Source organism: Agrobacterium pusense, from assembly GCF_900102105.1.
GTDB classification, from domain to species: domain Bacteria; phylum Pseudomonadota; class Alphaproteobacteria; order Rhizobiales; family Rhizobiaceae; genus Agrobacterium; species Agrobacterium pusense.
In genome coordinates this window covers 456,615-571,957 of record NZ_FNBB01000003.1, presented here as the reverse complement: position 1 = coordinate 571,957, position 115,343 = coordinate 456,615, and the positions used below count along the sequence as shown (strand labels likewise).

The following is a 115,343-nucleotide window of genomic DNA, read 5'->3' as shown; positions in this document are numbered from 1 at the left end:
CGAGCGGTGCTTTCCAGGGCAACTGCGAGGGCACTTCAGCTTCTTTCAGCTTCTCGGTCCAATAGGCCGCGTCCCCGGCACGGGCGGCTGCGATATCCTCTCCTGGCGTTTCAGCCGCAGCGGCGATTGCGACCGGCAGGACACCGTCGAAAAGTTCCGTTGCCAGGCTGGCTATCGCCCGCCCGTCAAGGATGAGAGCGTCAAAACGCAGGAACACCACGACATGATCAGCCTTTGCTTCGGACGCCGGCAGGCGGAAGACCGTGACCTGCCAGGGAGAGGCGGCGAGATCAAAATGGGCGTGGGAAAAATCCCGTCTGACGGCATCGATCCTCGCTTCCGCTGCCGCCGGGGAAATATCCGAGAGATCGATCATATCAAGGTTGATCTCCGCTTCCCCGGACACGATCTGCACGAGGCGCCGCTCATCGATGCGGGTGCGCAGGCTTTCATGTCTCTCGACCATGGCAGAAAGGCGGGTCCGCAGCAGGGCGGGGTCGATGCTGCCGCGATATTCGCGAAACTCCTGCATCGCCACGCCGCTGAGCGGCAGATGTGTGCCGCGACCGAGAAGATATGCCTTCTGCAGCGGTGAGAGCGGACGTTCCATGGCGTTTCCTTTTTTATCGGCCAGCTGTTCGGGCATCGCAGCACCAAATCGTTCCACGCTTTCCTCAACGAGGTCCGGGTGATCAGCGAGCCGGCGAAGGAGACCCACGTAGGTTTTAAACAGGGCGCGAAGCCATGGTTCAGGCAGCGCATCGAGCCGCACATCCCAGTTTATCAGCAGGCCGCCATCAAGCCTCGCGACCTGCGCGTCCAGCGCAACCCCCGGCCCTTGCGATACGGTGTGGACCAGGGAGCCAAACAGCTGCCCAACCCTTTGTGAAAACAGATCGCCGCCCGGCAGGTCGACACCGGCGGTAAAAACCACGGGCGAGGTCTGCAAACCGCCGCGCAGGCGAGAGAGGTCGCGCATGATGCTGACGCCCGGATAGGCCTGATGGGCAAGCAGGCCGTTCATGTCATCGAAAACCCGCCCGAGCAGGGCTTCGACGCTTTCAGCGGGTCTGATATCGACGCCGAGCACCAGCACGTTGGAAAACTCACCGACGATGGAATCAACCCCTTCAACCAGGGGTGCACGCCAGAAAGCCGGGACGGAGAGCCGGAAATTTTCGGAATCGATCGCCCGCGACAGCACCACGGCAAAAACACCGAGCAACAGGGTCGACATCGTTACCGAGCAACGCCGCGCAGCCCGTTCAAGACCGTCACGTTCAACGACCGTAAGCATCGTGGCAAAACGGTCCGTATGAACGGCGCGTGACGCATCCTCCGGTAAAAATGGAAGCGGCGGCGCGTCCGGAATATCCGCAATATGCTGCCGCCACCACGACCGGTCGTATTCCCTCACGCTCTTGAGGTCAGGATCGGCCGCAAGGCGTTTCGTCCAGTCGAAGAAGGATGGCTGCGCCGGGGGACGCGCGGTCTCATCCTTGTCCGCCTCGTCGTAAAGGCGGGCGAGGTCCTCCATCAATATCCGCACGCTGGCCGGATCGATGGCCAGCATGTCCGTGTCCACATGCAGCCGGCTACGGCCATGCGGCAACAGGCTGAGCGCAATCGCCGCGGGCGGCGCAGTGCGAAGATCCGTCGCGCGATGGCTCCACGCGTGGCGCTTGATCTCGAGTCGGCGCGCAAGCGTCTCCGCATCAAGCGCCGTCATGTCCTCCACATCGAGATGCAGCGGGCGACCATCAGGATCGACGGATTGACGCCCTTCCGCATCGATCCTGAGGCTCAGCATCGGGTGGCACCGGCAAAGCCCGCCGACTGCAACGGCCAGTTTTTCCAGCTCCAGAGCTCGCCCCTCGAACTCGAGATAAAGATGGGGCGTAACTTTTCCGAGTATCCCATCCGTCTCCCGACCGACCCAGTAGGCCACCTGCATCGGAGTTAAATTTAGCATGTGAATTTGCACCGATTGACAAAACATGATTATCATAATCAAGTATAAGCCATCGTCAACCACTCGAACAGGAGGCATCCCATGAAAACGGGAGCACTCAGGACGAATGACGTCGAATCCGACGAAATTGCTGATTTTAATAGAGATTTTCTCTTCACTTCCGGTACCGGGCAGTTGCGGGCCAAAGGAATCCGCGAAAGGATAACGCTTCCGGCCCGCGGCGGAGAAGATACGGGCAGCCCTTTGCAGCAAGCGATTAAAGCCGCTTTCGAACGGGCCCGCCGGGCTGGTCAGAACAATCCGATCGCCATTGGGGCAATCCCCTTCGATGTCAGCGAACCCTCATGCCTTTATATACCGAACAACCATGAGTGGAGCCCACGAGAAACCGCGCCGGTCGTCGCCGATTCGGCCATGCCCGCGCTTGTCGGCCAGAACAGCCTGCCGGACGAGACCGGCTTTAAACGCGCCGTAGAGCACGCCATCGTCAATTTCCGCCATTCCGATGTCCGTAAGGCGGTACTTTCCGTGATGCGCGAACTCACCTTCGCTTCCGAGGTCAATGTCGAGAGATTGCTGGCGAGTCTCGCAAAACAGAATCGCGAAGGTTACCAGTTCCGTATTCCGCTGCCCGATGGCGGCGACCTCATCGGCGTCAGCCCGGAGCTCCTGATTCGCAAGCAGGGTGAGAACATCATCTCGAACCCGCTGGCGGGATCGGCAAAGCGGATGGTCGACCCCGCCGCGGACAAGGCCAACGCCGAGCGGCTATCGGCTTCGGAAAAGGACCACTACGAGCACAGCCTCGTTATCGAGGACATCCGCTCCCTGCTTTCGCCGGTCTGCGCGGAACTCGATGTCCCTGAAAAACCCTCCCTCATCAACACGGCGGCCCTCTGGCATCTTTCGACCCGCATCGAAGGCCGCCTCGCCGACCCTGAGACCAATGCCCTGCAGCTTGCGTGCCTGTTGCACCCGACGCCGGCCGTCTGCGGTTTCCCCACCGAGCGCGCCCATCGCCTTATCCGCTTCGTCGAGCCTTTCGAGCGTGGCCTCTTCACCGGCATGGTCGGCTGGACGGATTCTGAGGGCAATGGCGAGTGGGTGGTGACGATCCGGTGCGGCACCGTGCAGCGAAAAACGGTGCGGCTCTTTGCCGGCGCCGGCATCGTTGAGGCATCGGAGCCCGAATCCGAATGGGCCGAGGTGCAGACCAAACTCAAGACAATGCTGAACGCCTGCGGTCTTTCTGCCTGATTTCCCGGGGACAAACCATGACAATCGAATTTCAACGCTGGCCCGACGATCTGACGCGCCGCTACCGCGAGCACGGTTACTGGATCGACAGGCCGCTGAGCGGCATCCTCACCGAACAGATCGAGCGCCGGCCGGACGCGACGGCCCTGATCTGCGGCGACCGCCGCTTCACCTACGCGGATATCGACCGGCAATCCTCCAATCTGGCCGGACATCTCTCCGCCGCTGGCATCGGCAAGGGCGACACCGCGCTGGTACAGTTGCCTAACATTGCCGAGTTCTATCTCGTCTTTTTCGCGCTGATGAAGATCGGCGCGGCCCCCGTCAACGCACTTTTCAGCCATCGCCGGCTGGAAATGACCTCCTATGCGGAGCAGATCGCGCCGAAGCTGGTGATCGGCTCGCGCAGCCACGAGCTTTTCGCCAATGACACATTTTTGGAGGCGCTGAAGGCGGCTTCTCCCGGGCTTACCCTGACCCTTCTGCTTGGCGAAACAGATCCGCGGTTGAGCCTGGAACGGCAACTGGCCGCCCCTGCCGAAAACCCACCCGTTTACGCCCCTTCCGCCGCCGATGAAGTGGCGCTGTTCCAGCTTTCCGGTGGCAGCACCGGTACGCCAAAACTGATCCCCCGGACGCATAACGACTATGATTACAGCGTTCGGGCCAGTGCGGAAATCTGCGGCCTTTCGCCTGAGACCCGCTTCCTCTGCGCCATTCCGGTGGCGCATAATTACCCGATGAGTTCGCCCGGCGCGCTCGGTGTGTTCCACGCCGGCGGTGCGGTGGTCATGGCCGCCAATCCGGAACCACTTGCCTGCTTCGATCTCATCGAAAAACACGGCGTTAACATTGTGCCGCTGGTGCCGCCGGCCGTCGCGCTGTGGCTGCAGGCGGCTCCCGCCCATCGCGAAAGGCTGAAGTCGCTCAAGCTCCTGCAGGTCGGCGGTGCAAGCTTCGCCGAGGCTTTGGCCCGCCAGGTGCCGGAAGTGCTGGGCTGCGATCTGCAACAGGTCTTCGGCATGGCGGAAGGTCTGGTGAACTACACCCGCTTCGGTGACCCCGACCATATCGTCTTTACCACGCAAGGACGACCGATCAGCCCGGATGACGAAATCCGCATCGTTGACGAGGACGGCAACGACGTGCCCGAGGGCGAAGCCGGCATGCTGGCAACGCGTGGCCCCTATACGTTCCGGGGCTATTACCGCGCGCCCGAACACAGCGCCCGGGTCTTCGACAAGGATGGCTTCTATTACTCGGGCGACGTCGTGCAGCGCACGCCCGAAGGTTATCTGCGGGTCGTTGGCCGGGTGAAGGACCAGATCAATCGCGGCGGCGAAAAGGTCGCTTCGGAAGAGGTGGAAAACCTGATCCTGCGGCATCCGGATGTCACCCATGCGGCTCTGGTGGCGATGCAAGACGAACTTCTCGGCGAAAAAAGCTGCGTCTTCGTCGTGTCGCGCAATCCCGCTCTCAAGGCGCCGGCTATTCGCCAGCACCTCGCAGGCCTCGGCGTCGCGGATTACAAGCTGCCGGATCGTGTGCGCTTCATCGACGCCATGCCCCTCACCGCCGTCGGAAAAATCGACAAAAAACGCCTGCGCGATCTGCTGACGACCCCCGTCGCCGTCAGCGCCTGACATTCCGCACCCATCGAAAGGGACGCCAAAATGGCGTCCCCATGTTCCTAAATGCGCCAGCCCAGCCGGTGCCGCACAAACCGAGGTCATCATGACGATCCCCACCATTTCCGACTATCCCATGCCGATCGCCGCGAGTTTTCCGGCCAACAAGACAAAATGGCAGCCCGATGCGAAACGCGCCGTCCTCCTCATCCACGACATGCAGCGTTACTTCCTGCGGTTCTACGAGGCCGACGGCAAGCTGATGACGACCCTCATCGACAATCTCGCCAAGGTGAAGACATGGGCCGTTCAAAACGGCGTCCCTGTCATTTACACCGCCCAGCCGCATAATCAGCCGCCCGGCGACCGCGCTCTTCTGAACGACATGTGGGGACCGGGTCTGACCGTCGTTGATCCCGAACTGCAGAAGGTGGTGGACAAGCTCGCCCCCACGCCTGACGACGTGGTGCTGACCAAATGGCGCTACAGCGCTTTCCAGCGCTCCGACCTTGCCGAACGTATGAAGGGCTGGAACCGTGATCAGATCATCGTCGGCGGCGTTTATGCCCATATAGGCTGCATGATGACGGCAGTGGAAGCCTTTATGAAGGACATCCAGCCGTTCATGATCGGTGATGGCGTTGCCGATTTTTCCGAGGCGGAGCATCGCATGGCGCTGCAATATGTGGCCACACGCTGCGGCGTGGTGATCGATGCCGCAAGCCTTGTCGGCGCGGGAAAGGGCGACGATATCAGCGAATGGCTGAAAGCCCGCGTCCTGCAGATGGTGGAGGATGAGAGCGATATCGACCCCGACGAAAACCTGATCTTCTACGGGCTGGATTCCCTGCAGGTGATGAAGCTTGCCGGAGAGTTGAAGGAACGCGGCGTCACCGTCGGCTTCGATGAGCTTGCGCGTGTGCCCACTCTCTCCGCCTGGTGGACGCTGATCGACCAAAAGCGGCTCGCGGCCTGAGCGGACAAAAAAGATGACGCAACAGAGATTTACCGGGCGGCGCGTGCTGGTAACGGGTACGGCTCAGGGCATCGGCCGCCGCATCGCCGAACGTTTCATCGAGGAAGGGGCCGATCTCATCGGCCTCGACCTCCAGGCCAGAACGGCGGAAGCGCCCTTCCGCCAGATCGCACTCGACATCACCGATGCGGCGGCGGTGGAGACGGCCTGCAAGGCGATCGAGACCGAATGGGGCGGGCTCGACATTCTCGTCAATGCCGCCGGCATATTGCGGCTCGGCGACAGTGAAAGCCTGACGCCCGCGGACTGGAAGGCGTGCATGGATGTCAACGCTGCCGGGCCGTTCCATATGCTGAGACAGTGGAGCGCCACCTTCAAACGGCAGCGGCGCGGCGCAATCGTCAATATCGGCTCCAATGCCGCCGTCGTGCCGCGCATCGGCATGATGGCCTATTGCGCCTCCAAGGCAGCGCTGGTCAGCCTCAGCCATTGCGCCGCCCTCGAGCTTGCGCCCTATGGCGTGCGCTGCAACGTCGTTTCACCCGGCTCCACCGATACGCCGATGCTTGCCGGCATGTTGAGCGATCCTGCCGGCAAGGACCGGCTGGTCGCCGGCCTGCCCGAGCAGTTCAAGCTCGGCATTCCGCTCGGCAAGATCGCAAGGCCGGACGATATTGCCGATACCGTGCTGTTCCTCGCCTCCGATCAGGCCGGGCACGTGACGATGCAGCAGATCGTGGTTGATGGCGGTGCCACGCTTGCGGCTTGAATTCGAGCCGTTGGATTGAGAGTAAGGGACATGGACGTCGTAATGGCGTTTGATCACGACGCCATCTCCGGCGATCCACCCGAGGCCATCTGGCCTTGGCCGGACGACATATGCGGCTGCCATTGCCTTACCCTTCGTTTCAGCGCCGATGAGGGCTGCGGCGGCGAGGTCCCTCCCTTGCCGCCGCAGCTTTCAAGCGCCACGCAAAGACGCAAGGCGGAATTCATCGCGGGGCGCAGATGCGCTGCGGAAGCCATCCGCCGCCTGACCGGCCGTTCCATCTTTCCCGGTATGGGCGAGGACCGTGCGCCTATCTGGCCCGAAGGGGTGATAGGCGCAATTTCCCACAGCGAGGGTACGGCGATTGCGCTTGTCGGCTGCTGTCGACGGTTTCGCGGTATCGGCGTCGATATCGAAAAAATGCTGACAGAAGAGGAGGCCCGCGATATCGCCCCACAACTCCTGACCGCAAATGAGCGCTACAACCTCGGCAACATTATCGATCCCTTCATCACCGGCTTGATTTTCTCGGCCAAGGAAAGCCTGTTCAAGGCGCTGTACCCCGTGGTGGAAAAGCTGTTCTTTTTCGAGGCGGCCGAATTATCCCGCCTGGACGCAAATGGCTCGGGATCCTTGTGCCTGACGGCCGAACTCAGCGAGGAATGGCGGAGCGGAACGGAGGTTCCTTTCCGTTTCTGCCGCTTCGAGGGCCAGCTTCTCACCCGCGTGCTCATCCCGCATTGAGGGAAAAACAGCAGATTCATAACCGCGACAATCATATTTTAAACCTGTCTTCCCGTCATCCGAGTGAAACACTCGGAAGGTACGCAGCCTGTGGAATGATTCCAAACATTGAACGGTGGAGACACGATATGACCGACATCGATACGAGCAAATTGTCCTGGGACGAGTGGGACGAACTGCAGAACCCGCCGCCGACCGAAACCGATTTCGACCGCGTCGTCGAAATCGCGATTTCCCGCCGCGGCTTTCTGGGCGGCGTGCTCGCCTTCGGTTCGGCCGCAGCCGCCATGGGCACGCTCGGCAACCTGATGAGCAGCACCTCGGCCGAAGCGCAGGAAGCCGCCGTCAGCCGTTTCCCCTTCAAGCCGGTTGCCGCCGCCACCGACCACACCATCCATGTGCCGGAAGGCTATAACTGGAAGCCGCTGGCGAAATGGGGCCAGCCGCTGTTCTCCAACGTTCCTGATCTCGACCCCGCAAAGGGCGTCAGCGTTGAAAATTCCGACAAGATCTTCGGCGAAAATACCGACGGCATGGAACTCTTCGTGGTGGGCAACCACCAGCTGATCGCCGTCAATCATGAATATGTGAACCCGGAAACCAACCTGCCGCACGCCGAAAAAGGCGACCCGAAGACGGCCGACGACGTGAAGATCCTGCAGAACATGCAGGGCGTCACCGTCATGGAAGTCGCGGAAGACAAGGACGGCTGGAAAATCGTTCTCGACAGCCCTTTCAACCGCCGTATCCACCACAACACGCCGATGAAGCTTTCCGGCCCGGCCGCAGGCTCCGATCTCGTCAAGACCGCCGCCGACCCCAAGGGTGTCGACTGTCTCGGCACCTTCAACAATTGCGGCGCAGGCCGCACGCCCTGGGGCACCTACCTCACCTGCGAAGAGAACTTCAACGGCTATTTCGGCACCACCGACGCCGCCTTCAAGCTGCCTGACGATTACAAGCGTTACGGCATCGTCGCCGAGACCCGCTACGCCTATGAGAAGTTCGACGCCCGTTTCGACGTTGCCAAGAACCCCAATGAACCACGCCGCGCCGGTTACGTGGTCGAGATCGATCCCTCGGACGCCAAGTCCACACCGATCAAGCGCACCGCGCTTGGCCGCATCAAGCATGAAAACGCCGCCGTGGTGATCGGCCGTGACGGCCGTGTCGTCGTTTACATGGGTGACGACGAGCGCGGCGAGTTCCTCTACAAATTCGTCTCCAGCGGCATCTACGTCCCGGGCGGCGACACCTCCAAGCTGCTGGACGAAGGCACGCTTTACGTCGCGAAGTTCTCCGATGACGGTGCCGGCGAGTGGCTTGCCCTGACGCCGGAAACCACGGGCATGAAGATCGACGAAATCTGCGTCTTCACCCGCCAGGCTGCTTCCAAGGTGGGCGCGACGACCATGGACCGCCCGGAATGGGTCGCCATCAACCCCGTCGCCATCGAAGCCTATTGCGCGCTGACCAACAACAGCCGCCGCGGCGAAATGAAGGACGGCAAGCTGCGCGCCAATGCCGGCGGCGACGCCATGGCGATCAATGCCGCCAACCCGCGCGAGAAGAACGAATACGGCCAGATCGTGCGCTGGTATCCGGAAAATGACGACCATGCGGACGGCAAGTTCAAGTGGGACCTGTTCTGCATGGCCGGTAACCCCGCCGTCCACAAGGACGCCTATGCCGGCTCCCCGAACATCAACGAAGGCAACATGTTCAATTCGCCTGACGGCATGATGTTCGACTCGACCGGCCTGCTCTGGATCCAGACCGATGGCGAGGACACCAATGAAGGCAACTTCGCCGGCCAGGGCAACAACCAGATGCTGGCGGGCGACCCGGCCACTGGCCGCATTGAGCGCTTCCTGACTGCGCCGAAGGGTTCCGAAGTCACCGGCCAGACCTGGTCCGCCGACAAGCGCACCCACTTCGTCGGCATCCAGCACCCCGACGCCCCCTTCCCGGACGGCGAAGGCAAGCTGCCCCGCTCGACCGTCATCGCCATCAAGCGCGACGACAATGTGAAGATCGGCTGACGCACAGGCATGAACGCAACCGGATCGCGAGGGAATTGCCATCCGGTTTCACGATAAATCGCCGCGTGCCCGAAAGGACACGCGGCGTTTTGCCTGTGTTCGTGAATGAACGTTCGGATATCGTCGTATGGCGCAGATTTATCCACCTTTCGCAAGAACCTGCATGGCAGGGCTCGCCGGGCATGTGTAGATGTAGATTATCTCCACCTGCTTGTTGGGCCTCTCTTGGATCAGATACTCGCCATTCGAACATTTGTCCGCGTCGCCGAAGCCGGGTCCTTCGCCAAGGCGGCGGATATGCTGAACCTTCCTCGGTCCTCAGTCAGCAAGCTGGTGCAGGATCTCGAGGCACATCTCAAAACAAAGCTCGTGGAGCGCACCACGCGGTCGGTCACGATGACCACGGAGGGCGTCGCTTATCACGAACGCGCGCTGAAGCTCCTCGCCGATCTCGATGACATGGACGGCACTATTGCCGGCTCCCGCAGCACACCCAAAGGAAAGCTGCGCGTCGACATCGGATCTGTGCTGGCAAACCAGATCCTCATCCCGGCACTTTCGGATTTTCAGCGCCATTATCCAGAAATCGATCTCATGCTCGGTGTCAGCGATCGCCCCGCCGATCTCGTCAGTGAGGGTATCGATTGCGTCATTCGCGGCGGGGCGCTGGGTGACTCATCAATGAAGGCGCGGAAGCTGTGCGAGCTGGACTACGTCATTTGCGCATCGCCCACCTATCTGGCTGGTCTGCAGTTGCCGGAGCGACCTGACGATATCGAGAAGCATCGGATCGTCTCCTACTTCTCCGCGTCATCTGGAAAGAGATTTCCATTGCGTTTTCAGCGCGGCGAAGAGCGAAGCGAGTATCTCCCGGCCTCTGGCGGCGTTTCCGTCAACGAGAGTACCGCGCATCTAAACGCGCTGCTGTCGGGACTGGGAATTGGCCAAAGCTTCGGATTTCTCGCGCGGCCCCATTTCAAGAGCGGGGCGCTGGTTGAACTTCTGCCCGACTGGAAGCCGGACAATCATCCCCTTCATCTCGTCTATCCCGCTGATCGTTTCCCAAATCCGCGGCTACGCGCCTTCACGGAATGGACAGCGAAGGTGTTCGAAGCGGTCGACGCACGGCGCGATGTGACGAAGACGACTATCCATCCAGATGGATAATGTCTCCATCCTGAGCGGCTTCTCTCCACCGGGCTGACGAACTAACTTCTCCTCATCGGACGGTGACGAGGCCAATGGCCAGCGCCACATCCCGAGCAAATTCAGAACTTCAACAGGCCGTGCATTCGGGCTGAACCATTTCGCGCGCCCAAGCATCAGGAGAGTTAACATGGCCAACAGGCTTCAAAACAAGATCGCCGTCATCACCGGAGCAACCAGCGGCATCGGTCTTTCGACGGCCAAGTTGTTCGCTGCCGAAGGCGCACGCGTCTATATCACAGGCCGCCGCAAGGCCGCTCTGGACAAGGCGGTGGCAGAAATAGGACAGGGCGCGGTCGGCGTACAGGCGGACTCCTCGAGCAACGCGGACCTCGACAAGCTGTTCGCCCAGGTGAAGGCGGAACAGGGCCGCCTTGACGCCCTCATCGTCAATGCCGGTGGCGGCACCATGCTGCCGCTCGGCCAGATCACGGAGGAGCAGATTGACGACACCTTTGGCCGCAACGTGAAAGCTGTGATCCTGACCGTGCAGGCGGCACTTCCGCTGATGGGCAAGGGCTCGTCCATCGTGCTGACGGGTTCGACTGCCGGCACCGAAGGCACGGCTGCCTTTTCCGTCTATTCCGCTTCCAAGGCCGCGGTGCGCAACCTGGCGCGTTCCTGGGCTCTCGACCTCAAGGGCACGGGCATCCGCGTCAACGTCATCTCGCCCGGCGCCACGCGCACACCAGGCCTCGTCGAACTTGCAGGCGACGACAAGGAACAGCAGCAGGGCCTGCTCGACTATCTCGCCTCTCGCATCCCTCTCGGTCGCGTCGGCGAAGCCGAGGAAATCGCCAAGGCGACGCTTTTCCTCGCCTCCGATGATGCGAGCTTCGTCAACGGCGCCGAGCTCTTCGCGGACGGCGGCCAGGCACAGGTTTAACGCTGAATCGCAGTGGCGGGTGGCCTCCGTTTCGAAGTAGGAAATCAAGATGCGTGCTGCCGTCAATCGCCTGCACAGAGAGCCTCAGGACGTTCTTCAGGCCGTCGAGCTGGCTTCTCGAATGACCAAATGCCGCGCTAAAATGCGCGGCGTTGCTCATGTTTGACGGCGTCCATGAAGCTCAAACCGCCGGGACACGCCGATCCCCTCCAGAAATGCCTCGTCGTGGCTGACGACCAGAATTGCGCCGTCATACGCTTTCAGGCCGGCCTCCACGATCGCGACGGAATCAAGATCGAGGTGATTGGTCGGTTCATCGAGTATGAGAAGCTGCGGCGGCTTCTGGTTGCCAAGGACGCAGGCAAGGCCGGCGCGCAGCATCTGGCCGCCAGACAGATGCCGCACATCCTGCAAACCGGCGTCGCCGCGAAACAGGAAGCGGGCAAGAGCGGCCCGGCAGGCGTTATCACTGGACCGCGGGTTGAGACGCATGAAATTGTCCCGGACGGATAGCCCGGGTCGCAGCAAGCTGACCTTCTGGTCCAGCAACGCGCAACCAACCTCAACTCGGACCGATCCAGAAAATGGCGCGAGAGACCCGGTGATGACGGAAAGCAGCGTCGTCTTTCCCGAACCGTTCGGCCCCGCCACCGCAATCCGTTCCGGACCTGTAATCGCAAGCGACAGATCGGACAGGACAGGCGCATTGCGTTCGTAACCCGCAGTTACGTCTTCCAGCCGCAGAACCGTCTTTGACGCCACCAGTCCGGTGGACGGTATGGACAGCATGAATGGTTCAAGCACCTCAATGCGCCCTCGCGCCTCTGCGACGTCTGCCTTGGCCTCCCCCGTCATTCGGCGCGCCGTGGCGGCGTTGTCACCGCTTGTCTGCTCCGCCCGCATGGCGCGCCCTCCGGCCGAAATTCTCGGTATTCCTCCTTCCGCCGCCTTCCTTTTGCCTGCACCATCGCGACGAGCCTGCCGCTCGGCCGTCTCCTGCGCCTTGCGCTCGACGGCGCTGAGCCGCTTCTCGGCCTCGGCCAGTTCATGCCTGGCATTGTCAAGCTCCAGTGCCTTGCGATCGCTGTAGTGGTTCCAGTTTCCGCCATAACGGCTGATACCGAGCGATGTCAGTTCAGCAATGCTGTCGACCGTTTCGAGCAATTCACGATCATGGCTGACAATGATTGCGCCGTGACGCCAGCCGCTCACAAGTTCGATCACTGCAGTCCGACCGTCACGGTCGAGGTTGTTCGTGGGTTCGTCGAGGATCAGGAACTCCGGTGCATGATAGATTTGAGCGGCAAGCGCTGCACGGGTGCGCTGCCCGCCAGAGAGTCGGGCGAGCAGTGTCGTCGCGGGCATGGACAGGCCGAAGCGCGCGAGTGCCGCCTCGATATTCGTCTCAAGCATCCAATCGATATCGGCCAGTTCCTCCAACGTCGCGCCACCCGCCTGCGCCCGTTCAAGCACAGCGAGCGCATCACGCGCGCCAAAGAGATCGGCAATCGTCTCATCTTCGGCCACCTGGACGCTTTGACGCAGGATGTGGATACCCGACGGTGCAGAGACAGAACCCGAAGATGGTGTCAATTCGCCGGCGATCAGCTTCAAGAGCGTCGTCTTGCCGGCGCCGTTACGACCGACAAGCCCGATACGCTCCGGGCCGAATACAATATTCAGATTGGTGAAAAGCGAACGACCGTCAGGGGTGAACCAGGACAGATTGGAGAGTGTGATAAAGTGGGTCATGGACAAGGTTTTCCCGCATGGCAAGGCAAAGTGGCGTTGCTATCGGGTTGAAATCCATTGTCGACCATCCTGTTGTTGCTGCGGACCGATGGAATGTAGCGTTTGAAAATGGGACATTCAAGGCCGCTTCAATAACGGCCTGCGCTCTTTTCAAGCATCAGCGGCTGACGGTCTTGTGTTCGCTCCACATCCGGCGTCAGAGGGCAATGATTTCGCCGACATGGTCATTCACGGGCACAGTTCAAACTTCTCCGGGGCCGCGAACCATGCGAGCAGACTTTTCAGTCAGGGGCATCAAAAAGCGAAAGATAGCGCTCGCCACTATCCGGAAACACGACCGCAATCGTCTTGCCGTTGTTTTCCCCGCGGCGGGAAAGCTCGATCGCGGCAAAGATGGCTGCACCGGATGAGGTTCCCACAAGGAAGCCCTCCTCTCTGGCCACCGCAAGCGCTGCCCGCCGCGCCTCTTCGGTGGTAACGGCAATGACTTCATCCACGACGCTCTTGTCGTAGGTCTCCGGCAAGGTCCCTTCCTCCACCTCGGTCACCTTGTGGACGCCTTCGATCGTGGAAGCGTCGGGGTTTTCGGGGGATGGAACGGACTGCGGTGTCGGCTCGGCAACAACGATCCTTATCTCCGGTTTTTGCGCCTTCAGGAAGCGCCCGGCACCGGACACGGTGCCGCCCGTACCAACGGTGGCGACCAGGATATCGACGTCACCTTCGGTATCGCGCCAGATTTCCGGCCCGGTCGTCTCGAAATGAACCTGCGGGTTGGCATCATTTGAACGCTGGCCGGTATAAAATGCATCCGGATTTTCAGCCTTGATCCTGTCGATGATGCGATGGATGGCATCCGGCTGGAACAGCTCCTCATTTTCGATCAGTTCGATCTCGGAGCCGAACTGTCTGAGGATGTTGATCTTGTCTTCGCTGATGGTATTGCGAAGATAAAATTTCGTGCGGTAGCCGCGTGCGGAGGCAACCGCCGCAATTCCGATGCCTGTATTGCCACTGGTCAAATCAAAAAGAAGATCGCCCGGCTTCAATCGGCCGCTCTTCTCAGCCTCACGTATGATGCCCCAGGCGGTGCGGTCTTTGACACTGCCTGCGGGATTGAGGTACTCGATCTTGGCGAGAATGCGCGATTGGAGATTGTATTTCGTCCGAATTCTGGCGAGTTCCACCAGCGGCGTATTGCCGACGAGTTCTGTAAAATCCCGATAAATCCTGCCCAATTTCACTATCCTGTTTGCACTGCGTGGATACCGAACAACAGGCTCCAATGCGTATCGCCCGTCGGACCGCATGTTTTGATCATGCTTCGGATTTTTCCTTCTGCGTTTGCGGTGCTATCCCCACGCCTCCATTTGGCGCTGGTGAGGCGCCGTTCACGGCGAAATCTCCAACGATACGGTCGTGATAGATACGGGGATTGTGTGAGGTTATCGTGCGGGCGTTTCGCCAGTGACGATCAAGACCATGGCTGCGTTTTGCGGCTGAGGCGCCAAGCGCATCGAAGAGGACAGTGGACGCATCCAGGATAAGGTTGCTGACCACCGTAACCGACTGGCTGACCTCCAGCTCCGCGTCACGGTTCGCAGATGCAATGCGCTCCTCGTCTCCAGACAGATTGGCATCATAGGCAGCCTGCAGGGCTTCCGCGGCCTTTAACACGATGGCGCCGGCACTGTAGGCCGCGCCTCTGATCCGCCCCACGACCTGAAGCACCTGTGGGTCTTCAGAAAAACGCGCGGCGTTACTGCGTTGATAGACGCGTTTGCGCTCCGCAACATGGCGGGCGATCTCCAATGCGGCCGCGCGGCCGATCCCGGCAAGCGAGGCCAGATGGACGAGCTGGAAAAAGCCGCCTGAATAGCTGAAACGAAGCGCGCTCGGCTTGATGAGGTCCTCGGAAATCGCCACGTCGGTAAATCGCGCCGTGCCGCTGGCCGTCAGCGCCTGTCCGAAACCATCCCAGTCGTTGACGATTTCGACGCCTTCAGCCTTTGTGGGAACAAGCGCGCCAACCGGTACACCATCGCCATCCACGGCTCCAAGCGTGATCCAGTCGGCATAGAGCGAGCCGGTCGTATAATATTTCTCACCATTCAGCCGCCAGCCGCCGCCATCCCGGGTGAGCTGGGTGGAATAGGTTCCAAGTTTGGCATCCCCGATTTCCGAAAAGCCGCTGCCAATGGTTTCGCCACGTCCGATCCGCTCCAGCCACGCATCCCGCCATGGCGAAGGTGGTGCATTCAGCAGATCCTCCGTAAAGCCGAGGTGGCTGCGGTAGGCATTGGTGAGGTTGGGATCCGCCTGCGCGAGTTCAATGATCAAGCCAAAAAGCTCGGGAAGCGTCAGGCCCAGACCACCAAATTTCTCCGGCAGGCGCAATCTGGAAAAGCCGGCCTTTTTCAAAGCTTCATAGTCATCGAAACGAAGCTCGCGTTCCAGATCGTGTCGTATTGAATCTTCGCCAATTTCGGCAAAAATTCCCCGAAACCTCTCGGCGATCACTTCAAAGCTTTTGCTGGGCGCAGAACCCCAGGCATGGCTGGCATTGGTCATTGCAAATTCCTGTCTGTGGAGCCGTCTGGCGAACACCCAAGGGTCTAGGCGGCTGCCGCTTCGGCACCCTGTTCGAAGTCGTGTAAATGGAGCGCGATTTCGAACCCTCTGCGTTTCAGCCAGTGGGCCACGACCCTGGCGCGGGCGCCGAGCAGGTCATCCACCAGAATGACCCGGGCACCGCGCACCGCGATCGTTCTGTAGGCGACACCGAGAAGCTGCCCGCCTTCCGACGAAATTGAGCCCTGCAGATGGGACGTCTCGAACTCTTCCGGTGTGCGCACATCCAGGAAATAGGTCGTTCGTGATGGATCTTTCAACCATGTCTCGGTGGTCGGGCGGTCGATGAAGCGCAGATCGTCATCCCCGGAAAAGGCCTCCAATCGCGCTTCTGCAATCTCTTTCGCATTGGCGCTGACATGCGAATATGTCCGGGAGCGGCCTGATTCCAGCTCAAATCCGTCGTCCGTCCAGCCACGTGTCCCATCATGCAGGTAACTGACATCGTTTTCGACACCGGCGTCGATCAATGTCTGCGCGCCGAGAATTGCGCGGGGCAGGCCCGCGCAGGATACGACGACCCTTGTTTTGGGCGAGGGAACGAGATCGGAAAAGCGCAGCAGGAGTTCTGCCCCCGGCACAGCGATCGCACCGGGCACATGTGCCTTTTCATATTCCGGCAATGTGCGAGTATCGAGGATGACAACATCCTCACCGGCGTCCCGCCACGCCTTGAGCTCACGCGCAAAAACCACAGGCGTGTTTTTCTCGCTTCTCACCTTCTCAACGAAAGGAACGCCGGGAATATCGAATGTCGGCAACGCCTCGACGCCACCTTCGATCCATGCCGGGATTCCGCCACGCAGAAAATGAATGTCGGTCCAACCCTTGGCGGCAAGCCGTTCGGCCGCCTGCTCCGCGCTGCCTTTTCCATCATCCACCAGCACGGTGCGCACGACGGGGCGAGGAATGAAGCGATCAATTTCCGCCTCAAGCCTGTCAACCGGAAGGTTCGTGGCAAATAGCGGTGAAGCATACCCCACTTCCTCGGCGGTACGGATATCCAGAACCGCAAGTTCCCTGCCATCCCGCAGCCATTCGATGAGACGATCTTTTGTTACAGCAAATACGGACATTGCGTTTTCTCCTGACAAATCCGGAATTTTCATGCGGGGTTTCAAGCGGTCGGATCGAGCCACAGATCGCCGAAACTCCAGTTCAGCCCCTGCGCGCCGGTGACATAGTTCCTGACCCGCTTGTGCGCCACGATCTGGCTTCCCGCCGCCACGAGATCGACGGAGGCGACGTCGTCATGGATAAGATGCTGGAACTTGCTCCAGGTTACCCAGCGTTTCTTCGGATCCGGTTCGATGGCGGCCGCCTCAAGAAGCGCATCCGCCTCTGGATTGGCGTAGTTTGCCGCATTGGAAAAGGGCAGCCCGATCTTGAAATTCTTGCTCCAGTAGGCGCGCTGGATGCCGAGCGACGGGTCGAAGGTATTGGAGAGGGATTCCACCACCAGATCAAAGGCGCGGTCGGTGTAGACAGTTTTCAGATAGGTCGGCAGGTCGTATTTGCGGATTTCAACGGCAATGCCGATCTTTTCAAGCTGGCTGCGAAGAACATCGGCATAGCCGGGCGTTAGATAGGAATTATACGTCAATCGTACTGGAAAACGCTTGCCGTCTTCCTTGCGCGGATATCCCGCCGCGTCGAGTAACTTTTCCGCTTCTTTCGGGTCGTAGGCATATGGCTTGACCGAAGCATCATACCAGTTGGGAAGGGCCGTGCTGACGGGGCTGGGTGATATCTGCGCATAACCGAAGAGCGCCACATTGACGATCTCGTCGAGGTTGATTGCCTTCGCAATGGCCAGGCGAACATCTTTCTTGCGGAAGATTTCGTTATCGTAATTGAAGAACAACTGCTGCTGCGGACCCGCATAGGCATAGGTGTTCGTATCCAGAACGAGATCGGGGTTCTGCTTCAGCCGTTCGAGATCCGCCAGCGGCACGGGATTGTCGCCAAGATCGACTTCGCCCGTCTCCAGCGCCACTGCCCGCGCAGCCGGGTCGGTGATGATGCGCAGGATGATGCGATCAAGATAGGGTTTGCCGGCATCCCAATAATCGGGATTTCGATCGAAGATCAGATGGCTCCCCGGCGTCCATTCGGTCAGTTTGAAGGGGCCGGTGCCAATAGCAGTCTGCAGCGTCTGGCCATCGGCGGGCTTCAGCTTTTCGAAAATATGCTTCGGCACGATCGGCGATTCCGAACTCGATTGCGCAGCAATGAGAAACGGTGCGGGTTTGGACAGAACGATAATGGCAGTGAGGGGATCCGGCGTCTCCACCGCCTGAACGTTCTGGTAGGTTATGCGGCCGCGCGGGTGTGCTTCTTTCAGGCGGAAAATCGAAAAGGCAACGTCTTCCGATGTAAAATCTTTGCCGTCATGCCATTTCACATTTGGCCTGAGTTTGAACGTATAACGCAGGTGGTCATCGGAAACGGACCATTCCGTTGCCAGCAAGGGCTGCGGCTTGAGGTCGAAATCGAATGTGAGGAGGCCTTCAACAATCTTTGGGCCGATCGCCTGCCCCGTGCCTGACGATGTGTTGATGGCGAAAAGCGCGTTGCCGGGATCGACACGATAAAGCAGCCTGAGCGTGCCGCCGGAGACGGGCCGGCTCGCATCGCCACCCGCTGCGAACACCGAACCAGGCAGGGCCGTTCCTGCCGTTGCCAAAAGAAGCATTTTATTGAACTGCCGGCGTCCGATCGTCATGAAAATCCCCGTTTGAAAACGTCGTTTCGATGACGAAAGCATCGGGGCAATGCAGCGCATTCCTAAGGATAAAATTCTTCCTCCTAGTCGAAGAAATCATTCCTTGCGGAATTTTATTTCAATACTTACGCAAGCAGGCACCAAAACTCGCGCTGAATTGCCCCATCCATCGGGATCTTCGTTGCGCATCCGGAGCAGATGGTGGAATGCGAAGAAATCTCGCCGGCGTTTGTTTCAGCATTCCCGTGGAAATGTTGTTTCATCTCAAAATCGCGATTGAGAAGGACATTGCTCGGCAGATGCCTCGGCCGGCCATATCAAATCACAGGAATTTGCCACCTTTCTGATCCGCACATTCGAGCCCGACCCTTCCACCCCCAATTATGGAGTTTCATCCGATGACCCCGCCCAGTCCGATTACCAAACTGGAAATCCCACAGCAGCGCGTCGAGGCCCGTTATGGAACGCAGGCCGATTTTTCTCCGCCTTTCTGGAATGACACCATCGACGCCTTGCTGAACCATCGCACCGCCCGCGCCTATCTGCCCAAGGCTCTGCCGGAGGGCAGCCTGGAGCTTCTGGTCGCCGCCGCGCAATCAGCGCCCACATCATCCAATCTTCAGGCGTGGAGTGTGGTTGCGGTGCAGGACAAGGAGCGCAAGGCACGACTGGCGGGTTTCACCGGCGGCAACGCCCATATAAAGGATGCACCCCTTTTCCTCATCTGGCTTATCGACCTGAAGCGGTTGCGCACGGTCGCTTCAAGCCAGGGGAATGAGGGTGAAGGACTGGATTACCTGGAAAGCTTCCTGATCGGCGCCATCGACGCTGCATTGGCAGCGCAGAACGCTGTAGCCGCAATTGATTCAGTCGGCCTGGGCTCTTGCTACGTCGGCGGCATCCGCAACAGGCCGGAGGACGTGGCCCGCGAACTCAACCTACCTGCCGAGACGGTTGCCGTCTTCGGCCTGACGGTCGGCTATCCTGACCCGGCGGTAAAAACAGATGTCAAACCGCGCTTGTCACAATCATCCATTCTGTTTCATGAAACCTATTCGGAACCCGCCCACGATGACCTCAATTCTTATGATGAGGTATTAAAGGTGTTTCAGGAAAAACAGGGCCTGCCCCAAAATGGCTGGACTGGGCCCATTGCCCAGCGTGTGGAGAACGCCGCCGCGCTGAAGGGCCGTGCGGAACTGAGCCGGACGCTGCGCCGCCTCGGTTTCGCTATCAAATAAATTCCATTGCGGCTGACGGTATAACGAAGGCGCGCCCTTGCCCCGGCGATACAAGGGGCGGGCCGGGGCGGCGCAATCTCTCCCGAAATCACCGGTTTCGGGAACTTATTTTCTATAAAATTAGTAGATATAGAATGACCGGTCTTCCTTTGCCCCGCTCGAAGGCCTTACGATCCGTTGAGAATGCTCCTGAACGCATCCTGCCACCGTCCCCAACCGCCACCGATACCGCCGAACCAATCACCACACCAATATCTCCGTAAATCCGGAGCGTTAAGAGACAGGACGAGAAACGACAGATGCCACGTTATGTTATCATTGGCGCCGGCGCGGTGGGCGCGAGCCTTGCAGCACAGTTTGCACTTTCCGGCATTGATTATGCACTTTTCGGGCGGGGAGCCCAGATAAGCCATATCAGGCAGCATGGCCTCACCTTTCAACGACCCGCACAGACGCGGCAGATCGATCTGAAGGTCTTCGACCTGACGGATCTTCCGGAATTGAGACGGGATGATATCCTCCTGCTCACGGTGAAGGCTCAGGATGCCATAAGCGCACTCGCCTTCTGGTCCTGGCAGAACGTCTCCAACACGACGGCACCGGCGGCTGCACAGCTGCCTATAGTGACTTTTCAAAATGGACTGGCGACTGAAGCCAATGCCCTGAGAACATTCTCCAGGGTGTATGGCGCAAGCATTCTGACACCGGCGCGGTTCACAGAAACCGGGAAGGTGGTGGTTGGCGGCGAGCCGCAACTGGGCATCGTGACGGTCGGGCGTTTTCCGCTCGGACAGGATGACGTGACGACGCAGGTCACGGCAGACCTCAACAGGGCGGGATATCTTGCCGAGGCAAGCGACGATATCCGCCGCTGGAAAGCAGCAAAGCTCATTCACAACGTTCGCAACGTCCTCGAACTCTTCGACGGCCCGGCCGATCTGAACGACAAGATCAGCGCGGCGCTGGTGGATGAAGCCCGCCATGTGCTCGACGCGGCAGGTTACACCCTCGCCTCGCCCTCCGAGCGAACCTTAGACATCTCGAACTGGCGAGTAGCACCGAACAGCGGCATTCACCCGGGCCAGCAATCGACGTGGCAGAGTTTCAGGCGCGGAGCCTCAAGTGAGGTGGATTTCCTCAACGGAGAGATCGTATTGCTCGGCCGGCTTCACAATGTGCCAACGCCCTATAACGACGCTGTTCAGACGCTGGCCGGCAAACTGGCGCAACAGGGCGGGTTTTTAAAGCCGCTGCCGCTCGATGCAATCACGTCGCTCATCGCCGGCCCGGACCGGCCGGCGCAGCCCAATCCCGCCAGCCCTTCGTGACCGGTGGCTCAAGCAGTGCGATTTATCAAACGACAGTGTGAAACGATATAATGAGAGAAGCCATATCAGACCATATACTCACCGCCGCCGGCACGCTCTTCTATCGCGAAGGCATCCGGGCTGTCGGCATCGATCGGATCATCGGGGAAGCGAATGTCGCGAAGGCGACGCTCTACCGGCATTTCCCTTCGAAGGATCATCTTGTTGCAGCCTATCTGGAAGCGCGTCATGAGCGGGTGATCCACGCGCTTCAGAACGTGGTGGATGCGGACATGGCTCCGAAGGAGCAGATCCGGCTGATTTTCGAGCAACTCCACGAAAAGGCCGACAGCCCGGATTTTCGCGGCTGCGCCTTCGCTCTCGCGGTTGCCGAACATGGCGAATCCGAGCGGGTCGTGTTCGTTGCGCGTACCCATAAGGCGAAGGTCAGGGACCTGTTCGCCGCTATCCTGGCGAGGGCTGGCAGCACAGTGGAGATCGCCGCCGCCCATCTCTCACTTCTCTACGAAGGGGCGCTGGCGACCGTCGCGGTTGGACGCGACCCCAAGGCGGTGCTGATCGCGCGTGACTGCGCTCTCTCCGTTTTCGCCACGGCCGCCGCCTCCACCGATCAACCGAACTGAAAGCAGCAGACAATGACAAAGACGATCGATTATTTCTTCAGCATCGGCTCACCCTGGGCCTTCATAGGTGTTGAACCCTTTGCTGCCCTGGCGAAACAGCAGGGCGCCACTATCCGCCCTCACCTTATTCCGCTGATCGAGGAAAACGGTGGCATTTACTCAAAAAATCGCCCGGAGGCCAGACGCGCCTACTGGATCACGGATCTGAAGCGGTGGGCGGCATTGCGCGGAAAAGTGCTCAATTTCGACAATCGCGCTGCGCTCTCGGATCCGTCCCCGGCAGGCCTGATGGTTGCGGCGGCAATCGAAACCGGTGAAGACTGGCTGAAGCTTGCAGTTGCACTGCAGGAGGCTTTCTGGGTCCGCCGTGAAGACATCGGCAAGGCCGACATCCGCCAGGCCATCGCGACGGCTGCAGGCTTCGATGCTGTAGCCCTCGATGAACATGGCAAAAGCGACGCGGTTGCTGTCTTGCAGAAGGCGAGCTTCGAAGCTGCCAGGGCCGCCGGTGTGTTCGGGGTTCCGACCTATCGCTATCAGGATGAACTCTACTGGGGGCAGGACAGCCTTCCGTTCCTCGAGCGTCATCTCAGGGGCGAAAAACTGGCCGCCTGATGTTCACTGCCAGATGGCGTCGCCGGCCGCGCGCCTCGCCCTCAAGGTTTGTAAGTCTGTCGCAGCGTTTTGCGACCCGCCTACACGGTATGTTTTATGCCTGACCTGTCTCCTTCTCTCATCCGATCCCTGCGAGACCTCCTCGGGGAGCGTCTTTCAACGTCGCCGACACTGCGCGAGCAGCACGGGCGCGGCGAGGCGCATCACGCAGCCGCCTTTCCCGATGCGGTCGCGTTCGCGGAAACCACCTCCGAAGTGTCCGAGATCGTGCGGCTATGTGCGGCGGAAAGCGTGCCCGTCATCGCTTTTGGCGCCGGCACTTCCCTGGAAGGGCATCTGACAGCCGTCAATGGCGGAGTCTCGATCGACCTTTCACGCATGTCGAAAATCACCCGTATCAGCAGTGAAGATCTGGATTGTACGGTCGAGGCCGGGGTAACGCGGGAGCAGTTGAACACATATCTGCGAGACATGGGACTGTTCTTTCCCATCGATCCCGGCGCAAACGCTTCGATTGGCGGCATGGCTGCAACCCGCGCTTCCGGCACCAACGCCGTCCGCTACGGAACAATGCGTGAAAACGTACTGGGCCTGACCGTGGTGCTGCCGACCGGCCAGGTTATCAAAACCGGCGGTCGCGCCAGAAAGTCTTCTGCCGGATACGACCTGACCCGGCTGTTCGTGGGTTCGGAAGGAACGCTGGGGATCATCACCGAAATAACCCTTCGCCTCTATGGAATACCCGAAACCATCTCGGCGGCGCTCTGCTCTTTCGAGAGCGTCGAACAGGCAGTCACGGCGGCCATTCAGGTCGTGCAACTCGGCATCCCCGTCGCCCGCATGGAGCTCATGGACCGTGGCCTGATCACGGCCGTCAATGCCTATTCCGGGCTGGAGCTGAAGATCGAGGACACCTTGGCTTTCGAGTTTCACGGCTCGCCCGCCGGCGTTCAAGAGCAGGTCGATATGGTGTCCGCCATTGTGGAAGACCATGGCGGCAAGGATTTCGAGTGGGCCAACGCCCCCGAAGAACGCAATCGCCTCTGGAAAGCGCGCCACAACGCGTTTTATGCTGTCGTATCGCAAAGGCCAAACGCCAAAGGCTGGTCTTCGGATGTCTGTGTTCCGGTCTCGCAGCTCAGCAACTGCATATTGAAGACCCGCGAGCTCCTGCAGGATTGCAGCGTACCGGCTGCCATTCTCGGCCATGTCGGCGATGGCAATTATCATGTCGTCTTCGCGGTCGATCCCGGCAATGCGGAAGAGCTCGGCGAGGTGGCGGCCATCAACAAGAAGATGGTGCAATACGCCCTCTCGGTCGGCGGCACCTCGACCGGCGAACATGGCGTGGGCACCGGCAAGATCGCCTACCTGCGTGAAGAACATGGTGACGCGGTCGATCTTATGGCGCTCATCAAACATGCAGTCGATCCAGCCGGCATCATGAATCCCGGCAAAATCCTGCCGAGATAGAATGTTACTTTGCGATCCGCGACCGCTGGGGCGACACGATGAATTCCTTCAAGACTCACAGTTCTCACTGGGGGGCCTTCTCCGGGCGGCTCACAAATGGGCGACTGGAGATAAAGCCTCACTCCGGCGACCCCCATCCATCTCCGCTACTGGGCAATCTTCCGGCGATCGCCGAAAGCCCCGTCCGCATCCGACGGCCCGCTGTCCGGCGGGGGTGGCTTGAGCGCGAAACCGACCATGCACAGCGACGGGGCGCTGACGACTATGTCGAGGTCAGCTGGGCCGAAGCGACGACACTGGTCGCCGACGAACTGAGGCGGGTCTACGACAGTCACGGTCCAAGCGCCGTGTTCGGCGGCTCCTACGGCTGGTCCAGTGCCGGTCGCTTTCATCACGCGCAAAGCCAGATCCACCGCTTCTTGAATGTCCTCGGCGGATATGTCCGGTCGGTCAACACCTATAGTTCCGGTGCGGCCATGGTCATAATCCCCCATGTCCTGGGCCCTTATGACAGCTTCGACCGAAAGAGCGTGACCTGGGATGCCATCGAACGCAGCAGCGAACTGGTGCTCGCCTTTGGCGGGATGGCGATCAAGAATGCCGATGTCCACGGCGGAGGGATCAGCACGCACACGGTCCGGCAAAAACTTGCCGGCGCGAAGGCTCGCGGTGCGCATTTCACATTCATCAGCCCTCTGGCAGACGATTTCCCCGCTGAGGCGGATGCCGAATGGCTTCCCATCATCCCGGGCACCGACGTGGCGATGATGCTCGGGCTGGCGCACGTCCTCGTTACGGAAGGGCTGCACGACCGGACGTTTCTGGAGCGTTATACGGGCGGATATGACCGGTTCGAAAACTATCTTCTCGGCAGGGAGGACGGCCAGCACAAAAGCCCGGAATGGGCGGCCGAAATCTGCAACATCGCGCCGGACACGATACGCAAGCTGGCGCGCAGGATGGCCGGTTCGAGAACCCTGATCACCGTCAGTCATTCGCTGCAGCGGGCCGATTACGGAGAGCAGCCGGTGTGGATGGGCATTGTGCTTGCCGCCATGCTCGGCCAGATCGGATCGGACGGCGGCGGATTTTCTTATTCTCTTGGCGCGTTGGGCAATATCGGCAAGAATCTGCTCGCCGTTCCCCTGCCAACGCTGCAGCAATTCAAAAACCCTGTGCCGGACTATATTCCCTGCGCACGCATCTCCGATATGCTGCTCAATCCCGGCGCCGAGTTCCATTACAACGGGCGCACGCTTCTTTATCCTGACATCCGGCTTGTCTATTGGGCGGGCGGCAATCCATTTCACCATCATCAGGATATCAACCGGTTGCGAGCCGCTTTCAGGCGGCCGGAAACGATCATCGTCCACGAGTCCGCCTGGACCTCCACCGCCAGACACGCCGATATCGTGCTGCCCGCCACGACCACGCTTGAGCGTGATGACATCGGTGCCGCCGATCGCGATCCGCTGATGATCGCCATGAAGCGCCTGATCGCCCCCGTCGGCGAAGCACGCGACGATTACGAAATATTCGCCGGCATTGCCCGCGAACTGGGCAGGTTCGAGGCCTTCACCGAAAACCGCAGCAGCGGAGAATGGCTTGCCTTTCTATACGAAACGACCCGTCAGGCACTTGCCGCGTCGGGCCATGAGGCGCCGGACTTTGAAACCTTCTGGGAACGCGGAGAACTGTCCCTTCCAGTCAAGCCGGACGACGGTGGACCGGCGCGCGCTTTCCTTGAGAATCCCGCAACGAAACCGCTGGCGACCCCCTCAGGAAAGATCGAGATTTTTTCCGGGACCGTCGAGGGTTTCGGTTATGATGACTGCAAGGGTCATCCGCGCTGGTATCCACCCAGAATGGAAACTCCAGACGATGCGCACCTCTATCCGCTGCATCTCGTCTGCAATCAACCATATCAACGCCTGCACAGTCAGCTGGACTATGGCGATTTCAGCCGTTCCACCAAGATCATGGACAGGGAGCCCGTCCGTATCCATCCAGCCGACGCCTCGGCCCGTGGAATATCTGACGGCGATGTCGTAAGGCTTTTTAATCAGCGCGGCAGCTGCCTGGCGGGCGCCCTTCTCAGTGAAGACATCATGCCGGGGGTAATGCAGCTCGCTACCGGCGCCTGGTTCGAACCAGAGGATCCAACTGCCGAAAACTCGATATGCATCCACGGAAATCCAAATATTCTGACCCGCGATATCGGCACATCGAAACTGTCGCAGGCATCGACCGGCCAGATCGCGAAGGTGGATATCGAGCGCTTCACCGGGGCTCTGCCACCCGTGACAATTTTCCAGGCCATGCGATTTGTATCGCGAGACCAGGTCGGCCCAGACGCCGAGCCGTCGTCACTCCACGCCGGAACCCCCGCATTCCAAGGGGCCCTGAAACACCAATCCAAACAGCCGCCGAAATGACGATAAAATAATTCACTAAATCCATAGAAAAAGAATAACCAGTCTTTCTCCCTCACGCCTGACTGCTAGGTTAAGGGCAAGACGGACAGCGCAGAAGGGGATCGCGCCATGACTGGAATATGTAGAAGCGGGCGCGCTCCTCAGCCACGCAGGTTCTCGGGAACCGCTCGCTAGCGTCGCGTCGCCCAATCAGGCCACCAATGAACTCAAGCATCTCCTGCTCGGCCGAGAGGCCGGCGCGGCAACGGTTTGACATGCGTTTGAGCAGCCACCGCAGACGCACGCGCACACCAGGAGATGCCGAAATTGCAACGAAAAAACTTTGGAATTTTCAGGATCATACAATGACAAAGCGTCCTTTCTCATCGTCTCTTTCGCGTCGCCGCCTGCTTCTTACGGCTTCGCTCGCTGTTTCCGCCTCGCTGTTTTTATCGACGGCTGCACCTTTGAGTGCTGTGGCCGCAGACACGCCACATGATGGCGGTGACATCACGTTTCTGATCGATTCCCTGGGCGACACGTGGATCCCCAACAACAGCGCGATCTCCAGTTTCCAGGGCCACATATGGGGTCATGTCACGGATAAGCTGCTGTACGTCGATGCCGAAGGCAAGGTCAGCCCGTGGATTGCCGAGCGCTGGGAGCAGAACGACACCGCGACGGAGTTCACCCTCCACCTCAAAAGCGGCGTGACTTTCTCCGATGGCGAACCGCTGGATGCCAAGGCCGTCGTTGCCAATCTCGACATCTGGTATGCCGGCCGCAAGAACGAGGGCATCAACCCGATCGGCCTCTTCCCCAAGACCTATGATCACGCCGAAGCGGTTGATGCGACGACGGTCAAGGTTTTCTTCAAGAAGCCGACGCTCGGGTTCATTCCGACGCTTGGCTACCACGGCTCCATCCTGATCTCTCCCAAGACCATTGCCCAGCCTGCCGGCCAGCAGGCGGACCTCAGCAAGACCGCAGGCAGCGGACCTTATGTAGTGGAGTCCTGGAAAGAGGGCGACCACGTCACCCTGGTCAAGCGCAAGGACTATAATTGGGGTCCCGCCGCAGTCGGCCACACCGGCCCCGCCTATCTCGATACCATCACCTACAAGCTGGTCTCTGAGCCATCCCTTCGCGTCGCCTCCGTTCAGTCCGGTCAGGCGGATGTCGCGTACAACGCCTCGCCCCAGGAACTGAAATCGCTCAAGGAGGAAGGCTTCACCATCGCGACCCCGCGTTATCTCGGCTTCGTCAACGGCTGGGCCGTCAACACCAAGCTTCAGCCCTATGATGATGTGAAGGTGCGTCAGGCACTTCAGGCAGGTATCAACCGTCAGGAAATCATCGACACAGTCTATACGCAGGACTGGAAGCTCGCGACGTCCTTCATCCAGAGCAACGTCCCGGGAGCCACGGATCACAGCGATCTCCTCGCCTACAACCCGGACAAGTCGGAAAAGCTTCTGGACGAAGCCGGATGGGTCAAGGGTGCGGACGGCGTTCGCGTGAAGGACGGCAAGCCGCTGGAATTGACGATCCATTCCAATCCTTATCTGGCAACCTCGAAATCAGTCGATGAGCTGATTGCCCAGCAGCTCGGCAGGCTTGGATGGAAGGTCAATATCCGGGCTTATGATGTCGTGACCTTTGGCGAGAAGGTCAAATTCGGTGGAGCCGCCGTTCCGGCATATGAAGTCACCCGCAGCTTCATCGACGCCGGTACGGTCGCAAGCATCCTGACCAACGCCAATAATGGCGAGAACTGGTTTGCGTTGGACGAGCGTGATGCGACGCTCAACGACCTGCGCGACAAGATCGCTGGTGCAGGTTCCGTCGAGGATCGGAAGCCTCTGCTCGATGGCCTGCAAAAATACGTGCTGGAACAGGGCTACTTCATCCCGCGCACGCAAATCGTTCAGCGCATTTACGTGCAATCGCCGAAGCTGAAGGGCGAAGTCTATAACGGCGTCGCTTATGCCAGCTATTACACAGCGTTCATTGCCGAATGACGCCAGCACCCACCGAGTAACGTCAAGGAGGTGACGGCATGAGCAATGCCTACCTAACCTACGCCGCAAAGCGGCTCGGCCAGGCGATCGTCGTCATCCTTCTGGCCTATGTCTTCACCTTCGTGGTCGTCAGCGTCCTGCCTGGCGACCCGATCACCAGCGTTCTGCGCAACCCGCAGAACGGCTTTACCGAGCAGGAGATCGCCGAAATCATTGCGGCACAGGGGCTGGACCAGCCGATCATCGTGCAGCTCTGGCACTCCCTGTCGGCCTTCCTGACAGGCGATCTGGGCATCTCGATGCGCTCCAACCGACCGGTCTCGACGCTCATCGCCGAGGTGCTGCCATCGACGCTGGTCTTGGCCACCGCCGGGCTGACCGTGGCGCTGATCCTCGCCTTTGCGGTCGCCTACGGCACGCAGGTCGTGCCGAAGCGTTACGGACAGGGATTGCTGCGCGCCTTCCCTTCCCTGTTCCTGTCGACACCCAATTTCGTCATCGGCCTGTTTCTGATCCACCTTTTCGGTTTTCAGCTCAGGCTGTTCCGGGTCATCGAACCCGACAGTTTCTGGGCCACGCTGTTTGCGGCGATCACCATCGGCATACCGTTTTCCGCACAGATTGCGGAGGTCCTGATCGCCAATCTCGATCATGAGGCAGAGCAGGATTACGCAGCGGTTGCCCGCAGTCGCGGCATCGGGCCAAGACGGCTTTTCACAACACATCTCCTCAAGCCTGCCTCCTTGCCCGTGGTGACGGTTATCGCCCTCACCGTCGGCGAACTTCTGGGCAACTCGCTGATTACGGAGACGGTATTCGGCCGCACCGGTATCGGCAGTCTCGTTCAGCGTTCCGTCAGCACTCAGGATCTGCCGGTCCTGCAGGCGATCGTCTCGCTGGGGGCCGTGGTGTTCGTCGTCGTCAACCTCATCGCCGATCTCCTCTATCCGCTGCTCGATCCGAGGGTAAAAATTATCGTTGGCCGAAAACGCCGCCTGTCGACGATCGATGACACGTCGCTTGGCCTTGAAACGGGGGCCAAACCATGAGCCTTATTTCCAGCCCGGCTTCCATCAGCAATCCGTTGGAGAGACTGAAAACTCTCAACATAACTGCAACGGTCGCCCTCTCCCTGCTTGTCATCGCAATCGTCGTCGCCTGGTCGATTGCACCGCAGCTTTTCACCACCCAAAGCCCGATCAACGGCGTCCCGGCTGACAAGCTTCTTGCGCCAAGTTTTGCCCATTGGTTCGGCACGGATCATCTCGGACGCGATCTCTATACACGGGTCGTTTATGGCACCGCTTCATCTGTATCGAGCGCTTTGGTCGCTGTCGTCATCGGCGTCGTCATCGGCGGTGTGATCGGTCTGCTTGCCGGATTTTTCGGCGGCTGGGTGGATATCGTCTTTGCACGTTTTGTCGACGTGCTGTTATCCATCCCGAAGTTCCTGCTGGCGGTCATCATCGTCACGGCAATCGGCTTCGAGACAATCAACGCCGCCATTGCGACAGGCATATCGGCGATCGCCTTCTTCGCCCGTGTGGCGCGCTCAGAGGTCATCAAGACGCGTCAGGCGACCTTCGTGGAGGCATCGTTTCTCTCGGGTGGCTCACGCGGCTACATCGTGCTGAGACATGTGCTGCCAAACGCATCCCGCTCGATGTTGCCGCTGGCCGTCCTGCAATTCGGCGAGTCCATTCTCGTCATCGCCAGCCTCGCCTTCCTCGGCTACGGCGATCCGCCGCCCTCTTCCGACTGGGGCCTGCTGATCTCGATCGGCAAGGACTACCTCAAATGGCCCTGGCTCGTTTATGCGCCCGCGTTCGTTACGATCGTGACCGTCCTCTCTGTCAACAGGATCAGCCGATGGCTTCGCAAATCGCATTGAAAACAGCGCCGACCCCTCCCCGGATAGTGGCAGAGGCTCCGCAGCCCGCCATACCCCTCCTCGGCGTTGAAAATCTTGCCGTGTCCTACGGGCGGCAGGAGGTCGTGCACGGTGTCAGCTTCGAGCTTGGGCGTGGCGAAAGTCTTGCGCTGATCGGAGAATCCGGTTCGGGAAAGTCGACCATCGCAAAGGCTGTACTAAGACTGCTTCCCAACGGCGCTAACGCCACGGGCCGGGTCGTTTTCGACAGGCAGGACATTCTCGCATTGCCGGAACGGCGCTTCAGGCCTTTTCGTGGCCGCGAAATCGGCTTCGTGCCGCAGGATCCGGGCAACTCTCTCAATCCTGTGAGAACAATCGGCGCGCAGGCGCTGGAGGCGGCAGCGCTGACGGAAGAGGCCAACCCCGCAATCCGCAAGCTCCTCATTCTGGAAACATTCGCAAAGGTGGGTCTCGACAATCCGCAACGGGTTTACGATTCCTATCCGCACCAACTGTCGGGCGGAATGCTGCAGCGTGTACTGATCGCGCTCGCAATATTACCGCGCCCCGCATTGCTGGTGGCGGATGAGCCGACGTCGGCGCTCGACGTCACAATCCAGAAACGCATTCTCGATCTCCTCTCCCGTCTTCGCGATGAGCTGAACATCAGCCTGCTTCTCATCACCCATGATCTCGCAATAGCGGCGGAGAGGGCGGACAATCTCGTCGTGCTGAAGAACGGCGTCGTGCAGGAAGCGGGCAGGACATCGGCTGTTTTTTCCTCCCCCTCCTCTCCCTATGCCAAAAAACTCCATGGCGACGTGCCCGCGCTCAACCCGGAGCGTTATGCCAAACTTCGCGATCCGGGGTTCAGCCTTCTCGATAGTGACAAATCGCCAAAGATCGCTGTCAGCGGCGTCACCAAGCGCTTCACCGTCGATGGCAAAACCCTGACCGCTGTGGATGATATTTCGTTTACGGTTCCGGCAGGCACGACACACGCGCTTGTCGGCGAATCCGGCTCCGGGAAAACCACGACCATCCGCCTGCTGCTGGGGCTCGAGCAGCCGGAAGGCGGCACCATCACGGTTGCCGACGAGAGCGTTACAAGCAAGAGCCGCGCTTCCCTGCGGTCGGTATGGCGGCATCTGCAACTGGTTTACCAGAACCCGTTCACGTCACTCGACCCGACATGGAAGGTGGGCCAGCTTGTTCGTGAGCCGCTCGACAGATTCGAGATCGGTACTCCGAAGGAGCGATCCGAGCAGGTGCGGCAAGCTCTCGCAAATGTCGGCTTGAGCGAGCACCTCATGGAACGCAAGCCATCAGCCCTGTCAGGCGGGCAGCGTCAGCGTGTGGCAATTGCCCGTTCGCTGGTCCTCAAGCCTGATGTGATCGTGTTGGACGAACCCACATCCGCTCTCGATGTCAGCGTTCAGGCGGATATCGTCGAGGTTCTGCTGTCGCTGCAGGCGAAGCTCGGACTGACCTATGTCTTTGTTTCGCATGACCTCGCCCTCGTCAGGCAACTTGCGCACAGCGTTTCCGTGATGCAGCGAGGCCGCATTGTCGAACATGGGACCGTCACCGAGATTTTCGGCAATCCGCGACACGAATACACCGCGTCGCTGCTGAACTCCATCCCATCGGGCATCGCCGGAACGGCCCGCACCCATGCAGCCCCGCACGCGCTGCGGAAGGAACAACTCGCATGAATATTGCAGCAGCGTCGCGCGACCTTCCCGCATTGTTCCGGCCGAAAAGCCGGCTGGGTTTCAATACGCGGGTATCATTCAACGACGATGACGGTCCGGCAAAGGGGCTCCGACAGGGCATAGAATTGTTCAGACAGGCGGAAAGGCTTGGGTATCAGTCCGGCTGGGCCTATCAGCGCCATTTCGACCACTATCTTTCTTCGCCGTTGCCCTTCTTTGCGGCGGTCGGCCAGCATACACGGCACATTACGCTTGGCTCCGCCGTCATTCCGATGCGTTATCAGGACCCCATTCTGCTGGCCGAAGCGGCGGGCACGACCGACCTGCTGATCGACGGCCGGCTTGAACTTGCGATTTCAACCGGGGCAAATGGGGCGTTCGATGCCGTATTCGGATCCGTGGATACCGATGCCCGGACAGAGGCAAAGCGGCGACAGTCGCGTTTTCTTGCCGCCATTGCCGGTGATGTTCTGCACGTTGTTACGCCGAACGACGTTGGTGCGCCTCCGGGAGCCGAGTTGCGGGTGACCCCACACAGCCCCACCTTGCGCAGCCGTATCCGACAGGGCTCCGCCAGTATCGATTCAGCGATTCAGGCCGCCGAACTCGGTATCGGCCTGATTTCCGGTACCGTCCTTCACGATCAGGACGAAGGCGAGACGTTTGGCCAATATCAGGCGCGTATCATCGATGCCTATCGCACCCACTGGCTGCGAATCTGGAAGACAACGCCGCCTCCGGTCGCCGTTGCAGCGTCGATCCTGGTCGGCACCACTCCGGAACTGCGGGAAAAATATGCCGCCTATGACCTTGAACGTCGCACAGTCGGCATTGCGGCCTCACGCCCGAAGGGTGCGCTGGCTCCTGCCGGCCAACCGGCTGGTGCCATGATTTCCCCCGTTTTTCAGGGCGCACCGGATACGGTCATTGAGGCGGTACTGAGCGACCCCGGGCTGGCGGCCGCAGACGAGCTCGTCCTCTTTTTGCCTCCGGCTTTCGGATTGACCGAAAACGTAAGATTGCTCACCGATCTTGCGACGACGGTTGCTCCCTCCCTGGGGTGGAAACCCGGCCCCTCTGACGCAGATGCAGGCCCGGCGGCAATCGCCGGTTCTAGGCCACCAGAATAGTCAGGCAATATTTTCTACATTTTCCATAGAAATAGAAAGACCTGTCTTCCTCATATGCCACGTCGGCTTTAGCTTTCACTCGACATTTAGAAACAGCAAGGAGCTCCCATGGCTGCGGAATTCATCAGCGTCAGCTTTCCCAACGCATCCAATGATCTGAACCCCATCCCTGATGCTCCGGTCGATCCGCTGTTTCTGGAACGTTACGCGCGTGCACTGGATGACTACGGGTTCAACTACACGCTCATTCCCTATTCCTCCTCTTCGTTCGATCCCTTCACGCTGGGTGCGACGGTGCTTGCGCACACGAAGAACATCAAGATCATTGTCGCGCTCCGCCCCAACACGGTTTATCCCACGGTTGCGGCCAAGTCCCTCGCCACACTCGACCAGTTGAGCGGCGGGCGCGTGGTCGTCCACTTCATCGCGGGCGGGAGCGACGAGGAGCAGGCACGCGAAGGCGATTTCCTCAACAAGGAAGAGCGTTACGAGCGTCAGGAAGAATATATCCGCATTCTTCGCCTTGCATGGGCTTCGACGGAGCCGTTCGATTTCGAAGGCAAATATTACCAGTTCAAGCAGTTCCGCAGCGCCGTGCGTCCGACCAATGGCCTTATCCCGATTTCGCTCGGCGGCTCTTCGGATGCTGCTTATCGTATCGGCGGCTCCCTTTGCGACATTTTCGGCCTCTGGGGCGAACCGCTGGCTGAAACAAAACAGCAGATTGACCGTATCTACGCCGAAGCCGCAAAAGCCGGACGCACCGACCGCCCGCGGATCTGGGTTACATTCCGGCCGATCGTCGCCGAAACGGATGAACTGGCCTGGGAAAAGGCGCACAGGGTTCTCGACCGTCTGAACGAGAACCGCCAGAAGGGCCTGTCTCGTGCCCCGGTCAATGCAGCGCCTCCTGCCAATATCGGGTCCCAGCGTCTGCTGGATATCGCCAAGCGCGGCGACGTCCATGACCGCGCGCTCTGGTATCCGACCGTTACCGCCACCAATGCCAGCGGCGCGACGACCGCCCTGGTCGGGTCGCCGCGCACGATCGCCGACTCCATTCTCGACTATATCGACCTCGGCGCCGATCTGATTTCGATCCGTGGATACGACAACTATAATGATGCCGTAGACTACGGACGATACATCCTGCCCCTCGTCCGCGAGGGTATTCGCGAACGCGAAGAGGCGAAGAAGAAGGCAGCCGCCTGATCACGGCAGTCCGACCACGCCGTCGGACCGATCCACCTCTCTTCCAAGACCGGGATCATCCACCCCTGCGACGGATGATCCCGCCTGCCGACCATGAGAAAGCCGCTATCCGCATGTCCTATGACCCCACCGCACTCGACGCAGCCGCGCGCGTCCTTTCCGAAGCCGCACCGGATGCGGATCAGACCGGTCAGTTTCCCTGGACCGGTATTCGCGCCGTTCATAAGGCTGGACTTCTCGAAAGCACGGTGGCCACGCGTTATGGCGGACCGGGAGGAACCTTGAGCACCGCAGCCCATATTCTGGCGGCGCTCGGGCGAGGCGATCCTTCTGTAGCGCTTATCAGCGCAATGACGATTTTTACACATCTCGGGCAGGCCACGAAAGGCCATTGGCCGGACGGTCTCTATAGGGAACTTCTTTCACAGGCAAAGCAGCAGCCGCTTCTTCTGAACGCCGCGCGTGTGGAACCAGAGCTGGGGTCGCCGGCCCGCGGCGGATTGCCGGCCACGCGTGCGCACCGGACGGCAAATGGCTGGTCGATCACGGGCCGCAAGCGCTTCGTAACGGGTGCCTATGGCCTCACCCATTTTCTCGTCTGGGCACATACCGATGAGGTTCAGCCGCGGGTCGGCACCTTCGTTGTCCCCAACGGTCTGCCCGGCATCAAGATTATCGAGAACTGGAAAAGCCTCGGCATGCGGGCGACCGGTTCGCACGATGTCGAGTACATCGAAGTTGAAATCCCGGCAGAAAATGTGCTGGAGCTCGTTGATCCCTCGGTCGCCCAGCAGGATAATCGCGGCCACGCGGCAATGACGCTTGCACTCACTGCCATCTATCTGGGCGCGGCCGAAGCCGCCCAAGAAGCGTTCATCCGCTTCGCGCATGAGCGCGTGCCGGCTAATCTTGGCCGCCCGATTGCGCAAACGGAACGTTTCGTTGAACTCTCGGGTGAAATCGACCTTCTGGTTGCCGGCGCCCGCCAGATCATCTTTGGCGCGCTCGCAAACCATATTGGCGATGCCGAACACCTGATAAGGGCCCGCCTTCTCGCCGGGAGGCAAATCCGCGACGCTGTCCAGCTGGCGGTCCGCGGCATCGGCAACCCGGGTCTCAATGCCGATCTCGGGCTCGAGCGTCATTTCCGGGATATCCAGTCAGTCCTCGTCCATGCACCTCAGGAAGACACGTCCGTCGCCATTCTCGGACGCGCCGCCTTTGAGAAGTGGAAGACCGGCGAGAATGATCGATCGGCACATCCGGCCGGGCTGTCAATTCTCAAGACGGCCTAGGGCGCGCAGACAGAAACCGCATTTATGCAGGATCACCCGAAAGAAAGTTCAATGAGCAACAATCTGATCGTCGGTTTCTCCGGCAACACATCGCGGCCATCAAGCACAAAGCGCTTCGTCGAAAGCGTCAGCGAGGCGCTGGCCGGCCAACTGGGCCTGCAACATCAGGTTTTCGACGTTGAGGATCTCGGCCCCTCCCTAAGCTCGGCACGATCCGTAGCGGACCTGGAAGGCAGCGCGCAGCAGGTCGTTCAGACCATCATCGACGCTGAAGCTCTGGTGATCGGTTCACCGACTTACAAGGGAAGCTATACCGGCCTCTTCAAACACGTCATCGATCTTCTCGATCCCGCCGACCTCAGGGGCAAACCTGTGATCTTGACCGCGACAGGCGGCGGAGACCGGCACTCGCTTGTGGTGGAACACCAACTCAGGCCGCTATTTGCCTTTTTCGAAGCCTTCGTGACGCCGACCGCAATCTACACCTCCGGTCGGGATTACGTGGAAGGGCAGGTTTCTCCCGTGGTGAACGCCCGGGTAAATCAGGCAATCGCAGAAGCCGCGCTTCTCGTCAAAGCTCGTTTCGGAAACGTAACAATCGCGGCAGAATAATTTAGAGGTGGACGGCTTTTGCCAAGGCAGTCTGCAGGCGCGACAGAACACTATCGGAATTTGGCTGAACCCGCCGCGACAGCGCCGGTGGCTTTGCCTTGGGCTGCATCCCGCTCGATGGTCGTGCAAAGCGTTTAGACGGCGTGCCGGCAGGATCAATCTGCAGGGATCGGCGCGTCACATGTCCGCGACCACGCGTTTGCGCGTAGCTCGGCGGCACCGCACAAGGGGATAACGACGCCACGGACACGCGTAGCGCCCGTGGATGTGATGATAAACGACAAGCAAGCTGAACTTAATCAGACTCTCCTCGTGGGCTGCTTCTGCTTGAACAGCTTTAGCTAAAGCAAGAGCAACGTACCCTAGATGCGGGCGCCGCCCGTTGCATCGATCATCTGGCCCGTCGTCCAGCGGGCATCGCTGGATGCGAGGAAGGTAATCACGTCGGCGATATCCTCCGCCTTTCCGACGCGCGAGAATACAGAGAGGGCTTCGGCGCCAGCGCGCGCTTCCGGAGACGACAGCCACTCTGCATTCATGTCGGTTTCCGTGACACCCGGCAGCACGGCATTGACCGTGATACCGCGCGTGGCAAACTCCGGTGCCAGCGCCAATGTCAACGTTTCCAGCGCGCCCTTGGACGCGGCGTAAGCGGGATGAGTCGGCGCTGCGATCCGCGTAAACCCGGTCGACACGTTGATAATACGGCCGTTTTCACGGATGTGATCGGCCACGGCCTGGATCAGGAAAAACGGCGCCTTGTAGTTGATCGTCATCACCTCATCGAACGCGGCTTCGCTCGTCTGCTTCAATGGCAGTGCGGGCGCGATACCGGCATTGTTCACGAGAATGTCGAGAGCGGTCGAGCCCGTCTCGACATGCGCTGCTTCGCTGAACTGCGCCCACAGGCTGTCGGCCGCGTCCTTGCCCTGTCTGAGATCGGCCTTCACGGCGACGGCCTTGACGCCGAGCCCTTCGATCTCGTGCACCGTGGCATTGGCCGCATCCGCGTTGGCGGCATAATGCACGCCAATCAGCGCGGCACCCTCCCTGGCAAAGGCAAGGGCAACCGCCCGGCCGATCCCGCGTGAACCTCCAGTGATAAGGGCTGTCTTGTCTGCAAGTCGTCTGGACATTGATCACTCCGTTGCCAAAATAAATAGTGACCCCTACAATAAGGAGCGAAACACATCTGTCAACAATTTAATAGGGATCACTATTTTATGGAGACACCAGTCCGCAGACGAGGCAGACCCCGCCTGCTCGATCGCGACGTTGGGCTCGACATCGCGGCGCGGCTGTTTTGGGAGCGCGGCTACGAAGGAACCTCGACCGCCGATCTGACGAAAGCGATGGGCATCAATCCACCGACGCTCTATTCGATGTTCGGATCGAAGGAGGAGTTGTACCGCCAGGCGCTGGATTTCAGCATTGCTCGTGAAAACAGCCGTCGATCCGATATATTGCAGTCCGATCTGCCGCTTTACGAAGCTCTGAGGCTTTACCTCTACGATATTGCCGACGGAGACACCCAGCCGGACAAGCCGCGCGGATGCATGGTCTCCACGGCCGTCCTGCAGCATGCGGAAGAAAATGCATCCGTAGCGCGTCTGACGGCAAGATTGCGCGAGGCATCAATGCAGGCCCTCAAGACCCGCTTCGACCGTGCAGTCGACGAAGGGGAACTGCCGGCGGGAACCGATACCGACACGCTTGCCCGCTTTTATGGTGCAATCATCCAGGGCATGTCCGCCCAAGCCTGCGACGGCGCCTGCAACGCCTTGCTGAAGCGGCTGATCGACCTTGCTCTCGCAGCTTGGCCCGGAACGCGTATCCCCTGACGGGGGGCAGGCCCGCCGGGTGAGCTGACGATCATATCGTTACCCAGATCGGAGCTGATAACTGAAAGCCCGCGGCAGAACGGAAAATTCCGCAGCCCTTCGGGTCGGCACGTTCTCAGATCTGCACTGGCTTGATGGTGTCTATACGGACATCGCCGTCCATCACCCCTCGCGTCAGACCCTGTCGACCGTGTTCCACTTCGATCACCGTATAGAGTTTTTCATCTCTAAAGGCGCTTGCATTCAACGTCGACACGTCTTCAGCGGGAAGGGCGTCGATCTCCATGAAATCGAGTTCCGCACCTGCAGCGACAATCCGTGCATCACCCGCCGTCCGCGCTGCGACGACCACGGTTCCGTGGGCAGGCGCATTCTGCCAGCGTGGGTCGTCCGGCGCCGCAACAGGTTCAAGGCGATAAACATTGAGGGTTTCGCCGGCGGCCGTTCCGCGCGCTATCTCGGTGGCATCGTCAAACTGAGCCTGGCTTTCAAGCGAGTAGCCGAACCGATTGTCGGTCGTACCCGTGTTTTCGGCGTAATCGCCATCCGTGGATTTTGAGTTAGACATGATATCTCCTCTCTTTTCCGCCTTGACCCTTGGTACAAACCGCGGACCTTGTCGAAGTGTTCCAAGCCCGGTCGGAACTCAGCCATTAGCCAACTGGCAGCAGCGGAAATTTCAATCATCGGTCAGTCTCGGCTCCCGGGTCATTGTCCGGTTTCATCGCTACTTTCATGGGAAGACGCAGACGCCAACATCCGACGCTGTGTAACGGGAATACTATTCGAGCACCCGGATCCGTCTCGATGCTGCAACCGGCTATTTACCAGCAAGCGACGCTGAAAAGAGCCGGCTGGACCCCCAACCGAATCACCGTCGCGGAACCTTGTCAGCCGACGAGGTTTTAAGACGAACTTGGCTGGAGCAAATTCTTGAGCTGAAGTCGAGCTTTAAAGAGTTGAACTGGATCCGGTGAGGTGAAGGAGACACGATTTGCCAATCATTGCCACTGCGGCCTGGTCCATCCCGAGAAAGGTGGCCGACCGGTTCCCGGCCGAGGGGAGCGGCCTTCAACGTTACGCCTCGGTCTTTGATGGAGTCGAAATCAACTCCACATTCTACCGTCGGCACAAGGCGTCCACCTTCGCGCGGTGGGCTGAATCAGTGCCCGACACCTTCCGTTTCTCTGCAAAGATGCCCAAAGAGATTTCGCATAGGCGCAGAATGAACGATATAGCCGAGCCGTTTGAAACTTTCATAGAAGACCTTGCGCCACTGGGTCGAAAGCGTGGACCGCTTCTGTGTCAGCTTCCGCCATCGCTTGCCTTTGATATCCGGACGTCAGACAGGGCGTTCGAGGCGATGCGTGGGTCTGATAACGGGCAGATTGTCATCGAAGCCCGGCACGAGAGCTGGGCGTCGCAGGAAGCGGTTGATTTGCTGAAAACATACAAGATTGACCGCGTTTTCGCCGATCCGGCGCTCGTGTGGCCTGCGGAAACCTTCAACGAACGCCCGCGATATGTTCGCCTGCACGGAAAACCAAAGATCTATTATTCCACTTATAGCGACGATGAGATCAGGCACTTTTGCGAACTCGTTGCGCTTGACGGTTGGTGCGTCTTCGACAACACCGCCTCAGGCGCTGCAATCGAGAATGCTCTGAGCATGACATCCATACCCGCACGCGATCCTGCGCAGGGCATCAGGATGATGCAGGTGCACTTGCGATATCAGTTCCGCGGACGAGGCAGGGGGCGGCCTTAATGCTTGATCATACCCCGCGGCGTTCCCGCAAATTCACTGCAATTCCACCCATCATATTCCGGATCCAAAAAGCTCGCGGTCATCATCCCCTTCCCAGGGAGATGGCGCCGAGAGCCCACCGATATTCGCCGCCGGAACCGGCATCCAGCACTTCAGCTCCGGTTCCGCATATTCAATTATCCGACCCGGTGAGGAGTCTGAAGCTCGCCAGCCTTCTGCTCCGAGCCGATCGCCATTGGACCAATAAACAAGATCCACCTGTGCCGGGCCTTGCTCCGACGAGCGGATCGTCACGAGAATCCGGGTACCGTCTTTCGGTGCGCTTGTCATGTGACGCCACGGCTGGTCCATTTTTGCTCTCCCTTGCCAATGCCCCAAGTTTTGCCTCGCCGCGAGAGGCGGTCAATTCAAACTTTTTGAAACTCACACAATGCAAACGCTTCGCTTCCAGCCCCGGCGGCAATACGCCTGTGACAATCTTCCGCGAACGGGAAAAAGCGCATCGCGAGCGGGCCAGCGATCATGTTTGAAGAGGTCGTCATCTCCTGCCCTTCCTTCGCGACACGGGAGTGGCCCGAGAGCCATGTCGGCACGCCTAGCGGCAAAGGCTAACGTGCGGATGACGGAGACCTGAAAAATCGTAAACGCGCCATAGGGATTTCCCATGGCGGCCATCGGTTTCGTAAAGGGCTGCTGCTTCACCAGCCCACCCTGCGTTTCTCGTTGATGAACGACAGGCTGATCGCAGCCAGCGTCGCTGGCGCATAAATGTTACTGAGGGCGATGATCCACGGGAACCCGTGACGGCCGGCCGCTATATGCCGCCCATGCAGAGATATTTCATTTCAAGATAATCCTCCATGCCGTGGCGCGAGCCTTCGCGGCCGATGCCGGATTGTTTGACACCACCGAAAGGAGCTGCTTCCGACGACATGCGGCCGGTATTGATACCGACCATGCCATATTCCAGGGCTTCGGCAACACGCCAAACGCGCTTGAGATTGGAGGCGTAGAAATAGGCAGCCAGACCGTAGATCGTGTCATTGGCTTCACGCACAACCTGCTCCGCATCGTCGAAACGGATGATCGGCGCTAAAGGTCCGAAAGTCTCTTCCTGCGCCACCCGCATCGCGCTGGTGACGCCGGTGAGGACCGTTGGTTCGAAAAAGGTTCCGCCATTGCCGACACGCTTGCCGCCGCACCTTATTGAGCCGCCTCTTGCGCTGGCGTCGGCCAGATGTGCCTCGATCTTGTCGATGGCGTGGCTGTCGATCATCGGACCGATGGTCACCTCGGGATCGAAGCCGTCGCCAACCTTCAATTCTGCCACCCGCGCAACGAATTTTTCCGAAAACTCATCGTGAACCGCCGACTGGACATAGATGCGGTTGGCCGAAACACAGGTTTGGCCGCCATTGCGGAATTTCGCCTGAATGGCGCCTTCCACGGCTTCATCAATATCGGCATCGTCAAAAACGATGAAGGGTGCATTGCCGCCCAATTCGAGGTTGAGCTTCTTTATCTGCGGCGCGCATTGGCTCATCAGCAGCCGCCCGACTTCGGTTGAGCCGGTGAAGCTGATCTTGCGTATCCTGGCATTGGTGCACAATTCCGCACCGACATCGGCGCCCTGACTGGCATAGATAAGGTTAAGCGCCCCTTCCGGAAAACCGGCAAGCCGCGCGAGCACGAACATTGCCCCTGCCACCAGCGGCGTCTGTTCCGCTGGTTTCAATACGATGGCACAGCCGGCGGCAAGTGCGGGCGAAATCTTCCGGGCGACCATGGATGCAGGGAAATTCCACGGCGTGATGGTGCCGACCACGCCCACCGGCTGCTTGATAACCAGCATCCGCCGATCGTTGGAAGGGGCGGAAATCGTTTCGCCATAGATGCGGTTCGCCTCCTCGGCATACCATTGCACGTAAGCAGCGGCATGGGCGACTTCGGATTTTGCCTCCGTCAGCGGTTTACCCATTTCTGCCGTCAGGATCGTTGCGAGATCGTCCGAATGGAGAACAATCAGTTGGTGCCAGCGGCGCATCACCGCGCTCTTATCCTTGGCCGGCAGGCTCTGCCACACGCCTTGTGCTTCAGCCGCGCGGTCGATCGCGTCCCGGGTTTCCAAGGGCCCCATATCCGGCAGCCGCGCGAGCAGCGCACCGGTCGAAGGATTTAAAACATCGAATTCCGCGCCCGACCAAGCCTTGCCGCCGAGAGCGATGCCTGCGAGATCGGAAAACAGATCCGGCCGGGCAAGCCTGCCGAGGAGAACAGGATAAAGCGACAAGGACGGTTCCCCCTTTGACACGACAACCCGAGCACGCCGACAAGCCGCTATTTCAGCGAATGACCGTCGGCTGACGGGCACCGGCACAGGTGGTAGCGCCGCACCGGAAAAACGTCAATCTTGCGCGTGCATTTGCGACAATCGATCAAGAAAATTCATGAGTCATCACACGCATCGGCGATGAAAACCGCCCTCCCCTACATCGATTATGATTTGAGATATCCAACGGCAGCTGGTTCGACGCTGGCCATCCAACAGGTCGCCGTCCGAATATGGGCGATCCCGTCCAGCGCCAGCGCCGGTCAGCACGTCCGCTGCAGCAATATTGGCGACAGCGTGCTCTCCGGCCCCCGGGGGGCCAATGACGAAGACGTTTTCTTACTTCGTCTTTGCCGACAGGGTGGGCCACTCCTGCCAGGCTCCCTCAAGCACAAACCCGCCGAAATCGGCGGGTTTGGCGCGATTTGAAGGGCACCCGGATGGATGCGCCCTTGTGGTTTACGCGAAGCGGAAGTCGTCGATGACGAATTGCTCGGTCTTCACACCATCGAAGGTAATCGTCGACCCGTCCTTGAAGGCGATCTCGGCACCGTGGTCGCCATCCGTGAAGACCCCGGAGGCGATAAACGCCTGGTAATCCGCAAAGACGTCCTTCGAGAGTTCGACGACATCCTTGCCGTCGGCGCCGGCCTGGAAGTCCGTCACCACATCCCGGCCGCTGCCGGCCGCGAAAACGAAGGTATCCGCACCACTGCCACCGGTCAGCACATCGTTGCCCGCCCCGCCGATCAGCGTGTCGTCGCCCGATCCGCCGCTCAACTGGTCGTTGCCAGCACCACCGTGAAGAACATCATTGCCGGCGCCGCCCATCAGCACGTCGTTACCGGCGCCGCCCTCGACGATGTCGTTGCCGTCACCAGCAACCACACGGTCGTTGCCAGCGCCCGCATCCACCATGTCGTTGCCGGCACCGGCCAGCAGCGTGTCGTTGCCGTCACCACCCGCCAGCATGTCTTTTCCATTACCGCCCGTGCACCTGATGATCCGCGCCTCTATGGCGTCAAATTCCTCAGCATGCGGCTTGGCCTGTGCGTGCCCGTCTTTCACCCGCTGGCGGCGCGGGAGAGCGTCTTCGTGGCAGAGCTTGAAGGCCTGTCCTTCGTCATGCGAGAGCGGGGATCGCGCACCCGCGAAATCTTCGAAAAGAACCTTGCCGATCACGGTATCTCCATCCAGCCCGTCATAGAAATCTCCTCCCGCGAGGGCGTGCGAGAAGCCATCGCCAACGGGGTGGATGCGGCGTGGTGGCCGATCTGGAATTCGGTCACGACGCGCGCCTTTCCTTCGTGCCGCTCTGCGATGCCACCGAACTCATCGATGAATATGCGATCTGCCTTGCCGAAAGACGACATCTGCCGCTGGTGCGAAGATTCATCGAGGAAGCGGGGCGGGTTCTATGACATTGGCCGTCCTCTCCCGGCAGCAGCCGGAAGGAGGATCAGCCTATCCTCCCCCGCCTCGGCCGCCATCACTCTGCAGGTTTCGAAGCCGCGCTTTCGATATAGGCAATGAGATTGTCCAGATCTTCCGGCTTGCTGATGCCGGCCAGCGCCATCTTGTTCCCAGGGATTTTCTTTTTGGGCGCGCTCAGGAATGCCCGCAATTCTTCCGGCGTCCAGACGAGGCCTTCCTCGCCCGCTTTTTTCATCGCGGCCGAGTAAGTATAGTCCGGCACGCCGCCCGCCGCGCGGCCGATAATCCCGTTAAGCTGCGGGCCGACCCTGTTTTTAGCGCCCTCACCGATGGCGTGACAGGCGGAACACCGCTTGAAGACCGCCTCGCCCTTGGCAACATCGCCCTCCGAAAAAGCAGGAATGGCGCTTGCGGCAAACATTGCCGCCGCGATGATTGTTATTTTGCGCATCGTGTCATCCTTGTCTTGCCGCTTGAGTACGACCCGTCCGCGGAAGCAGACGGGTCGGCGATTTTCTTCAGGTCGTGCCCCAGGCAGGCGTGCCCTTCTTGTAGGGAACGCGATCCTCGAAGCCACCGGGAATCTCGTCATAGACGAGAACTTCCGTGGCGCCGATCTTCGAGGTGAAGAAACCAAGCAGTGTCAGCTGCTTGACCAGCGTGAAAGCATGCGGTTTTGCCGGCGACTGTTCCGCTTTGGCCTGTTTGTCCAGCACAGAAAGCAGCGCCTGGCGCTGTTCGGCGGTCAAAGCCACAAAGGCCTTCCCGTGTTCGGCCTGACTGCGTTTCTCGATGTCGGAAATGGCCGAAAGGAAGAGTGTCCGCTGTTCGTCAGTGTAGCAATCGGCCGCATAGACGGCCATGAATGCACCGACTTCCGCGTCCTTCGCGCCCGGCGTGGAGGTGCGCGGAATGATGGTTTCCGCCACCTCGTCCAGAAAGCGGATTTCCTCGGGGGTAAAGACATGGGCACCCCCGGCGGGCCTGGCAGCGTTTTCGGCGGCTGTCAGGATATCCGCACCGATCAGCGGCAGGCCGGTCGCAACGGCTATGAGTTTCAGCAGTTCGCGTCTGTTCATCACAGGTTCCCCTTCTTCAATTCGGAAACGGCGAAATCGGCCGCACGCGCCGTCAGCGCCATATAGGTCAAGGACGGGTTGACGCAGGAGGCCGAAGTCATGCAGGCGCCATCGGTGACGAAGACGTTCTGCGCATCCCAGACCTGGTTGTTGCCGTTAAGGACAGAGGTTTTCGGGTCGCGTCCCATGCGGGCCGTTCCCATTTCGTGAATGCCCATGCCCGGTGCATAGCTGCCACGACTGGGCTTGACGTTCTTGATGCCGACCGCCTCGAACATCTCGACGGCGTCATTGACCATGTCTTCGCGCATGTCGAGTTCGTTCTGCTTCATCTCGACATTCATGGAAAGGACCGGCAGGCCCCACTTGTCCTTCTTCTCATGATCCAGCTTCACGCGGTTCTCATGATAGGGCAGCATTTCACCGAAGGCGGTCATGCCGATGGTCCAGCCGCCCGGCTCGGTCAGTGCTTCCTTGTAATCGGCGCCGATATTCAGTTCCGCGATCTCCCGCTCCCAGCGCGACCGGCTGGCGGAGCCCTGATAACCGAAACCGCGCAGATATTTGCGCTTGTCGTCACCGGTATTGCGGAACCGGGGAATGTAGAATCCCGCCGGACGGCGGCCCTTGAAGTAGAAGTCCTCGAAACCTTCCACCTGGCCGGTGGCGCCCATGCGGAAATGGTGATCCATAACATTATGGCCGAGTTCGCCGGAGCTGCTGCCAAGCCCGCCTTCCCAGACATCGGCGGCCGAGTTCATCAGCACCCAGGTCGAGTTCAACGTCGATGCGTTCAGGAAGATGATGTCGGCGGTATATTCATAGGTCAGGTTTGTCTCGGCATCGATGATCTCGACGCCGCGCGCCTTCTTCTTGTCCCTATCATACAGGATTTCCTTGACGATGGAGAAGGGACGAAGCGTGAGATTTCCCGTAGCGACCGCTGCCGGCAGGGTGGATGCCTGCGTACTGAAATAGCCGCCGAAAGGACAGCCCAGCCTGCATTTGTTGCGGAACTGACAGCGCGTGCGTTCCTGATCGGGAAGTTCCTGGGTGATGTTGGCGCAGCGCGAATTGATGAGGTGGCGCGTGCCCTTGAACGCCTTCTTCAGCCGGCTTGCGACATCCTGCTCCACGAAATTGAGAGGAATGGGCGGCAGGAATTCCCCGTCAGGAAGGATGTCCAATCCCTCGCGGCTGCCTGAAATGCCGGCGAAGCGCTCGACGTAGTCATACCAGGGGGACACGTCCTCATAACGGATCGGCCAGTCAACGGCGATGCCTTCTTTTGCATTGGCCTCGAAATCGGTCTGCGACCAGCGATAGGTCTGGCGTCCCCACAGCAGCGAGCGGCCGCCGACATGATAACCGCGGAACCAGTCGAACCGCTTTTCCTCGACATAGGGCGTTTCCTGCTCATCGGCCCACATGCCAAGCGTCGCCTCTTCCAGCAGATAATCGCGGCTGAGAACGGGATATTTCGCCTTCATTTCCTGCGTGGCGCGGTTGCGATGGGGGTAGTCCCAGGCTTCCTTGTCGGCATTCTGATAGTCGGTGACGTGTTCGATATTGCGGCCACGCTCCAGCATCAGAACCTTCAGGCCCTTCTGCGTGAGTTCCTTTGCGGCCCAGCCTCCACTGATGCCCGAGCCGACAACAATCGCATCATAATGATTGTTTGCCATGATAACTCCTCCGATGTGAGCTTGGAAAAAACGACAGGGCAAAGCGCTTCCCGTCGCGGCGCGGCGGAAAATGGACATGCGTCTGTCGAACCTCATGCTCCCCGCCGAAACCGGCCGCCGGGGAGCGGTTCTGGTTTTACTGGCAGCGTTTACTGAATGGTCGGCAGGTGTTCGTTGAGGAACGCGTTGCCCTTGGTTACGACCGCTTCGGCATCGAGCGGAAGGTCGTGCTCGAGGATGAACCATTTTGCGCCGGCATGTTTGGCCGCCGGCAGGATCGTCTTCCAGTCAAGCGTGCCGGTGCCGAGTATGGCGAAGCCGCGTTCGTTTTCCGCCGTCCCCGCCGGTGCATTGTCCTTGGCGTGGATGGCAAAAACCTTGCCCGTCAAGGTACCGAGGAATTCTGCGGGATCATTGCCGCTGCGCGCCACCCAGGCGACGTCGACTTCGGCCTGCAGTTTCGGGCCGGCGGCGTCGAGCAACAGTTCCAGCGCCGTCTTGCCGTCGAACTTGGCCATTTCAAAGTCGTGGTTGTGATAGGCCATGGAAAGGCCCGCAGCGGACAGCTTGTCCGCATAGCCACCCAGTTCCTTGCCGAAGGCGGTCCAGCCAGCGGCGTCCTTCGGTCGGTCTTCCGGCTTCAGGAAAGGTACGGTCACGACAGGGTTGCCGACAGCCTTCTGTTCGGTGATGACCTCGTCGAGATTGCCGCGCAGCTTGTCGATCGGCACATGCGAGGAAATGACCTTGATCTTGTGCTTTTCGAGAAGCGTGTTCAATTCGCTGGCGCTGACCTTCTGCATGTCCACTGTTTCCACCGCGGAAACGCCCGCGCGGTTGAGGATCGTCAGCTGCTCCTCCAGCGTTCCGGAATTGCGCAGCGTATACATCTGCGCGGCAATCGGCAGGGTCTTGCTGTCATCGGCAAAAACCGGATTTGCGAAACCGGCCGCCAATGCTGCGACGACTGCCATGCCTGCGAATTTTGACTTGAACGTTTTCAAACGCGTAACTCCCTTTCCGTTTGATCAATATGACGACACGTGTCCTTTGCCGGGCACCGCCTTCGGCACCCTGTGTCGTCTCCTCCGATAGGCTGCGACCTAGATATCGATATTGATCCAGGTCGAGGTCTGGCTGGAGCGAACGGCGGCATCGATGAATGCGAGACCCGCAAGGCCGTCCTCCATGCCGGGGTAAATCACCTCCCCGGCGGCTGCTTTTCCCTCCCTTTTGGCAATGATTGCATCTGCGGCTTCGCGGTAGATCGTCGCGAAACCCTCGAGGTATCCTTCCGGGTGCCCCGATGGCACGCGGCTGACACGGTTGGCCGCGGCTCCTGCGCCTGCGCCGTTGCGGGTTATGAGCCGCTTCGGCTCGCCGTAAGGGGTGAACCACAGCTCATCCGGCACGCGGTGGTGCCATTCAAGCCCGCCCTTTTCGCCGTAGACCCGCAGCGACAGCGCGTTTTCATTGCCGACTGCGATCTGGCTTGCCCAAAGCATGCCCTTGGCGCCGCTTTCGTAACGCAAAAGAATATTGGCGCTGTCATCCAGCTGCCGGCCCGGCACGAAAGAGGTCAGGTCGGCATAAAGACTCTTCGGGATTTCACCGGTAACGAAGGCGGCAGCGTTGAAGGCGTGGGTGCCGATATCGCCGATGGCCCCGCCCGCGCCGGAGCGGCTGGGATCGGTGCGCCATTCCGCCCCCTTCGCACCGGTCTTCTCAACCGCCTCGGTCAGCCAGTCCTGGGCATATTCGGCCTGAACGTGGCGCAGCTTGCCAATGGCTCCATCAGCCACCATCTGCCGCATCTGCCGCAGCATGGCGTAGCCGGTGTAATTATGCGTCAGGACAAACAGGCTGTCCGACGCCCTGACGATCTCGGCCAGCGCCTTTGCTTCCTCAAGTGTCGCGGTCACAGGCTTGTCGCAGATGACGTGAATACCGGCCTCGAGAAAGGCCTTTGAGGGCGCAAAATGGAGGTGATTGGGCGTCACGATGGCGACTGCCTCGATACCGTCGTCTCGACCGGCCTCTGCCGCAGCCATCTCCTCGAATGAGGCATAGGAACGCTCCGGCGCGATGCCGAGCAGGGTTGCCGAAGCGGCCGCACGCGCGGGATCGGAGGAAAGCGCTCCGGCCACGAGCTCGTAACGGTCATCCAGCCGGGCCGCTATGCGGTGCACCGCACCGATAAAGGCGCCCTGACCGCCGCCGACCATTCCGAGACGGATACGGCGGCTGTCGAATTTTTTTGGTGCGGAAGACATGGCTATCCCTTTCAGAGGCCGAGAAGGCGACGATTGGCGGCATCATCGACGCCGCTCTTGGCGAAATCGTCGAAGGCCCGCTCGGTCACACGGATAATGTGGTTTTCAATGAAGGCGACGCCTTCGCGCGCGCCGTCTTCCGGGTGCTTCAGCGCACACTCCCATTCCAGAACCGCCCAGCCATCGAAATCATATTGGGTGAGCTTCGAGAAAACCGCGCCGAAATCGACATGCCCGTCGCCCAGCGAACGGAAACGGCCCGGCCGATCGACCCAGCTTTGATACCCGCCATAAACGCCGGAACGGCCGGTTGGATTGAACTCGGCATCCTTGACGTGGAAGGCGCGGATACGCTCGTGGTAGATATCGATGAAGCCGAGATAATCCATCGCCTGCAGCACGAAATGCGAGGGATCGTAGAGGATGTTGGCGCGCGCGTGGTCGCCGGTGGCTTCGAGAAATCGCTCAAAGGTGACGCCGTCATGCAGGTCCTCACCCGGATGCAGCTCGTAGCAGAGATCCACGCCATTTTCCTCGAAGGCATCGAGAATGGGTGTCCAGCGCTTGCCGAGCTCGGCAAAGGCCATTTCGACAAGGCCCGCCGGGCGCTGCGGCCACGGATAAACGAACGGCCAGGCGAGCGCGCCGGAGAAGGTCGCATGGCTCTTGAGGCCGAGATGCCGCGACGCCTTCGCTGCGCATATCAGCTGATTGACCGCCCATTCCTGCCGCGCCTGCGGCTTTCCGCGCAGTTCGGCCGGAGCGAAACCGTCGAACATCTCGTCATAGGCGGGATGAACGGCAACGAGCTGGCCCTGAATATGCGTCGAAAGCTCGGTGATCTCGACACCGATCTCGACCAGACGGCCCTTGATCTCGTCGCAATAGTCCTTGGATTCCGCAGCCTTTTCCAGATCGAAGAGCTTGGGGTCGGTCGGCACCTGGATGCCCTTGTAGCCGAGCGAAGCCGCCCATTGGCCGAGATTGTCGAGCGTATCGAAAGGGGCCTCGTTTCCGGCGAATTGCGCGAGGAAAATCGCCGGGCCTTTGATCGTCTTCATGTCCTTACACTCCTTGCATTCACAGTCTGGCCGCTACCGGTGCGGCGGTCGGCACGGCGCGACCGAGCCGCGCACCACCAGTTCCGTATCCAGCACGATGGTCTCGGCGGTGCGTTTGCCATTCAGCCTGTCCACCATCAGCGCCATGGCCCTTCGGCCCATTTCCTGCCGGGGCTGACGCACCGTCGTCAGCGGCGGCTCAAAGGCATTGGCGAAGATGATATCGTCGAAGCCGATGACGGAGACGTCACCCGGGACCGACAGACCCCTGCCCCGCAACTCGCTGATCGCGCCAATCGCCATCTGGTCGCTCGATGCGAAGATCGCGGTAAAGACAATGCCGCCTTCGAGAAGGCCCGCAATCGCCTGCCGGCCGGCCTCAATGCTGTAATCACCCGTCACCACCAGTTCGTCGGCATAAGCTATGCCGGCCTCCGCAAGTGCCGCGCGGTAACCATCGAAACGTTCCTGCGCCAGACTTTCCGGTACGGGACCGGCCAGATGCACGATCCTTTCATGTCCCGCTTCCATGAGGTGACGCACGGCGTTCATCGATGCGGCGCGGTTGTCCACCTTGACGGTCGGCGGCAGCGCATCGCCCTGATCGAGAAGCTCGGACGGGAACTGCCCGGTCATCAGGATGAGGCCGTCGGCATGTTTCTGCCGTACCATATCGATGTGGGTCGCCACACGGTGCTCGTCATTGCGGGCATCGCCCATAAGCACCTTGAAGCCCGCTTCGCCCGCCGCTTCCTCAACACCCTTGTAGATTTCGAGATAGAAGGGGTTGCCGATATCGCGCACGAGAAGGATGACGGTGTTGTTGGATTGGCGGCGGAAACTGGCCGCCTGCGCATTGGGAACGAAGTTCGCCTGCCGAACGGCATCGAAAACCTTCTTGCGGGTTTCCGGGCGAACCTTGTCGGGTTGCTGCAGCGCGCGCGATACTGTCGCGATGGAGACACCCGCGAGAGCTGCAACTTCCCTGATATTCGAACCGTGTTCTTTGCTCATCTGTCACACACGCAACTGCTTTTGGCGGCCATAAAGCAGCATCAGCGCTAGCAACGTGACACCGAATATGATCTGCCGTGCCCATACATCGAGGTTGAGCGTTATCAGTACGCTTTGCAGAATGGTGAGCGCAACTGCGCCGGCCATGGTTCCGACATATCCGCCAGCCCCGCCGGCCAGCGAGGTGCCGCCAATGACCACTGCGATGATCGACGGAAGCACATACTGGTCGCCGACAGAGATGAAGGACGTGCCGGTATAGCCGATGACGCAAACCCCGGTCAGGCCAGCGAACAGGCCGGAAAGGCCATAAAGCAGCGTGCGGATCAGCGGAACAGGAAGACCTACCAGCGTCGCCGCCCGCTCGTTGGAGCCGATGGCGTAAATGGCGAAGCCGAAAGCCGTGCGGCGCAGGACGAAGAGCATGATCGCGGCGATGCCCAGCCAGACGAAGAGTACACCGGGAATGCCGAAGATGAGGGGACGGTTGATGAAGCCTGCGAGCAGCGGAGCCGCCGCACCTGACGGAACGCCCTGCGAATAAACCACCAGCCCGCCCTGGATGACCGCCGTCATGCCGAGCGTCATTACCAGCGGCGGAATGCGCACGAAGGTGATGCCGAGACCGTTGATGAGGCCGATCAGGAACGGAATGCCGCCCGCAACCAGAATGGCAAGAGGAATACCGGCATTCTGGGCGTTCATCATATTGCCGGCAAGCACCGCGCCGAGCGAGATCATCGCGCCGACGGAAAGGTCAATGCCTTCGCGTCCGCCGAGGATGACGAGATTCTGGCCCGCCGCTACGATACCGAGAATGGCGGCAATCGTCAGCAGCCGCACGATCTGCGATCCCTGTGCGAAGCCGGGCGACAACAATTCGCCGAAAAGCAGCAGGAAAGCCGATGCGCAGATGGCGATGGTCAGGGGATCGGTGAGAAGGGTTTTGAGTTGCAAGCCGGGATTGGTCATATCAACGCCTCGTCACCAGAACGCCACCGGCCAGAGCCGTCAGCACGATCAGACCCTGCACCAGTGTCTGGTACTCGAAGGGCAGGCCCGCAAAGAAGATCACATTGCCGATCATGCCCAGCACCAGCGCGCCCGCGATCGACCCGGTCGAACTGCCGAAACCGCCGGAAAGCGCCGTACCGCCCAAGACCACCGCAGAGATGGAAGATAGCGCCAGACTTGCGCCGAGAAGCGGATCGCCCGAGGCCGTCTCACCCGTCAGGCAGAGCGCCGCCAGCGCGGAGAAAAGACCAGAGATCATGTAAGCGCCGATACGGATGCCGGAGAGGCGTAGCCCCGTCTGGAAGGCGCCGGTGCGATTGCCACCCACCGCAAGCAGATGCGTGTGAAAAGGAATACGCGACACGATAAGCGTGAAGGCGATGCCGGCAATCAGCACCCAAAGCACGAAGGGCAGGCCGACGAAGCTGCCGGAATAGGTCTGCCAATAGGCCTCCGGCACCGGCAGGCCCGCCTGCGGCAGAACCCAGATCGCCATCCCGGCAAAGATGATACCTGTCGCGAAGGTGGTCACGATCGGCTGGAAACGCAGGCCCGAAATGAAGAGGCCGTTGACCAGGCCGCAGAGTAGCCCAACGGTTACACCCGCTGCCATGCCGGCGAAGACAGCGCCAGTCGTGCCGCCAAGAGCAGCAATGACGCTGACGGTGACGACATTGGCGAGCGCCACGATGCTGCCAACCGACAAATCTATATCGCCCGCCAGAATGACATAGGTCTGGCCGATGGCGACCAGGATCAGCGGCAAAAACGTCGTCAGGTTCGATTGCAGCACGGAGGGCTGAACGAAGGATGGCTGCAAAAACGTGTTCACGGCAACGAGAACGGCCAGAACGACGAGGGTGATGATCCAGGGTTGCCTGCGCAGAACGCCTTGGGAATTCATGCGGCGTCTCCATAGGCGGCGCGGGTCATGTTGACGGATGTCATGTCGGCTCCGGTCAGTTCCGCAGAGATGCGTCCGCCGTTGAACACAAGAATGCGGTCGGCATATTCGAGGATTTCCGCATCTTCCGAGGAATAAAGAAGGATGGTCGCGCCGGCATCGGCCTGCTGACGCATCAGCGCAAAAAGATCGGCCTTGGCGCCGAGATCGATACCCTTGGTCGGATCATCCAGCAGAAGCAGTTTCGGCGCTGTGGCGAGCCAGCGGGAAATGAAGATCTTCTGCTGATTGCCGCCGGAAAGCGTGCCGATCGCCATATCCAGGCCGGCAAACTTCGTCTTCATATCATCCGCGACCTTTTGCACCCGCGGCTTCAGCGTGGCGGGTCGGACCAGCCGCATCTTTTCGCGCACCATCAGGGCCGCGACGAGATTTTCGAAGATCGAGCGCCCCTGAAGGGAAGCGTCACGCCCGCGGTCGCCAGAGACATAGGCAAAACCGCTGTGAACCGCGTGCGATGGCTTGCCGATGGTAATTTCACGGCCATCGAACCATGTCTGGCCCGTCGCAAAGGGCGTCGCGCCGAACAGCCCCTTCAAAAGCGCCGACTGTCCCTGCCCCTGCAGGCCGGCCAGACCGACGATTTCACCCGGATAGGCTTCAAGACTGACACCGCGCACGCCTTCGCCTGTAACATCCGTCACCTTGAGGCTGGGAGTTGCGGCAGCGCGTCCCTGCTGGCGGGCAGGTGCTGCGCGGACATCGCCGACCATATCGTGCACCACAGCTTCACGCGTGGTTGCCGCCGTATCGAGCTCCGAAATCGTTGCGCCGTTTCGCATCACGGTAATGCGGTCGCAGACGGCAAAAACCTCGTCGAGACGGTGGGAAATCATGATGGTCGAGACACCATCCGCCTTCTTAGCCCGGAGTATCTCAAAAAAGCGCTGGGACTGGCGACCATCGAGCGCTGCCGTAGCCTCATCCATAATCATGAGGCTGGCATTCTGGGCAAAGACCTTGAGGATTTCGACGAGCTGGCGCTGATCGGGCGGCAGAGTGCCAACGATCGCATCCGGCTCCAGTCCTTCGCCGGCCACGCCGTCAAACAGGGCGATCAGCCCTGCCGTCTCGGCTTTCAGCACCTTACGGTCAACAAAAATGCCACGTTTCGGCTCCCGGCCGAGAAAGATGTTATCGGCAACCGAAAGCTGCGGAACAAGGCTGAGTTCCTGGTAAAACAGCGCAATACCGGCGTCTTCGGCGTCACGCGGGCTCTTGAAGCGCACATCTTCGCCCTTGAATTTGATCGTGCCGCTTGTCGGCGCCACCGCGCCAGCAACGATTTTGCAGAGCGTGCTCTTGCCGCAGCCATTGGCGCCCAGCAGCGCGTGAATTTCACCGCGACCAACAGTCAGCCTGCCGTCGGAAAGCGCACGTACGGCGCCAAAATTCTTCGTTATGCCGGCCGCTTCCAAAGCGTTCGCCATCGCATGCCCCCGAATAATGCTTGTCACAGGCGGCCAGCCGACGCGCGGTCCGCACTCGAAATTCCGGTTCGGGCCGGCGCTTCCGCCGGCCCGGGACGGGTCTTATTTAAAGAACTCGCCGGCCTGTTCCGGCGTCACGGTCGCCGTGACGGACCAGTAACCGGGCTTGCCTTCTGCAGCCTTGATATTGTCCGCAAGGTTTTCGTTGCTGACGAAGGGGATCGGAATATAGATGGCGTTGCCATAGGTGCCGCCAAAGATACCGTCCTTGAATTCCTTGCCCTGAAGCTTCAGGACAGCGACATTGAGCGCACTGGCCATCACGCCGGGCGGATTGACCGAGGCGCCGGAGTTGAATCTTTCCTTTTCCCAGCGGGTCATGAAGTCCTTGCGGATTTCACCGGTCGCAGCAATGTCCTTCGTCTTGCCGGCGGCTTCGATGGCGCGCCACGCGCCGTCGGCCATGCCGTCCTGCACCCAGACACCGCTGATGTCGGGATAAGTGGCAAGCAGGTTCTGCATGGCCTGCTGCCCCTGCGCCTGATCCCAGCTCGCATTGGCTTCGTTCAGCACCTTGATGTCAGGATATTTCTTGAACACTTCGCGATAACCGGCGACGCGGGCTTCGTTTGCCGGATTGCCCGCGATACCGTTGATGGCGACGACGCTTCCCTTGCCCTTCAGCGCATCCGCCAGCCATTGCGCCGATTGCGCGGCCCATGCCTTCTGGTCGATGCCGACATAAATCGCATCCTTGGAGGACACTTCGGCGTCGGTTGCGATAACGAGGATGTTGCGCGCCTTGGCCTGCGCGAAGATTGGATCGAAGGCGGTCGGGCTGCCGGGATTGATGAGGATCGCATCAACGCCCTGGTTCATGAAATTGCGGATATGACCGATCTGCCCCTGCACGTCGACATTGCCGCTCTGGACGACAACCTCGACCTTGACGCCCTTTTCGCCCCACGCCTTCGCGGCAGCCTGAGCTTCCTCGATCATCTGCGTGCGCCATTCGCTGCCGACGAAAGAATTGGAAAGACCGATCTTGAAACTCTGTTCCTGCGCGTGCACGGACGTGCCCGCCGCCAGCACCATCGCGGCAGCAGCCAACAAATGTCTAAACATGAAAACTTGCTCCTCCAAGCAACGGATATCGACTATGAAACCGTTTACATCAGCGAATGTAACCGTTTTCATAAGTGAGTCAATCCCGAGATTGATTTTTGTCGAGCGGTCTGAAAAGGTCCCGGAAGCGGCCGGCTCAACTCTCGGAAACACGCGAGAATGAAGCGCGTGGCGGAGACCGGCGGCAGGGCTTCACAGAATGCGGAAAGCGATGACCCCGCCCCGCCCTGTGGGCGACGGCAGGCCACGCGCTTCACGCCGGCCTGGAACATCAGTCAGGAGAATGACCATGGAAATATTGCGCGCAGGAACACGGGCATCGGCAAAAGGCCCCGCGGCCTGGTTCACGGGCACGGTCCGCATCGATCCGCTCTTCAACCCCTTCGATGCAGAGCGGGTGCAGGGCGCTCAGGTTACATTTGAACCCGGGGCGCGAACGGCATGGCACACCCATCCCCTCGGTCAGACGCTGATCGTGGTTTCCGGTCTCGGCCGGGCGCAGCGTGACGGTGGCCCGGTGGAGGAAATCCGCTCCGGTGATATCGTCTGGTTCGCACCGGGCGAGAGGCACTGGCACGGGGCCGCACCTGATGTGGCCATGACCCATATCGCGCTTCAGGAGGTCAAGGACGGCAAGGTGGTGGACTGGCTGGAACAGGTCACCGACGATGAGTATGACGGTTGACCCGGCACCGGACGAGGGCGGCTGCCGTTCAGCAGCCCGCGCCTGTTCAAGGGGATGGCGGAGCCGGGGCTACGGCAGCGCCGCGCTCAGCCCATCCGCTCCGAGACATATTCTCCCGGCGAGGCGGGGAAAACCACGGTCCTGTTGCCATTCAGGAAAACCCGGTGGTGGATATGGGCATGTATCGCGCGCGCCAACACCTGGCTCTCCACGTCGCGGCCGAGTGACACATAATCCATCGCGCTCTGTGCATGGGTTACCCGGATCGTGTCCTGCTCGATGATCGGCCCTTCATCGAGATCGGCGGTGACGTAGTGGGCGGTTGCTCCAATCAGCCGTACCCCGCGCTCATAGGCCTGCTTGTAGGGATTTGCGCCCTTGAATGATGGCAGGAAGGAATGGTGGATGTTGATGATGCGGCCCGACATTTCCTGGCACAGCCGGTCCGACAGAACCTGCATGTAACGGGCGAGAACGACGAGTTCCGCGCCAGTATCCTGCACCACCTGCAGGATTTCCGCTTCGGCTTCCGGTTTTGTCTCAGGCGTGACGCGGATATGATGAAACGGAATGTCGTCGTTCACGACCTGCTTCTGATAATCGAGATGATTGGATATCACCGCGACGATCTTCACCGGCAATGCGCCGATGCGGGAGCGATAAAGCAGATCGTTGAGGCAATGACCGAAGCGCGACACCATGATCACCACTCTGGTTTTGCGGGAAAGGTCGTGGATGTCGTATTGCATGTCGAAGTCGACGGCGACCGGACCAAAACCCTCGGCGAGAGCGTCCCGCTCCAGCCCCTGCTCCGAAACGAAGCTCAACCGCATGAAAAAACGGCCGGTTTCCTGATCGGTGAATTGCGAGCTGTCATTGATATTGCAGCCGGACAGCGCGAGATATCCGGATACGGCCGCAACGATGCCGCTGCGCGCCGGGCACGAGACTTTCATGACATAGGTGGTCAAATCCTGCTCCCCTTGGTGGATCAGCTCCTGGACGGTTGTGAAACTGCAACGCGTTCAGGCGGTTTCGGCGGCGAGCTCCCTGCAGCCGGTTTCAAGCAGATGGCCGAGATGCGACGCGAAACTGTTCCAGACATCCATGCGGAACCGGTGTTCAGCATCTCGCCAAAGCACCACGGTCACGCCGTCGAAAATCGTCCGGCGTCCCTCGCCAACGGCAATGGTGTCAATGTCCCGGGCGCAGCCCAGCGTCAGCAGTTCGGCGGCTTGCGGACCTTCGATCAACATCGTCACTTCACGGCCAGAAATGTCGACAAGGCTATGGGGATGGCCAGCATAAACGCCCGCACATGCGGCAATCGGCCGATCGATTTCGTCCATCGGCGCCACGATGGTCCACTCGTCGGGACCGAGGCGTAGAGCTTCAACGTGACCGGAAGCGGCACGGGCGCCGATCCGCTCAGGCAGGCTCAGGCCGAGGGCGGCATTGAGCGGCGCCAGATCGCCGCGCGCGCGCAGCGAAAACCGGGCTTGTGCGGCCGAGATGCTGACCCGTGCCGCTTTGCTTTCGGCAAGCACGCCGGAAACGGAGGAGGAAACGCGCATGTTCATTGTCGGCTCCGGGTCAGATTTTAAGGCGGGTGTTTTCGGGATCGACAAAGACCATCCCGGTGATTTTCGCGGCGATGGTACGGTCCAGCATCGGGATGTAGACGGTCTCGCCCATCCGCTCATGACCGCCCTCCACCAGCGCCAGCGCGATCGGCTGGCCAACGGCATCCGAATGGTAGGATGATGTAACGTGGCCGACCATTTTCATCGGGATAGGCTGTTTCGGGTCGAAGACGATCTGTGCGCCCTCTTCCAGCTTCGAGCGGTCTTCCGTCAGAAGGCCGACGAGATGGCGGCGGCCCTTGGCGACGAGATCGGGTCGCGCAAGACCCCGCTTGCCGACGAAATCGGGCTTGTTCTTGCCCACGGCCCAGCCCATTGCCGCGTCATAGGGCGTGACGGTGCCATCGGTGTCCTGACCGACGATGATGTAGCCCTTTTCCGCACGCAGCACATGCATCGTCTCGGTGCCGTAAGGCGTGATGCCATATTGCTGACCGGATTCCCACAGGATTTCCCAGAGCTTGCGACCGAGCGGTGCAGGCACATTGACCTCGAAGCCGATCTCGCCGGTGAAGCTGACCCGGAACAGCCGCGCCGGCATGCCGGCCACGGTGCATTCCGCGCAGGACATATGCGGGAAGGCCTCTTCCGTGAGCTCCACACCTTCCACCAGCGGCGCGAGCAGCTTCGCCGCATTTGGCCCGTTCAGCGCAATGGTCGACCATTGCTCCGTGGTCGAGGTCAGCCAGACATTGAGATCGGGCCATTCCGTCTGGAGGTAATCCTCCATCATGTTCAGCACCCGGGCGGCACCGCCAGTCGTGGTGGTGACGTGGAAACGGTCGTCGGTCATGCGGCCGATAACGCCATCGTCGCGGATGAAACCGTCATCGCCGAGCAGCAGGCCATAACGGCAGCGACCGGCAGCCAGCTTTGTCCAGGGATTGGTATACATGCGGTTCATGAACTCGACCGCATCGGGACCGACAACCTCGATCTTGCCGAGCGTCGAGGCATCAAAAATACCCACACTCTGGCGCACCGCCCGGCATTCGCGGCGAACGGCGGCATCCATGTCCTCGCCCGACTTTGGAAAATACCAGGCGCGACGCCATTGCCCGACCGGCTCGTAGACCGCGCCATGGGCCTCGGACCAGCTGTCGATCTGCGTCTTGCGCGTCACTTCGAAATGCGCGCCGCGGTGATAACCGGCGAAGGCCCCAAAGGTTGTCGGCGTATAGGGCGGACGGAAGGTGGTGAGCCCCACTTCCGGCTGGCGTTTGCCCAGAGCTTCCGCAGCGATGTTGAGGCCGTTGATGTTGGACATCTTGCCTTGATCGGTGGCCATGCCATTGGTGGTGTAGCGTTTGACATGCTCGATGGAGCGCATGCCCTCGCGCACGGCAAGCCGCAGATCCTTGGCGGTCACATCATTCTGGTAATCGACGAAAGCCTTTGCCTTGCCGGCATCGCGGTCGCTCGGCAGTTCCGTGTGGGATACACCGCTGCCAATGCGGTCATGATCGACGGCATGACTGGAAACATTGGCGGTCTTGCCAAGGGCTGCAACGACTTCACGCCCCCGTTCCGCACCGTCCTTCAGTGCGGCCTCGATGCCCCAGAGCCCGCGACCGGCGCCTGCAATCACACAATCCTCATTGGTGAGCGCTGGCAGGAAGGTCGTCCGCTCGTCATCCCAGGCGATCTTACCCTGTGTGTGGGAGAAGAGATGCAGCGACGGCGTCCAGCCGCCCGACATCAGCACGGCATCGCAGGCAATGTCCTGACCTGCGCCGACCGTGGAACCATTCACCGGATTGACGTGAACCGATTTGACGCGCAACCGCCCCGACGTCGCCGTGACCGTATGTGAGAGCTTGACCGGAATGCCGAGCGCACGCGCCTCGTTTACCAGCTCCTCGCGCACCTTGGCGCGGGTATCGACGATGGCCTGAACAGGTGCGCCAGCACCGTGAAGATCGAAAGCGGCATACCAGGCGCTGTCATGGCTCGTCACCACCACTGGCCGGTTACCGACCTTGACGCCATAGCGGTTGAGATAGGTCTGGGCGGAACCTGCGAGCATCACGCCCGGCCGGTCATTGCCGTGGAAAACCAGCGGCTTTTCCAGTGCGCCCTGCGCCAGCACCACCTGCCGGGCTCTTACCCGCCAGAGGCGTTCGCGCGGCACATCCTTCGGTACGGTTTCGAGATGGTCGGTCAGCTTTTCGCAAAGGCCGATCATGTTCTGGTGGTAATAGGCAATCGCCGTGGTACGCGTCATCACCTTGACGCCCCGATCCTTCAGCGCCTCCACTTCGTCAGCAAGCCAGACCCAAGCGGGCTTGCCATCAATCTTCGCCTGCGGTTCCGAGAGCAGCGTGCCGCCGGCTTCGGCATTTTCATCGACCAGCACGACCTTGAGACCCTCGACCGCCGCCGCGCGCGCGGCTGCGAGACCGGCGGGACCGGCACCGACAATCAGCACATCGCAATGCAGGTTGCGCGAGGCATAGGTGTCAGGATCTTCTTCCGTCGGCGAAACGCCGAGACCCGCGGCCGCGCGGATGAAGGGCTCATAGACCTTGTTCCAGAAGCTCTTCGGCCACATAAAGGTCTTGTAGTAAAAACCGGCCGAAAACAGCATATAGGCCATGTCGTTGACAGCGCCGATATCGAATTTCAGGCTCGGATATTTGTTCTGCGAGGTGGTTTCCAGCCCGTCCCAGATTTCCTGCACCGTGGCGCGGGTATTCGGCTCGAACCGGCCGGCGCTACGGCGGGTGCCGATCAGCGCATTCGGCTCCTCGGAACCCGCCGCCACCGGGCCGCGCGGGCGGTGGTATTTGAACGAGCGGCCCATGAGATGCACGCCATTGGCGAGAAGCGCGGAGGCGACGGTATCGCCCTTGACGCCGCGATAGGTCTTGCCGTCGAAGGTGAAGCTGACCGAACGGGAAGCATCCACCCGGCCCCGGCCGGAAACGCGATAGGAGTTCATTTCGACACCTCGGAGCTTGCGGTCAAGCGTGTCAGGGAGGATAGTTCAGGGCGCGGCTCACCCGCACGATAGGTCGTCAGGAAACGGTCGCTCACCGTGTCGCGCACGGCGTTGAAGAAGCGGCCGCAGCCATGCAGGTGCCGCCAGCGTTCGAAATGCGGACCTTTGACGTTTTCGCGGATGAACAGGAATTCTTCCCATTGCTCATCTGTCTGCGACGACGGGTCGGCGGCGCGAACGACATGGGCCTGCCCGGCATAGGTGAATTCGGCTTCGGGCAGCGTTTCGTTGCAATAGGGGCAGCGGATCAAAAGCATCGTTATGTCCTCAGTGCGCCACGGCAGCGGCAGCGGCCTCGTCGATCAGGCGGCCGGATCGGAAGCGTTCCAGCGTGAACGGCGCGTTGATCGGGTGCGGTTCGTTTTTGGCGATGGTCCAGGCGAAGGTGTGGGCAGCACCCGGCGTGGCCTTGAACCCGCCAGTACCCCAGCCGCAATTCACATAAAGACCGGCAACGGGGGTCTTGCCGAGGATGGCCGAGCGATCCGGCGTGACATCAACGATACCGCCCCATTTGCGCAGCATCCGCATGCGGTTGAAGATCGGGAAGATTTCGACGATGGCCGCGATCGTATGCTCGATCAACGGCAGGCCACCGCGCTGCGAATAGGATGTATACTGGTCCGTGCCCGAACCGATCACCAGCTCGCCCTTGTCCGACTGGCTGATATAGGCGTGCACGGCGTTCGACATGACAACACAGGGGAAAATCGGCTTGATCGGCTCCGATACCAGCGCCTGCAGCGGATAGCTTTCGAGCGGCAGGCGGACACCGGCCGTATCCATGACGACAGAGGTGTGGCCGGCGGCCGAAACTGCAACCTTCTTCGCCTTGATGAAGCCCCTCGCCGTCTCGACACCGGCAACGGAACCGTCGGCGTTGCGGCGAATAGCGGTGACCGGGCAGTTCTGGATGATATCCACACCGCGCGCGGCAGCACCGCGCGCATAACCCCAGGCGACCGCATCGTGGCGCGCCGTGCCCGCACGCTCCTGCAATGCGCCGCCCATGACAGGGTAACGGGCGTCAGGCGAAAGGCTTAAGGGCGGGCAATATTCCTTGCATTCCTCAGGCGTGAGCCAGCGATTGTCGACACCGTTCAGGCGATTGGAATGGATATGACGCTTGAAGCTCTGCACGTCGTGCACATTATGGGCCAGCATCAGCACGCCGCGCCGCGAATACATGACGTTGTAGTTCAGTTCCTGGCTGAGATTTTCCCAGAGATCGACGGCGTGATCGTAAAGACGGGCGCTTTCGTCATAGAGATAGTTGGAGCGGATGATCGTGGTGTTACGGCCGGTATTGCCGCCGCCAAGCCAGCCCTTGTCGATAACCGCAACATTGGTGATGCCATGCTGGCTGGCCAGATAATAGGCCGCCCCAAGCCCATGGCCGCCGGCACCGACGATGATCACGTCATATTCGGCCTTCGGCTGGCTGTCGGGCCATTGTTCTTCCCAGTTTTTATTGCCCGTCAGGGCATTCTTCAAAAGACTGAAAGCATTAAAACGCGTCATGATCGGACCCGACGGTTGGAAAATCTGTTGTCGTAAAAGCTAGGATCATTTGCCATCGCCCGGCTGGACAATCGCGTCTGTTTGCATGAATATTTGCGTCATGAAATCGCACGTCGCCAAAAAACGCCTTAGCGTCGCCTTCCTGCTTGCCGACCGCTTCACGCTGTCAGCCTTTGCGAATTTCGTCGACGTGTTGCGCCTTGCCGCCGATGAGGCGGACCGCTCCCGACCCATCCTCTGCGAATGGTCGGTGCTCTCCGCAACGCTCGGCAGCGTGCAGTCGAGCTGCGGCGTGAAAGTGCAGCCGGATACGCGGCTGAGCGATGCCGGTCACTACGACTACATCGTCGTGGTCGGCGGATTGATCAGCGATCATAGCGCCCTGCCGCCGGAAGCACTGCGCTTCCTGAAAGACCGCGCAACGGCAGGCGTTCCGATTGTTGGCCTCTGCACCGGCGTCTTCATCCTCCACGAAGCGGGGCTGCTCGATGGCTATCGCTGTTGCGTAAGCTGGTTCCACCACCAGGATTTTCTCGACCGTTTCGATACGGTTCAGATGATCTCCGACCAGATCTTCGTCATCGACCGCGACCGGCTGACCTGTTCGGGCGGCCATGGTGCCGCGCATCTGGCGGCTTTCCTCGTCGAGCGCCATGTCGGCCAATCCGCCGCCATCAAGAGCCTAAACATCATGATGATCGACAGCGCGCTGAGCGGTGAGAAACCCCAGCCGGGCCAGCAGAGCACACGTAAGGCCAGCGATCCCCTTGTCAAAAAAGCGATCCTGCGGATGCAGCAGAATATCGAGGTTCCCAAGACCGTGCTGGAACTGGCAAGCGACCTCGGCCTTGGCCGCCGCAGCCTCGAGCGGCGTTTCCTCAATGATCTGAAGGCCACACCATCCAAGGTCTATCTGGAGCTCCGTCTCGACCGGGCGCTCTCGCTCCTGCGCACCACGCACGACCCCATCACCCAGATCTCGCTTGCCACCGGCTTTTGCGACGCACCCCATCTTTCCCGTACGCTTCGAACCGAGCGCGGTTTTACGCCCAGCGAATACCGCAAGACACAGGCCGGCCACACGGCAACTGAGGAAGAATTTGCCGTTGGCGTGCTGCTTCCAAAATCCTGAATGTGGTGCGCCGATCTCACGAACCGCCGCTTTCGAAGGTTGCCCGTCATTGCCGCAAGAACGGCACGACAGGGTTACTTGATAAATTCAAGACACACGGCTGGAATAATCGGGGACGATCATTTTCCGATAAAGGTGCCAAGTAGAATGGCCGAGAACGGGCACGACAACCGCTAAACCGACGAATGCCGGGATCGTCCCGAGAACGAGCAGCGCAGCGACAATCAAGCCCCATAGCGCCACCGGAACCGGGTTGACAAGCGTGGCACGGATGCTTGCATCCACCGCCGCGACCGCGCCGACATCCCGATCAAGCAGCAGAGGAAACGTCACCACCGTTGTCGCCAGCACGATGACGGCAAAAACGAAACCAGCCAGATTGCCCCAGATGACGAGAGAGAGCCCCTGCGGCGTTATCAATACATCGGAGAGAAAGGCGGAGAGCGAAACCGGAGCGGCCGCCTCGAAATTCACGGTGTAGATGTGCTGCGCAACAATCAGCCAGACAGCGAAAAGCGCAAGCAGCATGACGGCGACCGCGATGATCGACGGCAGTGCCGGAGAGTGACGAACCTCCAGCGCGTGCCGCCACGAACTATCCAACCCCTGTTCGCGCCTTCGACTGATTTCATAGAGGCCGATCGCCGCGACTGGGCCAATCAGTGCAAAACCCGACATCAGGGGATAGATCAGCGGCAGCATATTAGCGCCGGCACTCCACATCACCATGAAAACACCGGCGATCGGATACATGAGACAGAGAAAAAAATAATGGGACGGCTTTTCCTTAAAGTCCTCCAGTCCCAGCCTTAACGCGTCGGCTATATCTGCAATACCAATCTTGCGGACTTCCGGGCGGGCAAATTCGCCACTCGCACCGGCCATGACATGGAATGCCGTCATAGCACTTCTCCTCCTGCGCCATGATCCGGCTTGCAGTATGGGAACGCCCGGCGACTTTCACCCGTGCGTCAAACAGCAACCGGCCGACTTGTAATTTATCAAATTTCGTCGCCTTTGTCGCCTGTTCAATCCACCCACTGCTCCCTCTACGCCAAGGGAAGCGTGACAGCGGTTGCCAAGGCGCCTTATCGCCCCCAGCAGCGGGCATTGTCTATGGCGCGTGCGAACCGGGCGTGATCTTCGGCGCCGACCGATCCATCGGGCGCGAATATCTCGGTCTCGCGCCGCATGGCGGCGACATCAATGCCGCACAGTTCGGCCAGCCCTAGCGCCGTCAACTCGCGCATGGCCGGCACGCAAATGGTCCGGCCGCTGGCTGCTGCCAGAAAGCGGACAAAATAGCGGCTGTTCGACAGGCCGCCATCGATGGAGATCGTGTCGCCTATGGGAGCAACAGCCGATGCAGCTTCGATCAGCCGCGCCGTCAGCAGGGCAATACCTTCCAGCACCGCGCGCACCATGTCACTCCGCTCGGTGGCGTGGTTCATACCAATGAACAGCGGCACCGCGTGTCTGTCCCAATAAGGCGCGGCAAGGCCCGAAAACGCGGGTACGAACGCGAGACCACGGCGAATGGCCGATGGCCCCTCAAACCAATCGAGTTCGGCATTTTCAGCGTAGAGGCCAATCTTTTTCGCCCATTCGACCGCCGCGCCGGCATCATAGACGCCGCCTTCAATGGCGAAAACGGCGGGCGCGCCCTGCATCTGCCAGGCAATTGTTGGCAGAAGCTCTCCCGTCGATGGGCGCCCGTTACCGGCAACGGACAACAGAAACGCCCCCGTTCCGAAAGTTATCTTGCAATCGCCTGCCGTGCGGCAGCCGTGGCCATAAAGTGCGGCCTGCTGATCAACGATGGAAACGCGGATGGGCGTTCCCTCGATCGAACCGAAACCGCCGTCGACAGGGCCGACCTTGGGCAGGCAATCCATCGTCACGCCATGCAGCGCGCAGAGCTCCGGACTCCAGTCTCCGGTTGAAAGATCCAGCAGCCCCGTGCGCGACGCCGTCGCAAGGTCGGTGCGGAAACTGCTCGTCAGCCGGTCCAGAAAGAACGCGTCGGTGGTGCCCAGCCGCAAACGCCCGGCTGCCTTCGCCTCTGCCACTGCCGGATTGTGCCTGACCAGCCAGGCCAGTTTGCTGGCCGAAAAATACGGATCAAGCGGCAGCCCGCAAATCTCTTTCGAAAGATGTGTTGCCGAGGGCGGCAGGGCGGCCAGCGTTTGGGCGGTGCGGGCATCCTGCCAGACGATGACCGGCGACAGCGCCTCACCGCTGACGGCATCCCACGCCAGACAACTTTCGCCCTGATTGGCGATGGCGATGGCGTCCACCGGCCCGGCGGCGGCGAGCACCGCGCGGATATTAACAAGCAGTTCTTCCGGATCATGCTCAACATGATTGGCGGCGGGGTAAAATTGTGTGTGACGCCGGCTGGCCACAACCTCCGCCGTGCCGCCATCGATCACCACAAGGCACCGGGTTGACGTCGTCCCCTGGTCGATCGCCGCAATGCGCATCAACTGGTCTCCTGAAAATGAAAGGAAATCTGAGCCGCTTCAAACGCCGCAGCGGGAATGGGCACAAGCACACGGCGTTCAGGGAACCACTGGCCGGTCTTGCTCCACACTTCCTTTCCATCGAGACGAAGCGAAAGCATGCCTCGAACGCGTCTGGTGAAACGAAGCTGGAAGTCGCGAAAAGCCGGTCGTTCAAGCCCGCCAGGCCGCAGCATGGCGGGGACTACCAGCTTGAGCGGTTCAGCGAACGTGACGAGAACGCCCGGCGCGCTGCAGGGTGCCCGGGCGAGATCGTCGGCCACCGCCACGCCAACCCGACGGCCTTCGCGAAACGCCCAGCCGCCCGTTTCCACGGCCCGCAAGACATTTCCGCCGGCGAAGAAGATCGGATTGGCCATTCGCCCGTCCTGGTCGATCAACGGCCCGGCACTGCCTGCCGCCACCTCCACCGGGGATGCATCGAGAAGCGCCGCCTCCGGCGTGAACCGCCCGGTGAGCAGAACACCATCGCATTGAACTGTCAGGATACGACCATCCACCAGACGGATATCCGCCTCCTCGACCCGGCCGCGTCCGCGGATATCCGTGAGTGCGGCGCCACAATGAAAGGGCACCCCAACAACCGGCGGGAAGCATCGAAAAGGCCACCGCGCGAGTGGATAAGGCTCCGGCTCGATCATCGCTACCGGCCGGGCATGATGCGTTAGGCAGGTCAAAAGCGCAGAAAAGGAAACCAGTTCCGAACCGACGATCAGCGGCCGGCGAAATGGCATGATGCCGTGAAAGGCGACATAGGCTTGCAGCGTGCCGGTAGTGAGGACGCCCACCGGCCTGTCACCGGGCAGAAGCCGCGCGGAGCGTGGTTTTTCCCGCGCGCCCGTGGCCAGCACGATACGCCGGGCCTTCAGTGTCTCGACGCCGCGTGCCGATGTCACCAGCAGCGTCCCATCCTGCCCCAGTTCGACGACGGAATGACCGGTGCGGATATCGATACCCGCTTCCTGCGCCTGCCACTGCAGGCGTTGCGCATAAGCCGGGCCGAAATAGACACGTCCGAATTCGCGCATGCCAAAGGGAGAATGCACGCAATGCCGGGTCGCGCCGCCAAGAGCGGGTTCACGGTCGAGGATCATCACGGGGGCAATACCGCGCGCTTTCAGTTCCAGCGCCGCAGCCACGCCCGCCGGACCGCCGCCGACCACGATGACATCTGCATTCTCAAGGTTTTGATGCACGCGCTGAAACGGCTCCCCGGCGCTCATAGGTCCGCTCCCTCGCGGACGGAAAGCGGCGTTGCCAGACGGTCGCCGCTCATCGCGGCCAACCGCGCGTTACAATAAAAGCCCTGACAGCGCCCCATGCCGGCGCGGGTACGCCGCCGCAAGCCTCCGAAATCGCCGGGTGGCACCGCGCTCAAAAATGTCGCCTCGATTTCCCGGCGGGTGACGAGTTCGCAATGACAGACGATTTCGCCGTGATCGGCACGCTGCCAGTCCCGCCCGCAGGTTTCGGTCAGATTGGGCATCGTCACTTCAGGGATTGAGGATGGCGGGTTAAAGCGCGTACCGAAACCTTCGTGAAGCCTCAGCGCATGCTGCGCCAGTCCGAGCGCGGCACTGAGGCCCGTGGAGCGAATGCCGCCGAGCGTGATCGCCCGCCGGTCTGGCCGGGTGGAAATACGGTAGTGCTTCTTTTCAGAGGCCGGGCGCAGGCCGGCATAAACAGCGGTCACGGAAACGGAGGCCAGCGCGGGAACGATCTCCGCACCGCGTTCCAGCAGTCCTTCCAGCGTCGCCGTCTCGACCGTCGCGCGTTCGCGATCTTCCTGCTCTTCCGCCGTCGGACCGACAAGAACGTTGCCGAAGGCGGTCGGGCACACCACGATGCCCTTGGTAATTTCGGTCGGAACGGGCAGAACAATGCGCGGCACATGCCGGCGGGCAGCCTTATCAAGCACCACGAACTGCCCCTTGCGGGGCTTGATGGTGAAGTCGGGCGGAAATCCCAGACGTGCGTCGATGATATCTCCGAACAGCCCGGCGGCATTGACGACGCTGGCGGCAAATAGAGTGCCTGCCGTCGTCTCTATCTGCCACACGCCGTCGAATGCACCGGACAGGACCTCCGCGTTGCGCAGCAGCTGGGCACCCAGCGCCACCGCCTGCGTGAGATAGCCGAGCGGCGCGGACCAGGGATCGATGATATGTTCGCCCGGAACGTCAAGTGCGGCGACAAGGCGGCCGGACAGGCCCGGCATGGCTTCACGGGCCTTTTCGGCCGTGCGTAACTCAAGCCCGGCAATGCCATTGCGCCGCCCCTGTTCGGCGATCGCCTGCAGTTTTTCCGCTTCGCCCGGGTTCCAGGCGCAGACCAGTGCGCCCGTTTCGACGATGCTGAGGCCCATCCGGCCATGAATGGAGAGATATTCCGCCCGGCCTGCCTTCACCAGTTCCAGCTCCAGGCTGCCTTCCGGCGCATCGAAACCGGTATGGAGGATGGCGCTATTGGCCTTGGAGGCGCCGGACAGGATGTCGGGGCCTTTTTCGATCACCACCACCTTCGCACCGGAAAGTGCGAAACGGCGGGCGACCGCGCAACCGACGACACCGGCGCCAATGACGGCGACATCAAATTCCGTGGAGGGGGTCTCGGCCATGGGCTTACCTTTGCCTTCGTCGTTCAAAGCGAGATCAACAGGCGTGACGAGTCGCACCGATGCAGCAGCGGTGTTGATAAACGGGAATGAAATCTTCGCTTTTGCCAATCAGGGGCAGCCGGCACCGGCCGGCGACCCCGCAACTTTATTTCACAAAAGTCTTTGTCAGGCCCGCCGTGCGGTCAACGATGAAGACGACGGCAAGTGTGAGCACGATCAAGAGAACGGAAATGGCCGCAACAAGCGGATCCGCCTGGGTCTCCACATGCTGATACATGGCGACCGGAAGCGTGGTGATGCGCGGACCCGTGAGAAACAGCGAAATCACGGCTTCATCGAACGACACCAAAAAGGAAAGCGCCGCCGTCGCCACGACACCCGGCGCAATCATCGGCATGGTCACGCGGCGGAAAACCGTGAGCGGCGATGCGCCCAGGGTGGAGGCGGCCTCTTCGAAGATCAGCGGCAGGCCGGCAAGCGAGGTGGTAAGCACACGCAGCGCATAAGGCAGCACGATGATGAGATGCGCGATCACCAGACCGGTGAAGGTGCCGAGCAGACCGGCACCGGCAAAGACGATGAGGATCGCAAGGCCGAGAACGATTGTCGGCAGCAGCAGCGGCGCGGTGAAGAAGGCGAGAAGCGCGTCCGCGCCGATGACCCGCATGCGAACGATGGCATACGAGGCCGGCAGGGCGATCAGCATGGACAGCACGGTGACGATGATGGCGAGAAGGGTGCTGGTGCCCAGCGCTCCCATCATCTTCGAATTATGCATGAGATCCACATACCAGCGCAGGCTCCAGCCCGAAGGCGGGAAAGCCATGTAGCTATCGGCCGAAAACGAGATCGGCACCACGAGCACCACGGGCGCCAGCAGAAAAAGGAACATGATGAAGGCGACGATTTTCAGCGCCAGTGGAACGGGACGTTCTTCCATCTTCGATCTCCCCTAAAGAATGGCCCGCAGAAGCCGGGAATAAAGCACCAGAGCTGCACCGAAGATCACGAGAATGATCATCGACAACGTCGCAGCGAGCGGCCAGTTGAGCGTCACGATGGCCTGATCGTAAATTTCCGTCGCCAGAAGGAAGACACGCCCGCCGCCAAGCAGCTTGGGGGTGATGAACGAACTGACGGCGAGGACGAAAGAGAGCAGGCAACCGAGCGCGACACCAGGCATGGTGAGCGGCACGATGATGCGCCAGAACACCTTCCAGGGCGATGCGCCGAGTGTTTCGGCCGCCTCCTCGACACGCGGATCGAGCCTGCCAAAACCGGCAAGCAGCGCCAGGATCATATAGGGCATCAAGATTTCGGTGAGACCGATGACAACGCCGACCTTGTTGAACAGCAGCCGCACACCGCTTTCCGCACCGAATGCGAAGAGGATATTGTTGATGAGGCCGTCATCGGCAAGGATCGCGATCCAGCCATAGGTACGCACCACGGCCGAGGTCAAAAGCGGCGAGATGACCAGTACCAGCAGCAGCGTCTTCCAGCGACCCTGCGCCCGGTGAAGATAGAGCGCGATGGGATAGGAAGCGATGAGCGTGAGGACGGTGATCAAGAGGCTGGTCAGAATGCTCTCGCCGATCAGTTCGATATAAAAACCGTCGGTCAGCGTCGATGTCCAGTTGTCGAGTGTGTGGGCTTCGCCAAGACCGCCGCCGCCGATGCTTTCGCGGAAAGAAAGCAGGAGCAGGTTGAAGACCGGCATCACAAAGGCAAGGCCGTTGACCGCAATGATCGGCCCGAGAAGAAGCGTTGCGAGAAACACCATGGAGGATGTACGGCTGCCGGGAGCCGTGATCATGACCGCCGCTGTCATTGGTTTGCTCCGAAGACCAGCGTGTCCTCCACGCGCCAGACGAGGCTGACCGCGCTGCCCGCCGCCACCGGCGTTTCGCCGCCTGATGTGGCACGCTCTACGGACAGCGTCTGGCCGCCCGCGGCGATCTCGTAATGGAGGATGTCACCGGCATAATAGACATCGCGGACTTCACCGGTGATACGATTGACCGGTGCTCCCTCGAAATCGGGCGCGACGTCACCGGCCACCGTCATGGCCATGCGATGCGGCCGGACCATAAGGTCGATCTTGCCGTTGTGCGAACCGGGCGCCCGCAATACCGCATCACCGACCGTGATGTGATCGCCGACCGCGTTTCCGACCAGGCGGTTGGTGCGGCCGACGAAAGAGGCGACGAATGCCGTCGCCGGGCGCTCGTAGAGGTCGTGCGGCGTGCCGAGCTGTTCCAGACGCCCGCCATTGAGAACGGCGACCTTGTCGCACATGCTGAGCGCCTCCACCTGATCATGGGTGACGAAGATCGAAGTGATGCCGAGCTGTTTCTGGATACGGCGTATTTCAGAGCGCATCTCGTCGCGCAGCTTGGCGTCGAGATTGGAAAGAGGCTCGTCGAACAGGAGAATGGAGGGCTGGATGACGAGAGCACGTGCCAGTGCGACACGCTGCTGCTGGCCGCCGGAAAGCTGGGCCGGTCGGCGGTCCTCGCGCCCTTCCAGACGCACCATGGCGATTGCCTCACGGGCACGCCGTTCCGCTTCCGCAGCCGGCACCTTGCGCATTTCAAGACCGAACATGACGTTCTTGAGAACCGTCATATGCGGGAACAGCGCATAGCTCTGAAAAACAAGGCCAATATCACGCTTGTAGGGCTCAAGCCGGGTTACGTCCTTGCCATCGATCAGGATCGAACCCGACGTCACCGGGGCAAGCCCGGCAATCATGCGCAGCGACGTCGACTTGCCGCAGCCGGACGGACCGAGAAAGGCGACCAGTTCGCCCTTGGGTATCTCGAGATTGAGATTATCCACGGCGACCATGGTTTCATAGCGCTTGGTCAGCGAACGAATTGAGAGAAATCCTGGCTGCATGATGTCTGAAGTTCCCATTCTGGCTTTTTGCCTTTCTCCAGAGCATGTCAGACACTTGGCGTCTTGAACATGTCCTGTCCCTTGCGCGCCGACCCACCTCGGCACCGATCCGAGCGTCGATGGGGAAGATGAGCCGAAAGGTTTGGTATGCTGCTTCCGCAGCCGACAAGGGGTGCGGAAGTCTTGCCATTGCTCGCGCCAGGCGCGAAAAGCCTCAGCGGCTGAGCGGAATGACCTTGCGACGCCAGTCCTGCGTGATCTGGTCACGAACCTTCGAGAGGCCGATCCAGTCAACCGGAATGACCTTGTCCATCGCCTTGACGACCGTGCGATCGCTGACATCGGCAGCCACCGTGGCCTTGGCATTGGTCGGCGCATAATACATGGCGGCGGTGAAGGCGGCCTGGGCTTCCGGGCTCAATGCATAATCGACGAACTTGCGGGCCGCCTCGGACGAAGGGCCTCCTTTGACGAGGTTGAGCGTATTGATCTGGAGGATCGTACCTTCCTTCGGAAGAACGACCTTCATCTTGCCCTTGGAACCATCGGCGTTCACCTGGCTGCGGGCGTTCCAGCCCACGCCCAGCGATACCTGGCCATTGACGACATTCGGATAGACTTCCGGTTTCGGTTCCCAGGTCTGAACGTTCGGCGCCACTTCCGCCATGGCCTTGATGCCGGCATCGATGTTCTTGATGAAATCAGTGCCGCCATTCATGTGATCCATGATGATCGTGGTGCCGATGCCGACGATGTCAGGGGCGCTCAGCATGGCGACCTTGCCCTTGAATGCGCTGTCCTTCAGGGCATTCCAGCTATCCGGGGCGGTCTTGACCGCATCGGTATTGTAAATGAGAACCAGATTGTCGAAAGTCACGCCAACACCGGCCACACCTTCGAAGCGGGCGTTCGGATAAAGGTCGGCGACATTCTTCGTCACGCTTTCATCGATCTTGTCAAACAGGCCTTCATCCGTGCCGGTTTTGGCAACAGAGACATCCATCAGCGCGATATCGGATTGTGGAGCAGCTTTCTGGGCGCGCAGCGCGCCGAGCATGGCGGCAGAACCCTGCTGCGGGAAATATTCGACCTTGATGTCAGGGTTGGCGGCCATGAAAGGCTCGATGACGGCCTTCGTGTAACGCTCCTGGAAAAGGCCGCTATAGCCGAGGAACGTCACGGTCTGCTGGGCCTGCGCCGGCAGGGCAGCCGCACCGAGCATGAGAATCCCACTCAGAAGTATCGTTTTCTTCATTGTCCTGTTCTCCTCTATTGTTATTGGGAGTGGCGAACGGATCCGCCACCCGTAAGCCTGTGTCAGGCGCTGAGCTTGGCCTGGACGAATTTGTTGGCGCCCGAAATATCCGGCAGCTTCTCGCCGTTGCGCAGGCGCTCCAGAAGCACGATCTCGGCTTCCTGCATGCCGATGGCGCGCTCCGCCATGGCGCGAGCCTGGCTCGGATGAAGGGCGACCACGCCGCTCTCATCGCACAGGATCGCATCACCCGGATTGATCACCTGGCCGCCAACGCTGATCGGAATATTGATCGCGCCTTCCAGACCGAGGATCTTCGTGGTGATCGGCGACGGGCCGCGGCACCACATGGGCATGTCCACCTTGGTGAACTCCGAAAAATCGGTCGCCGGACCATCGACGACACCGGCTTTGACACCGGCCATCTTCATGGTGTTGGTGATGACGCCGCCCCAGCAGGCGTGGCGGGTATCACCGCAACGGTCGATGAGAACGATATCGCCCGGACGCACGAGTTGCGTCAGGTAGTGCAGCATGGTCGAATCCGCATTCGGGATGCGAAGCGTGACGGCGGTGCCCGCCACGCGCTTGCCCGGAAGGACCGCCCGGATTTCAGGATCGACGAAACCGGAATGGAGCACATGGCCGATCGTGGCGACTTCGACCTTTTCAAGAAGTTCGATGATGTCGGGGCCGATCTGTTCCGGCATGGGGTTGACGATAAACATTGGGTCTTTCTCCGATCAGAGAACGTGGTGGTTCGCCACCGGCACGTTGGCGCGCACCTTGGCCGAATAGTCGAAGTCGAGAGCAGCGCCGGCTGTCCCGACAGTGTCGGAGCATTGCGCGACGATGTGACCCCACGGATCGATGACCATGGAATGTCCCCAGCAGGCTTTCTTTCCACCCGCATGGGTGCCGATCTGTCCGACGGCAAGGAAATAGGTCTGCGTCTCGACGGCGCGGGCGCGGGCCAGCACTTCCCAATGGTCCTTCCCCGTCATCAGCGTGAATGCAGCCGGCAGAACGATGACGTCCGCGCCCTTGTCCCGCAGCGCACGAAACAGTTCCGGGAAGCGGATATCGTAGCAGATGCCGCAACCGACCGTCTTGTCGCCAACCTTATAGGTTACGACCTCTTCGCCGCGGGCGACGGAATCGGATTCGCGGTAGCTGATGCCGTTCGGCGTATCGACGTCGAACAGGTGAATCTTGCGATAACGGGCGATCTGCTTGCCATCAGGGCCGAAAACGAGGGTCGAATTATAGAAGCGGTTGCCTTCCTTCTCGACGATGGAGCCGGCATGGAGCGTTATGGCATGCTTCTTCGCGAGCCCCGAAAGCAGCGTATAGATTTCACCGCCAGGAAATTCCTCGCCGCTTTCATGCATCTCCCGAGGATTATCTCCAAGAAATGCGAAGTATTCAGGAAGAACAACAAGGTCAGGATTGTCCGCCTTGACTGCCTTCTCAATCAAATCGGCAGCAACCTTCAGGTTCTCTGCCTTGTCATTCTGGGTATTCATTTGAACAAGTGAGACTTTCACGTTGCTCTCCTCTCATGTTGCGAGGAGAATTAAGAACGGGAACTGTTTTCGTGACAAACGGAAAAACTCTATCGAAACCCATAAGATAAGCTTATAGATTAATCATCTTGCAATGCAGCATAAAAATTAAGCTGCGGCGGTCATCCATTGAATCGTGGTTTCACTGACGATCTCCGTCGCCATGTCGGCGATCGCGCGGGCGAGCGCATTGTCGCCTCGCTCCTGGTAAACCGTGTGAAAGGTCAGGGGCGGCACCGATGGCGTGATGTCGAGAATACGCGCTTCGCCAGATTTGATGATGCCGTCCACCAAGACACGCGGCAGCGCACCGACGCCGACGGCCGTGGCCACGAGGCGTGTCATGATCGACAGTGAATTCGAATTATAAATGCGGCTGTCGGACAGGCCGTGCGAATCCAGAAGCGCCCGCAACGCCTGATGCGGCTGCGAGCCGGTGGAGAAGGTAAGCAACGGAAAATGCGCGATATCTTCAAGCGTCACGCCGGTTTCCGGCAGCGGCAGTTCGACCGCGCCCACCCAGCAGGATTCGAAGGTGCAAAGCGGTGAGTTATAGATGTCAGCAGCCATGATCGGCCCCATGATGAAGCCGACATCCACCTCGCCGTTCTGGATACGCTGGGAGAGTTTCAGGCTGGTATCGATTGTCAGATCCAGACTGACGCCGGGATATTGCTCGTTCATGCGGCGGATGAGAAGCGGCAGCCAGGCATACACGATCGTATCGGCAGCACCGATCCTCACCGTCCCCCTCAGCGCTTCCCGATTGCTGACGATTTGCCGGAATTCGCCGGTGAGATTGACGATCTTTTCGGCATGTTGCAGCGCCAGACGACCGGCGGGAGTCAGGTTGACGCAGCGCACATCACGCGTGAACAGGACGACGCCAAGCTCCCGCTCCAGCGCGGCGATGCGGTTTGAAACAGATGCCTGGGTCGTGTGCAAGCGTTCCGCGGCTGCCGAAAAGCTGCTCAATCGGGCAGCCCAGAGAAAGGTTTCGAGGAATCGGGTATTCATGGCTCAATCTTCTCGGATGGCTGCGCGATCCAGCTTCAAGTCTCTGGCGTTGTCTCGCCCTTGGCATCTGTGGTTCAAGAGGCAGTATGTCCGATGCGCGCGCCCATAAGCAAGTGATCACCGCCGCGTTTGCAGGGGGCGAAAATGAACCTTGAGGTGACGGGATGACGGACAGCCAACAAATCCGCACCATCCGATTCCGGCGCGCTTATCGCGGTCAAGCGGCGCGTTATCGTGTCGTCTATCCGTGCCTTGCAACACTTGGCGGAACTTGGCGTTATAAAGGCATAAAGTTTCTAGATGCCAGGGGCGACATGGACGACAGCGTGACCATTCCCAAGATCAACCGGCTCGTATTGCAAAATCTCGTAACCGGGCTGAGCGACGGGCTGATCCTTCTCGAAAACGACGGAACAATCGCCTGGGCCAACAGGGCGGCGCTTGTGATGCACCGCATAGAATCGGTATCCGAACTCGGCGACGATACCGAAAGCTACCGGCGGAATTTCACGCTTCGGTATCGCAATAATCATCTTCTAGAAGCAGGGCAGTATCCGCTTGAGCGGCTTCTTGCCGGCGAAACCTTTGAAGACGTCACGGTGGAAATATCGCCGAGTGACGATGAAACCGAATGCTGGGTGCACACCGTGCGTGGCCTTATCCTGGAAGATGCCGGCGCGAAACCGGATGTGCTGGTGCTGATCATTCGTGACGAGACGCCGCGCTACGAAGCGGAGGCACGTTTCGAGAGTGCTTTTAACGCAAATCCCGCACCTGGTCTCATCTGCAGGCTTGAAGACCAGCGCTTCATTCGTGTCAACCAGGGCTTTCTGGAAATGACCGGCTTCAGCCGGGAGGATATTATCGGCATCAGCGTCGAGGAACTCGGCCTGTTTTCCGAATGCGATACCGGCGAGGATGCGCTGAAACGCCTGCATGAAGGACGTGTCATACGCCAGCGTGAGGCGCTCATCCCCATTCCCGGCGGCGACCGGCTGGTGATCGTGGCGGGAGAAACCATCGCCGTTGCCGAAGAGCCGTGCATGCTTTTTACCTTCGCCGATCTCGACGGCCGCCGGAAAGCACAAAATGCACTTCGCCAGAGCGAGGAGCGCTTTTTCAAATCCTTCCGACTCTCGCCCGCACCGGCTGCGATTTCGAGGCTTGAAGATTTCGTGCTGACAGAAGTCAACGATGCATTTCTGACGCTGTGCGGACGCAAGGAAGCCGAGGTGGTGGGCAAGACGGCGAGCGAACTGAAATTGTGGGACGATGTGGCAGCACGGCGCGATGTCGAAAAGCGGCTGAAGGACAATATCCCGATCCGCAACGAGAACCTGCGCATGAACCTTGCCGATGGCAGCGCGGCCGAATGTATCGTTTCTGCAGAACGCGCCGAGATCAATGACCAGCTCTGTGTCATCTGGGCGATACAGGATGTGACGGAGCGACGCCGCTCCGAGAACGAACTGATCGAGGCAATCGAGAGCGTCATGGCCGATACATCATGGTTCAGTCGCACCGTGGTGGAACGGCTGGCAGGGCTCAGGCAGAATTCCCGCGGGGCGTCATCCTCCGCTTCGCTCAAGGATCTCACCGAGCGTGAAGAGCAGATATTGTCTCTGATCTGCGACGGATGCAGCGACAAGGAAATGAGCGACCGGTTGAACCTGTCCAGACATACCATCCGCAATCATATCGCGTCGCTATACGGCAAGATCGGCGTCAACCGCCGCACGGCGGCGGTCATCTGGGCTAGGGAGCGCGGTTTTGCCGGCCGCCGGGAAAAACAACATTCGCCACCCGCAAAATAGGTCAATTTGTACCAGTTGAACTAGTAGCTAATGCTCTGCAAGGAGCACTATTCCAGGGCTACCTTTCCATCATGCCGTTACCAACCGCGGCACGCTCAAACGATGGAAGGAGTTCGTCATGGACAATAACCGTATCGAAGGTATCGCCCGTCAGGCAAAGGGCACGATCAAGGAAGCAGCCGGCAAGATCACCGGCAATGACAAGCTTCAGGCTGAAGGCAAGGCCGAAAAACTGGCCGGCCAGGCGCAGGAAAAGCTGGGCCAGACGAAGGATACCGTCAAAAAAGCATTCAAGTGAACCGTCCATGTTCAAGGCAGGAGGTTTCACCATGATGCTTGCGTGCGAAGCAAACCCGGCGGCAAGCTGCCTTCCGCAGGAGGTCAGCCTCTGCGCCGCCCTGCAGGCCGTAATCGCCTATGCTGACGGACAGGAGAAAAGCTCAATCTCCGTCACGTCGGTCGAGGGCCGTATTGTGCTCTCGGGCGAGGTTGAAACGCTCTCTGCCTTCGAACGTGCGGTGATCATCGCGGAATGTTTCGCATCGCGGCCGATCATTGCGGATCTCGCGATCCGGCAGCCGCCCTATCCCTATCTGGATGCCTCTTCCCCACGCATCCGCCTCGTGAATGATAACAGGAGTGACAGACAATGAAAAAACTCGTTCTCGCAACTGCAATTGCAACGCTGGCCATTGCCCCACTCGCTTCCGCCGAGACGAAGCACAACGGCAAGCGCGCTACGGAAACCGCGCAGAAGGAGCGTGTCGGCACGCTGTCGTGTGAAATCGCCGGCGGCGTCGGCCTCGTCGTCGGATCCAGCAAGGCGGTGAACTGCGAATTCCGCCAGCGCTCAGGAAAGACTGAGCGCTACACGGGAAAGATCGGCAAGCTCGGTCTCGACATCGGCGTGACCGGCAAGACCTATACGAGCTGGATCGTGCTGAACACGGCGGCAAGCCGTGTGGGTGACGGCGCGCTGAGCGGTGATTATGTCGGCGCTTCCGCAGGAGCGTCGGTCGGGGTCGGTGTCGGCGCCAATGCGCTGATCGGCGGCAATGCCAAAAACTTTGCCCTGCAGCCGATCAGCGCCGAAGTGGGAACCGGCGTGAATGTTGCAGCGGGTGTATCCCACCTTCAACTGAAGCGCGCGGGTTGACCGTTCATCCGGGGCATTCAAGGAGTGGCCGCGCCTGGCTGGCGCGGCCACAAATTGCGGCCGGCTACTGTATCTTGTCCAGCATCTTGTAATATAAACCCACGAGCGGCAGGAACCAGGGCTTGCCGAAATGACCTGGCACCGCCGGCCACTCAAGCCCCTTTAGCGGGTTGTTGTCCGGCCGCCCCAGAATGGCATCCGCCACCACCATGCCGAGATGTGTGGAAAGCTGCGCCCCGTGACCGGAATAGCCCATGGCATACCAGACGCCATCGTGATAGCCGGCCCGCGGATAGCGGTCCTTGGTCATGTCCACCAGTCCGCCCCAGCAATAGTCTATCGGCACATGCGAAAGCTGGGGAAAAATGCGATGGAGGCTTTCCGTCAGGATCGCTCCGCTCTTGGCGTCAGAACGCTGGTCCGACGTGGTGGAGAAGCGTGCACGGCCGCCAAAGATCAGCCGGTTATCCGGAGCCAGCCGGAAGTAGTTGCCGATGTTCATGGAATTGACATAGGTTCGATTACCCGGAACCGACGCCTTCACTTCTGCATCCGTCAGCGGCCGCGTGGCGATGATGAAACTGCCGACGGCGATAATGCGCCGGCGAAAATAACCGAAACCGGAGGGCGTGTAAGCGCCCGTCGCAACGAAAACATTGTCCGCGGTCACCTTGCCGCGCGCGGTTTCAAGTTCGTGAAGCCCGCCGTTCTGAATGTGTTTCGTCACCGACGCATTTTCGAAGATCACCGCGCCATGACGGCTGGCAGCTTCGGCGAGCCCTGCCACATAACGGCCCATATGCATCATGGCGCTCTTCTTCGAGAGCATGGCGCCATGAAAGGGCGAACCTATTTCCGTCGTAAGATCGGCGGCGGACAGAAGCGCCGTATCGGGATCGACCTCGGCGTATACAGCTTCGAAATTCCTCGCCAGCCCTTCGAAATGCTGCGGCTTCGAGGCCATTTTCAGTTTGCCCGCCCGGCGGAAATTACAGTCGATACCTTCCTCGGCGATCAGGCTCTCCAGCGTGTCGATTGACGCGTCCAGTGCTTTGTACAGCGCAATGGCTCGTTCCTTGCCAAGCTCCGCCTTGGCGGAAAGATAGGAATGGGCAAGGCCGTTATTGAGGTGCCCGCCATTGCGGCCGGAAGCACCCCAGCCGACCCGCTGCCCTTCCAGAACAACGACGCGCGCGCCCGCTTTCGCGAGCTGGCGCGCGGCACCAAGACCGGTAAAGCCGCCGCCGATGACGGCCACATCATAGTGACCCTCTACAGGACCTTCCGCCGCCCCCGCGAAAGAGGGGGCAGTATCGTGCCAGTAGGAGACGAGCTTCATGGCCTGGTCCTTTCCTTACAGTCCGACAACACCCGCGAGACCGGAAATATCGGCGATCTCGACATAACCATAATAAGGGTTTGCCGGTTCGTGCCCGCGATTGACCCAGACCTTGTTCTTGATGCCGAGATCATGGGCCGACATCAGGTCGTAACGGAATGAGGACGAGACGTGGAGAATGTCTTCCGGACCACAGCCGAGCATGTCGAACAAATATTCGAAAGCCTTGAAATGCGGTTTGTAGGCCTGCGCCTGCTCGGCCGTATAGACGGCATGGAACGGCGCACCGAGCTTTGCGACATTCGACATGATCTGCGAATCCATGGCGTTGGACAGGATGACGAGCGGAATTTCGTTTGCGACCTTCGCCAGACCAGCGGGGACATCCGCGTGCGGACCCCAGGTCGGAACGCGCTCATAGGTCATGATGGCATCGTCGTCCTTGAAGGATACGCCGTTGCGCTTGCATGTCCGTGACAGCGCGTTGTGAACGACTTCAGCGTAGGGCTTCCAGTCATGCATGACCTCGTCCAGACGATAAGCAGAGAAATTCTTGATGAATTCCTGCATCTGCGCTTCATCCAGGCGGTCGCCGTAAAGATCGCGGGCTGCCTCGGCCATCTGAAAGTTAATCAACGTACCGTAGCAATCGAAAGTGATGTATTTCGGGCGGAAGATGGTCATGTCGTCGTCATCCTTGATTGGGGATCGAGTGTGGCCGGAATAATGAGATCATAGAAAGCCTTTGTCCCGTCGGCGCACCGCAATTGCCCGTCGCGAAAGCAGATTGTTGCGTATGTAGCTGCCAGTTTGGCAGAGAGTTGCGCGCGGAGAAACCCGGATCTCCTCGCCCGGCCCGGTTTGCCGCCAGGCGCGCACGACAGGCGGCATAAGATGCGGCAACGGATAAAAGCAACAGCGAAACATATCGAACCTTCCCATTTGTCGGGACAATCTTCTTCAAACCTCAGTCTATCAATGAACCAGCAGAGCAAACGGAGTTTCGGCATGCACGCCAGCCCCATCGACATCCAGTCCTTTCAACCTGACCATCTTGACGCCGCCGTCGAACTCTCGCGCCAGGCCGGTTGGCCGCATCGCAAGGAAGACTGGGCGCTTGTCCTTTCAATCAGCAATGGCTTCGTCGCGCTCGAAAACGGCCGTGTCGTCGGAACCGCAATGGCGACGTTGCTGGGAGATGGCTGCGCCACCGTCAATATGGTGATCGTGGATGAGGCAATGCGCGGGCGCGGTCTTGGCCGCCGTCTGATGGATGCGGCGATCGGCGCCACCGAAAAGCGCGAATGCCGCCTGGTCGCCACGGCCGATGGCCTTCCCCTCTATGAAAAAATGGGCTTCGTCGCCTCGGGGGAAGTGCTCCAGCATCAGGGTGTTCCTGTTCCTGGCGAAAAGCCGGCGGGTGTCGCCTGGCTCGAGACCGTCGTTCCAGGGGAGCTTGCGGTGCTCGATGCGCAGGCGTTCGGCGCGGACCGCACCCCGCTCTTTGCAGCGCTTGTCGCGAGAGCGCGTTTTGCCGAAGTCCGGCAGGAGGGCGTCCTCAAGGGCTTTGCAGCCCTGCGCGCCTTCGGGCGCGGTGAGGTCATAGGCCCGGTCGTGGCAGAAAATGCTGAAACTGCAAAGGCCCTCATCGCTTTCGTCATTGCCGAGCGCCCCGGCATGTTCCTGCGGGTGGACACCACCGCCGATACGGGTCTCGCCCCATGGCTCGTCGAAAATGGTCTTGCCCATGTCGGCGGCGGCATCGCCATGCGCCGACCGAAGACCGACATCGCCCCCGGCAGAAAATTCAGAACATTTGCATTGACCAGCCAGGCACTCGGCTGAATCCGGAGAGAGACCATGTTAAGCAATTCCCTGATCGAACTGGACCGCGCCCATCTGGTGCACCCCGTCTCCTCCTTCCGCGGCCATGAGAAGCTGGGCGTGCGGGTGCTGAAATCGGCAAGCGGCGCCACCGTCACCGACATCACCGGCCACCAGCTCATCGATGGCTTTGCCGGTCTGTGGTGCGTGAATGCCGGTTATGGTCATGACAGCATCGTTGAGGCCGCGGCCAGACAGATGCGGGAATTGCCCTATGCCACAGCCTATTTCGACATTGGCAGCGAGCCGGCCATCCGGCTTGCGTCGGAACTCGCCGACCGAGCGCCCGGCGACCTGAACCATGTCTATTTCACGCTTGGCGGCTCCGATGCCGTGGACAGCACCATCCGTTTCATCCGCTATTACTGGCACGCCAGGGGTGAGCCGCAGCGTGACCAGTTCATCTCCATCGAACAGGGTTATCACGGCTCCACCACCGCCGGTTCGGGCCTCACCGCCCTGCCCGCGTTCCATGCTGGTTTCGGCGTGCCTTACGACTGGCAGCACAAAATCCCGTCGCACTACGCCTATCGCAACCCGGCCGGAAGCGATCCCGCCGCCATCATTGCCTCCTCCCTGCAAATTCTGAAGGACAAGATCGAGACGATCGGTCCGGAGCGCGTCGCCGCCTTTTATGCGGAGCCCATTCAGGGTTCCGGCGGGGTGCTCGTACCGCCGCCCGGCTGGATCAAGGCCATGCGGGACCTCTGCAAGTCATACGGCATCCTTTTCGTCGCCGACGAAGTCATCACCGGCTTCGGGCGTACCGGCCCGCTTTTTGCCTGCGCCGACGAAGATATCGTGCCCGACTTCATCACCGCGGCGAAGGGCCTCACGTCCGGCTACGTGCCGATGGGCGCGGTATTCATGGCTGATCATGTCTACGACACGATTGCCGATTTCGCAGGCGAAGCGGCGGTCGGCCATGGCTATACCTATTCCGCTCATCCGGTCAGCGCAGCCGTGGGTCTGGAAGTGCTGAAGCTCTACGAAGGCGGGCTGCTGGAGAATGGCCGCCGCGCCGGCGCGCGCCTCATGGCGGGGCTGGAAGGGCTGAGAAGCCATCCGCTGGTCGGCGATGTGCGCGGCCGCGGCATGCTTGCCGCCGTCGAGCTTGTGACCGACAAGGAGAAAAAAACCCCGCTTCCGGCAGCGGCCATACCGGCCCGCAGGGTTTTTGACCGCGCCTGGGAGAACGGCCTCATCGTGCGCGCCTTCGCGAGCGGCATCCTCGGCTACGCGCCGCCGCTCTGCTGTACGGATGGCGAGATCGATGCGATAATCGAACGAACGCTTAAAACCCTCGATCAGACGTTAGAGGACCCGGCCGTGCGGGCGGCCATGGCCTGAAGCGGCGACCGGCTCTTTCCGGCACCTTCGCGAAATGTCGCCACACAGCGCATATTCGCAATATTCTGCCGAAGAGCCGATCCATTTCGGAGAATCCGGCGCGCCGGAACTGCCAAACTATCCCTAAGAAAAAGCACAAAACGCTACTAAAACAGGCGTTTTCAAAAATGGGAACGGGACAAGGATCCCGTCCGGGAACGAAATAAAATGCCGCAACCCTCCCCTAAAAAGGACGTGGCGGCAGAGCGGAGACCGACATTGCCCAAAAAACTGAGCGACTTCAAATATATGAGCTTCGACGTGGTGGGAACCCTCATCGATTTCGAACGGGGTCTGACATCGACGCTGGCCGCAATCGGTGCGGAAAACGGTGTTGAGGTCGATGGTGAAAAGGCGCTCGCGCTCTACCGTGCGGCCCGCTACTCCGACGCGACCGACCTTTTTCCCGATGATCTCGTGCGCGTCTACCTCATCATTGCCCCTGAGCTCGGCCTGCCGGTGGAGCGCGCCTATGGTGAGCGTCTGCGCGACGCGGCAAAGGACTGGAAAGGCTTTGCCGACAGCCGCGCCGCGATGGCCGAACTTTCAAAGACCCACCGCCTGATCGCCATGACCAACGCCCGACGCTGGGCCTTCGACTATTTCTCGAAGGAACTCGGCAACCCCTTCCACGCCGCTTTCACCGCGGATGACACCGGCACTGAAAAGCCCGACCCTGCCTTCTTCGAGAAGGTCTTTTCCTTCGTGGAAAGCGAAGGAGCGTCGAAGGAGGACATTCTGCACGTGGCGCAGAGCCAGTACCACGATATCGGCATTTCCCGAAAACTCGGCATGACCAATTGCTGGATAGAGCGTCGCCATGCCCAGAAGGGATATGGCGGCACGATCGAGCCGGAAAACTTCACCGAACCGGATTATCACTTCACGTCCATGGCCGGCCTTGCCGAAGCCGCCAGACAAACGGGCGGCTGAGCCGCCCCTGCTGTCGGCGTGGCGCACACCGGTGCGCAGCCGCAGGTAATTTCTACAGACGCATTTCAAGAAATCATACAAAAGGGGAAGACCATGAGTGACAGGATTTCAAACTGGACCCGCTCCGATGATGCTGCCGTTGAACAGGCAATCCGCCGCGGCGCCACACGGCGCGAACTGCTTCACATGATGCTGGCGGGCGGCGTAGCCCTTTCCGCCGGTTCGGCGATCCTCGGCCGCGCGTCGCAAGCCGTGGCGGCTACCCCGGTTTCCGGCGGCACGCTGAAGGCGGCGGGCTGGTCGGCCTCCACTGCCGATACGCTGGATCCGGCCAAAGCCTCGCTCTCGACGGATTATGTCCGCTGCTGCGCGCTCTACAACCGCCTGAGCTTTCTCGACATTTCCGGCACGCCGCAGATGGAGCTGGCCGAATCGATCGAATCCAAGGACGCCAAGACCTGGACCGTAAAACTCCGCTCAGGAGTGACCTTCCACGACGGCAAGGCGCTGACCGCCGACGACGTGGTCTATTCGCTGAAGCGCCATCTCGATCCAGCCGTCGGCTCCAAGGTTGCCAAGATCGCGGCACAGATGACCGGCTTCAAGGCCGTCGACAAGAGCACCGTCGAGATTACGCTGGCCAGTGCCAATGCCGACCTGCCGACGATCCTTGCCATGCACCACTTCATGATCGTGGCGGACGGCACCACCGATTTCTCCAAGGGCAATGGCACCGGTGCCTTCAAGCTCGAAAAATTCGAGCCGGGGGTACGCTCGATCATGGCGAAGAATACCAATTACTGGAAATCCGGTGGACCGCACGTCGACAGCTTCGAGTTCTTCGCGATCTCGGACGATAATGCCCGTGTCAACGCGCTTCTCTCCGGTGATATCCAGCTCGCCGCCGCCATCAACCCGCGCGCGCTCCGTCTGCTCGACAAGCAGGAGGGCGTTGTCCTGTCGAAGGGAACGTCCGGCAACTACACCAATCTCAACATCCGTCTTGATCAGGCACCCGGTAACAAGGCCGATTTCATTGCCGGCATGAAGTCGATCGTCAATCGCGAGCAGATCGTCAAGGCGGCCCTGCGCGGACTTGGGGAAGTGGGGAACGACCAGCCGGTGCCGCCCATGAGCCCCTATCACAATCCGGATCTGAAGCCGAAAGCCTTCGATCCCGAGAAGGCGAAGTTCCACTTCGAAAAAGCCGGCGTCATTGGCCAGTCCATCCCGGTCATTACCTCCGACGCGGCGAACTCGGCCATCGACATGGCGATGATCATCCAGGCTTCGGCTGCGGAAATCGGCGTCAAGCTGGACGTGCAGCGCGTTCCCGCCGACGGCTACTGGAGCAATTACTGGCTGAAGGCCCCGATCCATTTCGGCAACATCAACCCGCGTCCGACGCCCGACATCCTGTTCTCGCTGCTTTATGCATCGGACGCGCCGTGGAACGAAAGCCAGTACAAGTCGGAAAAATTCGACAAGTTGATGCTGGAGGCGCGCGGCCTGCTCGACATGGAGAAGCGCAAGCAGATCTACTTCGAGATGCAGACGATGATCGCCGACGAAGCAGGCACCATCATTCCCGCCTATCTCACCAATGTGGACGCAATCTCCTCCAAGCTGAAGGGGCTGGAAGCCAATCCACTCGGCGGCATGATGGGTTACGCCTTCGCGGAATACGTCTGGCTCGAAGCCTGATAAACCATGGTGCCGGGCGTGAAACAGCGCCCGGCAAGCTTTCCCCGAGATGCGGGAAGCCTCCACCATCAGGCAGGTTGCAGGAGCATGTGAATGAACAGCCGGATATTATCCCTTGTCGCCAGGCGGCTGGTCGTCATGCTGACGACGCTGCTTATCGTCTCATTTATCGTCTTTTCAGCCACCAGCCTGTTACCCGGCGACACCGCGACGATCCTCCTCGGCCAGGCGGCGACGCCTGAAGCCGTTGCGGGCCTGCGTACCGCCATGCATCTCGACGATCCCGCCCTGCTGCGTTTCATCCGTTGGCTTTTCGGCCTGGTGCAGGGAGATCTCGGCACGTCCTATGCCAATAACATGGCGATTGCCGATCTCATCGGCCCGCGTTTCATCAACTCCATGAAGCTGGCTGGCATCACGACCATCATCGCCGTGCCGCTGGCGCTGACGCTCGGCATCAGTTCCGCAATGCTGCGCGGAACGCTTTATGACCGGGCCGTCACCGTGCTGACCATCGGCGTCATTTCGGTGCCGGAATTCATGATCGCGACGCTCGCGGTGCTGCTTTTTGCCGTTTACCTGAAATGGCTGCCGGCGCTATCGCTCGTCAGCGAAGTGCACACGCTTTTCGATGTGCTGCGTGTTTACGCCATGCCCGTCATCACCCTGACCTTCGTTGTCTCCGCCCAAATGATCCGCATGAGCCGCGCCGCCGTTATCGAGACACTCGACACGCCGTATGTCGAAATGGCGCTGCTGAAGGGTGCGCCGCGCATGCGCATCGTGCTGCGCCACGCGCTGCCAAACGCGCTTGGCCCCATTGTCAACGCGGTGGCGCTCTCGCTCTCCTATCTTGTCGGCGGTGTTATCATCGTCGAGACGATCTTCAATTATCCCGGCATCGCCAAGCTGATGGTCGATGGCGTCGCCACCCGCGACCTGCCGCTGATCCAGACCTGCGCAATGATCTTCTGCGTCGGTTATCTCCTCCTCATCACGACCGCAGACATCATCGCCATCATGTCCAATCCGAGGCTGCGCTGATGGCCGATCATGTCAAAACAACTTCGGGGACCTCGCGTTTGGGTTACAAGATCAACGCAGTCGGCGTTTTCGGCTTTCTCGTCATCTTTCTCTGGGCCATGGTTGCGATCTTCGCGCCATATCTCATTCCGCATCCGGTCGGTGAAATCGTCGATTTCGATTATTTCGGGCCGATGACATCAGAGCTCTGGCTCGGTTCGGACTATCTCGGTCGTGACGTGCTTTCCCGTATTCTCATGGGCGCACGTTTCACGGTCGGCATTTCGCTGGCAGCGGTCGCCATCGCCTGCACCTGCGGCGTTGTGCTCGGCATGTGCGCCGCCGTCATCGGCGGCTGGTTCGACGCCGCGCTCAGCCGGTTTCTCGATGCGGTGAATTCCATTCCAAGCAAGCTTTTCGGCCTCGTGGTCGTCGCCGCTGTCGGTTCGTCCATTCCGGTATTAATCGTCACGCTCTCGGTCATCTACACGCCCGGCGCCTATCGTTTTGCCCGCGCGCTTGCAGTCAATGTCAACACAATGGATTTCGTCACAGTGGCGCGTGTTCGCGGTGAGAGCCTCTTTTATCTCATCGGCTCCGAAATTCTGCCGAACATCATCCGGCCCGTGCTTGCCGATCTCGGCGTACGGTTCGTGTTTATCGTCCTGCTTCTTTCTGGCCTTTCCTTCCTTGGCCTCGGCCTGCAGCCACCCAATGCCGACTGGGGTGCGCTGGTGCGCGAAAACATCGGCGGCCTGCCTTTCGCGGCCCCCGCGGTCATTTTTCCGTCACTGGCCATTGCAAGCCTGACGATCAGCGTGAACCTGCTGATCGACAATCTGCCGAAGAAAATTCGCGACAGGAGCGAAGCATGAACAATCTCGTTGAAATCCGCGGATTGAAGGTCGAGGCAACCACCGATTCAGGCCGTCGCATCGATATCATCAAGGGCGTCGACATCGATATCGCCGATGGCGAAATCGTCGCACTGATCGGCGAAAGCGGCTCCGGCAAGACCACCATCGCCCTGACGCTGATGGGTTACGCCCGCCCCGGTTGCCGCATTTCCGGCGGCAGCGTCAAGGTGGCGGGTCAGGATATGGTGCAGCTTTCCGAAACAGAGCGCGAAAGGGTCCGCGGCACACAAGTCACTTATGTCCCGCAAAGCGCTGCTGCCGCCTTCAACCCGGCACAGAAGATCATCGATCAGGTCATCGAAGTCACCCGCATCCATCACCTCATGCCGCCGCAGGAAGCCCGTGCACGCGCGGTTGAGCTCTTCAAGGCGCTCTCATTGCCCAACCCGGAAACCATCGGTGACCGTTATCCGCATCAGGTCTCCGGCGGTCAGCTTCAGCGCCTCTCCGCGGCCATGGCGCTGATCGGCAATCCAAAGCTGGTGATCTTCGACGAACCGACCACCGCACTCGACGTCACGACCCAGATCGAGGTCCTGCGCGCCTTCAAATCGGCAATGCGTAAGGGCGGCATCGGAGGTGTCTATGTGTCACACGATCTCGCCGTCGTTGCCCAGATCGCCGACCAGATCGTGGTGCTGAAAGGCGGCGAGGTACAGGAAACCGGCACCACCAGGGATATTCTCGAAAATGCGCAGCATCCTTACACAAAGGAATTGCTGACGGCATTTCATGACAAGGTCCGCGCGGTCGCCCCGCCAACGCAGGACCGGGCAGCACCGTTGCTGGATATTGAAAATCTGATCGCTGGATATGGCACCAAGGGCGACGACAGGATGCCGCTCGTGCGCGCCGTGGATTCCGTCAGCCTTTCGGTCTATCCCGGTCGCAATCTTGGTATCATCGGCGAATCCGGCTGCGGAAAATCGACACTGGCACGCGCCATTGCCGGCATTCTTCCGGCGGCAGGCGGCCATGTCATTTTCGAAGGCAAGGAGCTGGATGCCGATGCCCGCCATCGGACAAGCGACCAGCTGCGCCGCATGCAGATCGTTTTCCAATATGCCGATACCGCGCTCAACCCTTCGAAACCGATCGAGGATATTCTCGGCCGGCCGTTGACCTTTTATCACGGCATGAAGGGCAAGGCCCGGGATGCGCGGGTCGATCAGCTTCTCGACATGGTGAAGCTGCCGCGCTCGGTGCGCCACCGTCATCCCTCAGGCCTGTCAGGCGGGCAGAAGCAGCGCGTCAATTTCGCCCGGGCGCTGGCCGCCGAACCATCACTCATCATCTGCGACGAAATAACCTCGGCGCTGGACACCGTGGTTGCCGCCGCCATCATCGATCTTCTCGGCGAATTGCAGCGGGAGCTGAATCTCTCTTACATCTTCATCAGCCACGATCTCTCGGTGGTGGAGACCATCTGCGACGAAATCGTGGTGATGTACGCCGGCAAGAAGGTGGAGCATCTGGAGACGGAAGCCATCAAATCGCCGACGCATCCCTATTCAAAGCTGCTCTTCTCTTCGGTACCCAAACTCGACCCGACATGGCTCGACAATCTTCAGCAGGATGCGGAGCTGGTGCGGGCGTTTTCCAAGCGGTGAGCTGCTGAAAAACAGTAAGGCGTTGCAAAAACCTGGGTGATTACCAAAGAGGATTGAGACGCTGTCCTCCGTCATGCCGAACTTGATCCGGCATCCAGCCACGGCGCGTCTGCCCCGTGAGAAGAGTCTTTTGCAATCAAGGACTTGATCGCGCTGGATCCCGGATCAAGTCCGGGGTGACGGAGTGTAAGTGCAACCCCCTGTCAAACCCATCGGTTCTGCGGACGTCTGATGTACTACCTCTCACTTCAAAGCGGAAACAGGCTGGTCAGCGGCATATGCGATTTGATAATCGGCGATTTCAGCACCACGAAGCTGAAATATTTGTCGATGCCCACGTCCATATCGGTCAGCCTTTCCATGATCGACTGATATTCGACAATGCCCGACGTGACGAATTTCAGGAGGTAGTCGTAACCGCCGGAAACGAGATGGCATTCCACCACCTGGTCGATTTTTTCAACGACCCCGAGGAAGCGGGCGAAATCGATCTGGCGATGATTCTTGAGTGTGATCTCGGTGAAGACCGTCAGCGTCTGGCCGAGTTTGTTGATGTTGATCTGCGCCGAATACCCCTCGATATAACCTTCCGACTGGAGCTTCTTCACCCGCATCAGGCAGGGGCTTGGCGAAAGATTGACAAGTTCCGCCAGCTCGACATTGGTGATGCGACCGTTTTTCTGAAGTTCATAGAGAATCTTGATATCGATCCGGTCAAGTTTCATCACGTGCGGAACCCCTTTTGTTTTTTCAGACACGCGGCATAAAATTCTGGCGCGGCAATTGAAATCTTACCACATGGACGCGCGCTGTCGACGCAACGATGTTTTTTTCATTCAGCAGAAAGAGTTGCAGAGAGGTCTGCGAACAGCAGAAAATTCCGGCAGAGAGCCCAGTCTGGCAACGTTTGCGCGTCGGCCAAGGTAAATTAGGACGACTATAAGGAGTCAGACCATGCCCGCCCCGCTGCAACAGATAACGACATCGCCGGACCTGCCGAAAGCGGCTGACGCGGTCATCATCGGCGGCGGCATCGTCGGCGTATTCGCTGCTTATTACCTCGCGCAGCGCGGCCTGAAAGTCGCCCTTGTCGAAAAAGGCCTTATCGGCGCGGAGCAATCCAGCCGGAACTGGGGCTGGTGCCGGCAGCAGAACCGCGACGCAAGGGAATTGCCGATTTCGACGCAGAGCCTTACGCTCTGGGAACGATTTGCGGCCGAAAGCGGCGAGAACACCGGCTTTCGCCGCTGCGGGCTGCTTTACCTGAGCGACAACGAGGCCGAGCTTGCTGGATGGGCGCGCTGGCGCGACTTTGCCCTTACTGCCGGCGTGACGACCCATATGTTGAGCGCAGATGAAGCGAGCGAGCGTGGGCATGCGACCGGAAAACGCTGGAGGGGGGGCGTTTTTTCACCGACCGACGGAACAGCCGATCCTTCCATGGCGGCCCCCGCCGTAGCGCGTGCCATCATGAAGCTGGGCGGCACGGTGCATCAGAACTGCGCCGCGCGGGGCCTCGAGACGGAAAATGGTCGCGTCAGCGCCGTCGTTACCGAAAAAGGAACCATCCGCACGAAAACGGCGATCATGTCCGGCGGCGCCTGGGCCTCTTCATTCTGCCGCCAGCTGGGCATCCGTTTTCCGCAGGCTTCGGTTCGGTCCTCTATTCTCGCCGTTACGCCCGGCGCGGAGGGTCTGCCGGATGCGCTGCACACTGCCGCCGTCTCGGTAACGAAGCGGAATAATGGGGGCTATACGCTCGCCATCAGCGGGCTTGGACGCATTGACCCGACGGCGCAGCAGGCGCGGTTTGCGCGTGAGTTCGTGCCGATGTTCCTCAAGCGCTGGCGCAGTCTCAGGCCAGGCGGCCTGGAAGGCGTTCGCGGTGGCCACGAGTCGCTGAAAAACTGGCGCCTCGATGCGCCGACCCCCATGGAACGGGTTCGCATTCTGGATCCGAAACCGAATGCGGCAGCGATACGCGAAACCCATGAAAGAGCTTTGCAGCTCCTGCCTGCTCTACGCAAAACGCAGGTTTCGACCACATGGGCCGGCTTTATCGACAGCACGCCGGATGGCGTACCTGCCATTGGTGAAACCAGCGAATTGCCCGGCTTCATCCTCGCCGCGGGCTTCAGCGGCCATGGTTTCGGCATAGGTCCGGGAGCGGGCCACCTCATTGCCGATATCGTCACTGGCGCCAGCCCGATCGTCGATCCCGCGCCTTATCATCCCAGCCGTTTTAACAGCTCGGCCTGGGGCAAGGTCGCGGATTTCTGACGGACAAATACCCGCGCGGGGATGACCCAGCGGGTATTGCAGTCCGCCGCATCTCATCTGCAGGTCAGCTTTTCGGCAGTCCGGGAGGATTGGTCCGCGATTCCGGCAGGGCCTCTTCGGAAAGTTGCCAGCGGTCGAGAATTTTTGCATAGGCACCACTCTTGATCAGATCGTTGGTGGCGAGTGTCAATGCATCGGCCAGTCCCGAACCCTTGCGGGTGGTGATTGCAACGTCGGAACGTTCCGGCCATCCGGCGGAAAGGGTCCCGACACGCTTGATTGTCTTGTCTCGCGCTGCGATGAAAACCAGCTGGGCATGCGGCTGAACGATTACATCCGCCCGCCCTGCCGAAAGGGCTACAAGCCGCGTTGCTTCATCGTCGTAATATTGCAGCTCGATCGGCTTCAAATCGGCGGCAACGTTCTCGTCGCTCCATTTCAGCAGGATACGCTCCTGATTGGTGCCGGCGCCGACGATGATACGCAGCCCCGCCGCATCCTTCGGCTCCCTGATAGCGCTTATGCCACTGTCGGACTTGACGAAGAAGCCGTGGAGACCCTGCCGGTAGGTGGAGAAGTCGAATTTTTCCTTGCGCTGCTCCGTGACACCTACATTCGAGATCACCGCATCGTATTTGCCCGACGCGAGCCCCAGCGGCCAGTCCGCCCAGGCGACCGCCACCAGTTCCAGCTCAAGCCCGAGACTGTCGGCAACGGCGAGCGCATAATCGGGATCGGCCCCTACGACAGTCTTCGCGTCGGTTGCGTAAGTGGCCAGCGGCGGGCCGCCCGGTGAAACGGCCACGGTGAATTTGCCTGGTGAGACGAACCGGAAATCCTTCGGGATGGCGGCAATGGCGCCGGCATCCTTCTCGACCCTGACACGCCCAGGCTGATCCGGCGACAGATCGAATACATCATCTGCGAAAGCAGACGCGAAGCCGGCAAAGGAAAGAAAGGCGCCGAGCGTGACGGAGGTCAGGCGAAAGGTGAAAGTCATTGGTGTTTCCCGATATTGATCGCGGGACGGAGGTAGCGCGGGCGGGAGGAGGCCCGCGCTACCGGCTGAGTGATGTCCCACCTTCAACTCAGCTTTTTCGGCAACTTGACTGTCAGCGATATGCCTTCTCAGCTCTTGGGCAGACCGGGCGGGTTTGTGCGGGATTCGGTGATGGCCTCCGAGCCCAGATTCCAGCGGGCGAGAACCTTGCCGTAGTTGCCGTTCTTGATTTGGGCATTCAGTGCGGCAGTGATGGCTTCGGCAATACCGGCGTCCTTTTTCGAAGCGACGGCGATTTCCGCCGCTTCGGGCCAGCCGCCGGAGAAGGTGCCGACGAGCTTCGTCTTCTTCTGGCTTGCCGCCTGGAAGGCAGAGGTGGCATTGGGGCCAAGATAGGCATCCGCGCGGCCGGATTGCAGGGCGACATCAAGCACCGCCTGGTCGTCGTAATATTGTACCTCGGTGTCGGCCAGGCCCTTGGCTTTGTTGTCCTTGATCCACTTCAAGAGTATCTGCTCCTGATTGGTGGCCGCGCCGACAATCACCTTCAGCCCGGCGACATCCTCGGGCTTGCCGATTGACGTGACCTTGCTGTTGTTGCCCACGTAAAAGCCCAGCAGGTCATTGCGATAGCTGGAGAAATCGAACTTTTCCTTGCGGGCCTCCGTCACCGTTATATTAGACGTCACGGCGTCATATTTGCCTGATGTGAGACCGAGCGGCCAGTCGGCCCAGGCGATGGGGACAAGCTGAAGTTCAAGTCCAAGGCTGTCGGCGACGAGCTGGGCAATATCCGGCTCCACGCCGATCGGCGTCTTCGTGTCGCTCGCATAATCCACCAGCGGCAGCCGGAAAGGTACGGTCGCAACCGTCAGCTTTCCATCGGCAACGAACTTGTGGCCGGCAGGCAGGAGCTTGATCGCCTCCTCCACCTTTTCTGCGCGAACGCGACCCTTCTGCTCCGGCGACAGGTCAACCTCCTGCGCATGCGCTGCCGGGATGAGCGCGGCAGTGGCCGTGAAAAGACCACCGGCGAGAAGGGATAATAATTTCGATGAAAAAGCCATGTGAGTGTTTCCTTGTTGTTGATTAGAGAACTTTGGCGAGGAATTCAGCTGTGCGCGGATGCTCGGGATTATTGAACACCTTGTCAGGCGTACCCGTTTCGAGAATTCGCCCCTGCTCCATGAAGATCACCCTGTCGGAAACTTCACGGGCAAAACCGATCTCGTGCGTGACGATGATGAGGGTGACGCCGGACCGGGACAGTTCCTTGATGACGTCAAGCACCTCGTTGACGAGTTCGGGATCAAGCGCCGAGGTCGGCTCATCGAACAACAGCACCTTTGGCCGTAGGGCAAGCGCCCGCGCAATCGCCACGCGCTGCTGCTGGCCGCCTGAAAGCTGACGCGGATAGGCTCCGGACTTTTCGGCAAGACCGACGCGAGCCAGAAGATCCCTCGCCTCCGCCTCGGCCTGCTCCTTCTTGATGCCGCGAACCACGACCGGCGCTTCGGCTATATTTTCCAGTGCGGTAAGATGGGGGAAGAGGTTGAAGCTCTGAAAAACCATACCCACTTCAACGCGTCGCTTGAGGATCTCCCGCTCCTTCAGCTCGTAGAGCGTGTCGCCTTGCTGGCGATATCCGACCAGTTCGCCGTCGATGGCAATGAAGCCATCATCCACGCGTTCCAGGTGATTGATGGAGCGCAGCAGGGTGGACTTGCCGGACCCGGACTGGCCGAGAATGGTGGTGACACTGCCCGCCGGAATGGAAACGGTGACATCATCAAGGACTTTCAGCGAGCCGAAAGACTTCGAAACACCGTGAATATTGACCGAACCACCGCGATTTCCGAGCTGGAAACTACCGGTCCTGACGGCGGCCGGCCGTTCGGCTCTAGCGTCCGCAGGCGCTGGTGCCTCCACCGCTTCAGGCAAGGGCCGGCGCGGCCGGATTGTGCGGTAGAGCGTTGCAAATAGTGAGGGCGGAGGGTTGCGCAGCGCGCCACGCGAAAAGTGCCGCTCGATGTGATGCTGGACGATGGAAAGCGCGGTCAGGATCACCAGATACCAGACGGTGGCAACCATCAGCAGCGGGATCACTTCCAGATTGCGGCGATAGATGATCTGGATCGTATAGAATAGCTCGGGCAGCGCGAGGATATAGACCTGCGACGTTCCCTTTGCGAGGAGAATGATCTCGTTGAAACCATTGGGCAGAATGGTTCTCATCGCCTGCGGTAGCACGATGCGCGAAAACTGCCGGCGGCGCGGCAGGCCAAGCGAGGCCGCCGCTTCGAGCTGACCTTGTTCGACTGATAGGATGCCGCCGCGCACGATCTCCGATGAGAAAGCCGCAGCATGTAGCGTCAGTCCGAGCACCGCAGCCGCAAAGGGCGTCATGAGCTGCGTCGTGTTCCAGCTGAAGAAGTTGATACCGGTATAGGGAACGCCGATCGTGACGGTCTCGTAGAGATAACCGAGATTATTGAGGATCAGCAGCAGCACAATCAGCGGAATGGAACGGAATATCCAGATATAGGTCCAGGAGATCGCGACAAGCAGGGGAGACCCCGAAACGCGGGCAAGGGCGAGAACGGTGCCGAGCACGAAACCCAGAAAAGCCCCAAGCGCCGTCAGCAGCAGCGTCCGGCCTAGCCCCACAAGCACCGGTTCGGCGAAAAACCATTCCGCAAATACATTCCAGCCCCAGCGTGGGTTACCGAAGACGGAATGCAGGACGGCCGCGATGATGAGAACCGCAAGAACGGTGCCCGCCGTACGCAGTGGATAGCGGGCAGGAACGACGCGGAAATGCGCGTAACCGTCCCTGACCGGCTCGCCCTTGTGTTCACTCACCGAGACATTCGGAAAATCGGAAGCTATCGTCATCGGAAAAGGCCTTTCACGGATGAACTGGAGAGAGTTGCGGCCGCGCGGCCGAAAGCGATGCGCCATCCCTGATGGGCGCAGAAGCTTCAGACAGCCATTTTTCAAAAGGCAGGGACTTGATCGTCTCGGGATCGGCCGCGGTGTCGAACAGGGCGCGGTAGCCGTTGGTCAGATAAAGACCGACCGCTTCTGGCTGACGGAAGCCGGTGGTCAGATAAACGCGGGCGTAGCCCTGACGGATCGCCTGCAGCTCCAGTTCCCGCAGCACAAGTTTCGCGAGCCCCTGCCTGCGATGGGCGGAGTGTGTCCAGACGCGCTTGAATTCTGCCGTCTCGTCGTCGTAGCGCATGAAAGCCCCACCGGCGATCGCCTTGCCGTCACGCAGGAGCAGCAGGAAGTTGCCAGATGGCGGGCTGAAGGCCTCAGGCGGATATTTGTTGAGCTCCGCCTTGGCCCCTTCCGCATTGAAAAATGTGCCGTAGCGGCTGTCATATTCGAACAGCAACTCCTCAAGAAGCGGCGTCGCGAGCGGATCCTTGACCGATGTATAGAAAAAAGTGTCGCTCATGTCCTTGTCCCAAATTTTGCGTCAGGAGAGGTAGTCTTCCGCCAGACGCACCCAGAAGCGCGCCGCAGGGGCGATGATCGTATCGTTGAAATCGTAGTGAGGGCTGTGCAGCGGCGCGCTGTCGCCATTGCCGACGAAGAGATAGGAACCAGGCCGCTCCTGCAGCATGAAGGCGAAATCCTCGCTCGCCGTTCTCGGCTGAAAGCTCTCGGCGATCTGTCCTGGCGGGAAGTGCCGTCTGGCGACATCTTGGGCGAAAGCCGTCTGCACGGCATGATTGATGACGGGCGGAAAACCCCGTGCATAAGCAACCTCGGCCTTTGCGCCAAAGCTTTCCGCCTGCGCCTTTGCCAGCGCCGGAAGCCGCTCCTCCAGCCTGTCGCGCACGACCGGCGAGAAGGCGCGCGCAGTGATCTGCAGTTCGACGCTCTCGGGAATGACATTCGAAGCCGTCCCGCCATGAATGGAGCCAACCGTCAGCACCGCCATCTCGCGCGGATCGACATTGCGTGAAACGATGCTTTGCAGCGCGGTGACGAAGCTTGCCGAGGCGAGAACCGGGTCGACCGTTTCGTGCGGCGCTGCCCCGTGTCCGCCCCTGCCGACAATCCGCACCTTCGCCTTGTCGACGGAGGCCATTGCAGGACCTTCAACGAAACCGAACTGGCCCGCCTCGACACCCGGCCAGTTATGCAGGCCAAAGACGGCGTCGACCGGAAAGCGTTCGAACAGCCGGTCCTTTATCATCGCCCTCGCGCCGGCGCCGATTTCCTCGGCGGGCTGGAAGATCAGTGTCAACGTGCCGGAAAAACTCGAGGTTTCGGCAAGATAACGGGCTGCTGCGAGCAGGATGGTCGTATGGCCGTCGTGACCGCAGGCATGCATGACACCCGGCGTGTCGCTGGCATAGGCAAGGCCGGTTTCCTCGGTAATGGGCAGCGCGTCGATATCGGCGCGAATACCGAGGCGTTTTTCGCCATGGCCGCGCTTGAGGGTCGCCACAACGCCATGGCCGCCGACGCCCTCCGTCACCTCATATCCGAAAGACAGAAGATAACGGGCGATGAGAGCGGCCGTGCGTTTCTCCTTCAGCGAGAGCTCCGGATGCCGGTGGAGATCGCGCCGGATGGCGATGCTCTCCTCGATGAAGGCAAGGATTCCCCGTTCGGCGTCGTCCTGCGGACGCGCGCCGTCAATGTGGATGTTCATGGTTCTATCTCCTGCACGACCCTTTACGCGCCGCGTCCTGAAAGTCTGCGCTGGCCGGGTCGCCCTCCGGCCGCGATCTTATGCGATGGCCTTGTCCGAACCGCTTTCGCCCCGGGTGTAGACGCTTTCCCGGAAAGGCAGCCCGAGATGGTCGCGCAGCGTCGCCCCGTCCAGATGCGGATCGAAATAACCCCGCCGCTGCAGCACAGGAATGACAAGGCGGATAAAATCATCCAGCCCTTCGGCGATCACGGGAAAACCGAGAATGAAGCCGTCCGCAGCGTCGTGCTCCACCCAGCGGATGATTTCGTCAGCCACCTTGTCCGGTGTGCCGATGAAACCCTCACGCGGGGTCGCCGCCTCCAGTGCCGCCTCGCGCAGCGTCTGGTTCTTTTCCTTGGCGCGACGCTTGATGCGGTCGGTCGTTGAACGGAAACTGTTCTTGCCGATATCGCCCAGGTCAGGGAAAGGCTCATCCAGCGGATAGACGCTGAAATCATGATGATCGAAGAAGCGGCCGAGATAGGCGAGCGCCTCCTCGATTGTGATGAGGTTGCGGATAACGTCGTATTTCGCCTCCGCTTCTTCCTGGGTCTCGCCGACAATCGGACCGATGCCTGGGAAGATCTTCACATCGGCAGCGGACCTGCCCTGCGCGACGGCACTCTGCTTGACTCGCTTCAGGAAGGTCTGGTTTTCCTCAAGTGAAGCGGAATTGGTGAAGACCGCATCAGCGTGCTTGCCCGCAAGACCGATGCCGGCATCGGATGAGCCGGCCTGAAACACTACCGGCTGCCCCTGCGGCGAACGCTGGATGTTCAAGGGGCCTTCCACCTGGAAAAAGCGGCCCTTATGGCCGAGGGTGTGAAGTTTGGTGCGGTCGAAAAATTGTCCCGTCTCACGGTTGCGCACAAAGGCATCATCGTCCCAGCTGTCCCACAGACCCTTGATGACTTCGAGATATTCGTCGGCAATCTCATAACGCAGCGCATGTTCAGGATGATTGCGGCTGTAGTTCTTCGCCGTGCCTTCGAGAGGTGTCGTCACCGCATTCCATCCGGCGCGGCCACCGCTCAGGAGATCGAGCGAAGCAAACTGGCGGGCGATGGTGAAGGGGTCGCTATAGGAGGTCGAAACGGTTCCGGCGAGACCGATCTTCGAGGTCACCGCGGCCAGCGCTGAAAGGATCGTCAGCGGCTCGAACCGGTTGAGGAAATGAGGGATCGACTTTTCGTTGATGTAAAGCCCGTCCGCCACGAAAGCGAAGGCGATACCGGCCGCCTCCGCCTTCAACGCATTCTTCCTGAAAAACTCGAAATTGACGCTGGCGTCAACTGGGCTTTTGGGATGCCGCCAAGCGTTCATATGCCCGCCGGGACCCTGAAGCATGATGCCGAAACGGATTTTCTTTCTCGTCATGTCATTTCCTCCTGAGGACTAAATCACGCCGCCCGGGAAAGGCGGTGCGTGGCCAAGAGTTCGATCGAGGCAAGCCGCTGATCGGCCCCGACATGCGGCGGCTCGATGATGAATTCCTCGATGCCGTGCTCTTCGGAAAGCGCGCGAAGCGCCTTGTGAATATCCTCCGGCCCGCCATGCAGGACATTGGGCTTGCGCTCCTCGATGCGGTAATCGGCATCGCCGGACTGGCGGGCAAATTCCTCCGCCTGTTCACGCCGGCCCAGATTGAAGGCCCTGCCATCACTGAGGAACACCCGGTAAATGCGCTGACCTTCGACCTGCCGCGCGGCATGAGCGGGGTCGCTGGCAGCAAACGCGGACAGGGCAAGGACCGGGGCAACTCCGCCGCTTTCTTCACGGAAAGCCGAAAGGCTGCGGCGGAGAACCTCCACGTCGCCATTGAGATGGCCGGCAAAAACGAAATTCCATCCGCGTGAAGCGGCAAGCCTCGCGCTTTCCGGGCTGGCGCCGAGCAGGAATCGTTCCGCAGCGACCGGCGGTACGGGAGTTGCCCGCAATCCGGCCTGCGCGTGTTCGTGCGGCGCGGCGCCGGACAGGAATGTGGTAAGCTCGCCGAAGGCCGCTTCAAAATCCGGTTTGCGGGCAGGATCATAGGCCTGCTGCAAGGCTGACGTCGCGAGCGGCAGCCCGCCCGGTGTCTTACCGATGCCGAGATCAACCCGGCCAGGCGCGAGCGACGACAAAACGTTGAAAACCTCGGCAACCTTGTAAGGGCTGTAGTGCTGCAGCATGACGCCGCCTGAGCCGACGCGGATGTGGGAGGTCTTCGCCAATATCCACGCAACCAGCGCTTCCGGCGCGGACCCGGCTAGTTCCGGCGAATTGTGATGCTCGGCCACCCAGAAACGGCGGTAGCCCAGCTCTTCGGCACGTCTGGCGAGATTGATAGTGTCGCGGAATGCACTCGCCGCGTCCTCACCCGTGGGAACAGGGCTCTTGTCCAGCAAACTGAGCGTATACATCATCACCTCGCGTGTCTTTGATGCATACTTTGTCTACGGATTTTATATACTAATAAAGGATGATCGTTCCACGTTGCGGCGCGATGAGAGAAAATATTGTTTTCAATGGTGTCGCGGAAAGCCGGCGCAGGCGGGAGCCATCCGCAACGCGGAGGGTCACCTTAAAATAACGTTGCAACTGGCCGCTTTCAGCACCAACGAAGGCGAAACGGGCTTGCGCCGAAATTCGGTAAAAACTACTTAGTAACTCAGGAATAATATGGCGAGGCGCTGTAAAACGTGCCGTTTCTCTTTCGGATCATGTGATGTTGACCAAAAAAGGCAAATACGGACTAAAAGCACTTGTCGATCTGGCGCGGTTGCCCCAGGGCGAAACCGCCTTCGTGACAGAGATTGCGAGCCGTAACAACATCCCGAAAAAATTTCTCGACACCATTCTTCTGGAACTGCGCAATAGCGGGATCCTGCGCTCCAAGAAGGGGCCCAATGGCGGTTATTCACTGTCGAAAATGCCGTCGGAAATCATGATCGGCCAAGTTATCCGCACGCTGGACGGTCCTCTGGCGCCCATCCGCTGCGCAAGTCGCACAGCCTTTGAAGCCTGTGACGACTGCGATGATCCGGAGACCTGTCAGGTCAGACTTTCGATGACGGACGTCCGTGACGCCATCGCAACGATTCTGGACAATATGACGCTTGCGCAATTCGTGGAGAAGGACGGGCAGGACGCCCACGCCATTCCGGCCGGTCAATAGATTTCGAACGGTCGGCCATTCGCGATCTACTCATTGCCTGCGCAGATCGTCCTCCAGCGAAGCGATCAATCCGTCTTCGCTGACGCCTTCGACAAGACCGAGGCGTGCCATCAGGATTTCAAGCGTGATGGCATTGTTGCGAACCGAGCGAAAGGTGACGTTTTCTGCACCAACCTGTGCCGCATCGATATTGGCCGCAAGGCTTGCTATCTGCGCCCTCAGGAGTTCGATGGCGAGAAATACTTCCCCTATGACGGGTCGCGCCGCACTCTTATCCGCCAGCCTGTCGATCAGCAGGGACGAAAGCTCACCCTGCTTTTGTCCCAACGCCACTGCGGCCCTCAAAAGTGTTGAAACGGAAGTGGCCAGATTTCCGGCGCCCTGAGCCAGGAACACAACCTGATCGGCACGCACCAGACCCTCCCACGACGTATTGGGGCGATTGCGCAAGACGATAAGCAAGGGCTGCCCGGACGTATTGACCGCTGGCACGACGATCCAGTCCGCGTCGCCCCTCACCGACCCAACAACGTCGTCGGGAAGCCGCAGGGCATAGTCGTCTTCCGTCACCGTAACCGCTTGGTCCAGATTCGCGGCAGACGTTGCCGGTCCGAATGTCTCGCCAAGATCGAGACGGGCGAAAAGCGCCCTGCGCTGCTCTTCGCTGCCCGCATTCCTGATGAACTCAAGGGCAGTGAAATGTTCAACGAGGCCCTGCGCCGCCTCGGCATCGGCTGCTGAAATAATGGCAAGCGCCTGTGACAGAATGTCATTGGTGATATCCGCTCCACCGAGCTCCGTTGGAACGGAAAGAGCGAGAAGGCCGGAACGGGCAATCCGAGCGTGGATGTGTCCTGGACTTTCAACGCCGCAGTTCGCGGCGATTGCCCGTGCGACGGTCAGCACATCAATATCCGCGCCAAGGCGTGGAGGAACGAAACGAAGTCTTTCGCCGAGAGGCGTGACGGATCCCATGCTCAACTCCCTCAAACAATGACAAAGCAACGCGCCGGCGGCCGACGCTTAACCCAGCGAATGATAACGCCCGTTCTGATAGACCAGCGAGTAGCCGGAGCCGACGCGGATCGCCTCCACCTTGCCGATCACGATGACATGGCTATGCCGTTCGATCGCTTCCTCAATGGTGCAGTCGATCGCCGCGACAGCATCCTCAAGAATAGGCGCGCCGCTCGCCAGCCGGGTCCATTCAGCACCGCGATAACGATCCGCACCCTTCAGGCCGCCGATGCCGGCGAACTGGTTGGCGATGAACTGATGGTTGGGGCCGATAATGTTCACGGCGAGATGGCCGAAACGCTGCACGACCGGCCATGTGGACGAGGAGCGATTGAGCGCGACAAGAATTCTGGGGGGATCGACCGACAGCGCCGTGGCCGAGGTTACGGTCGCACCCGTTCGGGCCTCCCCTTCCCCCGCCGTGATCACGCTGACGCCGCCGCCCAGTGTTCTCAGCGCCGCCTTGAGGCTGTCGGCATCCGGAGCCTTGCCGGCAACGGGGTCACGGAGATTGATGAATTGTTGATCCTTGGCCGCATATTGCAATGTCATCGGTGGCTCCTGAAAAAGCTGATTTGTTCAATAGCTAACAGCGGCGATGGGGTGGGAAACAGGCACCTTTTTCCATAATGACAAAATTCTATAGAAATAATGTTTTATATGCTTCTGCGCCGTTGCAGCCTGCCGCAGGATACGAGGCGTAAGAAGAATGGCCTGCCTTTCGCAGGCCATTCAGGACCCGGATACAAGCTTGACGTTGCCGCCATGGCCACCGCCGCCAAAGACCTGCTTTGTTCCGAATGACGAGCGGATCTGATCGCGCGGTCCGCCGAGCCCGATTTCCGGGAACAACAGTTCGGAAACGCGATAGGCTTCCTCGAGATGAGGATAACCGGACGCAATGACGGTATCGATGCCGAGCGCCTGATATTCCCGCAGTCTCGCCGCAACCGTCTTCGGCGAACCGACCAGCGCCGTGCCGGCGCCCGAACGGACGAGCCCGATGCCCGCCCACAGGTTCGGGGAAACCTCGAGCCGGTCGCGTCGGCCGTTGTGCAACGCCTGCATCCGCGCTTGCCCGACGGAATCCGACGCTTTGGAGAATACTTCCTGAGCAGACGCAATGGTCTCGTCGGAGAGCTTCGAAATCAGCCTGTCGGCATCGGCCCAGGCCTCCTCGTCGGTTTCACGCACGATGAAATGCAGGCGAATGCCGAAGGTTACCTCGCGGCCCTTTTTGGCGGCGGCCGCACGTACCTTGGCGATTTTTTCAGCGACCTGTGCCGGCGGCTCGCCCCAGGTGAGATATTTGTCGGTGATACCAGCCGAAAACTCGATGCCGGCATCGGAAGAGCCGCCGAAATAAAGCGGCGGGCGCGGCTCCTGTACCGGCGGCAGGCCGAGCCTTGCGTCCACCGCCTTGATATATTTGCCGTCCAGGCTCCCCTTGCCGGTTTCGATCAGTGAATTGAAAACCTGGAAGAACTCGTCGGCATGGTCGTAACGTTCGTCATGCGGCAGGAAAATGCCGTCGCCGCCCAGTTCCTGCGCGCTGCCGCCAACCACGATGTTGAGAAGCAGCCGTCCATGGGAAACACGATCAAGCGTGGAGGCCAGCCGGGCATAATAGGCGGGTGACGCAACGCCCGGACGGATGGCAACGAGGAATTTCAGCTTCTCGGTATAAGCCGCAAGATTGGCCGCGAGAATGAAGGATTCCTCGCAGGCGACGCCGGTTGGAATGAGCACGCCGGAATAACCCAGCCGATCGGCAGCCTGCGCGATTTCGCGAAAATAGCCGGGATCGGCAGGACGCGCGAGATCGTCGGAGCCCAGATAACTACCGTCGCCCGACGAGGGAATGAACCAAAGAAAATCGAGGGGTTTGTCGGCTGTGCTCATCGGCTGGTCCTTTGCAATCCGCCCTTCGGGCAATGCGTTCTGATGATAAAGGGTAGCCAATTCCCCGGCGCGTTTAAGAAATTTTGTTCCAATTTCCATTCGGCATGGAGAGTTTCTCTCCCGGATAACCCGCCCTGCGAAGCGAAACGAAGCCTTCGCCAATAGCCGTCAGAAGACCGGGTAAAGGCCGAGCATTGCAAAATTCATTTCGCAGATTTCTTCCCGCTCGAGTTCGAGATCGCTTTTTTCTCGCCTGATACGTCCGGAATGGTCCAAGGGATGAAGGCTGACCCGTTCCTCGTCATGCGGCTGACGCCGGGTCAAACCGAACAGATCGAAAGTAAACGCATGAAGTCCCTGCGGCATGTGCGCCTCCTTTGCTCTACTCGCTCCATCCTCAGGCGATCATCCAAAATCGTCAATATTTTCGATAAAATTACTATTCTATTATTAGAGGATCATCGGCAAATGTGGACCAAGCTTGCGGCGTGAGGGAAAAAATCCGTTTCCGACGGCCAATGGCAGTACATGGACCGCAAACGACCACTCTTCTCTTCAAAAATACGCATCACTGAGCGCACTCAGTGTGTTCGACCTCGATCGGGTCCCCGCCTTTGCGGGTGCGTTACCCATCTTCAGCCGTTCGAGCAGAGCATAACCCTCGGGCCATCGTCCGTAGCCGCTGGCAATATTGATATGCCCGACGGCGCCGAGATTGATGAGATCGCTCCCCCACAGGCTGGCACTGCGCGAAAGCTCTTCGGCATCCATGTAGGGATCGTTCATACTGCCCACGACGAGGCTCGGAAAAGCAAGCGGCTGCTGCGGAAATGCGCCGAACCGCACAATACAGGGATGCATCGCCTCCACGCGGTCGAGATGAGCGGGTGCAACCAGAAGCGCGCCCCTGATCTTTGCGGCGGAGGGTCGAGACGCCATATTCGCCACCAACAGGCAACCGAGGCTGTGGGCGACGATATAAGCACTTTCGACGGTCGCCAGCGCTGCCTCCAGACGGTCAAGCCAGTCGTCGAGAACCGGGCATTGCCAATTGTCCTGATCGACCAGTTGGGCATCGGGATCATCCAGCAACCAATGTCGCTGCCAGTGCCCTTCATCCGAACCATTCAGGCCAGGAACAATCAAGGTGGTACACATGCCTGCTCCGTAGGTTGTGTGCGAGTGCACCAAGCATGGTGAATTTTATGATTCCAGTCGACTATCGCCTTGCTCACCTTTTGGATGCACGAGAAAAAACGATCCAGACAAATCCGATAGTTCAGAAAATACGTTCTCGGTTCCCAAGATAATGTCCGTCAGAGGAAATCATTTCCTCAAATTTTTTATATAGAAAATATGTGCAATTTAGGCTTCCCAGACGGAAAGCTTTTCCTCTGCCGGACAACAAAAGAAACGTCGCTGCTTCGCCGGGCCGTCGCCGCTTTGCCATTCTCGCACGTGGGTAGGCTTGCGCTTCCCGTAGCCCAAGTGGCAGAGGCCGGGCTTTCGCAGAGCCGCTCCGCCGCACCACAAACGAAAATTCAGGCGGATAATGTGAGCAGCACGAGCGAATTTCTCTGGTACATCCCCAATGACGTCAAACCCGGTCACCGTGGCGATGCCGTCAGCGATAATCACAACAGTCTCGACACGTTGACGGGCCATGCCAGGGCGCTTGAAACCCATGGCTGGAAAGGCGCGCTGGTCGGCACGGGTTGGGGAAGACCCGACACTTTCACGGTGGCGGCGGCGCTTACTGCGCGCACCACCACATTCGAACCGCTGATCGCCATCCGCCCCGGCTACTGGAAACCGGCCAACCTCGCATCGGCAGCCGCCACCCTCGACCAGCTTTCGGGTGGCAGGGTCAGGATCAACATCGTCTCCGGCAGGGATGAGCTTGCGGCCTATGGCGACGAAGAAGGCGATCAGGCGCAGCGTTATGCCCGCACGAAAGAATTCATGCGGCTGGTGCGGCGGCTCTGGACGGAGGAAAACGTCTCGTTCGAAGGTGAGCATTTCCGGGTGAAGAACTCCACTGTCCTGCCGCGCATCGCGCCGCGCGAAGGCAGGCCGCATCCCAAACTCTATTTCGGCGGCGCTTCCGAAGCAGCCGAGCAGGTTGCCGCAACCGAGGCCGACGTGCAGCTTTTCTGGGGAGAGCCGCTCGCCGGTGTGCGTGAGCGGATAGAACGGCTCAGGTACCTCAGTGAAACGCTCGGCCGCGATCTGCCGCCGCTGCAATTCGGCCTGCGGATCACCACGCTGGTGCGCGAAACGACCGCCGAGGCGTGGCGCGATGCGGAAGCAAAGGTTGCCGAGATGGCCGCAAACAATGGCGTGCGCTGGAACGACCATCTTCAGGCAGTCGCAGTCGGCCAGCGCCGCCTTCTGGACTTGCACCGGCAGAGCGACGTGCTGGACGACAATCTTTACACCGCTCCGGGCAAATTCGGTGGCGGCGGCGCCGGGACGACCTGGCTTGTAGGATCAGCGGAAGATGTCGCAACGTCGCTCAAGAAGTATCGTGAGTTGGGAATCACCCATTTCGTGCTGTCCGATACGCCCTATCTGAAAGAAATTGAGCGACAGGGCGACAGGCTGCTGCCGCTGCTGCGGGATTGATGCGGTGACGCTGCCGGGCGACCCTGCTGAAACAGGGCCGCCCAATGCCTTCTCCGGTCAGCCACCGGCTGCCTTGATGCTCTGGCGGCCAAGGATCGTGCGGATCATATGGCTCTGCGGCGCGTGCGCCCGTGCCGTGATGGCATCGCGGTGATGGCGCTCAAGATGGTAGTCCCGGCGCAGGCCGCGATTGCCGCCCAGTTCCAGAGCCAGATCCGTCACCGCCACCGCATTGTCAATCACGACATGGCGAACGGCCAGTGCATCGGTTCCCACTCTCTCCCCCACATCGATATCCCGGGCGACGGACGCAAGCAGGCGTCTGTTCGCCGCCAGCAATACTTCGATCTGACCGAGACCTTCCTGAATGCGGGGGATGGAGGACAGCGGTGCCCCGAGACTCGCCGGAACATGACCATTAAGATGGCGCAGCAGATCGTCCCGCGCCGAGAGCGCGACGCCGTGATAGACGGAAGCCAGCAGCACGAAGAAATTGTAACCGTCCACTTCATCGCGCCGCAGCGGCTCATCCGCCGGTTGCTCGGCCACGATATCGGCAAGTGGCACCCTGACGTCCTCCAACACCAGATCGTGACTGGCGGTGGCGTACATGCCGGTCGCTTCCCATGCCTTTTCCTGGGTGATTCCAGTCGCGTCGAGAGGAACCAGAAGCTGGATGAGGCGCGGCGACTCTTCCGTCGTCACGGCAAGCACGATCGCCCATTTCAGGCCCGGCAGGCCAGTCACGAAGCTCTTGCGGCCGTTGACGACCCAGACATCGCCCTCAATTCGCGCCGTTGTTTCCGGCAGGCCGCCATGGGCCGGCGAACCGACACCCGGCTCTGCCTGCGCGTTGTTGAGGAGTGCCAATTCCCGGCCATTGGCGGCCAGCACCCTTGCGGCCAGTACCGCTGGCCACTTGCCGCGCCGGATCGCGGCATGGACGCTATAATGCATGGCGAGGATGAGAGCGGTCGATGGATCGCCCTTGGCGATGGTTGTGATGACGGCATGGGTCGTTTCCATGCCCTCGCCCCAGCCGCCATCCTTCTCAGCCGTGACAAGACCGAGCAGGCCTGATTTGAAAAGCGCCTCGAAATTACCCGCAGCGAATTCACCGCTTTTGTCATGGTCCGCAGCCGTCAGGCTGAAATCTTCGGCCAGCGCGGTTGCCACTGCCACGGGATCCGCTCGCTGCGCCGGCGCCTTCGGAACGGCGGAAAGTGCAACACTCATGCCACCGCCCTTTCGTTCGCCGTAACGAAACGATCATCGATCCAGGCGCCAAGATTGAAGTCGTTTTCAAGGAAGCCCCACTGGTGCAGGAAGTCCTTGTAATGGCCCACGGCACCGACAAGGTCGGCATCAAGACCAAGGCCAAGATGGCGGTGAACCTCCGCGCCGTTGGCGGCCAGAACCTGTTCCTCCGTCGCGCCAGCCTCACGCGCGATGAAACGACGCGTCTCCTCGGGGTGCTGCTCCGCCCAGAGCGAGGCTTTGCCGATGGCAGCAACCAGCCGCTCGACCAGATCGGGACGCTCATCGGCAAGCCGCCCATCCACCGTCAACACCCGGGGCGAACCGGAATTGATGCGTATCTTCGGATCGGGGTGAAAACCGAACTCCGCAACCTGCACCGCACCGATCAGGTTCGCGGCGGCAATGCCAGCCGTTCCCTTGACAAAAATCGCATCGACCTCGCCGCGCAGGAGCGCGATGACCTCCTCGCCGAAGGATTGCCGGCGCTTCAGGCCGAACAGCGACGGCCCTTCCTGCGAGGCGAGCACCGAATCCTTGATGACAATATCCTTGAGTTCGATATCCTCGACCTTCAGCCCTTCCAGCGAGAGCGCCGAAACGATGCCCTTCAGCGCCGTCGCCCGCATGAAATCGACGATGCCCTCCGGCCGGCGCGGCACGCCGAAACGGCGACCGACCAGATCGGCAAGCGAACGGATACCGGTTTCCGGCAGGGTGATGATCGCCTGAAACTCATCCGTCCACGTCACCCCGATGAGACGCGTATAACGCCCTTCCGAGCGGGCACGGATAGGCGGCACATTGCCGCCATGGCGGAACGACCATTCCAGCGTGTGGTTGAAATGGCTCTGGCGAACGGAACGGTCAGGAGAGTCGATGATGGATTTCAGCGCTATGCCGGCCTCTTTGAAGGTCTGCTCGAGATAACCCAGCTGCGCCGCGAGCCCCACTGGCGTGGGCACCGGGCAGCGTGTGTACCAGATTTCAGAAAGTGACGTGCTCATGGAATGGCCTCAATGAAACGATGGCACCGGAAAGCGAAGCTGCGGCGCCCGTCGGCTGAAGGGAGACATCCCGGCCCGCCGCAGGGGCGAGCCGGGTCTGGTGAGACGATCAGGATGCGGCGATATGCGCGAAGGCGAGGCTTCCCGCCACACCTTCGGCACCGATGGTGTGATCGGCGATACGCTTGTTGTAGATGGTGATTTCAGGTGCTGCGACGATGTCGATGGCCGGCACATCCTCGACGAGGATCTGCTGGATCTCCTTCCATTGCGCAACGCGCTTGTCGGGATCGATCTCGATGGCGGCCGCTTCAAGAAGTGCATCCACCTTGGGATTGCTGTAAGCCGCGCCATTGGAGAAAGGCACGCCCTTCTTGAAGTTCTTTGACCAATAAAGCCGCTGCACACCCACGGTCGGATCGAAGAGATTGCTCATGCCCTCATAGGCAAAATCGAAGTCGCGATCCGTGTAGATACGCTTGGTGTAGGTGGCGAAGTCCTGCGTGCGCACTGTCACATCAACGCCGACTTTCGCCAGCGCCTGGCGAATATAATCTGCGCCGCGCGGATAGGCCTCGGTGCTCGGCACGTAATCCAGATTGAGCTTGAAACGGATGCCATCGGCACCACGCTTGTATCCGGCCTCATCGAGCAGCGCTTCGGCGGCCTTCAGATCGATCGGATAGGTCTTCAGATCATCCACGAACCATTTCGTGAGCTTCGGATTGATCGGCCCGGTGATCGTCGCGCCGTAACCATAGTTGACGGTGTTGAAGATGACGTTGCGGTCGATGACATGCGCGAAAGCGCGGCGCACGCGAACGTCCTTGAAGACATCCTTTTCAAGGTTGAACTCCACGCGGCTGATCGAGTTGGTATATTGATAGCCATTGGTCTCGAAGCCGAGGCTCGGAAGCTCCTTCAAACGGTCGAGATCGCTATAGGCAACCGGGGTGCTGGGCGCGAGATCGATTTCGCCTGTTTCAATGGCAATCGCGCGGGCGGAAGCATCAGGAATGAAGCGTACGATGAGCTTGTCGAGATAAGGGCGCGGCGCATCCCAATAATCGGCATTGCGCTCGAAAACGATATGGCTGCCGCGTACCCATTCCTTGAACTTGAACGGGCCGGTGCCAACGGGTGCGAGATTGACCGGGTTTTCGGTCACTTTCGTCCCTTCATAGAGGTGTTTCGGCACGATCGGCGTTTCAGCGGCGGCGAGCGCCGTAATGAGGTAGGGCGCGGGCTTGGAAAGCACCAGCACCGCCGTCAGCTCGTCCGGCGTCTCGACGGCAGTCAGATTGAGGAATGTGTTGCGGCCGCGCGGATGCACTTCCTTGATGGCGTTGATGGAGAACGCCACATCGGCGGATGTGAAGGGCTTGCCGTCATGCCATTTAACGCCGGGTCTCAGCTTGAAGGTGTAACGCAGGCCATCCGCGCTCACATCCCATGATTTTGCCAGCAGCGGCTTGGGATTGAGATCGAAATCATAGGTCAGCAGACCCTCGGTGACCTTCGGTGATATATAGACGGAATTATAGGCCGTGTGCGCAATCGTCGTCAGCACCGGCGGTTCCGACGAGATAAGCAACGTGGCTGTTCCGCCACTGGCAGGCTCTGCCGCGCGAAGCTTCAGCCCAGGCAAAGACACCACGCCAAGGGCGACCGACGCCAGCAGAAATCCCCGCCGCGTCGTCTGGTTGAAAACAGTCATGCGATACCCTCTCCTTGATTGAACCGGCAAAAAACCGGCGAAACTGAACTCTTGCGCTTGGGAAGAAGTTTGTTCCTCGGACGAGACGAGATTGGGATAGTGAACCAACCATTCTCAATAATGGGAATTATCTTTTCTTTATGGCGCTATTTTCCGTAAATTTCAGAAAATAATTCTATTACTCTTTGACAAATTCCATAAAATTAGTCAACTAATGTCGGTGCCTTCACCAGCGGATTTATGTTTTAACGATTGCGGACTGGAGCCGATGTCAAATTCGAAAAGGATTTTATCGCAGGCGAAACGGGTGGCCATTCAGGCCGTCCCGACGGTTCTCGGTATCGTCATTCTGAACTTCTTCCTGCTGCAGTTAGCGCCGGGCGATGCCGCAGATGTGCTGGCTGCGGAAGCGGGTTCGGCGACCGTCGAAACCATGGCGGAAATCCGCAATCGTTTCGGGCTGGACCTGCCGGTCCTGCACCAGCTGATGAATTATCTCGGCAATCTCGCCCAGTTCAGCCTCGGATTTTCGCCGCGCTACGGCATGCCGGTGGCTGATCTCATCGGTCAGCGCCTGCCGGGCACGCTTGCCTTGATGGGCGCGGCGCTCGGCATTGCGATTTTCGTCGGCGTGTTTCTCGGCTCCATCATGGCGCTTTTCTCCGGCAAGCTGCCTGATCGGATCATTTCCATCGGCTCGTTGATCTTTTATTCCGTACCGGGTTTCTGGATCGGGTTGATGCTGATCCTTACCTTTTCGGTGAAGCTCGGCTGGCTTCCCTCGGGTGGCGACAGCACCATTGGCAGCAGCCTCACCAGGTTTTCCGCCCTGCTGGACCGGCTGCGCTATATTGTCCTCCCCGCCCTGTCGCTGGCACTTTATTTTCTGGCGATCTACGCCCGCCTCACTCGCGCGGCGATGCTGGAGGTGAAGTCGCAGGACTATGTGCGCACCGCTCGTGCCAAGGGCGTTTCACCGATCAGGCTGACCACACGCCACATTCTGCGCAATGCGCTGATCCCCATCACAACCATGGCCGGCATGCATATTGGCGGCCTGCTTGGTGGTGCTGTCGTGGTCGAAACCGTATTCAGCTGGCCCGGCCTTGGCCGCCTTGCTTTCGAAGCCGTCATGGCGCGGGATTTCAGCGTTCTGCTCGGCATTCTGCTTCTCTCCTCCCTCGTCGTTATCATCGTCAATGCAGCCGTGGACCTGTTGCAGGCATGGCTTGACCCCCGCATTGGAGAAAGCCGATGAATTCCTCCCATACATCAGCGGTTCTCGACACGGCCGAACTCGGCGCTGAAGAAACCAGCCCCAAACCGAAGAAGCCCGAAGAAAAGACCTGGCCCTATATCCATGCGCCGGATGCGCTCTCGGCCCGCTCCGTTTCCGTGCCCCGGCGCGGCCTGCGGCGGGAACTGAAAATCTTCCTCACCAATCCCAACGCCATCGTAGGGCTGCTGTTTCTCGCGACCGTCATCGTTACCGCGCTGATCGCCCCCTTGATCTATCCCGGCGATCCCCTGGAAATGGTGGCCCGCCCGTTCCTGTGGCCCGGCCAGAACGCGGCCTATCCGCTTGGCACAGATTCCATGGGCCGGGATGTTCTGGCAGGCATCGTGCATGGTGCGCGCATCTCACTCACCGTCGGTGTCGTGGCGACACTGATCGGGCTCACCATCGGCATCGCGGTTGGCGCTTTCGCCGGTTATTTCGGCGGCATCATTGACGATATCCTCGTCAAGCTCATCGAAATCTTCCAGACCTTGCCGAATTTCGTGCTGCTGGTCGTGCTCGTCGCCATCGCCCAGCCTTCAGTCACCACGGTCACCTCGGCGATCGGCATCATCACCTGGCCACTGGTGGCACGCCTCACCCGCGCGGAATTCCGCGCCATCCGCGAGAAGGACTACGTGCTTGCCGCGCGCAGCCTCGGTTACGGCCATGCGCGCATCGTGTTTCAGGAAATCCTGCCCAACGCGCTGCCGCCGATCATCGTCACCTCCTCGGTCATGGTGGCGGGCGCAATCCTCATGGAAGCAGCACTTTCCTTCATGGGCCTTGGTGACCCCAACCGCGTTTCATGGGGTTCGATGATCGGGTCCGGCCGCGATGTCATCCGTACCGCCTGGTATCTGACCGCCCTTCCCGGCCTCGCCATCGTCTTCACCGTCATTTCGCTGAACCTCATCAGCGATGGCCTCAACGATGCGCTCAACCCCCGTTTTTCGGAGGAACGCCGATGAGCAAACTGATTGAAGTCCATGATCTCTCCGTCAGCTTCGGCTCTGCCCAGCCCGTCAAAGGCGTCAGTTTCGATGTCAGCCCCGGTGAAATGCTCGCGATCGTCGGAGAGAGCGGCTCGGGCAAATCCCTGACGGCGCTCGGCCTGATCGGCCTCCTGCCCTCCCACGCCAAGACGGGCGGGCGGGTTCTGCTCGAAGGGCGCGATCTGCTGCCGCTTTCGGAAAAACAATGGCGCGGCATTCGCGGTCGCGATATCGGCATGATCTTTCAGGAGCCTATGACCTCGCTGAACCCGGTTCTGACCGTTGGCGAACAGATCATCGAGGTGCTGCGCATCCATGAGAAGATCGATCGACATCAGGCCCGCAAACGGGCCATTGAGCTCCTAGACCTCGTCAACATTCCCGATGCCAGCCTTAGAGTGGATGATTATCCGCACCAGCTGTCCGGCGGTATGCGTCAGCGCGTGATGATCGCCATCGGCGTTGCCTGCAATCCGAAACTGCTGATTGCCGACGAGGCAACGACGGCGCTCGACGTGACGATACAGGCGCAGATACTCCAGCTGCTCGACAATCTGCGCCGTGATCTCAACATGGCCGTCATCCTCATCACCCACGATCTCGGCATCGTGGCGCAATGGGCGGACCGGGTGATGGTCATGTATGCCGGACGCAAGGTGGAGGAAGGGCTGCCGGAACCGGTTTTCTCCAATCCCTACCACCCCTATACGCGTGGCCTGCTTGCCGCCTCGCCGCGCGCCGAAGACGGCCAGCATTATCGCGATGGGCCGCTCATCGAAATTCCCGGCTCCATCGTTTCCGCCACGGGGGAACGCGGCTGCGCCTTCCGGCCGCGCTGTCCGAGCGCCCGCGGCTTCTGCGGGCAGTATGTACCACCGCTGAGGCAGATTTCAGACGGCCGTTACGCCGCCTGCCCCTTCGTTGCTCCAACATCTCAGGAGATACCCAATGGCGCTCTTGTCGGTGCATAGTCTTTCCACCCATTATACGGGCGGACGCGGCACGGTGCGCGCCGTCGATGACGTGTCGCTCGATATCGAGGCGGGTGAAACCGTTGCCCTGGTGGGCGAATCCGGTTGCGGCAAGTCTTCGCTCGGCAAGTCCCTGATGCGACTGGTCGAACCGTCTTCCGGCAGGATCACCTTCAAGGGTGCGGATGTGACCGCAATGACATCGTCCGAACTGCGCGGCATTCGCCGCCGCATCCAGATGATCTTTCAGGATCCTTTTGCCTCGCTCAATCCCCGCCAGACGGTGCGCACCATCCTTACCGGGCCGTTGAAGGTCCACGGCATAGGAGACCGGGCCCGCCAGCGGGAGATCGTTGAAGCCATCGTCGCGCAGGTGGGCCTGCCGGCGGATTCACTCGACCGTTATCCGCATGAATTCTCGGGCGGCCAGCGCCAGCGTATCGGCATTGCCCGCGCACTTGTTCTGGAACCGGAACTGGTCGTCTGTGACGAGCCGGTCTCGGCGCTCGATCTTTCGATACAGGCGCAGATTCTCAATCTTCTGGTGGAGATGAAGAAGCGGCTTTCGCTGTCCTATCTCTTCGTCTCGCACGACCTTTCCGTGGTGCGTTATTTTTCCGATCGTGTGCTGGTCATGTATCTTGGCAAGATCGTCGAAAGCGCGCCCACATCGGAACTCTGGGCATCCCCGAAACACCCCTATACCCGCGCGCTTCTCGCCGCCGTTCCCGATCCCGCCCGCCGCAAGCAGGCGGCCCCCATTTCCGGCGATCTGCCGAGCCCGCACAATCCGCCATCCGGCTGCCGGTTTCATACACGCTGCCCGCTCGCCACCGATCTCTGTCGCGAAAAAGCACCTGACTATACCCTTTTCGGCAAGAACCACGCCGTGGCCTGCCACCATGCCCAATAAACTGAAGGAGCAACCATAATGGTCGACTATCGCTATCTCGGACGCAGCGCGCTGAAAGTTTCACCGCTGAGCCTCGGCACGATGATGTTCGGAGGCCCGACGCCGGATGACGTGGCCTTCCGCATCATCGACAAGGCTCGCGAACAGGGCATCAATTTCATCGACACCGCCGATGTCTATCACGACGGCAAGTCGGAAGAAGTCGTCGGTCGCGGTATCAAGTACAGTCGCGATCACTGGGTGCTGGCGACGAAATTCGTCAACTCCCATACCAAGGGCCCGAACCTTGGCGGCCATTCGCGCAAATGGGTGATCGAAACGGTCGAAAATTCGCTGCGCCGCCTCAACACCGATTACATTGACATCCTCTATTTCCACCGCGCCGTGTTCGATGCGCCGCTGGAAGAGCCGGTTCGCGCCATCGCCGATCTCATCCGCGCCGGCAAGCTGCGCTATTTCGGCGTGTCGAATTTCCGCGGCTGGCGCATCGCCGAAATTTCGCATCTGGCCGACCAGCTCGGCATCGACCGGCCGGTTGCCAGCCAGCCGCTCTACAACATCGTCAACCGCACGGCCGAAGCCGAACAGTTGCCGGCGGCCAATCATTACGGCCTTGGCGTAGTCTCCTATTCGCCCCTCGCCCGCGGCGTGCTGACCGGCAAATACCAGCCTGGCGAACAGCCCGGCGCCGATACCCGCGTTGGCCGTGGCGACAAACGCGTTTTGGAAACGGAATGGCGTCCGGAATCGGTCGAGATCGCCCAGAAGGTCGCGGCCCATGCCGCTTCGAAAGGTGTTTCAGCGGCGGATTTTGCGCTCGCCTGGGTGCTGAACAATAAGTTCGTCACCGCCGCCATCACTGGCCCGCGCACCGAAGAGCATTGGGACGGATATATTCGCGCACTCGATGTGAAGATCGATGCGGAAGATGAAGCGTTGGTCGACAGCCTCGTCACGACAGGCCATCCCTCCACACCCGGTTTCAACGATCCGAGCCACCCCGTCGAAGGCCGTGTGCCGCGCAATCTTGAAGCCGCGCACCGCCCGGCGCTCAAGCCGCGCGCGGTCGCCTGATCGTCCAGAAGAACATGCCTGCGGCGCGCTGTGCCGCAGGCCCTCACATCCGCTCAGGGAAAACCGCAATGTCCACTCCGAAACTGCAGACAACCACCACCGACAATTCCGGCGTACCGAGCCGTGACGAGATTCTGGCCCGGGCAAAGGACATTGCGGCTATCGCAGCAAAGGATGCCGCCCGCCGCGAACGCCAGCGGGAACTTCCTTACGATATCTTCGCCCTCATCAAGGAGGCGAAGATCGGTACATTGCGTATTCCCGAAGCCAAGGGCGGACCGGGCGGCTCGATTGCGGACTATATCGAGGTGCTGATGATCCTCGGCGAAGCCGACAGTAATATTCCGCACGCGCTTCGCAGCCATTTCAATTTTACCGAAAACCTCGCTCTCGCACCCATCGAGCTGGAAGACCGGCGGCATCTCGAACACGTGCTTGCGGGCAAGCTTTTCGCCGGTGCCAGCACCGAACAGGGCACCAAGCGCCCCGGCGAAATCACCACACGGCTCAGCGCCGATGGCGACCGTTACCGGCTGAACGGTCGCAAATGGTATGCAACCGGCACCGCCTTTGCCGATTTTGGCACTTTCAGCGCTATCGGCGATGACGAGCAACCAATCGGCGTGCTCATTCCGCTTGATCGCCAGGGT

105 protein-coding genes and 1 pseudogene (2 of these 106 cut by a window edge) are annotated in these 115,343 nt (G+C 60.1%); 49 read left to right on the top strand and 57 right to left on the bottom strand.

Features of this window, described 5'->3' with window-relative positions; genetic code table 11:
• A protein-coding gene (locus tag BLU28_RS11685; protein ID WP_077985640.1) for an amino acid adenylation domain-containing protein crosses the window boundary here: on the bottom strand, positions 1-1,972 show its 5' end (the start). Its footprint begins 2,480 nt before the window's first position; the window shows 1,972 of its 4,452 coding nt (coding positions 1-1,972); it begins with the start codon at positions 1,970-1,972; the stop codon falls past the left edge of the window.
• An 81-nt stretch (positions 1,973-2,053) separates the two neighbouring features.
• Between BLU28_RS11685 and BLU28_RS11680 the strand changes: the two genes are divergently transcribed.
• The 8 genes from BLU28_RS11680 to BLU28_RS11645 all read left to right on the top strand — a co-directional run bounded on the left by BLU28_RS11680 (position 2,054) and on the right by BLU28_RS11645 (position 11,480).
• Positions 2,054-3,229, top strand: coding sequence for an isochorismate synthase (locus BLU28_RS11680; RefSeq protein WP_077985641.1), 1,176 nt, complete (start codon positions 2,054-2,056; stop codon positions 3,227-3,229).
• A 17-nt stretch (positions 3,230-3,246) separates the two neighbouring features.
• Positions 3,247-4,872, top strand: a complete 1,626-nt coding sequence (locus BLU28_RS11675) for a (2,3-dihydroxybenzoyl)adenylate synthase (RefSeq protein WP_077985642.1) — start codon at positions 3,247-3,249, stop codon at positions 4,870-4,872.
• A 91-nt stretch (positions 4,873-4,963) separates the two neighbouring features.
• Entirely contained in the window at positions 4,964-5,833 is an 870-nt protein-coding gene (locus BLU28_RS11670) for an isochorismatase (protein ID WP_004445330.1), read from the top strand.
• A gap of 13 nt (positions 5,834-5,846) precedes the next feature.
• Complete coding sequence (gene dhbA / locus BLU28_RS11665) at positions 5,847-6,602, top strand: 2,3-dihydro-2,3-dihydroxybenzoate dehydrogenase (protein WP_022562806.1); 756 nt, start codon at positions 5,847-5,849, stop codon at positions 6,600-6,602.
• Positions 6,603-6,632: 30 nt separating this feature from the next.
• Positions 6,633-7,346, top strand: a complete 714-nt coding sequence (locus BLU28_RS11660) for a 4'-phosphopantetheinyl transferase family protein (RefSeq protein WP_077985643.1) — start codon at positions 6,633-6,635, stop codon at positions 7,344-7,346.
• A 128-nt stretch (positions 7,347-7,474) separates the two neighbouring features.
• Positions 7,475-9,388 carry a PhoX family protein gene (locus BLU28_RS11655; protein ID WP_077985644.1) on the top strand — a complete coding sequence of 638 codons (1,914 nt, stop codon included), beginning with the start codon at positions 7,475-7,477 and terminating at the stop codon, positions 9,386-9,388.
• A gap of 225 nt (positions 9,389-9,613) precedes the next feature.
• On the top strand, positions 9,614-10,555 hold the full coding sequence (locus BLU28_RS11650) for a LysR family transcriptional regulator (RefSeq protein WP_077985645.1): 942 nt from the start codon (positions 9,614-9,616) through the stop codon (positions 10,553-10,555).
• A 169-nt stretch (positions 10,556-10,724) separates the two neighbouring features.
• Positions 10,725-11,480: an SDR family NAD(P)-dependent oxidoreductase gene (locus tag BLU28_RS11645; RefSeq protein ID WP_077985646.1), complete on the top strand. Its 756-nt coding sequence runs from the start codon at positions 10,725-10,727 to the stop codon at positions 11,478-11,480.
• A gap of 156 nt (positions 11,481-11,636) precedes the next feature.
• Here the strand turns inward: BLU28_RS11645 and BLU28_RS11640 are convergent, their stop codons facing one another.
• The 5 genes from BLU28_RS11640 to BLU28_RS11620 all read right to left on the bottom strand — a co-directional run bounded on the left by BLU28_RS11640 (position 11,637) and on the right by BLU28_RS11620 (position 18,588).
• A complete protein-coding gene (locus BLU28_RS11640; RefSeq protein WP_077985647.1) occupies positions 11,637-13,232 on the bottom strand; it encodes an ABC-F family ATP-binding cassette domain-containing protein in 1,596 nt (531 codons plus the stop codon).
• 281 nt (positions 13,233-13,513) lie between these two features.
• Entirely contained in the window at positions 13,514-14,476 is a 963-nt protein-coding gene (locus BLU28_RS11635) for a PLP-dependent cysteine synthase family protein (RefSeq protein ID WP_234794404.1), read from the bottom strand.
• 73 nt (positions 14,477-14,549) lie between these two features.
• On the bottom strand, positions 14,550-15,803 hold the full coding sequence (locus BLU28_RS11630; protein ID WP_077985649.1) for an acyl-CoA dehydrogenase family protein: 1,254 nt from the start codon (positions 15,801-15,803) through the stop codon (positions 14,550-14,552).
• Positions 15,804-15,847: 44 nt separating this feature from the next.
• A complete protein-coding gene (locus tag BLU28_RS11625; RefSeq protein WP_077985650.1) occupies positions 15,848-16,939 on the bottom strand; it encodes a rhodanese-like domain-containing protein in 1,092 nt (363 codons plus the stop codon).
• 41 nt (positions 16,940-16,980) lie between these two features.
• Entirely contained in the window at positions 16,981-18,588 is a 1,608-nt protein-coding gene (locus tag BLU28_RS11620; RefSeq protein WP_022562815.1) for an ABC transporter substrate-binding protein, read from the bottom strand.
• A gap of 398 nt (positions 18,589-18,986) precedes the next feature.
• Here BLU28_RS11620 and BLU28_RS11615 point away from each other — a divergent pair, with 398 nt between their 5' ends.
• From BLU28_RS11615 to BLU28_RS11545, 14 genes are all read left to right on the top strand, one after another.
• Positions 18,987-19,829, top strand: a complete 843-nt coding sequence (locus tag BLU28_RS11615) for an NADPH-dependent oxidoreductase (protein ID WP_077985651.1) — start codon at positions 18,987-18,989, stop codon at positions 19,827-19,829.
• Between the two features lie 299 nt (positions 19,830-20,128).
• A complete protein-coding gene (locus BLU28_RS11610) occupies positions 20,129-21,157 on the top strand; it encodes a ketopantoate reductase family protein (protein WP_077985652.1) in 1,029 nt (342 codons plus the stop codon).
• 50 nt (positions 21,158-21,207) lie between these two features.
• On the top strand, positions 21,208-21,780 hold the full coding sequence (locus BLU28_RS11605) for a TetR/AcrR family transcriptional regulator (protein ID WP_077985653.1): 573 nt from the start codon (positions 21,208-21,210) through the stop codon (positions 21,778-21,780).
• 12 nt (positions 21,781-21,792) lie between these two features.
• Positions 21,793-22,395: a 2-hydroxychromene-2-carboxylate isomerase gene (locus tag BLU28_RS11600; protein WP_006698373.1), complete on the top strand. Its 603-nt coding sequence runs from the start codon at positions 21,793-21,795 to the stop codon at positions 22,393-22,395.
• Positions 22,396-22,491: 96 nt separating this feature from the next.
• On the top strand, positions 22,492-23,868 hold the full coding sequence (locus tag BLU28_RS11595) for an FAD-binding oxidoreductase (RefSeq protein ID WP_077985654.1): 1,377 nt from the start codon (positions 22,492-22,494) through the stop codon (positions 23,866-23,868).
• A gap of 38 nt (positions 23,869-23,906) precedes the next feature.
• Complete coding sequence (locus BLU28_RS11590) at positions 23,907-26,303, top strand: molybdopterin guanine dinucleotide-containing S/N-oxide reductase (protein WP_092651303.1); 2,397 nt, start codon at positions 23,907-23,909, stop codon at positions 26,301-26,303.
• A gap of 344 nt (positions 26,304-26,647) precedes the next feature.
• Positions 26,648-28,303 carry an ABC transporter substrate-binding protein gene (locus BLU28_RS11580; protein WP_042936085.1) on the top strand — a complete coding sequence of 552 codons (1,656 nt, stop codon included), beginning with the start codon at positions 26,648-26,650 and terminating at the stop codon, positions 28,301-28,303.
• 38 nt (positions 28,304-28,341) lie between these two features.
• The gene (locus tag BLU28_RS11575) at positions 28,342-29,352 is read left to right on the top strand and encodes an ABC transporter permease (RefSeq protein WP_077985655.1); all 1,011 of its coding nucleotides are present in this window, start codon (positions 28,342-28,344) and stop codon (positions 29,350-29,352) included.
• Positions 29,349-30,194 carry an ABC transporter permease gene (locus BLU28_RS11570; protein WP_004445358.1) on the top strand — a complete coding sequence of 282 codons (846 nt, stop codon included), beginning with the start codon at positions 29,349-29,351 and terminating at the stop codon, positions 30,192-30,194. The genes BLU28_RS11575 and BLU28_RS11570 overlap by 4 nt, the downstream gene beginning before the upstream one ends.
• A complete protein-coding gene (locus BLU28_RS11565; protein WP_077985656.1) occupies positions 30,173-31,891 on the top strand; it encodes a dipeptide ABC transporter ATP-binding protein in 1,719 nt (572 codons plus the stop codon). Before BLU28_RS11570 ends, BLU28_RS11565 begins: the two co-directional genes overlap by 22 nt.
• The gene (locus BLU28_RS11560) at positions 31,888-33,021 is read left to right on the top strand and encodes an LLM class flavin-dependent oxidoreductase (RefSeq protein ID WP_077985657.1); all 1,134 of its coding nucleotides are present in this window, start codon (positions 31,888-31,890) and stop codon (positions 33,019-33,021) included. Before BLU28_RS11565 ends, BLU28_RS11560 begins: the two co-directional genes overlap by 4 nt.
• Positions 33,022-33,129: 108 nt before the next feature.
• The gene (locus tag BLU28_RS11555) at positions 33,130-34,233 is read left to right on the top strand and encodes an LLM class flavin-dependent oxidoreductase (protein WP_004445361.1); all 1,104 of its coding nucleotides are present in this window, start codon (positions 33,130-33,132) and stop codon (positions 34,231-34,233) included.
• A gap of 113 nt (positions 34,234-34,346) precedes the next feature.
• Entirely contained in the window at positions 34,347-35,528 is a 1,182-nt protein-coding gene (locus BLU28_RS11550; RefSeq protein ID WP_077985658.1) for an acyl-CoA dehydrogenase family protein, read from the top strand.
• 51 nt (positions 35,529-35,579) lie between these two features.
• Positions 35,580-36,140: an NAD(P)H-dependent oxidoreductase gene (locus BLU28_RS11545; protein ID WP_006698380.1), complete on the top strand. Its 561-nt coding sequence runs from the start codon at positions 35,580-35,582 to the stop codon at positions 36,138-36,140.
• 362 nt (positions 36,141-36,502) lie between these two features.
• On the opposite strand, the gene BLU28_RS11540 is transcribed toward BLU28_RS11545, so the two are convergent.
• Positions 36,503-37,276, bottom strand: a complete 774-nt coding sequence (locus tag BLU28_RS11540; protein WP_077985659.1) for an SDR family oxidoreductase — start codon at positions 37,274-37,276, stop codon at positions 36,503-36,505.
• 87 nt (positions 37,277-37,363) lie between these two features.
• On the opposite strand from BLU28_RS11540, the gene BLU28_RS11535 reads away from it, so the two are divergent.
• Positions 37,364-37,981 (top strand): TetR/AcrR family transcriptional regulator, encoded by a 618-nt coding sequence (locus BLU28_RS11535; RefSeq protein WP_077985660.1) that lies wholly within the window; start codon positions 37,364-37,366, stop codon positions 37,979-37,981.
• A 115-nt stretch (positions 37,982-38,096) separates the two neighbouring features.
• On the opposite strand, the gene BLU28_RS11530 is transcribed toward BLU28_RS11535, so the two are convergent.
• The gene (locus BLU28_RS11530) at positions 38,097-38,549 is read right to left on the bottom strand and encodes a hypothetical protein (RefSeq protein WP_004445368.1); all 453 of its coding nucleotides are present in this window, start codon (positions 38,547-38,549) and stop codon (positions 38,097-38,099) included.
• A 468-nt stretch (positions 38,550-39,017) separates the two neighbouring features.
• Here BLU28_RS11530 and BLU28_RS11525 point away from each other — a divergent pair, with 468 nt between their 5' ends.
• On the top strand, positions 39,018-39,749 hold the full coding sequence (locus BLU28_RS11525) for a DUF72 domain-containing protein (protein ID WP_411462474.1): 732 nt from the start codon (positions 39,018-39,020) through the stop codon (positions 39,747-39,749).
• A 51-nt stretch (positions 39,750-39,800) separates the two neighbouring features.
• Here BLU28_RS11525 and BLU28_RS11520 read toward each other — a convergent pair whose 3' ends face one another.
• From BLU28_RS11520 to BLU28_RS11515, 3 genes are all read right to left on the bottom strand, one after another.
• Positions 39,801-40,100: a hypothetical protein gene (locus BLU28_RS11520; RefSeq protein WP_077985662.1), complete on the bottom strand. Its 300-nt coding sequence runs from the start codon at positions 40,098-40,100 to the stop codon at positions 39,801-39,803.
• 56 nt (positions 40,101-40,156) lie between these two features.
• Positions 40,157-40,291: a hypothetical protein gene (locus BLU28_RS26785; protein ID WP_267889671.1), complete on the bottom strand. Its 135-nt coding sequence runs from the start codon at positions 40,289-40,291 to the stop codon at positions 40,157-40,159.
• A gap of 272 nt (positions 40,292-40,563) precedes the next feature.
• Positions 40,564-41,994, bottom strand: a complete 1,431-nt coding sequence (locus tag BLU28_RS11515; protein WP_077985895.1) for an NAD-dependent succinate-semialdehyde dehydrogenase — start codon at positions 41,992-41,994, stop codon at positions 40,564-40,566.
• Between the two features lie 165 nt (positions 41,995-42,159).
• Here BLU28_RS11515 and BLU28_RS11510 point away from each other — a divergent pair, with 165 nt between their 5' ends.
• Positions 42,160-42,507, top strand: coding sequence for a hypothetical protein (locus BLU28_RS11510; protein WP_139190400.1), 348 nt, complete (start codon positions 42,160-42,162; stop codon positions 42,505-42,507).
• A 30-nt stretch (positions 42,508-42,537) separates the two neighbouring features.
• Here BLU28_RS11510 and BLU28_RS11505 read toward each other — a convergent pair whose 3' ends face one another.
• Complete coding sequence (locus BLU28_RS11505) at positions 42,538-43,050, bottom strand: calcium-binding protein (protein ID WP_234794403.1); 513 nt, start codon at positions 43,048-43,050, stop codon at positions 42,538-42,540.
• A gap of 63 nt (positions 43,051-43,113) precedes the next feature.
• On the opposite strand from BLU28_RS11505, the pseudogene BLU28_RS26590 reads away from it, so the two are divergent.
• Positions 43,114-43,278 (top strand): annotated as a pseudogene (locus BLU28_RS26590) (LysR substrate-binding domain-containing protein); the annotation flags it as partial.
• Positions 43,279-43,340: 62 nt separating this feature from the next.
• Positions 43,341-43,499 carry a hypothetical protein gene (locus BLU28_RS26585; protein WP_234794409.1) on the top strand — a complete coding sequence of 53 codons (159 nt, stop codon included), beginning with the start codon at positions 43,341-43,343 and terminating at the stop codon, positions 43,497-43,499.
• Between the two features lie 68 nt (positions 43,500-43,567).
• Here BLU28_RS26585 and BLU28_RS11495 read toward each other — a convergent pair whose 3' ends face one another.
• From BLU28_RS11495 to BLU28_RS11445, 11 genes are all read right to left on the bottom strand, one after another.
• Positions 43,568-43,963 carry a c-type cytochrome gene (locus BLU28_RS11495; protein WP_004445382.1) on the bottom strand — a complete coding sequence of 132 codons (396 nt, stop codon included), beginning with the start codon at positions 43,961-43,963 and terminating at the stop codon, positions 43,568-43,570.
• A gap of 67 nt (positions 43,964-44,030) precedes the next feature.
• Positions 44,031-44,591 (bottom strand): gluconate 2-dehydrogenase subunit 3 family protein, encoded by a 561-nt coding sequence (locus BLU28_RS11490; RefSeq protein ID WP_006698388.1) that lies wholly within the window; start codon positions 44,589-44,591, stop codon positions 44,031-44,033.
• Positions 44,591-46,276: a GMC oxidoreductase gene (locus tag BLU28_RS11485; RefSeq protein ID WP_077985664.1), complete on the bottom strand. Its 1,686-nt coding sequence runs from the start codon at positions 46,274-46,276 to the stop codon at positions 44,591-44,593. The genes BLU28_RS11490 and BLU28_RS11485 overlap by 1 nt, the downstream gene beginning before the upstream one ends.
• A 149-nt stretch (positions 46,277-46,425) precedes the next feature.
• On the bottom strand, positions 46,426-47,280 hold the full coding sequence (locus tag BLU28_RS11480) for a sugar phosphate isomerase/epimerase family protein (protein ID WP_022562840.1): 855 nt from the start codon (positions 47,278-47,280) through the stop codon (positions 46,426-46,428).
• 99 nt (positions 47,281-47,379) lie between these two features.
• Positions 47,380-48,549 (bottom strand): Gfo/Idh/MocA family protein, encoded by a 1,170-nt coding sequence (locus tag BLU28_RS11475; RefSeq protein WP_022562841.1) that lies wholly within the window; start codon positions 48,547-48,549, stop codon positions 47,380-47,382.
• An 11-nt stretch (positions 48,550-48,560) separates the two neighbouring features.
• Positions 48,561-49,610 carry a sugar phosphate isomerase/epimerase family protein gene (locus tag BLU28_RS11470; RefSeq protein ID WP_022562842.1) on the bottom strand — a complete coding sequence of 350 codons (1,050 nt, stop codon included), beginning with the start codon at positions 49,608-49,610 and terminating at the stop codon, positions 48,561-48,563.
• Between the two features lie 33 nt (positions 49,611-49,643).
• Positions 49,644-50,624 carry a LacI family DNA-binding transcriptional regulator gene (locus tag BLU28_RS11465; RefSeq protein ID WP_077985665.1) on the bottom strand — a complete coding sequence of 327 codons (981 nt, stop codon included), beginning with the start codon at positions 50,622-50,624 and terminating at the stop codon, positions 49,644-49,646.
• 3 nt (positions 50,625-50,627) lie between these two features.
• The gene (locus BLU28_RS11460) at positions 50,628-51,596 is read right to left on the bottom strand and encodes an ABC transporter permease (RefSeq protein ID WP_077985666.1); all 969 of its coding nucleotides are present in this window, start codon (positions 51,594-51,596) and stop codon (positions 50,628-50,630) included.
• A gap of 1 nt (position 51,597) precedes the next feature.
• Positions 51,598-52,542 carry an ABC transporter permease gene (locus tag BLU28_RS11455; protein WP_022562845.1) on the bottom strand — a complete coding sequence of 315 codons (945 nt, stop codon included), beginning with the start codon at positions 52,540-52,542 and terminating at the stop codon, positions 51,598-51,600.
• Positions 52,539-54,032 (bottom strand): sugar ABC transporter ATP-binding protein, encoded by a 1,494-nt coding sequence (locus tag BLU28_RS11450; RefSeq protein WP_022562846.1) that lies wholly within the window; start codon positions 54,030-54,032, stop codon positions 52,539-52,541. Before BLU28_RS11450 ends, BLU28_RS11455 begins: the two co-directional genes overlap by 4 nt.
• Before the next feature lie 102 nt (positions 54,033-54,134).
• A complete protein-coding gene (locus tag BLU28_RS11445; protein WP_022562847.1) occupies positions 54,135-55,157 on the bottom strand; it encodes a substrate-binding domain-containing protein in 1,023 nt (340 codons plus the stop codon).
• A 289-nt stretch (positions 55,158-55,446) separates the two neighbouring features.
• Between BLU28_RS11445 and BLU28_RS11440 the strand changes: the two genes are divergently transcribed.
• Positions 55,447-55,842, top strand: coding sequence for a (R)-mandelonitrile lyase (locus tag BLU28_RS11440; RefSeq protein ID WP_022562848.1), 396 nt, complete (start codon positions 55,447-55,449; stop codon positions 55,840-55,842).
• Between the two features lie 86 nt (positions 55,843-55,928).
• Here the strand turns inward: BLU28_RS11440 and purU are convergent, their stop codons facing one another.
• From purU to BLU28_RS11415, 5 genes are read right to left on the bottom strand one after another with little or no spacing between them, the layout of a single operon-like run.
• Entirely contained in the window at positions 55,929-56,813 is an 885-nt protein-coding gene (gene purU, locus BLU28_RS11435; protein WP_022562849.1) for a formyltetrahydrofolate deformylase, read from the bottom strand.
• Positions 56,814-56,867: 54 nt separating this feature from the next.
• Positions 56,868-57,422, bottom strand: a complete 555-nt coding sequence (gene soxG, locus BLU28_RS11430) for a sarcosine oxidase subunit gamma family protein (RefSeq protein ID WP_022562850.1) — start codon at positions 57,420-57,422, stop codon at positions 56,868-56,870.
• 13 nt (positions 57,423-57,435) lie between these two features.
• A complete protein-coding gene (locus BLU28_RS11425; protein WP_022562851.1) occupies positions 57,436-60,426 on the bottom strand; it encodes a sarcosine oxidase subunit alpha in 2,991 nt (996 codons plus the stop codon).
• On the bottom strand, positions 60,423-60,743 hold the full coding sequence (locus BLU28_RS11420) for a sarcosine oxidase subunit delta (protein ID WP_022562852.1): 321 nt from the start codon (positions 60,741-60,743) through the stop codon (positions 60,423-60,425). The genes BLU28_RS11425 and BLU28_RS11420 overlap by 4 nt, the downstream gene beginning before the upstream one ends.
• A 10-nt stretch (positions 60,744-60,753) precedes the next feature.
• Positions 60,754-62,007: a sarcosine oxidase subunit beta family protein gene (locus BLU28_RS11415; RefSeq protein ID WP_022562853.1), complete on the bottom strand. Its 1,254-nt coding sequence runs from the start codon at positions 62,005-62,007 to the stop codon at positions 60,754-60,756.
• Positions 62,008-62,092: 85 nt separating this feature from the next.
• Here BLU28_RS11415 and BLU28_RS11410 point away from each other — a divergent pair, with 85 nt between their 5' ends.
• Positions 62,093-63,139, top strand: coding sequence for a GlxA family transcriptional regulator (locus tag BLU28_RS11410; protein ID WP_022562854.1), 1,047 nt, complete (start codon positions 62,093-62,095; stop codon positions 63,137-63,139).
• An 87-nt stretch (positions 63,140-63,226) separates the two neighbouring features.
• Here the strand turns inward: BLU28_RS11410 and BLU28_RS11405 are convergent, their stop codons facing one another.
• The 11 genes from BLU28_RS11405 to BLU28_RS11355 form a co-directional block, all read right to left on the bottom strand.
• Entirely contained in the window at positions 63,227-64,042 is an 816-nt protein-coding gene (locus tag BLU28_RS11405) for a DUF2189 domain-containing protein (protein ID WP_064263446.1), read from the bottom strand.
• Positions 64,043-64,227: 185 nt separating this feature from the next.
• Positions 64,228-65,622: an FGGY family carbohydrate kinase gene (locus BLU28_RS11400; protein ID WP_022562856.1), complete on the bottom strand. Its 1,395-nt coding sequence runs from the start codon at positions 65,620-65,622 to the stop codon at positions 64,228-64,230.
• Positions 65,622-66,884: an NAD(P)/FAD-dependent oxidoreductase gene (locus tag BLU28_RS11395; protein WP_064263447.1), complete on the bottom strand. Its 1,263-nt coding sequence runs from the start codon at positions 66,882-66,884 to the stop codon at positions 65,622-65,624. Before BLU28_RS11395 ends, BLU28_RS11400 begins: the two co-directional genes overlap by 1 nt.
• Complete coding sequence (locus BLU28_RS11390; protein ID WP_064263541.1) at positions 66,881-68,278, bottom strand: NAD(P)/FAD-dependent oxidoreductase; 1,398 nt, start codon at positions 68,276-68,278, stop codon at positions 66,881-66,883. The genes BLU28_RS11395 and BLU28_RS11390 overlap by 4 nt, the downstream gene beginning before the upstream one ends.
• Positions 68,279-68,423: 145 nt before the next feature.
• Positions 68,424-69,218: an ABC transporter permease gene (locus BLU28_RS11385; RefSeq protein ID WP_037091359.1), complete on the bottom strand. Its 795-nt coding sequence runs from the start codon at positions 69,216-69,218 to the stop codon at positions 68,424-68,426.
• Positions 69,219-69,230: 12 nt separating this feature from the next.
• Positions 69,231-70,109 (bottom strand): ABC transporter permease, encoded by an 879-nt coding sequence (locus BLU28_RS11380; RefSeq protein WP_064263449.1) that lies wholly within the window; start codon positions 70,107-70,109, stop codon positions 69,231-69,233.
• Positions 70,106-71,179: an ABC transporter ATP-binding protein gene (locus tag BLU28_RS11375; protein WP_077985898.1), complete on the bottom strand. Its 1,074-nt coding sequence runs from the start codon at positions 71,177-71,179 to the stop codon at positions 70,106-70,108. The genes BLU28_RS11380 and BLU28_RS11375 overlap by 4 nt, the downstream gene beginning before the upstream one ends.
• A gap of 214 nt (positions 71,180-71,393) precedes the next feature.
• Positions 71,394-72,434, bottom strand: a complete 1,041-nt coding sequence (locus BLU28_RS11370) for an ABC transporter substrate-binding protein (RefSeq protein WP_064263450.1) — start codon at positions 72,432-72,434, stop codon at positions 71,394-71,396.
• Positions 72,435-72,496: 62 nt separating this feature from the next.
• Complete coding sequence (locus BLU28_RS11365; RefSeq protein ID WP_006698407.1) at positions 72,497-73,162, bottom strand: RraA family protein; 666 nt, start codon at positions 73,160-73,162, stop codon at positions 72,497-72,499.
• A gap of 15 nt (positions 73,163-73,177) precedes the next feature.
• Positions 73,178-73,960 (bottom strand): carbon-nitrogen hydrolase family protein, encoded by a 783-nt coding sequence (locus tag BLU28_RS11360; RefSeq protein WP_006698408.1) that lies wholly within the window; start codon positions 73,958-73,960, stop codon positions 73,178-73,180.
• 147 nt (positions 73,961-74,107) lie between these two features.
• Positions 74,108-75,016, bottom strand: a complete 909-nt coding sequence (locus BLU28_RS11355; RefSeq protein ID WP_004445429.1) for a LysR family transcriptional regulator — start codon at positions 75,014-75,016, stop codon at positions 74,108-74,110.
• A gap of 314 nt (positions 75,017-75,330) precedes the next feature.
• Here BLU28_RS11355 and BLU28_RS11350 point away from each other — a divergent pair, with 314 nt between their 5' ends.
• The 4 genes from BLU28_RS11350 (at position 75,331) to BLU28_RS11335 (ending at position 77,986) form a co-directional block, all read left to right on the top strand.
• Entirely contained in the window at positions 75,331-76,830 is a 1,500-nt protein-coding gene (locus BLU28_RS11350) for a helix-turn-helix transcriptional regulator (RefSeq protein WP_044459216.1), read from the top strand.
• Positions 76,831-76,948: 118 nt separating this feature from the next.
• On the top strand, positions 76,949-77,128 hold the full coding sequence (locus BLU28_RS11345; protein WP_004445431.1) for a CsbD family protein: 180 nt from the start codon (positions 76,949-76,951) through the stop codon (positions 77,126-77,128).
• A 7-nt stretch (positions 77,129-77,135) separates the two neighbouring features.
• Positions 77,136-77,483, top strand: coding sequence for a BON domain-containing protein (locus BLU28_RS11340; RefSeq protein ID WP_006698410.1), 348 nt, complete (start codon positions 77,136-77,138; stop codon positions 77,481-77,483).
• A complete protein-coding gene (locus BLU28_RS11335; RefSeq protein ID WP_077985668.1) occupies positions 77,480-77,986 on the top strand; it encodes a DUF992 domain-containing protein in 507 nt (168 codons plus the stop codon). Before BLU28_RS11340 ends, BLU28_RS11335 begins: the two co-directional genes overlap by 4 nt.
• Positions 77,987-78,050: 64 nt before the next feature.
• On the opposite strand, the gene BLU28_RS11330 is transcribed toward BLU28_RS11335, so the two are convergent.
• Both BLU28_RS11330 and BLU28_RS11325 read right to left on the bottom strand, forming a co-directional pair.
• On the bottom strand, positions 78,051-79,325 hold the full coding sequence (locus BLU28_RS11330) for an NAD(P)/FAD-dependent oxidoreductase (RefSeq protein WP_077985669.1): 1,275 nt from the start codon (positions 79,323-79,325) through the stop codon (positions 78,051-78,053).
• Positions 79,326-79,340: 15 nt separating this feature from the next.
• Complete coding sequence (locus tag BLU28_RS11325) at positions 79,341-80,009, bottom strand: haloacid dehalogenase type II (RefSeq protein WP_035206927.1); 669 nt, start codon at positions 80,007-80,009, stop codon at positions 79,341-79,343.
• Positions 80,010-80,333: 324 nt separating this feature from the next.
• On the opposite strand from BLU28_RS11325, the gene BLU28_RS11320 reads away from it, so the two are divergent.
• The 7 genes from BLU28_RS11320 to BLU28_RS11290 all read left to right on the top strand — a co-directional run bounded on the left by BLU28_RS11320 (position 80,334) and on the right by BLU28_RS11290 (position 88,785).
• Positions 80,334-81,170 carry a GNAT family N-acetyltransferase gene (locus tag BLU28_RS11320; RefSeq protein WP_064263545.1) on the top strand — a complete coding sequence of 279 codons (837 nt, stop codon included), beginning with the start codon at positions 80,334-80,336 and terminating at the stop codon, positions 81,168-81,170.
• Between the two features lie 15 nt (positions 81,171-81,185).
• On the top strand, positions 81,186-82,559 hold the full coding sequence (locus tag BLU28_RS11315) for an aspartate aminotransferase family protein (RefSeq protein WP_064263452.1): 1,374 nt from the start codon (positions 81,186-81,188) through the stop codon (positions 82,557-82,559).
• Positions 82,560-82,817: 258 nt separating this feature from the next.
• Entirely contained in the window at positions 82,818-83,531 is a 714-nt protein-coding gene (locus BLU28_RS11310; RefSeq protein ID WP_077985670.1) for an HAD-IA family hydrolase, read from the top strand.
• Between the two features lie 93 nt (positions 83,532-83,624).
• Complete coding sequence (locus BLU28_RS11305) at positions 83,625-85,235, top strand: ABC transporter substrate-binding protein (protein WP_006698417.1); 1,611 nt, start codon at positions 83,625-83,627, stop codon at positions 85,233-85,235.
• Between the two features lie 93 nt (positions 85,236-85,328).
• Positions 85,329-86,279, top strand: a complete 951-nt coding sequence (locus tag BLU28_RS11300) for an ABC transporter permease (RefSeq protein WP_004445443.1) — start codon at positions 85,329-85,331, stop codon at positions 86,277-86,279.
• Entirely contained in the window at positions 86,279-87,133 is an 855-nt protein-coding gene (locus BLU28_RS11295; protein WP_077985671.1) for an ABC transporter permease, read from the top strand. Before BLU28_RS11300 ends, BLU28_RS11295 begins: the two co-directional genes overlap by 1 nt.
• On the top strand, positions 87,130-88,785 hold the full coding sequence (locus BLU28_RS11290; RefSeq protein WP_077985672.1) for an ABC transporter ATP-binding protein: 1,656 nt from the start codon (positions 87,130-87,132) through the stop codon (positions 88,783-88,785). The genes BLU28_RS11295 and BLU28_RS11290 overlap by 4 nt, the downstream gene beginning before the upstream one ends.
• 248 nt (positions 88,786-89,033) lie before the next feature.
• Here BLU28_RS11290 and BLU28_RS11285 read toward each other — a convergent pair whose 3' ends face one another.
• Positions 89,034-89,510: an Lrp/AsnC family transcriptional regulator gene (locus BLU28_RS11285; protein ID WP_004445447.1), complete on the bottom strand. Its 477-nt coding sequence runs from the start codon at positions 89,508-89,510 to the stop codon at positions 89,034-89,036.
• Between the two features lie 229 nt (positions 89,511-89,739).
• On the opposite strand from BLU28_RS11285, the gene BLU28_RS11280 reads away from it, so the two are divergent.
• Entirely contained in the window at positions 89,740-91,065 is a 1,326-nt protein-coding gene (locus BLU28_RS11280) for an NAD(P)/FAD-dependent oxidoreductase (RefSeq protein ID WP_064263456.1), read from the top strand.
• A 64-nt stretch (positions 91,066-91,129) separates the two neighbouring features.
• Here the strand turns inward: BLU28_RS11280 and BLU28_RS11275 are convergent, their stop codons facing one another.
• The 7 genes from BLU28_RS11275 to BLU28_RS11245 form a co-directional block, all read right to left on the bottom strand.
• The gene (locus BLU28_RS11275) at positions 91,130-92,065 is read right to left on the bottom strand and encodes an ABC transporter substrate-binding protein (RefSeq protein WP_077985673.1); all 936 of its coding nucleotides are present in this window, start codon (positions 92,063-92,065) and stop codon (positions 91,130-91,132) included.
• Between the two features lie 128 nt (positions 92,066-92,193).
• The gene (locus BLU28_RS11270) at positions 92,194-93,132 is read right to left on the bottom strand and encodes an ABC transporter substrate-binding protein (protein WP_004445450.1); all 939 of its coding nucleotides are present in this window, start codon (positions 93,130-93,132) and stop codon (positions 92,194-92,196) included.
• 22 nt (positions 93,133-93,154) lie between these two features.
• Positions 93,155-94,960 carry an amino acid ABC transporter permease/ATP-binding protein gene (locus BLU28_RS26825; protein WP_077985899.1) on the bottom strand — a complete coding sequence of 602 codons (1,806 nt, stop codon included), beginning with the start codon at positions 94,958-94,960 and terminating at the stop codon, positions 93,155-93,157.
• 13 nt (positions 94,961-94,973) lie between these two features.
• Positions 94,974-95,528: a GNAT family N-acetyltransferase gene (locus BLU28_RS11260; protein ID WP_064263457.1), complete on the bottom strand. Its 555-nt coding sequence runs from the start codon at positions 95,526-95,528 to the stop codon at positions 94,974-94,976.
• Between the two features lie 21 nt (positions 95,529-95,549).
• Positions 95,550-96,737 carry a M20 aminoacylase family protein gene (locus BLU28_RS11255; protein ID WP_077985674.1) on the bottom strand — a complete coding sequence of 396 codons (1,188 nt, stop codon included), beginning with the start codon at positions 96,735-96,737 and terminating at the stop codon, positions 95,550-95,552.
• Positions 96,738-96,815: 78 nt separating this feature from the next.
• Complete coding sequence (locus tag BLU28_RS11250) at positions 96,816-98,156, bottom strand: LLM class flavin-dependent oxidoreductase (RefSeq protein WP_004445454.1); 1,341 nt, start codon at positions 98,154-98,156, stop codon at positions 96,816-96,818.
• A 23-nt stretch (positions 98,157-98,179) separates the two neighbouring features.
• Entirely contained in the window at positions 98,180-99,184 is a 1,005-nt protein-coding gene (locus tag BLU28_RS11245) for an LLM class flavin-dependent oxidoreductase (protein WP_035206909.1), read from the bottom strand.
• 302 nt (positions 99,185-99,486) lie between these two features.
• Here BLU28_RS11245 and BLU28_RS11240 point away from each other — a divergent pair, with 302 nt between their 5' ends.
• A complete protein-coding gene (locus BLU28_RS11240) occupies positions 99,487-99,936 on the top strand; it encodes an RrF2 family transcriptional regulator (protein ID WP_004445456.1) in 450 nt (149 codons plus the stop codon).
• 30 nt (positions 99,937-99,966) lie between these two features.
• Here BLU28_RS11240 and BLU28_RS11235 read toward each other — a convergent pair whose 3' ends face one another.
• The 5 genes from BLU28_RS11235 to BLU28_RS11215 all read right to left on the bottom strand — a co-directional run bounded on the left by BLU28_RS11235 (position 99,967) and on the right by BLU28_RS11215 (position 104,013).
• Complete coding sequence (locus BLU28_RS11235; RefSeq protein WP_077985675.1) at positions 99,967-100,911, bottom strand: acyl-CoA dehydrogenase family protein; 945 nt, start codon at positions 100,909-100,911, stop codon at positions 99,967-99,969.
• Positions 100,912-100,959: 48 nt separating this feature from the next.
• Positions 100,960-101,505 (bottom strand): flavin reductase family protein, encoded by a 546-nt coding sequence (locus BLU28_RS11230; RefSeq protein ID WP_004445459.1) that lies wholly within the window; start codon positions 101,503-101,505, stop codon positions 100,960-100,962.
• Positions 101,506-101,685: 180 nt separating this feature from the next.
• Positions 101,686-102,855, bottom strand: a complete 1,170-nt coding sequence (ssuD, locus tag BLU28_RS11225) for an FMNH2-dependent alkanesulfonate monooxygenase (RefSeq protein WP_006698427.1) — start codon at positions 102,853-102,855, stop codon at positions 101,686-101,688.
• Positions 102,856-103,023: 168 nt separating this feature from the next.
• A complete protein-coding gene (locus BLU28_RS11220; RefSeq protein ID WP_064263463.1) occupies positions 103,024-103,221 on the bottom strand; it encodes a hypothetical protein in 198 nt (65 codons plus the stop codon).
• Positions 103,222-103,410: 189 nt separating this feature from the next.
• A complete protein-coding gene (locus tag BLU28_RS11215) occupies positions 103,411-104,013 on the bottom strand; it encodes an alpha/beta hydrolase (RefSeq protein WP_064263464.1) in 603 nt (200 codons plus the stop codon).
• A gap of 396 nt (positions 104,014-104,409) precedes the next feature.
• Here BLU28_RS11215 and BLU28_RS11210 point away from each other — a divergent pair, with 396 nt between their 5' ends.
• Complete coding sequence (locus BLU28_RS11210) at positions 104,410-105,480, top strand: LLM class flavin-dependent oxidoreductase (RefSeq protein WP_060942336.1); 1,071 nt, start codon at positions 104,410-104,412, stop codon at positions 105,478-105,480.
• 57 nt (positions 105,481-105,537) lie between these two features.
• Here the strand turns inward: BLU28_RS11210 and BLU28_RS11205 are convergent, their stop codons facing one another.
• From BLU28_RS11205 to BLU28_RS11195, 3 genes are all read right to left on the bottom strand, one after another.
• A complete protein-coding gene (locus BLU28_RS11205; protein ID WP_064263465.1) occupies positions 105,538-106,716 on the bottom strand; it encodes an acyl-CoA dehydrogenase family protein in 1,179 nt (392 codons plus the stop codon).
• The gene (locus tag BLU28_RS11200; RefSeq protein ID WP_064263466.1) at positions 106,713-107,744 is read right to left on the bottom strand and encodes an ABC transporter substrate-binding protein; all 1,032 of its coding nucleotides are present in this window, start codon (positions 107,742-107,744) and stop codon (positions 106,713-106,715) included. Before BLU28_RS11200 ends, BLU28_RS11205 begins: the two co-directional genes overlap by 4 nt.
• A gap of 109 nt (positions 107,745-107,853) precedes the next feature.
• The gene (locus BLU28_RS11195) at positions 107,854-109,461 is read right to left on the bottom strand and encodes an ABC transporter substrate-binding protein (RefSeq protein ID WP_037091315.1); all 1,608 of its coding nucleotides are present in this window, start codon (positions 109,459-109,461) and stop codon (positions 107,854-107,856) included.
• Between the two features lie 268 nt (positions 109,462-109,729).
• On the opposite strand from BLU28_RS11195, the gene BLU28_RS11190 reads away from it, so the two are divergent.
• The 6 genes from BLU28_RS11190 to BLU28_RS11165 form a co-directional block, all read left to right on the top strand.
• Positions 109,730-110,719 (top strand): ABC transporter permease, encoded by a 990-nt coding sequence (locus tag BLU28_RS11190; protein ID WP_077985676.1) that lies wholly within the window; start codon positions 109,730-109,732, stop codon positions 110,717-110,719.
• The gene (locus BLU28_RS11185) at positions 110,716-111,711 is read left to right on the top strand and encodes an ABC transporter permease (RefSeq protein WP_004445477.1); all 996 of its coding nucleotides are present in this window, start codon (positions 110,716-110,718) and stop codon (positions 111,709-111,711) included. Before BLU28_RS11190 ends, BLU28_RS11185 begins: the two co-directional genes overlap by 4 nt.
• The gene (locus tag BLU28_RS11180; RefSeq protein ID WP_077985677.1) at positions 111,708-112,706 is read left to right on the top strand and encodes an ABC transporter ATP-binding protein; all 999 of its coding nucleotides are present in this window, start codon (positions 111,708-111,710) and stop codon (positions 112,704-112,706) included. Before BLU28_RS11185 ends, BLU28_RS11180 begins: the two co-directional genes overlap by 4 nt.
• The gene (locus BLU28_RS11175; protein WP_006698435.1) at positions 112,684-113,619 is read left to right on the top strand and encodes an ABC transporter ATP-binding protein; all 936 of its coding nucleotides are present in this window, start codon (positions 112,684-112,686) and stop codon (positions 113,617-113,619) included. The genes BLU28_RS11180 and BLU28_RS11175 overlap by 23 nt, the downstream gene beginning before the upstream one ends.
• 18 nt (positions 113,620-113,637) lie before the next feature.
• Complete coding sequence (locus BLU28_RS11170) at positions 113,638-114,693, top strand: aldo/keto reductase (protein WP_077985678.1); 1,056 nt, start codon at positions 113,638-113,640, stop codon at positions 114,691-114,693.
• Positions 114,694-114,761: 68 nt separating this feature from the next.
• Positions 114,762-115,343 carry the start of an acyl-CoA dehydrogenase family protein gene (locus BLU28_RS11165; protein ID WP_077985679.1) on the top strand. 657 nt of this gene lie beyond the right edge of the window, so only the first 582 of its 1,239 coding nucleotides appear in the window; the start codon lies at positions 114,762-114,764; the stop codon falls past the right edge of the window.

Bases quoted from the DNA above. Each gene is read 5' to 3' on its own strand.
- BLU28_RS11240 (WP_004445456.1), top strand. From the start codon at position 99,487: ATGTTGACCAAAAAAGGCAAATACGGACTAAAAGCACTTGTCGATCTG.
- BLU28_RS11295 (WP_077985671.1), top strand. From the start codon at position 86,279: ATGGCCGATCATGTCAAAACAACTTCGGGGACCTCGCGTTTGGGTTAC.
- BLU28_RS11440 (WP_022562848.1), top strand. From the start codon at position 55,447: ATGGAAATATTGCGCGCAGGAACACGGGCATCGGCAAAAGGCCCCGCG.
- BLU28_RS11485 (WP_077985664.1), bottom strand. From the start codon at position 46,276: ATGGCAAACAATCATTATGATGCGATTGTTGTCGGCTCGGGCATCAGT.
- BLU28_RS11385 (WP_037091359.1), bottom strand. From the start codon at position 69,218: ATGGAAGAACGTCCCGTTCCACTGGCGCTGAAAATCGTCGCCTTCATC.
- soxG (WP_022562850.1), bottom strand. From the start codon at position 57,422: ATGAACATGCGCGTTTCCTCCTCCGTTTCCGGCGTGCTTGCCGAAAGC.
- BLU28_RS11570 (WP_004445358.1), top strand. From the start codon at position 29,349: ATGAGCCTTATTTCCAGCCCGGCTTCCATCAGCAATCCGTTGGAGAGA.
- BLU28_RS11615 (WP_077985651.1), top strand. From the start codon at position 18,987: ATGACCCCGCCCAGTCCGATTACCAAACTGGAAATCCCACAGCAGCGC.
- BLU28_RS11420 (WP_022562852.1), bottom strand. From the start codon at position 60,743: ATGCTTTTGATCCGCTGCCCCTATTGCAACGAAACGCTGCCCGAAGCC.
- BLU28_RS11610 (WP_077985652.1), top strand. From the start codon at position 20,129: ATGCCACGTTATGTTATCATTGGCGCCGGCGCGGTGGGCGCGAGCCTT.
- BLU28_RS11600 (WP_006698373.1), top strand. From the start codon at position 21,793: ATGACAAAGACGATCGATTATTTCTTCAGCATCGGCTCACCCTGGGCC.
- BLU28_RS11350 (WP_044459216.1), top strand. From the start codon at position 75,331: ATGGACGACAGCGTGACCATTCCCAAGATCAACCGGCTCGTATTGCAA.
- BLU28_RS11250 (WP_004445454.1), bottom strand. From the start codon at position 98,156: ATGACGAGAAAGAAAATCCGTTTCGGCATCATGCTTCAGGGTCCCGGC.
- BLU28_RS11355 (WP_004445429.1), bottom strand. From the start codon at position 75,016: ATGAATACCCGATTCCTCGAAACCTTTCTCTGGGCTGCCCGATTGAGC.
- BLU28_RS11410 (WP_022562854.1), top strand. From the start codon at position 62,093: ATGAATATTTGCGTCATGAAATCGCACGTCGCCAAAAAACGCCTTAGC.
- BLU28_RS11185 (WP_004445477.1), top strand. From the start codon at position 110,716: ATGAATTCCTCCCATACATCAGCGGTTCTCGACACGGCCGAACTCGGC.
- BLU28_RS11405 (WP_064263446.1), bottom strand. From the start codon at position 64,042: ATGACGGCATTCCATGTCATGGCCGGTGCGAGTGGCGAATTTGCCCGC.
- ssuD (WP_006698427.1), bottom strand. From the start codon at position 102,855: ATGAGCACAGCCGACAAACCCCTCGATTTTCTTTGGTTCATTCCCTCG.
- BLU28_RS11530 (WP_004445368.1), bottom strand. From the start codon at position 38,549: ATGTCTAACTCAAAATCCACGGATGGCGATTACGCCGAAAACACGGGT.
- BLU28_RS11450 (WP_022562846.1), bottom strand. From the start codon at position 54,032: ATGGCGAACGCTTTGGAAGCGGCCGGCATAACGAAGAATTTTGGCGCC.
- BLU28_RS11580 (WP_042936085.1), top strand. From the start codon at position 26,648: ATGACAAAGCGTCCTTTCTCATCGTCTCTTTCGCGTCGCCGCCTGCTT.
- BLU28_RS11365 (WP_006698407.1), bottom strand. From the start codon at position 73,162: ATGTTTATCGTCAACCCCATGCCGGAACAGATCGGCCCCGACATCATC.
- BLU28_RS11490 (WP_006698388.1), bottom strand. From the start codon at position 44,591: ATGAACAGACGCGAACTGCTGAAACTCATAGCCGTTGCGACCGGCCTG.
- BLU28_RS26825 (WP_077985899.1), bottom strand. From the start codon at position 94,960: ATGACGATAGCTTCCGATTTTCCGAATGTCTCGGTGAGTGAACACAAG.
- BLU28_RS11660 (WP_077985643.1), top strand. From the start codon at position 6,633: ATGGACGTCGTAATGGCGTTTGATCACGACGCCATCTCCGGCGATCCA.
- BLU28_RS11215 (WP_064263464.1), bottom strand. From the start codon at position 104,013: ATGTGTACCACCTTGATTGTTCCTGGCCTGAATGGTTCGGATGAAGGG.
- BLU28_RS11270 (WP_004445450.1), bottom strand. From the start codon at position 93,132: ATGGCTTTTTCATCGAAATTATTATCCCTTCTCGCCGGTGGTCTTTTC.
- BLU28_RS11465 (WP_077985665.1), bottom strand. From the start codon at position 50,624: ATGAGCAAAGAACACGGTTCGAATATCAGGGAAGTTGCAGCTCTCGCG.
- BLU28_RS11640 (WP_077985647.1), bottom strand. From the start codon at position 13,232: ATGACCCACTTTATCACACTCTCCAATCTGTCCTGGTTCACCCCTGAC.
- BLU28_RS11550 (WP_077985658.1), top strand. From the start codon at position 34,347: ATGTCCTATGACCCCACCGCACTCGACGCAGCCGCGCGCGTCCTTTCC.
- BLU28_RS11345 (WP_004445431.1), top strand. From the start codon at position 76,949: ATGGACAATAACCGTATCGAAGGTATCGCCCGTCAGGCAAAGGGCACG.
- BLU28_RS11195 (WP_037091315.1), bottom strand. From the start codon at position 109,461: ATGACTGTTTTCAACCAGACGACGCGGCGGGGATTTCTGCTGGCGTCG.
- BLU28_RS11565 (WP_077985656.1), top strand. From the start codon at position 30,173: ATGGCTTCGCAAATCGCATTGAAAACAGCGCCGACCCCTCCCCGGATA.
- BLU28_RS11275 (WP_077985673.1), bottom strand. From the start codon at position 92,065: ATGACTTTCACCTTTCGCCTGACCTCCGTCACGCTCGGCGCCTTTCTT.
- BLU28_RS11605 (WP_077985653.1), top strand. From the start codon at position 21,208: ATGAGAGAAGCCATATCAGACCATATACTCACCGCCGCCGGCACGCTC.
- BLU28_RS11305 (WP_006698417.1), top strand. From the start codon at position 83,625: ATGAGTGACAGGATTTCAAACTGGACCCGCTCCGATGATGCTGCCGTT.
- BLU28_RS11320 (WP_064263545.1), top strand. From the start codon at position 80,334: ATGCACGCCAGCCCCATCGACATCCAGTCCTTTCAACCTGACCATCTT.
- BLU28_RS11470 (WP_022562842.1), bottom strand. From the start codon at position 49,610: ATGAAGACGATCAAAGGCCCGGCGATTTTCCTCGCGCAATTCGCCGGA.
- BLU28_RS11370 (WP_064263450.1), bottom strand. From the start codon at position 72,434: ATGAAGAAAACGATACTTCTGAGTGGGATTCTCATGCTCGGTGCGGCT.
- BLU28_RS11340 (WP_006698410.1), top strand. From the start codon at position 77,136: ATGTTCAAGGCAGGAGGTTTCACCATGATGCTTGCGTGCGAAGCAAAC.
- dhbA (WP_022562806.1), top strand. From the start codon at position 5,847: ATGACGCAACAGAGATTTACCGGGCGGCGCGTGCTGGTAACGGGTACG.
- BLU28_RS11380 (WP_064263449.1), bottom strand. From the start codon at position 70,109: ATGACAGCGGCGGTCATGATCACGGCTCCCGGCAGCCGTACATCCTCC.
- BLU28_RS11175 (WP_006698435.1), top strand. From the start codon at position 112,684: ATGGCGCTCTTGTCGGTGCATAGTCTTTCCACCCATTATACGGGCGGA.
- BLU28_RS11675 (WP_077985642.1), top strand. From the start codon at position 3,247: ATGACAATCGAATTTCAACGCTGGCCCGACGATCTGACGCGCCGCTAC.
- BLU28_RS11590 (WP_092651303.1), top strand. From the start codon at position 23,907: ATGAATTCCTTCAAGACTCACAGTTCTCACTGGGGGGCCTTCTCCGGG.
- BLU28_RS11645 (WP_077985646.1), top strand. From the start codon at position 10,725: ATGGCCAACAGGCTTCAAAACAAGATCGCCGTCATCACCGGAGCAACC.
- BLU28_RS11230 (WP_004445459.1), bottom strand. From the start codon at position 101,505: ATGACATTGCAATATGCGGCCAAGGATCAACAATTCATCAATCTCCGT.
- BLU28_RS11205 (WP_064263465.1), bottom strand. From the start codon at position 106,716: ATGAGTGTTGCACTTTCCGCCGTTCCGAAGGCGCCGGCGCAGCGAGCG.
- BLU28_RS11655 (WP_077985644.1), top strand. From the start codon at position 7,475: ATGACCGACATCGATACGAGCAAATTGTCCTGGGACGAGTGGGACGAA.
- BLU28_RS11555 (WP_004445361.1), top strand. From the start codon at position 33,130: ATGGCTGCGGAATTCATCAGCGTCAGCTTTCCCAACGCATCCAATGAT.
- BLU28_RS11535 (WP_077985660.1), top strand. From the start codon at position 37,364: ATGGAGACACCAGTCCGCAGACGAGGCAGACCCCGCCTGCTCGATCGC.
- BLU28_RS11560 (WP_077985657.1), top strand. From the start codon at position 31,888: ATGAATATTGCAGCAGCGTCGCGCGACCTTCCCGCATTGTTCCGGCCG.
- BLU28_RS11625 (WP_077985650.1), bottom strand. From the start codon at position 16,939: ATGTCCGTATTTGCTGTAACAAAAGATCGTCTCATCGAATGGCTGCGG.
- BLU28_RS11325 (WP_035206927.1), bottom strand. From the start codon at position 80,009: ATGACCATCTTCCGCCCGAAATACATCACTTTCGATTGCTACGGTACG.
- BLU28_RS11630 (WP_077985649.1), bottom strand. From the start codon at position 15,803: ATGACCAATGCCAGCCATGCCTGGGGTTCTGCGCCCAGCAAAAGCTTT.
- BLU28_RS11315 (WP_064263452.1), top strand. From the start codon at position 81,186: ATGTTAAGCAATTCCCTGATCGAACTGGACCGCGCCCATCTGGTGCAC.
- BLU28_RS11425 (WP_022562851.1), bottom strand. From the start codon at position 60,426: ATGAACTCCTATCGCGTTTCCGGCCGGGGCCGGGTGGATGCTTCCCGT.
- BLU28_RS11180 (WP_077985677.1), top strand. From the start codon at position 111,708: ATGAGCAAACTGATTGAAGTCCATGATCTCTCCGTCAGCTTCGGCTCT.
- BLU28_RS11330 (WP_077985669.1), bottom strand. From the start codon at position 79,325: ATGAAGCTCGTCTCCTACTGGCACGATACTGCCCCCTCTTTCGCGGGG.
- BLU28_RS11235 (WP_077985675.1), bottom strand. From the start codon at position 100,911: ATGGGATCCGTCACGCCTCTCGGCGAAAGACTTCGTTTCGTTCCTCCA.
- BLU28_RS11495 (WP_004445382.1), bottom strand. From the start codon at position 43,963: ATGCGCAAAATAACAATCATCGCGGCGGCAATGTTTGCCGCAAGCGCC.
- BLU28_RS11220 (WP_064263463.1), bottom strand. From the start codon at position 103,221: ATGCCGCAGGGACTTCATGCGTTTACTTTCGATCTGTTCGGTTTGACC.
- BLU28_RS11455 (WP_022562845.1), bottom strand. From the start codon at position 52,542: ATGAATTCCCAAGGCGTTCTGCGCAGGCAACCCTGGATCATCACCCTC.
- BLU28_RS11390 (WP_064263541.1), bottom strand. From the start codon at position 68,278: ATGGCCGAGACCCCCTCCACGGAATTTGATGTCGCCGTCATTGGCGCC.
- BLU28_RS11335 (WP_077985668.1), top strand. From the start codon at position 77,480: ATGAAAAAACTCGTTCTCGCAACTGCAATTGCAACGCTGGCCATTGCC.
- BLU28_RS11620 (WP_022562815.1), bottom strand. From the start codon at position 18,588: ATGACGATCGGACGCCGGCAGTTCAATAAAATGCTTCTTTTGGCAACG.
- BLU28_RS11280 (WP_064263456.1), top strand. From the start codon at position 89,740: ATGCCCGCCCCGCTGCAACAGATAACGACATCGCCGGACCTGCCGAAA.
- BLU28_RS11460 (WP_077985666.1), bottom strand. From the start codon at position 51,596: ATGACCAATCCCGGCTTGCAACTCAAAACCCTTCTCACCGATCCCCTG.
- BLU28_RS11505 (WP_234794403.1), bottom strand. From the start codon at position 43,050: ATGCTGGCGGGTGGTGACGGCAACGACACGCTGCTGGCCGGTGCCGGC.
- BLU28_RS11285 (WP_004445447.1), bottom strand. From the start codon at position 89,510: ATGAAACTTGACCGGATCGATATCAAGATTCTCTATGAACTTCAGAAA.
- BLU28_RS11445 (WP_022562847.1), bottom strand. From the start codon at position 55,157: ATGTTTAGACATTTGTTGGCTGCTGCCGCGATGGTGCTGGCGGCGGGC.
- BLU28_RS11190 (WP_077985676.1), top strand. From the start codon at position 109,730: ATGTCAAATTCGAAAAGGATTTTATCGCAGGCGAAACGGGTGGCCATT.
- BLU28_RS11475 (WP_022562841.1), bottom strand. From the start codon at position 48,549: ATGTCTTCCGCACCAAAAAAATTCGACAGCCGCCGTATCCGTCTCGGA.
- BLU28_RS11540 (WP_077985659.1), bottom strand. From the start codon at position 37,276: ATGTCCAGACGACTTGCAGACAAGACAGCCCTTATCACTGGAGGTTCA.
- BLU28_RS11395 (WP_064263447.1), bottom strand. From the start codon at position 66,884: ATGAGCGCCGGGGAGCCGTTTCAGCGCGTGCATCAAAACCTTGAGAAT.
- BLU28_RS11375 (WP_077985898.1), bottom strand. From the start codon at position 71,179: ATGCAGCCAGGATTTCTCTCAATTCGTTCGCTGACCAAGCGCTATGAA.
- BLU28_RS26785 (WP_267889671.1), bottom strand. From the start codon at position 40,291: ATGACGACCTCTTCAAACATGATCGCTGGCCCGCTCGCGATGCGCTTT.
- BLU28_RS11670 (WP_004445330.1), top strand. From the start codon at position 4,964: ATGACGATCCCCACCATTTCCGACTATCCCATGCCGATCGCCGCGAGT.
- BLU28_RS11520 (WP_077985662.1), bottom strand. From the start codon at position 40,100: ATGGACCAGCCGTGGCGTCACATGACAAGCGCACCGAAAGACGGTACC.
- BLU28_RS11170 (WP_077985678.1), top strand. From the start codon at position 113,638: ATGGTCGACTATCGCTATCTCGGACGCAGCGCGCTGAAAGTTTCACCG.
- BLU28_RS11300 (WP_004445443.1), top strand. From the start codon at position 85,329: ATGAACAGCCGGATATTATCCCTTGTCGCCAGGCGGCTGGTCGTCATG.
- BLU28_RS11415 (WP_022562853.1), bottom strand. From the start codon at position 62,007: ATGACGCGTTTTAATGCTTTCAGTCTTTTGAAGAATGCCCTGACGGGC.
- BLU28_RS11595 (WP_077985654.1), top strand. From the start codon at position 22,492: ATGCCTGACCTGTCTCCTTCTCTCATCCGATCCCTGCGAGACCTCCTC.
- BLU28_RS11360 (WP_006698408.1), bottom strand. From the start codon at position 73,960: ATGAATACCCAGAATGACAAGGCAGAGAACCTGAAGGTTGCTGCCGAT.
- BLU28_RS11400 (WP_022562856.1), bottom strand. From the start codon at position 65,622: ATGCGCATTGCGGCGATCGACCAGGGGACGACGTCAACCCGGTGCCTT.
- BLU28_RS11680 (WP_077985641.1), top strand. From the start codon at position 2,054: ATGAAAACGGGAGCACTCAGGACGAATGACGTCGAATCCGACGAAATT.
- BLU28_RS11260 (WP_064263457.1), bottom strand. From the start codon at position 95,528: ATGAGCGACACTTTTTTCTATACATCGGTCAAGGATCCGCTCGCGACG.
- BLU28_RS11255 (WP_077985674.1), bottom strand. From the start codon at position 96,737: ATGAACATCCACATTGACGGCGCGCGTCCGCAGGACGACGCCGAACGG.
- BLU28_RS11290 (WP_077985672.1), top strand. From the start codon at position 87,130: ATGAACAATCTCGTTGAAATCCGCGGATTGAAGGTCGAGGCAACCACC.
- BLU28_RS11575 (WP_077985655.1), top strand. From the start codon at position 28,342: ATGAGCAATGCCTACCTAACCTACGCCGCAAAGCGGCTCGGCCAGGCG.
- BLU28_RS11200 (WP_064263466.1), bottom strand. From the start codon at position 107,744: ATGAGCACGTCACTTTCTGAAATCTGGTACACACGCTGCCCGGTGCCC.
- BLU28_RS11245 (WP_035206909.1), bottom strand. From the start codon at position 99,184: ATGATGTATACGCTCAGTTTGCTGGACAAGAGCCCTGTTCCCACGGGT.
- BLU28_RS11545 (WP_006698380.1), top strand. From the start codon at position 35,580: ATGAGCAACAATCTGATCGTCGGTTTCTCCGGCAACACATCGCGGCCA.